Here is a 115,343-nt window from a genome sequence, read left to right on the forward strand (position 1 = left end):
TTCATTTAATACTATTGTTTGTTACCCATGTCCCGCCACTTTTTTTTTTGTGGGGGGCGCCCGGGGAAAAATATGGGGTTTTTTTTTTTTTGTTGGCGGCGGCGGCCCCCCCCCCCCCGAAACCATGAAAACTTCAGAAATCATCTTCCAAATTGAAAATACTTCGAAAGCAGATGCTTTTTACCTTTCATGAATAGAGAAGCCATTTCCATTCCCGTCACAGAAAACGTAATTCCGTTTCCTCCGAAACCAAGAACAAAATAAGAATTTTTAAAATCTTTATGTGTTCCGATGTAAGGCAGCCCGTCCTTAGTTTCGCCAAAAGTTCCTGCCCAGACAAAATCTGTGTAGAAATGATAGTCGGGCTTTATCTTCTTCAATGTTTTTAAAATCTCCTTTTCTTTTTTATTTAAAAGAGAATCACGTTTTTTAGCATCATAAAAATCTTCGTCACCACCGCCGATCAGCATTCTTCCGTCATCCGTTGTCCGCATATACATATAAGGTTCATCGGTATTCCAGACCAGAGTATTGCTGATGTTTTTAAATTTTTTCTTATCAATTTCAGAAACAATGGCATAGGTGCTTTTTAAATTCACAAAATGTTCTTTGATAAGATTTTTACTTTCATAACCGATGCAGTAGATCACTTTTTTAGCCCTTATTTTAAAACCCGAATCAGCCGTTACTGTATTAAAACCTCTGAAATATTCAATACTGATCATTTCTGTTTTATCAAAAATTTTTAATCCTTTGCTTACATTCAGTTTAAACAGTTCGTGGGCAAATTTAAAAGCATCAATACTGGCTCCCTGTTCAGATACAATTCCGCCAAAAGTATTTTCGAATCCCGACTGTTCTAAAACCTCATCACTTTCAAGCCATTTTACATTGAATCCGGCATTTTTTCTCGCTTCATATTCTTTTTTCAGCCATACTGTATCTTTCTTCTTTGAAGCAAAATACAGCGATTTTTTTCTTTTAAATCCAGAATCCGACTTAATTTCATAGGTTAATTTTTCAAGCTTATCAATGGAATCCGAACATGCCTTATAACTTGCTACAGCTCCCTTTTTTCCTATTTTTTCAATAAGTTCATAAAGAGGAACATCAATTTCATACTGCAGCATTGAAGTTGTTGCAGAAGTACTCCCGTTGCAGATCTCACGCTTATCGATAAGAATCGTTTTATACCCGTCGGAAATCATCTGATGGGCAATCAGGCTTCCGGTAATTCCACCGCCGATAATCAGCACATCACATTCTTCATCAGATTTCAATGAAGGATAGGAAGCAACTAATCCGTTTTTTAAAAGCCAGAAAGGTTCGTTAGATTTAAGATCCATCTTATTATTTTTTTCTAAATTAACAATAATTACACCTTTTATTCATTTAACATTAATATTGGTTTAATATTTGTTTTCACCGTTCCATCAAACCACATTAAAAATAAAAATATGATAACGATTATTCCAGAGGCTCCGGAAAATGTTGCAGCATTTAACGCAACAGGAGAAGTGACGAAAGAGGACTTTGAAAATCTTGTTTTTCCAAGAGTGAAAGCAAAGATTGAGCAGTTTGGAGAGCTGAATTATCTGATGTATCTTGACACAGATCTGGATAATTTTACAGCCGGTGCATGGCTGGAAGACGCTCTTCTCGGATTGAAGAATCTTACCAAATGGAACAGGGCTGCAATTCTAACGGACAATCAGCATGTACAGAATTTCACAGAAATTTTCAGTGTACTGATGCCGGGAGAATTCAAATCCTTCCCGAAAGGTAACCTTTACAATGCGTTGTACTGGTGCAAAAACGGGAATGAAGTAGAAGCGTAATCTGCTTATTATAAAAACAACGGAGGGCTGTCTTTTAAGGCAGTCTTTTTTATTTTTCAGAAATCAGATTTTAAGTATAAATACTTAATAATCAATTTGGTATATTCTATTTGAAATATTTCTCATTATTGTGACTACATTTGTAATGTTAAACAAACAAAAAACTAAAAATCATGTCAACATTCAAAATCAACATCATTGCGGGACCACTTTGGAGCAATGACGAAGCACAAAAATTAGGCGGACGAATTGCAGCCGCACATTTAGGAAAATTTACAGGACAATGGTCTACCATTGTGGAAGGACAGATGAGCGTTATCGAAGTTGAGCTTAATACTCAGCCTACAGGAGACTCAGAGTATACTTTAGATGTTTTGGCCGGTCCAATCTGGAGCGACGAAGATGCTAAAGAAGTTTGCCCATCTATCTGTGCGTCTTACGGAGGAACATGGAACGGACAATGGACTACTGTTGTAGAAGGTAAAATGAGCGTTTGCGGATGCACATTTAAATTCTAAAAAGTTTAAAAATTATGAAAATCGGCAGTTTCCTCCGGAAACTGCCGATTCTTTTATTGTTCGCAGGAAATACATTCGGTTGTTATTTCTTTTTCTTCAGCTTTTTCCAGGCTGTATAATTGTTTATATCTGAAGGCAATAATAAGCCCTATTAACGTCATTCCAACACCTACCAAAGAAGGATAATTGAAAGAATAACCATTTTCTAAAGGAATACCTCCCAAAAATGCTCCCAAGGCATTCGCACAGTTAAATCCGGCCTGCATAAAAGCGGCAGCCATCATCTCGCTTTTAGGTGCGGCTTTCATCATCATAATATTAATGGGTGCAGCAACCGACATCGACAGTGCGCCACAAACAAAAGTTAGTACTAATGATATGTTTTGATATTCTGAAAGGAAAAATACTCCCACTAAAGAACTCATCATTAAGAAAAGTAATAAAACACAGGTCTTTTCAGGGCTCAGTCTGTCAGATAAATATCCGCCGACTAAATTTCCTACAACCATTCCGGCTCCGGCGAGAATCATCACATATGCCATCTGATTTTCTTTAATCCCCGAAACAATAGTCATTAAAGGTGTAATATAACTGAACCAGGTAAATAATCCTCCAAAACCAATCGCAGTAATCATTAAAACCATCCATGACTGCTTTTTCTTCAAAAACTTCATTTCTTCCATGAAGTGAGTGTCTTCATTGGTTTCAAGTATCGGAAGCCAGAGTTTTAAAAATAATAAGGCAAATAACCCGATCACAGCAACAATGGCGAAATACCATCTCCAGTGAAATGCATGACCGATATACGTTACCAGCGGAACCATCGCGAGATTTGCAATCGTAAGTCCTGTAAACATCAGCGATATATAGAACGCTTCTTTACCTTTTGCCGCTAATCTCGTGGCAACCACTGTTCCCACTCCAAAAAATGCTCCATGCGGAAGTCCGGAAAGGAAACGGATAATCATCATCGTATTATAATCGGGAGCAATTGCTGATAATGCATTGAACAGAGTGAAGATCATCATCAAAACAATCAGCACTTTTTTAGGTGGAAACTTTACAGAATATCCAATAAGGATCGGTGCTCCCACAACTACTCCAAAAGCATAAGCAGAGATGAGATGTCCGGCTTCAGGAATACTGATCTGCAGACTTTTTGCAATATCGGGAAGCAAGCCCATTATAGTAAACTCGGTGGTTCCGATTCCCAGACCTCCGATGGCGAGCGGTATTATTCTTTTATCAATCTTCATTGTAATTCCTTTAACTGTAATTTTTTTGGGTAACTAATTCACGATCTCTTTCGAAAGTGCAAAATTCGATAGAAAAAATCATTTATACTTTAACAGTAATGACTCATATTTGCTCTGTATTAACTTTTTTAATTAATTTTGAATTGAATATTAATCAAAAGAGAACATAATGAAAATTCAGAAAGAAAATATTGAATTTGAAGACGGAAAATCTTTTAAGCTGTTTTCACCATCCCTTAAAAACTGTTTCTACTGGCATTATCATCCGGAAATCGAGCTTGTATATGTAGAAGCCTGCAACGGAATCCGCCATGTCGGTAAAAATATTTCAGATTTTAAAGACAGCGATCTGCTTTTAATAGGTTCTAATGTTCCTCATCTTAATTTTGATTATAAAATCCAGACCGAATGCAGACAGATGGTTTTGCAGATACGCGAAAATTTTCTTCAGGAATACATTATGCCCGTTCCTGAATTTGAAAACATTAAAAAACTGCTGGAACGGTCTTATCTGGGATTATCTTTTTCAGGGCAAACCAAAAAAACAGTCGTTGAAAAACTACACCAGATAAAAAAAGAAAATTCCTTTCATGCTTTTGTCGGGCTCATCGAAATTTTACAGATTCTTGCAGATTCCGAAGAAGTAAAAGAACTGAACAGCGAAGATACCCGCATCAAATGGTTTTTAAATGATAAAATCCGGATGGGAACTATTTACGATTATATTCATGAAAATTATGATCAGAACCCAAATGTAAATATTATCGCAGAAAATGTGAACTTAAGTACTCCCGCATTCTGCCGCTATTTTAAAAAACAGACCAATATGACGTTTACAGATTTTGTAAACAATTACAGGATTAATCAGGCAAAACTTTTATTGCTGCAAAATAACGGTGTTACAGAAGTCTGTTTTCAGGTAGGTTTTGAAAGTCTTTCTTATTTTAATAAATTATTCAAAAAATACATCGGAGAAACGCCTTCCGCTTTCAAGAAAAAACACTTGAGCAGAGTTGAAAGTAGTACAGTTTAAAACTAAGTTTAAACTCATTTTAAATGTAACCGTAAAAGATACAAAAAACTTTATTGGATTTATTTAAATTAAAGTCTGCAAAGAGAAAAAATCTTTGATTTTTTTTAACTTATGTGCTCTTTTTCCCACTTAAGTATTCCACTTAAACTACTAAAGTGTTACAATCTTTTGCATCTTTTGCGGTAAAAAAGTTAGACAAGTTTACTGATATTTATTTTAAACCAATCCTTTATATTCTTTCCACTCTTCAAAACGATAATCGATAACCTGTTTCATCAGATCATAATTTTCGTACGTATCTTCGATGTGATAAAAGGTTTCGTATTCGTAATCATTCTCTTCCGCTTTTGTATCGAACAGATTCACATAATCATCTGCAAAAGAGCTGAACCGGTTTCCAAAATCTGTGTCGTCTTTATAATAATCCTTCGCGAAAGCATTTCCTGTTTCGTTCAGATCATATTCAGAAAATTTTCCGTCCATGAAATCCATGATGAATTCAGCGCCCGTAATTTCTCTTCTTTTTATGCTTTGAATATCTTCTTCATGATCTTCTTTAAATTCTTCTGAGATGAAGTTATTATTGATACACCAGTTCAGAAACATTCCGGTGTGTGTTGCTCCGTTTTTTATTGGAAGTTCTTCAGGAAAATCGCTGCCGTAATGCCATGAAGCATCATCATATTTAGACATATTGAATGATAGTTTTAAACAATTTTATCCAAAAATAGAAAAAATCAATTTATATTGTCCGTCACAGGGAAATTTCCGTCATTTGTAAAGAAATTTTTTTCTACCTATTATATGAAAAATGCCGTTCTGATCACTATTGGTGACGAAATCCTTTCAGGAAGTACCGTAGACACCAATTCTAACTTTATTGCTGCCGAACTGAAAAATATTGGGATAAAAGTGGTACAGATTTTTACCATTTCAGACCAGATTGAAACCATTAAAAAGACCATCTCTTCTGCGTTTGAGCTGGGAGATATCATCATTACGACCGGAGGTTTAGGTCCTACAAGAGACGATAAAACCAAAAAAGCCATTGCCGAATTTTTTAATGATGAAATCGCTCTGGATGAAGAAACTTTTGCCCATCTTAAGGCGTACATGGAAAGACGCGGAAGAACAGAAATTCTTGAAAGAAACCGCGAGCAGGCTTTTGTTCCTACAAAATCCAAAGTATTCCAGAACCATTTCGGAACTGCGCCCTGTATGATGATGGAAGAGAACGGAAAACTCCTTTTCAGTCTTCCCGGAGTTCCTTATGAAGTAAAACCTTTAATTAAAGATCAGATTGTTCCTTATTTAAAAGATAAATTCAGTCTGCATTATCTTTCCACGAGAATTGTTTCCGTAGTCGGAATTCCGGAAAGTATTCTTGCAGATACAATTGAAAACTGGGAGCTTGCCCTGCCGGAAAATCTTTCTTTATCCTATCTTCCTGTAGGAACCCGTGTAAAACTGAGACTTACTGCAAGCGGAGAAGATGAAAACATTCTGAAACAGCAACTTGAGGAAGAAATTAAGAAACTCCTTCCTTTAGTGAAAGATCATGTGATCGCCACTTCGCAGGATAGAATAGAAAAAATCCTTGCCGATATTTTAACAGAGAAAAAGCTGACACTTTCTACTGCCGAAAGCTGTACCGGAGGCGAACTCGCAAAAATGATTACTTCTGTTTCAGGAAGTTCGAAATATTTCCTCGGCGGAATTGTTTCTTATGCTACAGAAAAAAAGACCGATATTCTAAAAGTAAAAAAAGAAACCGTAGAAGAATTTACGGTTGTGAGCGAGCAGGTTGCGGCAGAAATGGCAGAAGGCTGTCAGCAATTATTTCATACAGATATTTCTTTGTCTACAACCGGAGTTGCAGGTCCCGGAAAAGGGGAGGACGGAAAAGAGGTCGGAACTGTTTTTTACACCATAAGAATCCACGATAAGGAAGTGACTTCAAGATTATATATACCACATCTGGAAAGACAGGATTTCATGCATTTTGTTTCGCAGAAAGTTATTCAGGATTTGGTAGCTGTCTTGGTAAACAATCAGTAATCTTATAAATTTTTAATTTTTTTTTAATTAATTCTGTATAGGTTTTTCACGGTTTTTGACGTTAGTGAGAAAAATATCAAAATCGTGGAAAACTCAAAGCAGATTTTTCAGACCGACAGTAAAAAACGCTGGAGAAACGTTCAGTGGGGAAGCCGGATTTTTATCTTCGTAGCCATCCTGCTTTTTCTGGCATTAGGTCTTATGATGAAATTGGACAGAAGTCCCAAAATTCCCTTTAAAGAAGATTACAAAGCGGTTATAACAGCAAACAGACCTTATCTTCAGGAGAACAAAATTTCTAAAGAATATAAAGGATTCCGAAGTTTCATTTCCGAAAAAACAATGCACACCAACCTTGCTAAAATTGAAAAAGCAAGAGCCGAAAGACTTAAAAACCAAAACAGAAACTGGGTGCAGTTTCCGGGCGGAATACGTTCTGCATTTTATGTGGCATGGGACCCGCAGTCCTTAATGTCTTTAAAAAGAAATATCAGACACATCAATCTTGTTTTTCCTGAATGGTTTTTCCTTGATCCGAAAACCGGTGATCTTAAAACCAATGTAGATCCTGCCGGTTATAAAGTTATTAAAAGAACAGGAGTTGCGGCAATGCCGATTCTCAGTAATAATTTTGAACAGGAATTTCATTCTGAAGGACTGGGGAAAGTGTTGAAAGATCCTAAAAAAAGAACCCAGCTTATTCAAAAATTAACGCTTCAATGCCAGAAACTCAATTTCAAAGGAATCAATATCGACTTTGAAGATATGAATCTGGATTCTGATGAAAACCTGATCGCTTTTATGAAAGAGCTTTCCGAAACATTTAAGCAGAATAAATTATTGGTTTCCATGGATATCATGACGGATAATGACGATTACAATATCCAGAGACTGAATCCTTACGTAGATTATTTTGTATTAATGGCGTATGATGAATATGCACTGGACAGTGACGCGGGACCTGTTTCTTCTCAGAAATGGATCGAAGCACAAACCGGAAAAATTCTGGCAAAAACTTCACCGAATAAAATTATTTTAGGATTGGGAGCTTATGGCTACGACTGGAGTACAGACAAGGAGCAGAATGTTTCCGTAACGTATATGCAGGCGATTACCAAAGCGAGTGCAAGTAAAGCGAGCATTAATTTCGACGACAATACTTTTAACTTAAATTACTCTTACACAGATTCAAAAAACAATACACATACCGTATTTTTTAACGATGCTGCTTCTATTTTTAATACGATGCGTTTCTCTGCCGAATATCCTCTTGCCGGAACAGCGCTCTGGAGACTGGGAAGTGAAGACAGCCGCATCTGGAACTTTTACGATAGAGATCTTACGTTTGCAGGTTTATCAAAATTAAATTTAAAAAGTCTTGAAAATGTAAAAGGTCAGACCATGGTCGATTACATTGGTGACGGCGAAGTTTTGGACGTTCTGAATACGCCTCATGACGGAAAAATTGCCCTTGAGATTGATCCGAAAGAAAAAATCATCACCGATGAAAATTATGTAACCTACCCAAGTTCTTACGAAGTTAAAAAATATGGAGAGGCTCCACAGAAAGAACTGGTATTAACTTTTGATGACGGTCCTGATGAAACCTACACTCCGCAGGTTTTAGACGTATTGTCAAAATACCACGTTCCGGCCGCCTTCTTTTTGGTGGGATTAAATGCAGAAAAAAACCTTCCTTTGGTTAAAAGAATTTACAGAGAAGGACATGAAATCGGAAACCATACCTTTACCCATGAAAATGTGGCTAAAGTAAGTCCACAAAGAGCCCTGTTGGAAATGAAACTCACCAGACTGCTCATCGAATGTATCACAGGACACAGTACCATTCTTTTCAGAGCACCTTACAATGCGGACTCAGAGCCTACAACTTCCGAAGAAATTATACCTGTTGCATTGGCAAGACAGCAGAATTACCTTGATATTGGCGAAAACATCGATCCCGAAGACTGGCAGCCGGGAATAAAAGCCGATGAAATTGTAAAACGTGTTTTGGCTGGTGTAAAAGCCGAACGCGGAAACATCGTCCTCCTTCACGATGCAGGAGGTGAAACCCGCGAAGAAACCGTAAAAGCTTTGAAAGTTTTAATCCCGACTTTACAAAAACAAGGCTATCATTTCACTAATCTTGCCAGTATTCTGCATAAAAACAAAGCAGAACTTATGCCTTCTGTTCCAAAAACAAGAGCCTATTACGTAATGCAGCTTAATCTTCTTTTGGCAACCATTATTTACGGAATCAGTCATTTTTTAGTGGCATTGTTTACCATTTTTATCGCATTAGGACTCATCAGATTGCTTATTATGTTATTCTGGGCGTTTAAAGAACGTCGAAAAGAGAAAAAATCGGGAGAATTTCCTGTTTTGGAATCTTACCCGAAGGTTTCAATTATTGTTCCTGCGTACAATGAAGAAGTCAACATTGTGTCATCATTAAACAATCTGTTAAAACAGACCTATCCCAATTTCAATATTATTCTGGTAGACGACGGAAGCAAAGATTCGACCTACGAAAAAGCAAAAGAAGCCTTTTTTGAGCATCCGAAACTGAAGATTTTCAGCAAAACCAATGGCGGCAAAGCAACCGCTCTGAACTTCGGGATCTCCCAAACCGATGCAGAATATGTGGTCTGCATAGATGCCGATACAAAACTCGAAAAAGATGCCGTAAAATATTTAATTGCAAGATTTTTAAACTCAAATCCACATGAAAAAATTGCTGCCGTGGCTGGAAATGTAAAAGTGGGAAATACCGTAAACTGGCTTACAAAATGGCAGTCCATTGAATATACAACCAGTCAGAATTTTGATCGTTTAGCGTATGCGAATATTAATGCGATTACGGTAATTCCCGGTGCCATCGGAGCATTCAGAAAATCTGTAATTGAAGAAGTTGGCGGATATTCTTCCGACACTTTGGCCGAAGACTGCGATATTACGGTTAAAATATTAAGAGAAGGGTACACCGTTGCTAACGAAAACCGTGCAGTTGCCGTAACAGAAGCTCCGGAAAGCGTAAAACAGTTTTTAAAACAACGTTTCAGATGGACGTACGGGATCATGCAGATGTTCTGGAAACAGAGACAGACTTTCCTTAACCCGAAATACAAAGGTTTAGGACTCTGGGCAATGCCGAATATTTTACTCTTTCAGTACATTATTCCGTTCTTCTCACCGCTTGCCGATCTTATCATGTTTTTTGGAATTTTATCAGGAAATGGAGGAAAAATATTCAGTTACTATTTAATTTTCCTTTTGGTGGATGCATCGCTGGCTTTTATTGCATTCATCATGCAGAGAGAGAAATTGGTAAACCTGCTGTATGTGATTCCTCAGCGTTTCGGATATCGCTGGCTGATGTATATTGTACTGTTCAAAAGCCTCCGAAAAGCACTGAAAGGCGAAATGCAGACCTGGGGATTTCTAAAACGTACCGGAAACGTAAAAGAAATTGCAACGTCTTAAATTTAGGATTGTAAAAAAGTTGTCTTTCGAAATTAAGTGAAACGCCTTTGTTTATCTTAAATTTTTTAAACAGAGTTTTTAATAATTCCTTGTCTGGCATTGCGTTTAAATTATCGCAAGGGTAAACAACGTTTAATATTAAATTACCTAACTAAAGATAGACAAAGGCGTTTCACTTAATTTCGAAAGACAAAGATTGATAAGAAGAGATTTTCAAATTAAAAATTAAAATATAAACAGATCTTAATATTTAATTAAATTTGTTTTCATAAAAAGTAACGAAATAAAAAAAAGTTACACTTATTGTAAAAATTGTAATTATAATGAAAAAATTAACGCTTTCTCTGCTTTTATTAGGAGGAATTTGTTCACAGACCGTGAACGCTCAGGCGACAGACAAAGTTTTAGACCTTAGCTTGATGGATAAATCAGTACGTCCTCAAGATGATTTTTATAACTATGTAAGTGGAACATGGATGAAAACTGCCAAAATTCCTTCCGATAAACCAACTTGGGGAAGTTTCAACAAACTGGCTGAAGATACAGACAACAACTCCATGACGATTCTGAACTCTCTTCTGAAAGATAAATTTGCTGACGGAACAGAAGGAAAGAAAATTCAGGACTTGTACGCAACGTACATGAACATGGCAAAAAGAAATGCAGACGGTATCAAACCGATTCAGGCAAATCTTAATAAAATTGATGCCATTAAATCCGTTGGAGATCTTCAGAAATATTTAATCTCTGTAACCAAAGAAGGAGAAAACAACTTCTACGGATGGGGAGTAGATGCAGATCTTAAAGACTCTAAAATGAACGTCGTTTATCTTGGTGACGCATCTTTAGGTCTTGGAAGAGATTACTATCAGAAAGTAAACGAAAAAAACACAGAAGCTTTGGCAGAATATACAAAATATGTAGCTTCTATGTTAAAAGAACTAGGATATAAAAACGCTGATGCTGCCGCTAAAGGTATCGTAGATTACGAGAAAAGCATTGCAAAAACATATTTAACCAACGAGCAGAGCCGTGATAATACACTTCAGTACAATCCGCAAACAATGGCTCAGCTTTCAGCTTTGGTGAAAAATGTAGACCTTCCGGCTTATCTTAAAGCAGTTGGCGTAAATACAGATAAAGTAATTATCGGAGAATTAGGGTACTACAAGAATTTAGATAAATTCATCAATACGCAGAATCTTCCTGTGATTAAAGATTATCTTAAATTCCACATGATCCACGGAAGCGCGGCTTACCTAAGCGAAAAATTAGGTGATATGAGATTCGCTTTCTATGGCAAATATTTAAGAGGACAGCAGGAGCAGAGAGCTTTAAATAAGAGAGGTTACGAATTAATTAACGGATCTTTAGGAGAAGCATTCGGTAAACTATACGTTGAAAAATATTTCCCTGCGGAAGCGAAAGCACAGATGGTTGAACTGATCGATTACTTAAAGAAAAGTTTCGCGGTTCACATCAACGGATTAACGTGGATGTCTTCTACTACCAAGCAAAAAGCAATGGAAAAGCTGAATAAGTTCACTGTAAAAGTTGCGTATCCGGATAAATGGAAAGATTATTCTAAATTAACCATCACGCCGGAATCAAAAGGTGGAAATCTATATGCCAACCTTCAGAATATTGCAGAATGGCAGTACAACAAAGATTTAGCTAAAATCGGGAAACCGGTAGATAAAACAGAATGGGGAATGACACCGCAGACTGTAAATGCTTACTACAATCCGGTAAACAATGAAATCGTATTCCCTGCTGCAATTCTTCAGCCGCCTTTTTTCAATCCTAAAGCAGATGCTGCCGTGAATTTCGGTGGAATCGGTGCGGTTATCGGTCACGAAATGAGCCACGGATTTGATGATTCCGGGGCACAGTTCGATGCAGACGGAAACTTGGTAGACTGGTGGACTCCGGAAGATAAAGCCAACTTCGAAAAAGCAACAAAAGCTCTTGCAGCACAGTACGACAAATACGAACCAGTAAAAGGAACGTTTGTGAACGGAACCTTTACCAACGGAGAAAATATTGCAGATTTAGGAGGCGTAAACATCGCTTACGATGCTCTTCAGATGTATTTGAAAGACAAAGGAAATCCGGGAGTTATTAGCGGTTACACTCAGGATCAGAGATTCTTCCTGAGCTGGGCAACAGTCTGGAGAACTTTATCCAGCGAAAAATACATGATCAATCAGGTAAAAACAGACCCGCATTCTCCGGGATATTTCAGAAGTTTCGGTCCTTTAACCAATGTTGATGCTTTCTACAAAGCGTTTGATGTGAAAGAAGGAGACAAATTGTACAAAAAACCGGCAGAAAGAATTAAAATCTGGTAATCACAATTTTTAAATATAACCAAAACCGTTCAGCAGTGAACGGTTTTTTTGTTTTTTGGAGCTTTTTCGCGCTTTCCGCACTCGCTATTTTCTGGGATTCGGCGCGGCGGAGCCGCGCCGAATCCCAGAAAATGAGCTCAGACAAATGCTGCAATCACGGCTAGGATTTCAGTCATTTTTTTCCAGCATCAGAAAAATAGAATAGAAATTATCTCCAATTTAGAAATCCCTGTATCATTTGCTGAGTGAAGCGCCGTTGCGAACAAAAAATACCTACTACAATGCAAAACAAAACTTAGCGAACATCGCGTTAAAATCAATAAAAATAGATTTCTCCTAAAATTAAAGAACCAAATAATCTAAGTTGCTGTCATTTGCTGAGTGAAGCGCCGTTGCGAACAAAAAATACCCGCTACAATGCAAAACAAAATCTAGCGAACATCGCGTTAGAATCAATAAAAATAGATTTCTCCTAAAATCAAAGAGCCGAATAATCTAGTTGCCATCATTTGCTGAGTGAAGCGCCGTTGCGAACAAGAATACCCACTACAATGCAAAACAAAACCTGGCGAACCTTTGCGTTTAAGAAGACTTATCCCGAACTCAGGTTATTTAAGAACTCTTTCGAACTTTGTGAGAAATACTAATACTCAGTCAATCAAAATCAAATAACAAAAATATCAAGTTCTTATTTACATCCTTTTCATCAATTATTATTTATCACTTATCATTTATAATCAAAATTCGTATATTTGGTAAGTTTGTGTAAAATCAAAAAATATCTTTAATGAAAAAGCTAAATATCGGGATACTTGCCTTTTTGGGTCTGGTATTCTTAAATTCTTGTGGTACAGCGAAAACGGGAGAAATTAAAAAACCTGAAACCATGAAAACGGTTGCTGTAGAGCCGGTGAAAAAAGAGGAAGTAAAAGAAGAAGGGATCAATCTGTCGTACATGGATAAAACTGTTCGTCCACAAGATGATTTTTTTAGCTATGTCAACGGAAATTGGGTAAAAACTACGCAGATTCCTTCAGATAAAGCAAGTTGGGGTTCTTTCAACGCACTCAGAGAAAATGTTGATGACGCTTCTTTAGATATCCTGAACAAAATCCTGTCAGAATCCTATCCTGCGGGCTCCGAAGGTCAGAAAATCCAGAATTTATACGCATCTTTTATGGATACCGGTAAAAGAAATTCAGAAGGACTGGCTCCGATCAAAGGAGATCTTGCAAAAATTGATGCCATTAAAAACATTAGCGATCTTCAGAAATATCTGCTTGAAGCAACAAAAGTAGGCGACAATTCTTTCTACGGATGGAGAGTAGGAGCAGACCTGAAAGATTCCAAAATGAATGCAGTCTATCTTGGCGGTCCCGATCTTGGACTGGGAAGAGATTACTATCAGAAAGTAAATGAAGCCAACACAAAAACATTAGCAGAATATCAAACCTATGTCGGAAAACTATTCGGTGTTTTAGGCTATAAAAATTCAGAAACTTCGGCAAAAAACGTAGTGGATTTCGAAAAACAGTTGGCAAACTATTTATTAACGCTTGAACAGAACAGAGATGCCAATTTAAGATACAACCCTAAAAACGTATCAGAATTGCCGGCTTTGGTTAAAAATATCAATCTTCCGAAATATCTGAAAGAAGCGGGAGTGAATACAGACAGAGTCATCATCGGCGAGCTGAAGTATTACCAGAATATGGATTCCTTCCTTACCCTGAAAAACCTTCCTTTACTGAAAGACTATCTGAAATACCACTTAATCAATGGAAATGCAAGCAATCTGGATGAAAATTTAGAACAGATCAGATTCGATTTCTATTCCAAATATCTTCAGGGACAGAAAGAACAGCGTCCGATGAACAAAAGAGGGCTTTCTTTGGTAAACAGCGTTCTGGGAGAAGCCTTTGGAAAATTGTATGTGGAGAAATATTTCACACCGGAAGCAAAAGCGCAGATGGAAATGTATATCGATTACATTTTAAAATCCTTCAAAACGCACATCAACGAGATGGACTGGATGTCTCCGGAAACAAAAGTAAAAGCACAGGAAAAATTATCAAAATTCACCGTGAAAATTGCTTATCCGGATAAATGGAAAGATTATACTCAATTAAAAGTAGAATCTCCGAAACAGGGAGCAACCTTATATTCCAATCTTCAGAATGTTTCAGCGTGGCAATATCAGAAAAATTTAGATAAAATAGGAAAACCGGTAGACCGAACAGAATGGGGAATGACGCCGCAAACCGTAAATGCTTATTACAGCGGATCAAACAACGAAATCGTTTTCCCTGCAGCCATTCTTCAGCCCCCTTTCTATAATCCAAAAGCCGATGCAGCCGTTAATTTCGGAGGAATCGGAGCCGTTATCGGTCACGAAATTTCTCACGGATTCGATGACAGCGGTTCAAGATTCGACGGAGACGGGAACCTAAATAACTGGTGGACCGATGCAGACCGTAAAAACTTTGACGCAAAAGTTGCTCAGTTGGCTGCACAATACAGCGCTTACGAGCCGGTAAAAGGAAGTTTCGTTAACGGAAAATTCACAAGTGGCGAAAACATCGGAGACTTGGGAGGAGTGGCAGTAGCTTACGATGCGCTTCAGATGTATCTTAAAGATCACGGAAATCCGGGATTAATCAGCGGATTTACACAGGATCAGAGATTCTTCATGAGCTGGGCAACAGTCTGGAGAACAAAATCCACAGATCAGTATATGACCAATCAGGTAAAAACAGATCCGCATTCGCCGGGAATTTTCAGAGCATTCGGTCCGTTGGTCAATCAGGATTCTTTCATCAAAGCATTCGACATCAAACCGGGAGACAAAATGTATAAAGCTCCGCAGGACAGAATAAAAATTTGGTAAGACAAGCCAAAAATTGTTAGAAATGAAAAACGCATCAGAAATGGTGCGTTTTTTATTTAATTTTTCATAGTTTAGTGACATCACAAAATATCAGTTTTTAGTTGATATTTAATTTAAAAAGTTAATATTTCAAGAAAAATCTTAACAAAATTTTGTATGTTACAGTTTTTTTTTAAATTTAAACATTGGATTGGTCAGCTATTTGATGCTGATAAAGACAATACACACCAACATCGAAAATCTCAAAATATTAATAATATGGCAATGTTTAATTATGGCGTTGGCGGAAACGAAGTAAAAGTAGACGCCAATGAAGCTATACAGCAGATTCAGGAGAATAAATCGCTGATAGTAAGCCAGCTTACAACCGACGAATCTTACGTCCCTGAAATTGTAACAGGATTAAAAACTGTGGACGACGTCTTCAAACATTTCCAGCCTTCTGTAAGCGTTCAGCACGAAACGGAGGACGGTAATGTAGTGGAAGAGGAATTCCGTTTTCAGAATCTCGCGGACTTTACCCCAAAAAATCTCACTCAGAAATCAGATTATCTGCAGCAATTAAGCATGGAGCAGGAACAGTACAACAAAATTGTTCGACAGCTTAAAACCAATAAAATTCTGCGTAATATGCTGGAAAACGATCAGACGAGAGCTGCCTTCGTAGAGGTATTGAAAGAAGTGGCACAGGAACTTGAAAAATAATCTAAAGACGTTACATTAATCATGGATAGTAAATTACAGGCAGCTGAAAACCAACCACAGGGGCATCAGCAACATGCAGGACAGCCGAAAAGTAATCCGCTTGCCGAACTCAATAAAATAGGAGGTTTTGGTTTTGTAGAATCTGTTGTAGACGGAATCGCAAACATGAATCCCACCAGAAAAGCCAGAAAGGAAATTTTCCTTAATGACAGCAATAAAGCAGATGAAAGAAAAGAACTTCTCCAGAAAATCAATCTTTGGATAAATCTTCTGGAAGGAAACGATTCTGCAGATAAGATGGCAGAAACATGCAAAGCTAAAGCGCAGGCTGCCGATCAGAATTTAAAGCTAAATCTTAAAAATACGCTTGATGCAGTCCGTCAACTGGAAACAAACTACAGAACGGTCGCTCAATTCTACAAAAATACCGAACTCGACAAAGTTGACAACGTAAGTATTGTTAATGCAAGTTTAGATCAGGTTTCAGATTTGGATAATCCTATATTTATCGATGCCATTGCAGAAGAATTTAAGAACTATTACGACCGTTTAGACCTTCGAGACAATTATTCTATTTTAGCAATTCCAGGATATTTGGGATCCAATAAAGTCATTGAAAAATGGGCAAAAATCTGTAACGAAAACAAAGTGATGATGGTGACGGATTTTGCGAATCTTGATAAACCAGACGATGTGGTGGATTTATTCCATTCTGCCAATCTTACAGGAGGTGAACTGCATAGAAGTAATGTCATCATGACTTGTAACTGGCTTGTTGGACGCGGAAAAGCTGAGGAAGTAGGAGAGGAGGAAAATGTAGAACTTCCGCCTTCAACTTCACTGGCAGGAAAAATTCATAAAACATTAATGTCTCAGGTGGCAGCAGGTAAAAAGCACGGAAACATCAATGAAGTGGACGCCGTAAAATTCGAACTGAAGAAAAGTGAAATTTCTCAGTTGGAAAAGATGGGGCTTGTTCCCATGGTGAACGAATACGGAAAAATTATGGCTTTCTCTGCAAAAACACTGTTTACAGGAGACAATATCGGACTTCAGACCTATTCCGTGGTTAGAGTATTCGATTACGTAACGAAAGTTCTGCTCGATTTCTTAAACAGAAGAGCTTTCGAAAACTGGAATGCAAGAAATGAAGATGATTTAAGAAAACAGATCGTAACCTTCCTTGACGGAATTAAAGGACCGGATAAACTTATCGAAAAATTCAAAATCGTCCGTTTCGAGCAGGATAAAGTGAATAAAGACAGAGTTTGGTTGGATATCCGTTTAACGCCTTATTTCCCTACAAAAAGTTTCGTTATCAAATTAGACGGACACAAAGGAGACGACGGAAACGAATGGGATGCTGAATATCTTCAGGATTAAATTAATCAAATTAAATATTAAAACCGATGCAATTTTTCATCGGTTTTTTTCTACCAAATCGTTAAAAATAGAAATATGAAAGGCAGGTTATTCTACTTTTTGCCCATAATTTTTGTGATTTTCAGTTGTGAAGATAAAAAAGTACAGCAAAATCATCCCATTGATCTTTTCGCCGACGAAATAAAAGAAGGAAAAGCTTATATCATGAAACCGCAGGAATGCTTTGATGAAAGTGATATGGTGGTTTCTTCATCAAATATCAACCTCATTGATCAGTCTAAGGGTCGCGGAAAATCTATCTTTATTTACAGAGTTATTAATGGCAAAGTAGAGAAAACGACGAGAGATTCTATTGTGGATTTTCCGTTCAGTTTTCTGTCTAATCAACAGTTGAAATTCAAAAAAGATTCTACTTCCTATATTTATCTCAAAAAATTGGAAGGATACCGTTTCATCGCAAAAGAAAAACATTTAAAATACCAGTGGCTGAAAGCGGCTCCTGTATATTCTGTTCAAAAAGAAAATTAAATTATCTTTGTATTTAATAAACAGATGCTTCGACAAGCTCAGCATGACATTTCTAACACTAGTCGTTTTATTAAAAGTGAATTTTTAGCGTTGTCATGCTGAGCTTGTCGAAGCATAAAATGTAGCAGAAAGACTTTTGGAAAAAATAAAACAATCAGACTTCAGACACATCGGCAATAAACTTCTTAGTTGGTATAAAACAAATGCCCGCGATTTACCTTTCAGACAGACCAAAGATCCTTATAAAATATGGATTTGTGAGATCGTTTTTCAGCAGACCAGAATTGCTCAGGGATTAGGACATTACAATAATTTTGTTCAGCGTTTTCCGGATGTAAAAACCCTTGCCGAAGCAGACGAAAACGAAGTTTTACTGTATTGGAAAGGATTAGGCTATTATTCCAGAGCGATCAATGTTCATAAGGCGGCACAACAGATCATGAACGATTATAATGGTATTTTTCCTCATGAATACGATGAAATTTTAAAGTTAAAAGGTGTCGGAAAATATACAGCCGCTGCAGTTTCCAGTATTTGTTTTGGGGGTAAAATTCCGGCTGTGGACGGAAACTTTTACCGCGTTCTGAGCCGTATTTTTGCAGATGATTTTGATATTTCAAGTTCAAAAGCTTTCAATTATTTTTCCGAACTCGCTCATTTAATCTTACCTGAAAACGTCGGTGATTTCAATCAGGCGATGATGGATTTAGGTTCCGAAATCTGTAAGCCTAAAAATCCTCTTTGCATAGAATGTCCTTTACATGAAGACTGTTTGGCTTTTTCCCTGAATAAAGTTTCTGAATTTCCGGTAAAAACAAAAAAAGTAAAAGCCGCTGATTTGGAACTGAAATATTATTTCGTTCACCGAAATGGTCAGTTTTTAATCCAACAAAGAAAAGACGATTTTATCTGGAAAAAGTTATTTGAATTTCCGCCTGAAATTTCTGATGATTTAATTCCATTCATCAAAAGTGTAAAAAATGTAAGCCATAAACTCACGCACAAAAATTTAAGCATAGAAATTTTTAATGTAGAAGTAGAATCAGAAGAAATATGGCAGAATTTCATTACTGAAAATAATTTCACTGTAACTGATGTTGAAAGTTCACACGAAAAATCCTTCCCGAAACCGTTGGAGAATTATATCCAAAATTATGAAACGGCATATAGAATTTTGTAATGTCATTGCGAGAAGTGTTTAAAAATAAACCATTAAGAATAGTTAAGCAGTTAAGAAAGATTAAGAATTTGCAGGCAAATTAAAGGATAAGCTTAAAAATTATTAGAATGTAATAAAAAAATGCTTTGTGTGCTTATTTAAGTGGAAACGCTTCTGTGAACTTAAAAAAGCGGTTAATATTTAAAAACTCTTGCGAGCTTTGCGTTAAAATTAAGTATATGATTAAAATGGGTATCCCATTTAGTTTTAAAAGAAAAAACTTCGCGAAGCTTCACATTCAAAAACAAAGCCTCCAAAAACAAAATTTAATCACAATCTCAAAACCCATTGAAATCCCGAAATTTGTCTTCCGAAATCTGAAATCTAATTTGTACTTTTGCAAAATGTTTAAAAACGCCATTTTTATTTTTGCAGCCTTACTTTTGGTATCTTGCGGAAAAGATCCGGTTCCGAAGCCTTACGGAGAACTTCGGCTGGAATATCCCGCACCGAAATATCAGAAATTCGAAAACAACTGTAATTATACATTTGAATATTCAGATTTTGCAAACATTACCGATGCAAAAAAGCCTTGCTGGTATTATCTGAACTATCCGAAAATGAAAGCCAAAGTTTTTGTAACGTATTACCCGATACAGAATGATTTTGCAGCTCATATTCAGGAAGCTGAAAAAATGGTGTATGAACATACGATAAAAGCAAGCGCAATCGACACAAAATCTTTCGAATATCCTGAAAAAAAGGTATACGGAAATTTTTATGAACTGAAAGGACAGAGCGCTTCCAATCTTCAGTTTTACATTACAGACAGTACCAAACATTTTGTAACTGCCTATTTATACTTTAACACAAGACCGAAACCGGATTCTTTGGCTCCTGCGGTAGATTATATCAAAAGAGATATGAAACACCTGCTGGACACATTTGAATGGAAAAAATAATTTACTTTTAAAATACTTTGAAAAAAATATGAAACTTTTAGTTGTAGGAAGTGTTGCGTTCGACGCAATTGAAACGCCATTTGGAAAAACAGATAAAATTTTAGGAGGTGCAGCTACGTATATCGGGATCACTTCATCTATTTTGGGCGTTAAGTCCGGAATCGTTTCTGTGGTAGGAGGAGATTTTCCGCAGGAATATCTTGATATGTTCACAAAAAGAGAGGTTAATGTAGAGGGAATTGAAATCGTAAAAGAAGGGAAAACATTCTTCTGGGCAGGAAAATACCACAACGACCTGAATACAAGAGATACTCTGGCAACTGAAGTAAACGTTCTTGAAAACTTTGATCCTAAAATTCCGGATTCTATGCAGGATGCAGAAATCTTATTATTAGGAAATCTTCATCCGGGAGTACAACTTTCCGTACTTGAAAAAATGAACAACCGTCCGAAACTGGTTATTCTTGATACCATGAATTTCTGGATGGATACAGCTTTGGAAACACTAATGCAGATGATTGCCAAAACGGACGTTATTTCAATCAACGACGAGGAAGCAAGACAGCTTTCAGGAGAATATTCTCTGGTAAAAGCAGCTAAAAAAATCCACGAAATGGGTCCGAAGTTCGTTATCATCAAAAAAGGAGAACACGGAGCATTGCTTTTCCACGATCATAAAGTATTCGCCATTCCGGCTTTACCACTGGAAGAAGTTTTCGATCCAACCGGAGCAGGAGACACTTTCGCAGGAGGTTTTGCAGCTTATTTAGCTAAAAAAGGAACATTCGATTTCGAAACTATGAAATCTGCATTAATCGTAGGTTCTGCAATGGCTTCTTTCACGGTTGAGAAATTCGGGACAGAAAGAATTCAGGAAGTAAAAGAATCAGACGTATTCGGAAGACTGAAGCAGTTTAAGGAATTAACAACTTTCAACGTAGAAGTACAATAAATACCTCTTTTTAAGAAATATTTATAATAAAAAATTTAGTGTAATTCATTAAGAATTCTAAATTTGCAACTTGTTTAAAATAGTAAAATGATAAATAAACTTAAGATCACTTTTCTTTTTGGAATTTTCATCATGTTGTTTGGTGCAAATATGATGAACGCTCAGTTAAAACAGGGAGATTTAGTGGATGGAATTGCTGCTGTAATCGGTGATGAAATTGTTTTGGAGTCTGACATCAATGAGCAGATGAATTATGCAAAACAGCAGGGAGCTTCCAACATAGATAAGTGTGAGTTTTTAGAAAACTTACTGAATAATAAGCTTTTGGTTTACGCTGCTAAAAGAGATACGTTAATCGATAACCGTTCTGCTGCAATTAAAGAACAGGCGAATGCAAAATATCAGCAGTTGCTTTCTCAGTTTCCTGATGAAAAAACAATGTTGGCAGCCTACAAGTTCAGAAACGGATATGAAATGAAAAACGCAATCGAAAAAATCGATACCGACCAATATTACGGACAGGCTAAAATTCAGAGAATTACAGACAAAGCGGACGTTACACCAAATGAGGTAACCGACTTCTATAATTTGTATAAAAGTCAGCTTCCTGAAATTAAAGATGAGGTGTCGTTATCTCAGATCATGATGTATCCTAAACTTACGGATGCCCATAAAGACGAGTTGATTAATAAGCTGAAAAAGATCAAAAAAGATATTGAAGGAGGAGAAACTTTCGAAAGTCAGGCAAGAATTTTCTCTGAAGACAAAGGAACCGCTTCCAACGGAGGTTTAATGAAAAACATTTCCAAAGGACAGATGGTAAAACCTTTCGAGGCAGCCGCTTTAAATCTTCAGGAGGGAGAAATTTCAGAGCCTGTAGAATCGGAATTCGGGTATCACCTTATCCAGCTTGTTAAAAAATCAGGTAAAATCTATGAAGCGAGACACATCCTTCTGATGGCAACTCCTACAGATGAAGAAATTAAAACAGCAAAAGCTAAACTGGACAGTATCAGAGGTTTAATTCTTAACGGAAAAATGACATTCAAAGATGCTACCTTCAGATTCTCAGACGATAAAAGAACCAAGTTCAATGCAGGAGTTATTCCGGGAGCGGACGGATCAAATAAAATCGAAAGAGAAACGGTTCCGGGAACAATCAGCTACGAATTGGCAGGTTTAAACAAAGGAGACATTACAACCGCTTTCGATGATATGGATGAAAGAGAAAGAAAAGTGGTAAAAATCGTAAAGGTGGAAGATGTAATTCCGGCTCACCAGATCAAACTGGAAACAGATTACGACAGAGTGAAGCAGATGGCGCTGAATAAAAAGCGAAATGAAATGATCGAAAAATTTGTTAATTCAAAACTTCCGACAACATTCATCTCCATCGACGGACGTTACGATTCTTGTAACTTCAAAGCCAACTGGAAAAGAGATTCAATTAAAAAATAATCATCAAAACCTTCAGAACTTCTGAAGGTTTTTTTATGCCCAAAATCTTCTGAAAACCGCTATTTTTATTATTTTTACAAGATGAGCAGTTTCATAGATTTTAATTCAGCAAAAAAGCTTCACCAGATGAATTCACAACAAAATAAAATTACACAACTCTTTAATATACAGTACCCGATAATTCAGGCAGGCATGATCTGGCATTCCGGATGGAGACTTGCTTCTGCCGTTTCCAATTGCGGCGGTCTCGGATTAATCGGTGCAGGAAGTATGTATCCCGATATTTTAAGGGAGAATATCCGGAAATGTAAACAGGCTACAGACAAACCTTTCGGAGTAAATGTACCCATGCTGTATCCTAATCTGGATGAAGTAATTCAGATTATTCTGGAAGAAGGAGTGAAGATCGTTTTCACTTCTGCCGGAAACCCTAAAACATATACCGAAACTTTGCAGAAAGAAGGTTTAAAAGTTGCTCATGTGGTTTCTTCAACCAAATTTGCCATGAAATGTGAAGATGCAGGAGTGGATGCCGTAGTTGCCGAAGGATTTGAAGCAGGCGGTCATAACGGAAGAGATGAAACCACCACATTCTGCCTGATCCCGAATGTAAGAAAACATATTTCCAAACCGCTAATTGCCGCAGGAGGAATTGCTTTAGGCTCCCAGATGAAAGCAGCCATGATTTTAGGCGCAGACGGCGTTCAGATTGGTTCCCGTTTCGCAGCTACTGTAGAAGCAAGTGCCCATGAAAACTGGAAAAATAAAATTACAGAACTTCAGGAAGGAGATACCCATCTTACCCTTAAAGAACTCGCGCCTGTAAGAATGGTTAAAAATAAGTTCTTTAATGAACTGGAGGAGATCTACAACGTTGGAAGAAACAAAGAGTCTTTAATCGCTTCTTTAGGACGTGCAAGAGCCAAAAAAGGAATGTTCGAAGGCGATATGGAAGAAGGCGAACTCGAAATCGGGCAGGTTTCTGCATTAATTGATGAAGTTCTTCCCGTAGAAACCGTTTTTCAGAATTTACTTAAAGAATTTAACGAAACCAATACGCCAAGTTTATAAAATTAATCTGAAAGTTAATGACGGAGAGAATTGTTAATGTCAATGGGAAAAAACTATACACAGAATATCATAACTCTTTTGAAAATAAACCAACTATTGTTTTTCTGCACGACTCTTTAGGCTGCACTCAGCTTTGGAGAGACTTTCCGGAAAAACTGGCTTTGCAGACGCAATGTAATGTATTGGTCTATGATCGTTTAGGCTACGGAAAATCTTTTCCTATGCTTACCTATGAAAGAGAAAACAATTATATGGAGCAGGAAGCCGATCTCCTGAATGACCTCTTAAAAGAACTGAATATAAATGATATAATCCTTTTCGGACACAGCGACGGCGGAACAATTGCCCTGATTTTCGCCGCCAAATATCCTGAAAAAGTCACTGCAGCTCTTTGCGAAGCCGGACATATTTTCGTGGAAGAGATAACTGTAAATGGTGTAAAAAATGCTTTTGAAGCTTATAAAACCACCAATCTTCCGCAACGTCTGGCAAAATATCATGGCGATAGAGTTGAAATGATGGTAAAAGCCTGGACGGAAATCTGGTTAAGCGACAGATTCAGAAGCTGGAATATTGAATATCTCCTGAAAGATATAACTTCACCTTTGTTATTTATTCAGGGAGAAAATGACGAATACGGAACATTGGATCAGGTTGAAAAAACAATTTCTCAGGTAAGCGGAGCAGCAGAAAAATTCATCATTCCGAACATCGGACATACACCGCACAAAGAAATTCCGGATGCGGTTCTGCAAAAATCCACAGAATTTATCAACTCAATTGTAAAGGCATAATGCTGAAAAATAATTGGTAAAACTTAAGCAGCATTACATTCCCCTCCTCTGGAGGGGTGGCGAAAATTCAAAGAATTTTTGACGGGGTGGTCAATAAATGCAAGATTAAAGCCTATCAATTTCCATCTGAATATTCGCTCTCGCAATATCCTCATACTTTTCTTTAAAAATGGAGGTCTTAAAAATATCCTTCTGTTCCAGAAAATGTTTTAAAACCTTTTTTCTTCCAGGTTTATAAAGCAAATCGGGATAGATGGAATATTCCTTCCTTATTTTTTTAGTGTAATCCATGTATACTTCAGAATCTTTTCCGAGAATCGACAGATCAGCATCTAAAAGATAATTGGTATCGCTGTTTTCAGATAAGTGATGCGATTTGGTGGCAAGAATCTGTTCAGAAACTTTTTGACTGAAATGAGAGTCTACATGAAGTCTTTTCAGTCTTACTGCTGCAAATTCAGCACTTTTTTCTTCATTTGATTTTGAAGCAGCATCATAAATTACATCGTGATAGAAAACAGAAAATGAGAGAATAGGAAAATTTTCAATTTCATCTTTTACAGCATCCAGTTCAGAGAACATATTTTCCAGATGCTCAAGATTATGATAATGTCTCCCTTTTTTACAATATTTCTTTTCAATTTCAGACCAGAGATCTCCAATAAGATTTTGATCTTCGGTAAATAAAAAACAGTTTTGAAGAAATCTTTCTTTCAGGTTCATTTTCAAAAATTTTCAGATAAAAAAAGGAACTTTTTAAAAAGTTCCCTGATTTGCTTCCAGATTTGCTTTCAGCTCAGCCCAGCCTCCGCCGTTATAGCCGTCTTGCAAACCCTGAGAGTTAAGATATTCCAAAGCCTTTCCGCTTCTGTTTCCACTTCTGCAGAACAAAATTACAGGCTTTTCAATAGACAGAATTTCTTCTTTTCTGTCTTCCACTTCTCCCAAAGGAATATTTTTAGCACCTTCTATGTTTCCGTCCATTTCCAGTTCCATAGGTTCGCGAACGTCGATTAATGCATAATTTCCTGATTTTATAACTTCTGATAAAGACATAATTTGTTTTATTAGATTAAACTTATAACGAAAATACGTAAAATTTAAAGAAAATTTACAATTTCACAGCTTTTTCTAAAACAGCGTATATCCTAAGATCACAGAAGAAGTCTGATATTTCGAAGTCCAGTTTAAATAGTTTTGCATCAGATTTCTATTGGTGGATGTTCTGAGTTCCACCTGAAACTTATCATTATACTTAAATCCTACCCCGAAAGCAAAGTTATTGCCGGAATATATTTTCAAATTATTATAATTATATCGGATATTAGATCCCATTTCAATGTCAAAAACATACGCCGCATTAATGAAGATTTTAGACTTGTCATTCAGAAAGAAATAATGTCTTATTCCCAAAGGAATTTCTATCGATTTATAATCTATATTTCTGATTGATGTTGTTTCGAAAGGCTGCCCTTCATAAACAACAGATTGCTTTTCTGTTTTGTAATACTGATAAGTAGGTTCTGCGAAAACGGCCCATTTATTTTTATTGAAAGGAAGAATAAATTCAGCTTCAAGACCTATTCTGAAAGATATTTTATTATCAAATTTCGCATTTCCGCTTCCGGAATAATAATCATTTACCATTTCAAAAGAAGAAAAATTCATCCCCGGTCTTATGGTCAGATTAAAAAGATCTCTTTTTTCGTAATTTTGATTGTAGTTTACCGCAGAACTGTTAGAACATTCGTTGTATTTCAGAAAAACTTTAATCAGATCTTTTGGTTTGTAATTCAGTTTATTAACGTCTGTAAGATCTACTCCGCAATTCAGATTATCCAGAATCTGCTTTTTATATTCTTCATTATAAGCAATTAACGAATTTTCAATATAATAAGGTTTATAAACAAGCTGCTTTACTTCAGAATCGTTCACAGAGAAGAAAAATCTTTCAAGGTCTTCATTTTCATAATACAATAAGTCTGCTTTTCCTTCCACTACATATTTTAAGAAAACGGTTTTTTCTGCAAAATTCGCTTTTTTCTCGTAAGACATCGATTGCAGCTGATCAGAAGAAAGATCTACCATCACCGTCTTTCTGATGTATTTTTGCTCATTATCGATTCCGAATTCCTGAATATTTTTAATGGATTCTTTTTTTGTTTCTGCAGAAGTTTCATCCGTTTTGTATTCAAATTCTGTAGGATTGTTTTTCCAGTCCAGATTTTTGATCAGAACTTCACTTCTTTGTCCTGAATTATTTACGAAATATCCTTTTTCGAATTTTATTTGTGCGTTAAAAAACGTGGCAGAAATAAGTCCGGTGAACAGACAGATTTTTTTCATGAGTTATTATTTTTCCTTAGTTGTAAGGTCTGAATTTTTCAAACGCGGCAAAATTATAAAATAATCTTAATTTTGCAAGTGTAAATCATGATTTCAACCGCAGAAAAATATGCTCAGCTTATAAAATCCAAAGCAAAAAGTTTTGGGTTTCAGAACTGTGGGATTTCGAAAGCAGATTTTCTTGAAGAAGAGGCAAAACCACTCGAAAACTGGCTGAAAAATAATTTCCACGGCGAAATGAAATACATGGAAAATTATTTTGATAAAAGATTAGACCCTAGATTGCTCGTAGAAGGTTCCAAGTCTGTAATTTCTCTTTCCTACAATTATTTTCCCGAAGAAAAAATTTCCACTCTCGAAAATTTTAAAATTTCTAAATATGCTTACGCTGAAGATTACCATGAAGTCATCAAAGATATTTTACGTGAGATGGTTGTTGAACTTCAGGAAGAGATCGGGGAATTCGGATTTCGTGTTTTTGTGGATTCTGCGCCGGTTCTGGAAAGAAGCTGGGCGAGAAAATCAGGAATCGGATGGGTAGGAAAAAACGCGAATTTAATTACCAGACAGAGCGGTTCGTTCTATTTTTTAGCGGAAATTATCTGCGATCTGGAACTTGTTGTGGATCATCCGGTGACCGACCATTGCGGAACGTGCAGGAAATGTATTGATGCTTGTCCTACCAATGCGATTGTCTCAGAAAAGCTGATTGACGGAAGCAAATGTATTTCTTACGCGACAATCGAGCTCAAAGACTCTATTCCCGATTATTTTCAGGACAAGATGGACGACTGGATGTTTGGCTGCGATGTTTGTCAGGATGTCTGTCCGTGGAACCGTTTTTCGTCACCTCATCAGCAAATGAAATTCAAACCGAATGAAGCGCTGAAAAATTTTAAGAAAAGAGAGTGGAAGGAGCTTACGCAGGAACTGTTTTCCGAAATTTTCCGCAAATCGCCTGTAAAAAGAACAAAATTTGCCGGACTGAAAAGAAATATAGAGTTTCTGGAAAAATCTTCACAAAATAAGTGAAATCATTTTGGCGGATAAACCCTTATCTGGAATTGTTGAAGTTCCAGAGTAAGAAGGTTGAACACCCATTCCTTAAATGGATCTTTAAGGAGGGAAAGATGGCTGGTAAGAATTTTAAAAAATTTTCAGACTAAAAAAAATGCATTCTGAAAATAAAATTTGTTAAAAATCAGCGTTTTTTCTGTATTCTTTTTGGGGCTACTTTTACTCTTACTTTGAATCTTTTGTTTGATTTCGTGTTTTTGTGCATATTTTTTAATATTTGGTACTTAAATTTAGCGAAAATTCCGATCAAAACAAATACTTTTACGAAAAATTAATAATTAAATTTTCATTAACTTAAATAAAACATGAACGTGAAAAAGATGTTGCTTCTCATCATTAAAGCTTTAGGAATTATTATAGGAATTGTAGTTCTGTATATTGCTTTGGGCTATTTTCTGCCTTTTATTGAAGTTTCTGCGAAGGATGACGGCCAGAAAAAAGAAATTCCGGTTTATATTTACACCAACGGAGTTCATACAGATATTGTGATGCCTATAAAGAACGATCTGCAGGACTGGAGTACAAAAATTCCGTTCGGCAATACGAAATCCAAAAGTACAGATTATAATTATGTAGGAGTGGGATGGGGAGATAAAGGATTCTATCTCGATACTCCGACCTGGGCAGATCTTAAGTTTTCAACGGCTTTTAAAGCTGCTTTCTGGCTCAGCGAATCTGCAATGCACTGCACTTTTTACAAGACCATGAAAGAAGGGGACGACTGTAAAAAGATTATGATCAGCAGAGATCAGTATAAAAAACTGGTGGATTTTGTAGATGCTAAATTTGATAAAGACCAAAACGGGAACTATAATCTTATTCCTACAAATGCCGTTTACGGTAATGATGATGCGTTCTACGATGCACAGGGAAAATACAGCTTCCTGAATACCTGCAACACATGGGCAAATGATGCTCTGAAAGCTGCGGATCAGAAAGCGGCATTCTGGACGCCTTCAGATTACGGAATATTCTTGCATTATAAATAATTTTCTGTGAATTTTTTAAGTTGGATAACGGTATTTCTGTTCCTCTTATCATGCAAACAAAAGGTGAAAAATACCATCAAACCACAGATTTCAGAAATCTCAAAGCAGGAAAAGAAGCCTGAAATTGATTTAAATAAAACGAAATCGAAAGCTGAAGAAGCGCTTACATTCTGTAAATCCAAGCAGTTCAGTACAGATTTTTGTATTCTGATCGATATGAGCCTGCATTCCGGAGTGAAAAGACTGGTTGTGTGGGATTTTAAAACGAACTCTGCTTCAAAAAAATATCTGGTTGGTCATGGTTGCGGAAATAATCAGTGGAGTAGTGACGAATCAAAAGATTATCCGACATTCAGCAATGAGGACGGAAGCCATCTTTCATCATTAGGAAAATATAAAATTCAGGGACGAGGTTACAGCGACTGGAGAATTCATGTAAAATATCTGATGCACGGTCTGGAAAAAACCAACAGCAATGCGCTGCAAAGATTCATTGTTTTTCATTCCTGGAATCTGATGAGCGATGAAGAAGTCTTCCCGAAAGGTTCTCCTGAAGGTTGGGGCTGTCCTACCATATCCAATAATGCGATGAAAGAGATAGATCCGATGCTTCAGAAATCTAAAAAGCCTGTTCTGATGTGGATTTATAATTAAAAAAATTTAAATACAATCTCTTTACTATTAGAAAAATTAGTCTGATTTTTGTAGAGAAAACAGGGTTAATAAATCATTATGTCTAAAAAAGAAAAAGTAAATATTTTCTGGTTCAGAAGAGATATCAGACTGGAAGATAATACAGGATTGTTTCATGCACTTGAAGCCGGTTTAAAAGTAGTTCCGGTTTTTATTTTTGATAAGGAAATTCTTGATAAACTTGAAAATAAATCAGACAGAAGAGTAGATTATTTTTATCAGGCTCTGGAAGAAATTCATACTGAGCTTAAAAAACATAAGAGCGGATTAACCGTTTTTCACGATAAACCTGTTGAAGCTTTCAAAAAACTGATTAAAGATTTTGAAATCGATACTGTGTTCTGTAACAGGGATTATGAACCTCAAGCAATAAAAAGAGACGAAGAAATACAGAATCTGCTTAAAAAAAGTGATATTAATTTTCAGGATTTCAAAGATCAGGTTATTTTCGAAAAGGATGATGTGGTAAAAAATGACGGAAAGCCTTACACCGTTTATACACCGTATTCAAGAAAATGGAAAGAAAATTTCAAGTCTGTCACTTTTAAAAAAACGGAGGTTGACTTTTCAAAGTTTCATCAATATTCACCTTCAAAATTTTTAACGCTTAAAGATTTAGGCTTCGAGAAAACGGATCTGAAATTTAAAAAGCCATCGCTGGAAAAAAAGATTATTGATGATTACAATCAATACAGAGATTTTCCGGCAATGGATCATACAACACGATTAGGAATTGCGCTTCGTTTCGGAACCATTTCCGTAAGAAAATGTGTGGAATTTGCAGAAAAACACAATGAAGTCTGGCTGAATGAACTGATCTGGAGAGAATTTTTTATGCAGATTTTATATCATTTCCCGAAAGTGGTGAACACTTCTTTTAAAGAAAAATATGATAGCATTAAATGGAGAAATGATGAAAAGGAATTTAAAAAATGGTGTGAAGGAAAGACCGGTTATCCTATTGTAGATGCAGGAATGAGACAGCTAAACGAAACAGGATTTATGCACAACAGGGTAAGAATGGTTGTCGCGAGTTTCCTTACCAAACATCTTTTAATCGACTGGAGATGGGGAGAAGCCTATTTTGCTGAAAAACTTCTGGACTACGAGCTGTCCTCCAATAACGGAAACTGGCAGTGGGCTGCAGGATGCGGCTGCGATGCAGCTCCTTATTTCAGGGTTTTCAATCCTTCGGAGCAGACCAAAAAATTTGATAAAGATTTAAAATACATCAAAACATGGCTTTCTGAAAAAGACATCAATGCAGAACCGATTGTGGAACACACTTTTGCCAGAAAAAGAGCTTTGGAAGTGTACGGAAATGCGGTAAAAGAGTAGTTATATATGCTTATCTGATAATTATTTCTGAATTCCTATTTTCTTCAAAGCCGCACTGTTCAGATAGATTTCATCAAAAGAAGTTAGCGATTCAATATCTTTAAAGTTTTGAAATGTCTTTTCGTTTTTGTTGAATGAAAGTTCAATTGAGGTATTGTAAAAAGCTACAATTCTCACGACGGAATAGCCGTTATAGGCAATTTTAAATCCTTCAAAAAGGCATTTTTTTTCGGCTTTCTGATAGATTTTATAATCTTCGAAAGCCTTACTTTCTTCATCATTCCTTTTTTTGGAATTATGCTCAAGATCTTTCCACGATTCGTAGTTTCTGGGTTCCTTCAGGATTTCGCCCGAAGAATCTACAGGAACAAACATTCCTAATGTAAGCTCCTTTTTCAAAAGATTGGCGTAATTGTTCATCAGTTTAAGCGTCTGAAGATCTGCGTATCCTTCATGCGAATAATACTCGATGACAAAATCCGTCATGGGAATCAGTTTATGAGAAGCATTAATAGTCATATTTGTGATTTTGCGCAACTAACTTTTTAAATTTCAGAGGTGCGAAGATAAATAAATTGTTAAAAAGAGTACAACTAATTTTACTATAATTAAGTAAAAGAATCACAGAAGGGATATTTCTCTCATTTACAGAAAAATAAAACCGGAAAGATTATTTTTTTAATTTTTCCGGTTGATGTATTAAGGTAATTAATCTTCTGTGGATATTACATTTCTTTTTGCAGGATCGCAACAATTTGGTCTATTACTTCCTGTTTTTTGGTTTTTTTATGATAAGGTGTTTTCGGTTCAGAAACAATGCTTTCTCTGTTCTTGTCAAAAAGAGCATAAAGATCCAGATCCGGATGTTTTTCCAGATACCAAACCAGAAAATTGAGTGGAATTGCATTTTTTCCTGAAAAATAAAGCTGAATAGCCTGCGGAGTCATGCCGTATTCTTCGGCTATTTCTCTTAAAGTTTCTCCTTTTGATTTGCTGTACTCGCGTATCTTTTCGTGAATTTTCATATCGAATAATTTCTTCTTTTTAATTTTATTTAATAATTAATTGTTAAAATTTCAATTAATTATTGTTTTTAAATATATAGTTGTATATTTGTTTTATAATTATCTCAAAGAGATAAACACAAAATTACGAAAAAAGGTTAAACAAAAATATTTATTTGTATGAGCAAATTGATATATCCCTATCAGAACACCATCAATGAACGATTTGATTTTATTGATAAATGGTTACCGACGCGCTACACGGGTTCTGTGAACATAATTCTTAAGAAATCCAGAGATCCCGATTACATTAGAAAAGTAAAAAACAGGAAGGTGAATGACGAAGATGTTATTGATGCACTTTACAAAGTTTCGTTGTTCAATAAGATACAGGTAGAGACTGAGACATAAGTTTAAATTCTGAAAACACAATTATTTGATGAAAAAATATATTTAGCTCTTTAATGGGCTGTTCCACAAAAAAACACACATTTACCATGGAAAATTTCGAAACACAGGAAATCATTGTTACAGAATGTTTTAAATGCGGCAGAAGATTTGAAAATTATTTCAATGCTTCACCTTGCTGTACATCTATTGTTGTAAAAGTAAATGAAAAGGGAAATCCTACAACCATTACTTTTTTAAGTTCACTATCAAAACCTCGCTACGAATTGTTTGAAGAATTTTCAGAACACGAAGATCGTGATATTATGAAGGAGTCTGAAAATAATGATGTTTTAGTACAATAATAACACTCATCGGTTTTTGAATTTACCCGAACCTAACTTTAATATAAGAAAAGTTTTTTTAGATTTTAATAAAAAGAGTTTGTCCTGAGATTGGGACAGGCTCTTTTGCATAGGTAAGCTTTAAGATTGATTGTTTTTGACAACCCTAAAAATCAAAAACCTCTGAAAATCAAATGATTTCAGAGGTTTTTTGTACCCAGGACCGGGATCGAACCGGTACTCCTAAGAACTGGTGTTTGAGACCAGCGCGTCTACCAATTCCGCCACCTGGGCAAGTGTGTTACCTTGTTTCGAATCGGTGTGCAAATATAGAAACTTTTCTTTATTCTCCAAAGTTTTTTAAAGAAAAATTTTAAAAAATAATCTCCAAACCATCGTAGGCAAGGTGCATTCCGGATGGAAGTAGTTTATCTTCAACGTCATGCAATCCCAGATGATGACTGATGTGGGTTAAAAATAATTTTTCGGGTTTCAGTTCTTCAAATAACTTAATAACATCAGGTAAAATAAAATGAGCCGGATGAGGATCAGACTTCCGGATGCAGTTTAAAATCAAGACATCGAGATTTTTTAATTTTTCTTTTTCCGTTTCAGAAATAAATCCGGCATCCGTTATATAAGCCAGTTTTTTAAATTTATAACCGAAAACGGGAATTTTAAAATGAATGACCTCAACCGGTGTAATTTCAGTATCTAAAACTGTGAAAGTTCTGTTTTCAATTTCATGAAGCTCAAAAGCCGGAGCTCCGGGATATTTTTCATCTGCAAAAGCATAAGGAAAACGGTTTTTCACCTCATTGGCAACCCTTGAAGAGCAATATAAAGGGATGTCTTTTCCTGTTTTAAAAATAAGAGGACGCATATCATCCAGACCGATAACATGATCATTATGTTCGTGAGTAAGCAATGTAATATCTACACGATCTTCCTGATTGGTAAGCATTTGCTGCCTGAAATCGGGTCCGCAGTCGATAAGGATTTTTTGGTCTTCATCGGTCGTTATCATCACAGAAGACCGAAGACGACTGTCTTTGGGATTACCTGAAGTACACACTTCACAAGTGCAGCCAATAACAGGAACACCCTGCGAAGTTCCTGTTCCTAAAAATTTCAACTTCATTTTCTTTTGAGGTTGGTTTAATTTTGGTAAATTTACGAAAAATTTAATGTCCTAATGTATCAGAAACTAACTCCTAAACAAAAAGCATTAACAATTAATCTAGATCCTACTATTTATGGTACTTTCGCAGAAATTGGAGCAGGGCAGGAGACAGTCCGACACTTTTTTAGAGCAGGGGGAGCTTCCGGTACAATTGCTAAGGCGATGTCGGCTTACGACAAAGATTTTAGTGATGCCATCTACGGAAAAGAGGTAAAAAACAGATACGTTACCCAAAACAGACTTCGAAAAATGCTTCGCTATGAAGTCGCTCTTATCGAAGAAAGAATTTCAAGAGAAAGCAATCCCAACAGAAAATATTTTTCTTACGCCAATACTGTTACAACGATCAATTTTGATAAAACAGTGAAAGGTCACGGCTGGGTTGGAATCCGTTTTCAGGTAAAAGAGAACGAAGATTATAATGAAATTGTTATTCACGTAAAATTCAAAGAGAATGATGCTACCTTGCAGCAGGAAACCCTTGGGAATTTAGGTGTGAATCTAATTTTCGGAGCTTTCCATTACTATGATAATCCTAGAAATTTAATTGAATCTTTATACGATGACGTTGCAAAAGATAATCTGGAAATTGATATGATCGATTTCAGCGGACCTGCTTTTGCGTATGTGGATAACAGGCTGATGTCTTTACAGCTGGTTAAAAACGGAATGACGGATGCCGTGATTTTCAATTCGGAGGGGAATAATATGCTTCCTGCGGATATTTTGTACAAGAAAAATATTTTTGCGGTAAGAGGAAGTTTCAGACCTGTAACGAAGGTAAATATTGATATGCTTCAGAACGGGCTCAATATGTTCATGAAGGAAGTAACCTGTACTGAGGATGAAACCGAAGTTTTAATAGAAATTACCATTTCAAACCTTCGCGCCGACGGAGACATCAATGAAAGAGATTTCCTCGACAGAGTAGATGTTCTCGGCAAATTAGGTTATACTGTAATCGTTTCCAATTATTCTGAATATTACCGACTGATTGATTATTTTGCTTCCTACACAAGCGGAGAAATCGGTGTTGCAATGGGCGTGAATAATCTTCTAATGGTATTTGACGAAAAGTATTATAAAAATTTATCGGGAGGAATTCTTGAAGCTTTCGGAAAATTTTTCCGAAACGGGATGAGAGTATATCTGTATCCTTATAAAGATCCGGAAACTCTGGAACTGCTGGATTCCGATAATCTTAAAGTGGAAGAAAACCTAAAGGAGCTTTATAAATATTTCAAGCACAACAACCGTATTGTGGACATCACCAATTACAATCCGGAGTTTTTGGAAATTTATTCCAGAGATATCCTGAAGAAGATCGGATGCAATATAAAAGGATGGGAAAATCAGCTTCCGGAAGGAGTTGCAGAGATGATAAAAGAGCGTGGAATGTTCGGCTATAAAGAAGAACTTTCCTTAAAACAATTTTCTTAAAACAGTAAAAAAATGTCAGAATTAAAAAAAAGGCTTTCGTCTATTCTTGAAAGTCCGAAACATAATACCGAAGAGAAACTTCAGAAAGTTTGTCACTTGTTGGATCAGGAAATATCTTATTTCAACTGGACAGGTTTTTATTTCAAAAATGGAGATAAAGACGAGTTGAAACTGGGACCTTATGTTGGAGCTCCGACAGATCATACCATTATTCCTTACGGAAAAGGAATCTGCGGTCAGGTTGCCGTTTCCAATGAAACGTTTGTTGTTCCCGATGTACATGAAGAAAGCAACTATTTAAGCTGTTCTATCGATACCAAAGCAGAAATCGTAGTTCCGATCTTCAAAGACGGACAGAATATCGGTCAGATTGATATCGATTCTCATACGATTGATCCTTTTACCGAAGAAGACAGAGAATTATTGGAATGGCTTTGTAACGAAGTTTCCAAAATTTTGTAAAAAATCTCGCTTTTAAAGTGTTTAAAATATAAGACTCCGGCTCGAAGAGCCGGAGTCTTTTGTATGATATGATAGGGGTAAATCAAAATTTTCTTTCGAAATAAACGGACTTTAGTCCGTTTTCATAAACAAACGAATAAATCGGCTTCAGCCAAAACTTAGAAAATCCATTAAAAAAGAGTGACTGCCATTCGTGAAAAAATTAGTGAAATTCGTGTTTAAGATCAGAAATAAGTTCCTTGAAATAATTTTCACACTTCGCAATATGCGTTCCGTACCAAGAGAACGCCTCTCCGTCTACAATCATTATCTTTTTATCAGGATAAAACTTTTTTAATTCTTGAATATGTTTCTCTTTAAAAGGGAACGGTTCTGAAGAAAGCATTATCAGTTCCGCTTCCGCAAGATCTTCCGTCTGAATGACAGGATAACGTTTCTGATCTTTAAAAATATTTTCAAAACCAATCTCACCCAGAATTTTATGAATAAAAGTATCGGAACCGATTGTCATGTAAGGGTTATTCCAGATTAAATAGGCAACTTTTAAGGGGGATTCAATTTTTGCGTGGTTGAGAACATCATAGATTTTTAAGTTAAAAAGCTGCGCTTTTTCTTCCTGATGAAAGATTTTGCCTAAATTTTTAAGCATATAATAATTGTCCTCTATATTTTCAACATTGGTAACGATTACCTTGAAGTCCTGCATTAAAGTTTCCACCTGTTCTTTTACATTTTCTTCCTTGTTTGCTAAAATAAGATCAGGCTGCAAAGCTTTTATTTTTTCAATATTGATATTTTTTGTACCGCCGATAACCGCTACATTTTTTACCTTCTCAGCAGGATGAATACAGAATTTCGTTCTTCCGACCACTTCTTTTTCCGTTAAACCCAAATCAAATAAAGCCTCAGTAATTGAGGGAACCAAAGAAACTACCTTCATTGTACAATTTTAGATGCCGCCTAAAATTACAAAAGTTTACCCGTTAAGAAAAGTCCTGCGACCGAAAAATAAATGATTAATCCCGTTACATCTACCAGTGTAGCTACAAAAGGAGCAGAAGAGGTTGCCGGATCGAGTTTTAATTTTTTGAGGATAAACGGAACCATAGAACCCGAAAGTGTTCCCCAAAGGACGATCATCACCAGCGAAACGCCTACACTTAATCCTACAAAAGCCCAGTGAATTCCATAGTCGAAAAAACCTGCTTTATGCCAGATCATAATTCTTGAGAAACCGATGATCCCTAAAATTCCGCCCAATGATAAACCCGTGAAAATTTCTTTTCTCATCACATACCACCAGTCTTTCAGAGTAATTTCCTGAAGTGCCATCGCTCTGATGATGAGAGTTGCCGCCTGAGAACCGGAATTTCCCCCGCTGGAAATAATCAATGGAACGAAAAGTGCGAGAACAACTGCTTTCTGAATTTCATCTTCAAAATAACCCATCGCCGAAGCTGTAAGCATTTCAGAGAAAAATAAAATAATCAGCCACATTCCTCTCTTTTTGACCATTTCGATGAGAGAAGTCTGCGTATAAGGAACGTCTAAAGCTTCCAATCCCCCGAATTTCTGGATATCTTCCGTATTCTGCTGCTCAATCTGGTCGAGAATGTCATCAATCGTTACAATTCCCACTAAAACTCCGGCTTCTGTAATAATAGGAAGTGCGGCACGGTCGTATTTTTCGAAATACTGTACTGCATCTTCTTTGGAAGTCGTTGTCGTAATAGCAACAAAATGATTATCTGTAATTTCTGAAACCAAAGTTTCTTCCTCCGCCAGTAAAAGACTTCCCAGCGCAATATCATCGATCAGCCGGTTTCTTTCGTCCACAACGTAGAGATAATTCATCGTCTCTACTTTACTTCCGACTTTTTTAATCTGCTGGAGACATCTTTTAATGGTCCATTCTTTTCGGATCTGGATGTAATAAGGCGTCATCAGACGGGCAATAGAATCCGAATCGTAGCCTAGTAATTTAAGGGCAATTCTGCGTTCCTGCGGATTAAGATGATTGATGGAGTACTTGATAAGCTCATCCGGAAAATCTTCAAAAAGAGCCGTTCTGTCGTCCGGCGTCATGGCATTCAGAATTTCTGAAACCTCATCACTTCCGATGCTTCTGATCGTTTCTTCCTGAAAATCGGGATCAAGATGTGAAAAAACTTCCGCTTTGTATTCTTTCGGAACTTTCAGAAACGCCAAAAGCCTCTCATCTGCGTGTAGTTCGCTAAGAGTTTCGGCAATATCGGCAGGGTTGAAGATAAGTTCGTCTTTAGAATTCAAAACGTCAAATTTTTAAGAGTAGTGCAAAAATAACCCAAATTTTTAAAATTGCCCAAAGAACTGCAAAATTTAAGGATTAATTAAATTTCTGAAAATGAAAAAAGCATCCGCAAAAACGAATGCTTTGAAAAAATTAAATTTTAAAAGTGATAAATTATTGTTTTTCTTTTTTGCATGTACTGAATTTTCAGGTTTTCAGTAACAGGTTTTCCGACTAAGGTTCAATGCAGGCATACGGAACGCAGCTGTAGGAACAGCACCATCCGATAAAGCAGTGTGCATCTTTTGTACACTGTACCATAGCGGCTCCGTTGATTTTTTCCTGCTCTTTTCTGGTGAGTTTTTTAAGATTTTTCATAATAAACTTTTCAGGGGTTAAACTTCAGGGCAGTTGTAGTACACACAAACATTCTGGCAGCAGGATCCTCCCGGACATTCAAAATGATAATGACATCTCTGAAGTCCTCCACCGTTGATTTTTTCCTGCTCCTTTCTGGTGAGCTTTTTCAGGTTTGAATTTTTCATATTATTTAGATTTAATGTAGGCTAAAAATACAAAAAAGATTGTATTATTCACTGTTAAATGAAAATAATTTTATTTTAATGTGTTGTTTTACTGATGAATATCTTCTGTATTATCCCATAATAAAAAAGCATCTGCAATCTGAGAGTGCAAATGCTAAGAAATTTCAATTTAGATAGTTTGAAGAATTGTTCTTAACTAAATTACTAATAATAATTGTAATTATTCACACCGCGATGAATTTAAATTGATGAATTTAAATGTTGCGCATAGCAGTTTTTAACTTCGGAGCTTTATTTAGAATGTGTTCAGATTGAGATTATTTTTAATGGAAAGCAATAATCTGATTTTCCTTTGCTGTTTATTTAAAATCAATTTAGGATTTTTTCCATATATTTTTCCTGATGAATTGAGGTGTATAGGATTAGAATTAAACCTGAACAGAATAGTTGAAGTTTTCAAAAGAATAAAAATAAAAGGTTTTTAAAGGCTATTCATTTTTTTTCATGGGAAAGTCCTGAACTTTCAGTAAATGTATCGCTTATCTTTTGTGGGACTTCGTTGAAATAAAAATTAAGCAGATTTTCCTGAAATCATAATTCTGATTCAGCGGTGTGTTTCATTTTTTTTAACTGCTTTACAATTTCTTTTATGGCTCCGTTGGTTCCTATTTTTACGGAGTTTACGGTGGAACCAAGCAGTCTCATGTTCTTTTTATAGGTATCGTAGTCTGTTTCTGTAATCAGGTTGCCTTCTGCATCAAAAAGTTTCATGCTTACGACTACCTGATTGGAAAAGACGTATTTTCCTATTCCTACTTTGAAATATTTAACTTTGGGAACAATGGCAAAATCGGCTTCGTTATTTTTGCAGTAATCCCAAACGGTCTGTTTATCAATACTGTCGAAAGAAATCTGTGTTTCCGTTCTCAGCATTTTGTTTTTTCTTTCGCTTAAATTATCAGAAACTGCGCTGAAGAAAGCGGTATTGGTAGGTTCTTTAATTTCCTGAATGTCGGGTTCTACTTCAGGATTGAAATATAAAACTTTTTTGATCTTGTTCTCACGGTTTTTCTGAGCTTTTAATAAAGAAAAACCTGCAAAAAGAGCTAAAGTAAAGGTGGTAAATGTTATTAATTTTCTCATCACTAAATTCGTATGCAAAATTACTGCCTTTTAGTGGGGTAACATAATTTTTTTAAGAAATTTTTAACATTTTTTTCTATCAAAATCAATAAATGAAATCAATAATGTTGGCAGAATAAAAAAATAGTCGTATTTTTGCACCCGTTACATAATAATCATTAAACAATATTGGAATGTACTTAACAACAGAAAAAAAGCAGGAAATTTTCGCAAAACACGGAAAATCTGCACAGGACACAGGAAGTGCTGAAGGACAAATTGCACTTTTCACTTTCAGAATTAACCACCTTTCTGCTCATTTAAAGAGCAATCACAAAGATTATAACACAGAAAGATCTTTGGTGAAACTGGTAGGTAAAAGAAAAAGTTTATTAGATTACCTTAAAAATAAAGATATCGCAAGATACAGAGCAATTATTGCTGAATTAGGTTTAAGAAAATAATCTACAAAGATTTTCACATAAAAAGCAATCTCGGAAGAGGTTGCTTTTTTGTTTTCGTAATCAGAAGTGGTTTTCGGTGTAGAATATATGGAAATTATAGGGCAGATGTGTAAGATTTTACAGGCAAAAATTTAAAAAAATCATTATAATACATTACCTTTGCAAACGAAAATTTAAAGAGTTTAAATAATAATCGTACTCAATACGGAGTACATGAAGACAATTTTTATGAGTATACCTCAAGCGTTTACAGAAACGATTACTCTTGCAGACGGCAGGGAAATCATTATTGAAACGGGGAAGCTGGCAAAGCAGGCCGACGGATCCGTAGTTGTAAGATGTGGCGGAACGATGCTTTTAGCAACGGTGGTAGCCAACAAAGAAGCGAATCCGGGAGTGGATTTTTTACCTTTAACGGTAGATTACAGAGAAAAATTTTATGCAGGAGGAAGAATTCCTGGGAACTTTTTCCGCAGAGAGGCGAAGCCTTCTGATGATGAAGTTTTAACAATGAGATTGGTGGACAGAGTTTTGCGTCCGTTATTTCCTGAAGATTTCCACGCGGAAGTTCAGGTAATGATCTCATTAATTTCTTATGATAAGGAAGTAATGCCTGAAGCTCTGGCTGGTTTAGCGGCTTCAGCAGCTATTGCTATTACAGATATTCCTTTCGGCGGACCGATGTCTGAAGCGAGAGTGGTAAGAATAGACGGAGAACTTGCTGTTAACCCAAGTTATGAAAATCTTCTGAAGTCTGACATCGATATTATGGTAGGGGCTACAAAGGATTCTATCGTAATGGTGGAAGGTGAGATGAAGGAGATTTCTGAGCAGGAAATGCTGGAAGCGATCAATTTCGCTCATGCTGAAATTAAAAAGCAGATTGAAGCTCAGGAAAGACTTGCTGAGAAAGTGGGTAAATCTTTCCCTAAGAGAGAGTATTCTCATGAAACTCATGACGAGGAAATCCGTGAGAAAGTATGGAAGGAATGCTATGATAAGGTATATGAAGTAGCAAAAACGCCATCGGCTAAAGAAGAAAGAGGGGAGAAGTTCAAGGCTGTTCTTGATGAGTTCCTTGCGCAGTATGCAGAGGATGCGGAAGAGCTTGAAAGAGTAACTCCTTTCGTAAAAGTATATTATCACGACGTTGAAAAAGAGGCGATGCGTCAGATGATTCTTGAAGAAAATATCCGTCTTGACGGCCGTGATCCTCAAACGATCCGTCCGATCTGGTCTGAGATTGATTATCTTCCGGGAGCGCACGGTTCTGCAATCTTTACAAGAGGGGAAACTCAGTCGTTAACTGCAGTTACTTTAGGTTCTGTAAAGGATGCGAATATGATCGACAGCGTGATTACGCAGCACGACGAAAAATTCTTTTTACATTATAATTTCCCTCCGTTCTCTACGGGTGAAGCAAGACCTTTAAGAGGGACTTCAAGAAGAGAAGTAGGACACGGAAATCTTGCTCAGAGAGCTTTAACTGCAGTAATCCCTGCAGAAAATCCTTACACGATCAGAATTGTTTCTGATATTTTAGAATCTAACGGTTCGTCTTCTATGGCAACAGTTTGTGCGGGAACACTGGCACTGATGGATGCGGGTGTACAGATTACAAAACCTGTTTCGGGGATTGCTATGGGATTGATTACGGATACGAAATCGGGTAAATTCACGGTACTTTCTGATATCTTAGGGGATGAGGATCACTTAGGAGATATGGACTTTAAAGTAACGGGTACTGCGGACGGTATTACGGCCTGCCAGATGGATATTAAAATCCAGGGGCTTTCTATGGACATTATGGAAAAGGCTTTGATGCAGGCTAAGGACGGAAGATTACATATTTTAAATAAGATTACTGAAACGATTGCTGAACCAAGAGCTGACGTTAAGCCTCACGCTCCGAAGATGGTGGTAATGGAGATTCCGAAGGAGTTTATCGGTGCGGTAATCGGACCTGGCGGAAAGATCATTCAGCAGATGCAGAAAGATACGGATACGGTTATTGCTATTGAAGAGATTGGAGAAATCGGACGTATCGAGATTGCAGGTACAGACAGAGAGAAGATCAATGCTGCGGTTGCGAAGATCAATGAGATTACTTTTGTTCCTGTTGTGGGAGAGGTTTATAAAGGGAAAGTGGTGAAGGTAATGGATTTCGGTGCTTTTGTAGCGATTGCTAAGGGTACTGAAGGTCTTCTTCACATTTCTGAGATCGAATGGTCACGTTTAGATAAGGTTCCTTATAATGAAGGTGATGAAGTGGAAGTGAAATTTATGGGGTATGATGACCGTAAGAAAATGAAGCTTTCCAGAAAGGTTTTGCTGCCAAGACCTCCGAAGCCGGAAGGGAAACCAAGACCAGAAGGGCAGGGAAGACCTGAAAGACCTAACAGACCGGAAGGACAGAGAAGACCTGAAGGTGAAAAACCTGCGGGAGATCAGAATCCTTCGGCTGAAGCTTAAGATAAATCTGTGAGTAACAGATATGAAAACCACCGGAATCCGGTGGTTTTTTTATGGGGTTTTGTTATTGGGGACGGGAGAAATAGGGGTTGAGATTGTTTTGTGGCGGAGATTTTAAGGGCTGAGATTGAACTCCTCCGGAGTTCTGCTGTTGTATGAATTGTTTTTTCGACACAGATCATGCTCCTACGGAGCTTTTTAGAGTAAAGTATGTTTATGGTGTTAGGATTAAGCTGAGAGGCTGAAAATTATTTTTTACGGGTGGAAGAATATCACTTTAGGGTGCTCCAATCTAACTTCATGATGCTCCAATCTAACTTTATGATGCTCCAATGTAACTTTATGATGCTCCAATCTAACTTTAGGGTACTCCAATCTAACTTCATGATGCTTCAATCTAACTTTATGATGCTCCAATGTAACTTTATGATGCTCCAATATAACTTTCAGGTGCAGGAATATAACTTTCGGGTGCTTTAATATCATGTGAGTTCGATATAAGAGGATTGAAAGTTAATTGATCATTCAACGGCTGTATTTTATTAATTGTGCTGGTCTGGGGTTCGGTATAGGGTTTTCAAATTAAAACTGACTTTGATAGAAATAGACTGTAGGTTTTGGCTGAAGCCTGTTGTTTTCCTGATCTCTAAAATGGGCTGAAGCCCATTCCTATTGATATTGTTGTATTGTTTTTGCGTGGAATTTACATTAATATAGATTGCAGGTATTTAAATAAAAAAATATCCTGACTGAATATTCGGTCAGGATGCTTTGATTTAATTATTGGCCGTTGCGGAAAGATTTGTTGTTTTGATTATTCATTGTATTGCAGGGGATTATTCCTTCAGTGTGGAGAATTTAATGGCGGATATATTGGCATATTCCGGAGAGGCTGCCCCGTACAGGCTTTTTACATATTTTTTTACATTCTGTACGATGGGGTAGAGTCCGGTTCCTTCTGCATACAGTATTCTGTTTCTTTCAATGAATTTGAGGTTAAGTTCTGCTTCGGCCTGGTCTACTGCCTGAGTGGTGTTCACCAATGATTGTTTGTAGGTGTTGAGGTTTGTCAGTTTCAGTTCTTCTTCATCCGGTGTGAAGGAAGGAATGGTTTCTAACAACTGTAAGAGTATCCCGAAGCTTTCTGTCTGCTGGGTGTAAGACTGTCGGGAAGTGGAAATGGTTTTGGGTGCTTCTTTTCCTTCTTCGGGTGCGGCAGCGGATTTCTTTTTTGCTCCTTGTATGGTGCGGTTTAAGGATTTTGCCTGATTCAGCGTCCCCTGTGATAAGCCGAGAATTTCTAAACGGTTGGTGATTCGGGTGCAGTTTGTTTTCAGGTTTTTGAATGCGTCCTGACGTAAGGCGATGGCATTTTTATTGGCATTGCGTTTTTCCTCGACTTCCGTAAGTTTCGCATTGGCAGTGGTGTACAGGTTCTGAAGACTATCGATAGTAAGTTCGGGAACCGGTGGATTGTAAAGGGAATAAACGGAGATCTGCTGAATTAATTTTTGAAGGTTCGCGACATTTTTAGCGTGCCCCACTTCTGATTTTGAAGACATAAATTGTTGTGTTTTTTTTAATTTTTTCCAAATATAAAATTTATTTTGAAACGGAAATAATTTTTATTAAATATTTTATAGTCAGTGTGTTATGTAAAGTTGGGATAGGGAAATCTGCGGATGGGGTGAGGGGGTTTTAGTTTTTAAAAGTAGAGCTTGCAAAATCAGTTTTTGAGTTTGAAATTATTGCTCAAAGTTGAGAGACTTTGCGCAACGGGGTGTTGTTTTATCTTGTTCTTTGAAATCTTTCAGCCTGTTTTTTAGCTGTTTTCCAAATTAAACCTTAAGGCTTCTTTTATTAATTCATTTAAGTCATTCCATTGATTGCATTTTTTTAGATAGAATGGTTCCATCCAGTCATAATTTTTTATTATACAAACGCTAAAATGTCCTTCAATATCAAATGAAGCATACCATCCAACATCTAATACATTGCCATTTGCCAATTCAACTTGCAGCAAATCTTCTTTTAAATCGTCAATATTATTTTCAATGCCCAGCGATATATCTATTGTACTAAGATCATCAAACACTATTTTACCTTTATTTCCAATTATTTCTTGTATGTTGAATGATTTCATTATCGATTAATTTAAGTATCTGTTTAAATATTGCTAAATAAAAGTTTTACAGGTTTTTCTTAACTTTCTCAATTAAATAAACTTTGTTTATTCTTAAATTTAACATTAAGAATTTAAGCCAGTTAAGCTGATTCTAGTTAAGAAATCAATACATTGATTTTTATTAAGTTTTTTAAGCTAAAAGAGGCTTAACTCCTTAATGGTAAAAATAAATTATAAATTTGACACGCCTTAGACAAAACTCGCTTCGTAAAGTCTTAAAACTTTACAAAGCGGGAGAGTCATATTAATTTTGAGCAACCGACATGGTTAGATATTTTTATAAATATATCATTTCTACACAGAAAAATATTACGAAAAACCATAACATTTAATTATTATCAATCCGATGTTTTAAATCACATACTCATTCATCATTAGATTTTAAATAAATAATAAGATCATTTCAAAATAATTTACATAACATTGCAAAAAAAATATTCCATGAAAATTTTCAAATTTATTTCAGTTGTAACTGCAATTGTATTCTTCGGGGTTACTGCCAATGCACAAAAAAAGAAACCGGCAGCAGCTTCAAAATCAGGACCTATCGAAATGCCCGCAGGCACGGAAACTCAGTCGATCCCTAATGAAGAAAAATTCACAGATATGATTATGAAAATCAATGAAGCCGTTGTTTTTAAGTATGATAATAGTTATAAAAATGCAGATGTATACATTATGAAGAATGGTAAGGAAACATTGATGTACAAGGTAAAATCCAGTGATACGGGGGTGGATAAAAAACTGAATGCGAGAGTCTATAATAAGAAAGTATACAGCGCCGACGGAAAACAACTTTTATTTATCTATGAGACGGAAACTGCTGTGAGCAGTTTAATAAAGTTCATTTTCAATTTCCCGGAAAAGAAATCTCTTATTCTTGATTTTTCAAATATATATGAGCATGATGCCTACACCATGGGTAAATCAGAAACTTTTGAAAAGTATCCTGTTTTTTATTATTATTCGTTTTATACGAATGCGAAAAAATGATTTACGTCCCATAAAGTTACTGTTCCGGAAATCAGGAAATCTTCCATAGAAAGAGAAGAATTTGTATAGGATTTTATGAAGAAATGGGATATAACCAAAGCATTTTTGAGCTTGGAAGTACAGCGCGGATTGTAAATCCGCGCTATCAGGTGTTTTTGTTGATATTACAGGCACGGATTACAAATCCGCGCTATCGAGAATTAGGAAGTTGACAATATCGTATAATCTTCTATTTCCCAATAATTATCATGCAATTTTAGTTTAAATACAGCATTTCTACCGTAATAATCTTTTTTTATATGATGGTCAACAAAAACTAATGCTCTTTTTTTAGAAGGATCAAATACAATCTCTGAAAAATATACTACTCCTATCTCACATTCATTTGTATGTTTATCATACTCTGCCAGATCCAGTACTTTTGCGGTACACAAATTAAATTGATTTGCTTTTATAGAACTTCGTGTACTTAATTTTTTAATAATATCTGTATTATTGGAAAATTCTTTTAAAAGCTCCTTCCTACTTTTTATATAATTTATAGGAGCTTCGGGATGACCTGTAATAAAATTTTTACTACCTGTAACAAAATCTGTATTTTTATTTTTAGTAGAATCTATATACAAATTGCAAAATTTTTCAGGATGATTAAAAATTTCGTTGTGGGCTTTTGTCTTCTCTTCGATATATAAATCCTCATTATGAACTCTTAAACTATCAAAATATTTTTTTTACCTAAATAATCTTCTCTAAAAAAATAAGGTATCAACTGATCTGTTAAATCATTATATAGTTTTACATTAGTATCGGTAGATTGGCTTACACATTTTTTCATTTCCTCCTTACAATTCGTAAGTAATAAAGAGGATAATAAAATCATAACTATTTTAGTTTTAAAATTCATATTGTTTAGGGATTTTGGGTTAATAACATCCATTGATGACGTAGCCATACAACATCATTTTTTTTTCTCTTATACAATAATCTAAAGAAGAAACTACGATATCTTTATAAACTTTTCTTGTAAAAATATCTATCAAATCTACTGCTGTACAAGTAATAAAATGCGGTTTTTCCTGATCTTTTGTAATATAGCCTTCTTTCATTTAGTATTGTTTTAATTTTTGCTCAAAGTAAGGAGACTATCAGAAACGGGATAAATTTAAAAAAATTGTTTGGGTTTGATATTGCTCAAAGTCCGGAAACTTTGCGCAGCGCGGTTTGGGAGTACAGCACGGATTTCAAATCTGCGCTATCGAAAGGTTTTCAATAAGCTGTAACAGCCACGACTTTATTTGACAGTTAAACTTTTACATAGTACAGAGGTTTTCCCAGCTTATCTTCAAGATGCCTTATATAATCATCCTCTGTTAATCCAATGTTGTATTTTTCCCAAGGGGCAGTTAAAGTCTCAGTTTTTTTAAGATATGTGTTTATCAATTCCAATATTGACTTCCTGTTCAATGGTTCTCCCTGATAGTTTGTTAACCTTTCAGATTCTTCATGGTTACTAATCGTATTGTATAACATCAATAATTGATGTTTAAAGTTATTTTCTCCAAACAGAATAATCGAATTTTCCAGTGTGGTATTTAACCAATGTGGAAAATGAAAAACAGGAGTATACACTTTGTAAGGTTCTCCCCAATCGAATTTCTTTTCTTCAATCTTGCATTGGGGTACTGTGCTGTCGTCTGTATCATTCATGTTATTTCTGCTCTCAAAAAGTATTTGTATTTAAGAAAAGATTTCAAGGGGCTTCAGGGTGATTTTATCGATATCAACGGATTCTATTTTTTCTAAGTGGATGAAAAATTCGATCCAGCTAAGGATATGTTCTTCTTTAAGTGAATAAACATTTAATTTCCAGATTCCAGCTGGTATTTCTATCAATGGTAATTCATATTTAAAGTATTCTTCTTTTGTTTTATCTCTGTTCCCGTTTAAAATGTTTTTAAGGGGTAATGAACTGTCGATATGGGCTTCTAAATCACCGTTATGATGATGGCACATCTGGGTAAAATCTGCATGAGAAACAGCGCGGATTTGATCTCCGGGTGCTACCTTTAAGTAATTGTAAGAATCGTGAAATTCCCACCTATTGCTGTCTATTTCTTCTTTGTTAAAAGTAAAATCGACCTGTTCTACTGCTTCATCAGTAGTAATAATGTGGATGATTCCCTGTTTTAATAATTCTGATAATCCATCGGGATAATCGTAATTGAATTCTTTATCCGAATAATAGTTTTTACACCTGGTGGTATTGGCAAAAATAAGTACGCCTTCTGTATTTAATCCTTCGAGAACCATGGTCTGTTTGTTTAAAAATTATAGAGAGAACTTTAAATGGGCAGAGTTTCTGAATTTTATTATGCAGAATTTCTACTGGGGAAAGTTTTATCTCCTGAGCAAATTAAGTATAATTATGATATTTCGCAAACCTGTTTTTTACAGAGAAGCGGTATTCGCAATAAGCCCGGCGTTCCGTAGGAACGCTATCTTTAAAACATTGCCGCATTAAAGATACCAATCCTACGGATTGATTGACGGATTTATTTTTATTTCTACACAGATTCTGCTCCTAAAGGAGCAGTCTTTTTATTCTTTTAAACCATTTAATCATTAAAAAGGTTTATCTGTTTAGACACCATATTCGCAATAAGCCCGGCGTTCCGTAGGAACGCTATCTTTAGAACATTGCCGCATTAAAGATACCAATCCTACGGATTGATTGACGGATTTATTTTTATTCTACACAGATTCTGCTCCTTTAGGAGCAGTCCTTTTATTCTTTTAAACCATTTAATCATTAGAAAGGTTTATTTGTGTAGACACTATATTCGCAAGGCGTTCGTTCCGTAGGAACGCTATCTCTAGAACATTGTCGCATTAAAGATACCCATCCTACGGATTGATTGCCTGATTTATTTTTATTTCTCCACAGATTCTGCTCCTTTAGGAGCAGTCTTTTTATTCTTTTAAACCATTTAATCATTAAAAAGGTTTATCTGTCTCTAAATTCCTGTGGAACGCCGGATAATTCTGCCAAATCTATTTCTAAGCGGGTATTTCCCTCATCTGCTTCAGCTCCTGCGGTGAATGCTCCATACACTTTATTTAAAACCAGCCTTGCAATTCCGTCAGTAACCGCAATGATGGGGTTGTCATTGTTAAAAGTGGGGTGTAAATGGAATTTAACAAACCCGGTAAGAGGATTTGCCGGATTTGTACTGCATACTTCAAGGGTTACTTTATATAAGGAAGGATTTTCTGAAGGTTCTATTTTTGCCGTAATTTTTCTTTCATTACATTCAGATTTTCCGCCCCATTTTGATTTTTGAGGATCATCCGGGTCATTGGCAGCAATATTGTTTACTTCTGCTTTTACTTCATCAAACTTTTCAGAGATTGTTTTTCCGCCGCCTAAATCGGTCATTTTTTGCTGTGTATCATTAATGACTTCAGCCATTGCATTGACTTTTTTATCTAAATCGTCTTCCACTTTTTTTACCATACCGATAAAATGAAGTCTTGTCCACAGATAAACGGATAAGAAGCCAATAATCAGAAAATACAATATTACAGCAATGGCTATTTTTTCACCAGACTCTTTGTTCTGAAATATTATCGAAAAATATTTTCCAACCCGCGCTAAAAATTCAGGAATATTATTCAGTTGGGTTAATCCCACTCCGACAATAATCTTTGTAAGCCAGTCGCTGATCTGAACAAGATTATCATTTTGCGTAACTGAAGGTTTTCTGTCATGATTATTTGTATCTGAATTTAAAATTTTTGGTACTCCAAATAAAAATCCTGAAAGTCCCCCAATTCCAAAACTGGCTCCTCCAATAAAGATGCATGCTCCTGTAAGTTCCAGATAAGCCATTATTCCTCCTTTCATATTCAAGGTGTTTAAGCCGATAAGAAAGCAGATTACTATTCCGACAATAATGGAAAAGAGTAAGAAATCCCAAATGCTTTTAAGATCTCTGTTTTTTTGTTTTAATGTTAATTCTGGCATGATTATCAATTTTCTTATACGAATTTCTTATATATTTCAGAATTAATCCATTCCTATTTTGTGTGATTTTTTGCAGGAATCTTCGGATTACTTTTTCATTTCGCTTCATTTAAAATCCAATCTCTAAAATAAATTGAAATTCAATGAATTGAATTTTCCAAGATTTGTCTGGTGTGCTTATTTTTCGTATATTTGTTACCTTATTAAAAGAAATCTCTGTCTTTACTTTCTGTGATCGTTTAGAATATTTTATTTACTTCCGTTTCAATTTATGTCTTTTTAAGGGCATTCACATTAATAAAAGCACTCAGAAACCCTTTAATAACAGGTTCGGAATTTGGTTGACAGAATCACTGAGAAGGGGAGGAACCCTGATTTTTCCGAAGCTTCAAATAACTGTAAAATAAAAATTCAATAAAATATATGGCAGATTCTTTCTCTAAAAAAGAAAATTTCAAGAAGAAACAGCAAAAACTAAAAGAAAAAGCAATGCGCCGTGAAGAGCGTAAGGAAAATAATGATAAAGGGAAAAGCCTGAACGAAATGTTCATGTATGTAGATGCGAACGGACAACTTACTTCTACACCACCGGATCAGGCTGAAAGAGAGGAAATTGATATCAACAATATCCAGTTGGGAGCAGCTCCTATTGAAGCTGAAGAAACTGTAAAAACAGGAATTGTAACTTTTCTAAGTGAAAAAGGATACGGTTTCATTACGGAAGATAAGACTAAGGAAAATATCTTTTTCCACAATAATAACTGCATCGACCAGATTAAGAAAGGGAATAAGGTTTCTTTCGAAAAGGAAAAATCTCCGAAAGGTTTTTCTGCAACGGAGATCAGACTGGTAAAATAAGTATCGGACAATAGATAAAATAAAGCTTCAGAAATGAAGCTTTATTTGTTTTTATAGAGTTCCTCCCGGATCTGAACTAAGATTTTTGTGGTTTTTTCCAGATCCGGAAGATCGGGCAGGGCAGAAGCTGCATGATGTTCTTCAATGGAAGCAATAAGGTCTTCGGCTTTTTTCATGACCTGTTCGTAAGACCAGTTTCCGGCTTTGATGTCTAACAGTTCTTCGCGGTTGTCGACACGGATATTGAGGGAATTGTTTTTAAATATCTGTTCGCAGGACTGTAATAAGCGGATGGTGTGCATCATATTTTTGCTGTCGTAATTCTGTCCGTGGTTCTGGTTGACATTGTAGCGGTCTTCATTTCTTTCGGAAACCCACTTCCAGTATTCGCGGTAATCTTTGCAGTAGGTGGAATAGGCATCGAGGTTGCAGAAGAGATAGGCAAGGGGATGTTGTCCTTTGGGAACGGAGGAAACAGAGACCTGATTGGCTTCCAGATTCTGAATGATTCCTTTGTATCTGAAATCGCCGGATTCATCGTAAAACAGAGCATACATTCCTTTGGTATTGTCGATGCTTACCAAGCCGCATTTTTCCTGTTGTAAACCACCCCGTCCTTCGGACACCCCTCCAGAGGAGGGGAATTTCTGCAGCCATTTTTTCAACGGAACGGAGCCCTGATCCTGCAAAATATAACAGAAATCGAGAATGGATTTTTTCTCTTTATCCATGGGGTTGAGGATTTTTTTGTTGAGTCCTTTTGCTTTTTTGATCTGGGAAACGGCATATCCGGCAAAGGTGTCTTTGCAGAGTCTGGAAAGGAAATCTTCGGGTTTCAGGAGATCCATTAAGGGATGTTTCTGTAAGATGCAGTCTTCCGGACTGGCGATAATTTCGAGGATATTGGGATTGTTTTTCTGTAACAGTTCGATGAGTCTCCCGATTTCGTAATAAGTAATGTCGTTGGTTTCATTGGAAATCTGGGGAATATAGTTTAACCCGAAAAAGTCTTCTTTCGGTAAATAATACACGCCACGAATGTCTGTATCAGAATTTTCTGTTGCCAATCCGAAAGAGCGGCTTCCGGAGATGGCTTCGAAAAGGATGAGGTTTTTGTTTTTAAGGTCTTGGATGGTCATTTAATTATCCTTTAAAAAGTTTAAATATTTCATAATTTATTTTTTTTACTTTGTTTATGAAATATGTTTTACGTTTGCCTTTTGAGAAAATTACTTTTGAATAAAAACGTCCATCAATAATCATGTATTCGTCATCTTTTATAGGAATTGAAGTGAAAACACATTCAAGTTTATCATTTAATTCATTGAAACATTTATTAATAAATGATAAATCTATTTTTTCAGAAATAAATTTTTTTTCTAATAAAGAGAATGTGTTTTGTGCTTTATCCAAAAGAGATTGCAATGCGTTTGAATTTTCTGATTCGTGAAATTCGTTAAAATATTTATCAGTAATGTATTTAATAAATTCCGGATGATAGAAAGTTTTATACTCTTTAAAGTTCCTAATAGCTAAATAAATTGGATCTTGGGAATCGTCTTTTAAATTGGCACACCGAACTTTAATAGATTCAGGAATTTCAACTCCATATTTAATCTTTAAATGTTCAACATGTTTTAGAAACTCATTTTCTTCTTTGTAGGTGACTTTCACTTCACCTCTTGCGATGTTTTCAGTAACACTGACGTAATGCGGATTTTGTCCTTTCTGCCATATTCCATCTCTAAAGATTATGGTGAAATATTTATACTCAGCTCTATTTTTAGCATTGAAGCTGATATCCAATGTGTCTTTTTCCTTTGGAAGATATTCGAAATCAAAAATATTACCTTCATTAAGTTTTGATATTATGTTTTGTGCGGAGATTGTATTACTAAAATCTTCTACGGGTTTTACAAAGCTTGCGAAAAAGAATGGATTTTTTTCCTTGTAGCCAACGTATCTATTCAAAGACCAAATGTATATATTTTTTATTTCAAAAATATCTCCTTCAGTACAAGTGCAGAATTGTAATTCAGTATTCGGTGTACACATAATTTAATCTAAAAAATAGGGTGAAAAATCAATTCCCTGAAAACAGCCTGCCATTGGTAAAACGTTATCGCCGTTCATGGTGACTTCATATTCTTCGCAGGTGAGCTGTGAAACTTTCTGATACCAGCTTTTCTGGTGTTCTTTCTTAATGTTGTCTAATTTAATTAAACAATGCAGTCCGCCATTGGTTTTGATAAAGGTAAGACAGTCGGGGTTTAAACAGTCTGCAATGTCTTCTCTGAATTTATCAATGGCTTGTTGATGGTTTTCTATGCGGAAATCAATATCGAGATCAAAGAATATTTTTCGTGAAGTGGTGGTCTGAATAAGATTTAAAGCCAACGTATGGGGATTGATGGCGTTATCTTTCCGGATGAGTTTTTCCGAAATTTCTTTCATTAAAAACAATGAAGCATTGTGAAGGTCGCGCGGGTTGGGAGTAATGTAAATAGCGAGGTTATCCTGCGAAACTTCAGTATTTCCGGATTCATACAAGCCTGCCGGAATTTCGAGCTGTCTGATTTTATGAAGCAGTCTTTCTTTGGTTGAGGTAAATCTTTTTAACTGTGCTTTATCTGCTTTCAGTCCTGTTTCGGGGTTGTATTTTTTTCTTGCGAGAAGGGCAACGTAATATTGTTCATTGGGCAGTAGTTCAGGAAGCCAGTCTATGAATTGCTGTAATTTTTCTTCGTTGTGTATGATTTTGTAGTTCATTGGTTTTTAATTTGTGTCTGAAGGTTTGTAAGTTTGACTTCTACAGCAAAGAAAATAAAAATTAAATAAAAAAACCGGACAATTTTTAAAGTCCGGTCTGTTTTTGTTAGTTTTCAAAAAAACGTTTTTTGTTTTCTTCGAAGAATACCTGATCTCCGACCTGTCTGCGGAGTGCGATGGTTTGTTTGGAATCTTCTCCTGCGAAGTAACGGAGTTGGTTTTTACCGTCTGTTGCTGCTTCGTACACAACTTCTGCAATCTGCTCCGGAGTGGAATACTGGAAAACCCTGTTGGGATCTCTGAAGACTTCCCAGACTTTTTCCGTCATTTCCTGATAGGCAGGATGCGCTCCCATATCGAGAGAACGGCTTGCAAAATCGGTGGAAATTCCGCCCGGCGCAATGGTTTTGATGGTGATTCCGAAAGGATTGAGTTCAAATGCCATACTTTCTGACCAGCCTTCGAGAGCCCATTTTGTAGCGTGATACAATGAGGCTAAAGGGAATGCAACGTGACCGCCAATGGAAGTGGTGGTTAAAAACAATCCTTTTTTATGTTCTCTGAAATAGGGGATGAAAGCCTGTGTTGTACGGATCACACCCCATAAATTGGTTTCAAACTGTTTGTTGATCTGCTCTTCGGACAGTCCTTCCAATGGTCCCATTAATCCGTATCCTGCATTGTTGAATACGACATCTACACCGTCCTGAATTACTTTTTCAGCGACTTCTTTTATTTCCTGCGGATTGGTAACGTCCAGTTTCATCACTTTGATGTTGGGAATGGAAGAGAGTTCTGTATCGTTTTCGGGGGTTCTCATGGTTGCGACCACGTTCCAGCCTTTTTCTGCGAATAGTTTTGCGGTTGCTTTACCTAATCCGGTAGAAGCTCCTGTAATGAAAATAGTTTTTGACATCGTTTTTAAATTTTGTTGAAACGAAATTAATATTTACTTTTGAAACCTAAAAGTGTATAGTATACTGTATGGTTTTAATTTTAACGAAAATTTAACAATGAAGTATTTAATCAACCAGCTTTCGAAGGCAACGGAAATCCCGATCGGAACGATCCGCTTCTATGAAAAAAGCGGTTTAATTGCGGGTGAAAAAGATGAAACGATAAAAAGCAACAACTACACGTATTATTCTGAGGAGGTTATCGAAAAGCTTGATTTTATAAAGGAAGCCAAATCTGTGGGGTTTACTCTGGCAGAAATTAAGGACTGTATGGATGCATGGTTTGAAGACCGCCTGAATACGGAGGACAAAATTAAGCTGATGGATGATAAGATTGCGCAGATCGATGTGAAAATAGAGGAAATGCAGCAGTTAAAGGAAAAACTGGCGTACGCGAAGGAAGTGATCCGGAATGGGGAGTGCTGATTTTTAAAAACTCCATCCAAAAGATGGAGTTTTTTTGAATTTTTATTTTAAAATCCATATTTTTCTTCTCGCTTTTTGAAAGCTTCTTTTCCTCCCTCCACAATTTCTGTGATATGTTGTCTAATTCCCATTGAATTCAAAATGTCAGTACCTTCTCTCTTGTCATAAGAATCTTCAAGAGCTCCATTAATATAATCAAAATCAAAATTACTTTCACCATCTTCTAATTGACTCTTCTGATTTGCCACAATAATATTTTCAGCATCAGCATTAACAACAATATTAGGATTATGAGTGACTAATATTATTTGTCTTTCTTTCTTTTTTTCTTTTAGATATTCTACTAATTCTCTAGATACTGATCTGTTATCTAGATTATCTTCTGGTTGATCTATTAAGATAGGTCCATTTTCTATACTTAATTTGATTATTAATTTCAATAGAACAAAACTCGCTTTTCCTGTTGACATTTTATGGATATCATCTCCTTGTGATTCTACGTCCCAATGATCAAAAAATAAGTCCGTAAATATTTTATCACATGCATCTGATTCTTTATTTCCTCCTTTTAATGTCAATTTTTTATTTTCTATTTTTTCAAATAATATTCTTAATGATTTTTCTATGTCATCATAAGTTATATCTTCTAATGAAGTTTTTAAATTGCCTTGAGTTGCTTCGTATAGATAATTAAAATCACTATAATTAAATCCTTTTTGATTAAATAAATTTGTAGTTATATTCCTAAATTCAGGAAAATTGTATTTAATACTTGGCTTTATTTCTAATTGTTCAGTCTTATTTTGTACTAAAGTAATTCTAGGCTTTAATTCTTCAATTATTTTTTCATATAATTTGAAATTGTTTTTAAAATCAATAAATATTTTTTCTTTTTGATCTATAATATTTTTATTAATAGACTCTATTTCTTTTTGAAATTGTTTTATTTCCGAAAGTTTTATTTCATCTGTAGAAATGCTTTTTTGAAGTATTTCCAGTTGTTTTTGATCTTCTAATTTATCTTGATAAGGTTTTATATCATTTTTTGTAGTTTGTAATTCATCTTTTGTCTCTTTTACTTTGTTATATAATAATGTACCTTCTATAAAATCATCTTTATCATCTTTGCTAATTTCATTTATAATTTGTTCTACACTATCAAAAGCTTCATCTATGAATTGAAGTTTTGATGTGTATTCATTTTTTATATCTTCTGTTTCTAATGATTCTAAAACAATTTTCTTTTTATTTCTATTCTCTAATAAAAACCTTTTGAGATCATCAAGATAATTATTTAATTTTTGCTGATCTGAAAATATTTTATTTCTTTTTATTTTGAGATCATTCATTTTATCTGTTAGATTTTTGTATTTCTCTAGTTCTTCAGGAGATAGTAATTTATTTAATTCTTCAATTTTCTTCTTATTGAAATTAATACCTTCTTCTAATGATTTTATATCGCCCTTTGCTAATATTTCTTGTTGCTTAATATGTAAATTTTCTTTCAAAGAGAAATAAAAATCTATATCCGCTCGTCTTTGTTTGTCATTTTTTTTAGCTTGTTCTACAAATTCGTCGTATTTTTTTCTATAGATATCTTTTTCTAAAATTAAATCTCTAATTAACTTTTTTAAAGTTGCTCCACTCTTTCTACTTTTATCAACTAAATTTGAAAGATGATTTTGAGGAATGTACTTAATACTAGTTAAAATACTTGATGAATATGGAACTCTATCTTTTATTCTTTGCTTGCTTCCCGAAAATAGTTCAACTTCAAAGTTGTAGTTTTCGTCAATTTCGTCTTTTGATATAACACTTAAATCATACAAATCTTTATAAATATTGTCTTGAGAATCTTTATATTTTAGTATATCATTTTTTAGCTTTTTTTCGTCTTCATCATTTGGTAGTATGTCTTTATATAAGGTCTTTGCTATTTCGTACAAGAGTATTGACTTACCTGAAGATTTTCCACCGATAATTACGTTTAAATTTTTATTAAAATAAATAGAATTGGGAGTGAATCTATCTTTTGATGATGTAAAAGTTACTTTACTAATCATCAAATTATCAAGTTTATCTGATTCTGGTCTATCTTTTTGTACTTTTACCCTTTCATTTGGTTCGTAGATAATCTGTTTTAAACCTTCAAAAGTTGGTTGTGCTTTAATCCAAGTGTTACAAAAATAATTTACTGATGGCTTTTTTATATTATTTTCATCAAATTCAAATGTGTCTAAAAAATTAAAATCGTGTATATCTAGGGAGTGCAATAATCTCTTATTTCCATATTCATTAAGCCAGTTTTGATTTTTTTCGTTCGTTTCAAAACCATTACTGAAAAATGCATCTACTTTTGAATACAAATCTTCCTTAAATGGTTTTAATTGTTGGTTTTTATCTAAATTACTCCATTCTTTGTAACCTAAAAATAATATTACCTTATCTTTCCACGTATCAGATTTAATTTTATTAAAGACAATATCTGTTGGAGGAATTAAATTTGCAAAGCCCGTACTTAAATCGTTATTTCCTTCAACAGTTAAATTATCAATTGACAACATCTTCGTTGAATGTCTATCAAGCTTTGTTATGGGAATTTGCTCGATGAATTCTTTTCTAACACAGTTTATTTCTTTTTTTAAATCAGCCTCATCTAAATTAAATAGAATATGCAGATTTATTTTTTGTAATTTACTTTCACTAGCGCTTCCAAATGTATCTATCCTAAATTCTAATATTGGAAAAATTTTTTCGATATTAGTTAATCTTCCATTTTGTTTATACTCCATTACTTTTTCGTACCCATCAATAAAGTAATAGTCAGTGATACCTATGACTTTGACGTCTGATGGGAGATTTTCTAAAGCATTTATAAATTTTTCCCAGCCATCGTTGTTGTTGCCGTAATTTTGATTGATGGATGCTGGAGTATGTATATGCAAATCCCACTTTCTCCATTCTGAACCTCTATTAATTGTCATAGCTTTTAGTTTTTTCCTAATATATTAATATTTCACGTAATTTCTCAAAACAAATATATTTTCTATTCTCCGAAAACCATTACGGCTTTCCGTAACCTCAAAAAATCAATCAAAAAAATCCCTTCAAAAATCCACGATATTCCTCGCGAATCATCAATTCCTTTTCCACAAACAATTCATTTCTTACACAATCCACCGTTTTCTGTGTTACAGGATTATAGCCTTGTTTGTTAACTTCCCTGTTAAATATTCCGACGCCACGTTTTTGCCAAGACGGAAGATCCTTGTAATTGATTCCGTATTGGAAAAGCAGTTCATTTTTATCGGATTGTGAGATTTTTTCAATTTTTTCAGTGGTTTGTTTTGCGTTGAATCCGTTGTTTCTCAATGTCCAGTAACAGTAGGCTGAAAGGGAATTTCTGTGGGAATCTTCCTGTCTCCAGCAAAAATAATCCGCGATCATTTCACGATTCGGAATGGAAATCGTTCTGCAGTCGAAAACACAGATTTCCTGAAACTGAAGGCTGAAAAAAGCACTCGCTTCTCCCGCCAGAACAGAATTGATCTTCCTTACTTTTCGACTGAAAGTCTGGTCATCTTTATGGATCAGCAGAGAAATTTCATCACTCTGCGTGTAACCGTACAACACTCTAAACCCGATGGAAAAAAGGTGTTTCGTCGTATCGATCATTGCCTGACTGAATTTCGAATCAAAAGGTTTTTCCAGCGACAGTTTTTCTTTGGTAAGTCTGGTAAATCCTCTTCCGTCGAGTCTCACGATAATAAAGTTTTCCGGCAGAATATACTGTTCCGAAAGGATTTCGTTTTTTCGCATGACCGCTTCAATTTCTTCAAATTTCATAACTGCTGATTTCAAATTTGTTCTCCCTTATTTTCACATGGAATATTTTGTCAAAACCTTCTTCAATTGAAGGCTTTTCGAGGTCTTTGTATTTTGCTTTTATTCCGATCTCGCTGATGGAGTCTTTTCTGTTTTTATTCCGCTCAAGACAATCCTGAATGCTGCTTTCAAAATAATATGCGATAATTTCATATTTGTTCTGTCGGGCAGATTCAATGTATTTTTTTCTGCTTTCTCTGGTCACATTCGTGTTATCAATCACCATTTTGGACTGTGTTTCAAAACAGTACTGAAGCAGTTTTCCTTCTTTGTTTCGGGTATTCAGCAAATCCATGCTGATCCTGATGTGCGAATTGAAAAAAAGCTCCTTGTAGAAGGAACTTTTTCCGCTTGCTGGAATCCCGATGAATATGATGATCTGCATTTTTTAATTTTTTATACAGCTTTCCACAATCACCTCCAATGCTTTCTCCGCATCACAATTATACAACCCCGAACACCAAGCCGGATTGGCTTCAATTAAAGCCCAGCCTTTTCCTTTGATGATCCCGAAATCCAGAACAATGGCTTTGGGAAGTGTTTCACCGTATTGTTGAATAAAATTTTTGAAAAAATCAAAAAGTTCTTTCTGTTCGTTTTCAGAAAGCGGATTGGTATCAAAAACGTCATTTCTCCAATAAGAAGAATGCGTTATTATTTGATTATTTAAGACAAAACATCTTACTTCCAGTTCCCATTCTACCACTTCGGAAATGAAAACCCTGCTTTCCAGATCCAGCGTGTCAAAACCTTTGATATTGGTAACTTTATCAAAAACCCCGGCTTTAAAACTTTTAAAATCCGAACATTTGATGAAAATATTTTCTTCATGCACGAAATCTTTCAGCTTTCCGTAAGAGATTTTTCTTTTGGTAAATTCCTCCGAAACTTTTGAAAGCCAGTCGTCATCGGGTTTTGTCAACGTAAAATTGCATTGTTCCGCCACAATTTCAGCATAAATATCTTCGCCATACACCGCAATCACGTCCGCACGAAATTCTTCGGGAACATTCCATTTTGCATTAAACCGACTCAACTCGTAGGGTGAATTGAGGGATGCTTTTTTCAGATTGTTGCTGTCTTCCGTGTACATGGGAGAGAGCGCGATGAGGTTTTTCATGGCATTATTTTTATTTCTAATGTATTAATATTTCTCTAAAAACCTTCTCCATTTCGTTTTTATCCGAATTTCCTCCTTTCAGGCTCTTTGCTCTTTCTTCATTATCCAGTATGGTTTTTTCTAAAAATCCGAAGAGTTCCCAGTCATTCGGATGATGGTAAGATTCTCCTTTGGTAGCTTTTAAAGCGATTAAATTTTCTATTTTCGTTCTTGTAAAATCATCGACCAACACCAACAATTCACTGAACAAAACAGGCGGAACCGTCCCTTTTTCCAATATCCATTTTCCGGTTAAAGTGGTTCGTAAACAGTAAAAGTAAGATTTCAGTTTCACCTCATCAAGTCTGCATGCTTCGAGATATTTTTTGCTCATGCTCGAATAGTGATAAAATACGGCTATCGGAGAAAAGCATTTGTCCGCCAAAGGTTTGAACAGGTCATAAAATTTTTCATTTTTCACATAAACGACAGGAGAGTAGAACCAGCTCAGCAAAGCTGCGTTTGACTTCAACAATAAATGGAACGTTTTTCTTAGATCCCATCCGGAACCGTCCAGATCGTCTTCGGTCATAAACTCTATGGTCTCGTCTTTATCCCACGGCGAAAGATACCAGTCTTTTTCGTGTCGGTATATGAAGCGTATATCGTAGTCGCTGTCCGGAGACGCAAATCCCCACGCGCGGCTTCCCGATTCTACGGCAAGCAGTATTTCTACACCGCGCTTTGCTTCGACTTCTTTTAGTTTTTCTATTATTTTGGGTGTCATTGTTTTTAAATTTTATACAAAATAAAAAACAAAATACGCAGTGTTTTTGCGTATTTTGTATTTAGAATATTTTTGATTTTAAGATGTAAAATAGAATAGCAATAAAAAGTTTCTTTTTAATTATGGTTATTTTTAACTTTCCGCAATAAGCAGATCAAAATATTCTTTTGCGGTTAGTGGACGAATATCACCAGAAGGAATTATTTCTTTTTCCATTTCACAGAAAAGCAAATCACCCTGTCTCTTTAGATATTTTATATACGGAATAACATTTTCATGAATCCTAAAAGTAGATGCTACTGCTTCTAAAGGATTTTCACTATATTGCTCTTCTATCCAAAGCCAATGCTCATTATCAGTAGAAGGACACCAGCATTTTAATGCAAATACTTTGCTGTTGCCTCTGAAACTGATGTTTTTAAAATTTCCAAAATCTGCCTCATAAACTTCATAATGATTTTCTCTTTTTACTAATTTGTCTTCTTTCTCTGTATACACAATATGATTTACTGCAATGGTTTGAGAGGCAATCTTTTTGGCACTGAGTCGTGTCATCATCTCAGAAAGATTTACAAATCTGAAAATAAACGCTCTAATTTCCTGATATCTAAAATTAAAAGCTTTGTCAAAGTTGAAAACAGAAGTAGATTCCCAAAGATCCTTTATACAAGATAAAACTTCATCCAGTCCTTCTCTATTTTCATCAATCCATTTATTGTGTATTATTCGAGCATGAAAGTTTTCGAAAGAAGAAAAATTCATTTTTATAATAGAAATGTATTCTTCTAATGGAAATTTTAATTTCTCTCCAATGTAATACCATTTTTTTGATATTTTTTCGTTATCATTTATTTTATAAGCAAAATTAGCTTCTAAATGTTTTGGCAATTCAAGGTACTTGATTTCATCTATTTTTATGAGACTTTTAGCGTTATTATTCACAAAATCTTTTACAAATTTTGGATTGTTATATGCTACAGCTTCTAAAAATCTAAGCTTTGGAAATTCATTTTTTATTTCCTCATCTATTAAGACCTTTCCATAAAGAAAAGTAAGGTTCGGAGTGTTTAAATAATTTAAACAATTACTGTAAGTCCAGGAATATTCAAATTTACTTTTTACGAAAATAAAATTATCCAAAGGATAATAAGCAGATGTAGTATAATTTAACCTACTTAAATTAATGGTATTTAGCTTTTTTGCTTCTAGATTTCCACTTAAAGAAATAGTATGGCTTGTTTTTTCTAAATTATTTATTCTTAAAATACTATGCTCTGCAATATAAAGTATCCCATAAGGATCAAATATTCTTTTACTTATATACTTTTTATAACTTTTTACTTTTAAATAATCTAAACAGGTTAGATATGGTAAGTCGCAATCCCCATATACTGAGATATTTCCTAAAATTGACTTTACGGGTAACTTACAGTTATAAAATTTGCAATTTCCTTCTATTTTTTCAAATTTAGGTGCATCAAAAATGTTTTTATTTTCAGAAAAAATAAGGTCGCCTTTTAGTTGTATTAAATTTGGTGCGTTCACATTTGCTTCGTCTAGCACCATATGACCTACCAATAATTTATTGGGTAAAATAACATCTGTATTTTGAAAGTATAAATTGCAGTGTCCTTCTTTTAAGGCATTATCTAATTGATTTTGGTTTCTAATAACTTTCCATTTGTAGCGAAATTCAGGAAAATCTGTTTTTATATTTTTCGAATTCATAAAACCTGATTTCTCTTCTTTACTCCTCACATTAGGCAAATGGAAACTGGTACAATAATTATTGAAATTTTTACCGATAACTTTCAAATTTGGCAGCCAGGTTCCATAATCTTTCACAGTTAGTTTGCCTCCAATTCTTTCCAACTTAGGGAAACTGTTGAATTTACCGTTAACTATAATTTTTTTATGTACAATTTTTAAATTTGGAAAATTACAGCCCATTGAAAATATTTTCAGGTATCCAACAATTTCTATTTGCAATATTTCTGCCTGATCCAAATAAATTTCTAGATTAAAGTTTCCATCAAGAGATAGTTGTCTCAAGTCTTCATGACTAAGAATTTTTATAGTAGGAAGATATTTAGTCAAAGGCATTTTCCATTAGTTTTGTTACGGGATTATATTCTTGCTGTACATATTTTATAACTACCGGAGAGTTTATTTTTATAAGTTTGTGTTCTTCATGGATAACCAAACCTACTCCGTCTATTTTCAGTAGTTCTGTACTTCCTTCTGTATATTTAATTTCAATTTTTTTTGAAAACAATACATGTGCATGTTTTGTTTTTTCTAAAATATGTTTTCTGAAATTATATTTTACTTTTTCTAAATTTTCATTGTCTACAGAAAAATTCCGTCTATTTTGTTGTCTTTTTGACCTTATTTTATGAGTGGGTATTTTCATCTTTTCAATTTTTTGTTGATTAAATTTAATTGATTTGATACAAAATAAAAAACATCCTGCGCAATCTTTTTACGCAGGATTATTTTATGTAAACTTTTCTAAACTTTTTTACCGCAAAAGGCAAAAGATTTTACATTTTAGTTTATTAAGTTTACTACTTAAATGGCAAGAAAGAGCAAATAAGTTAAAAAAATCAAAGATTTTTAAAAACTATTGTGAGCTTTTTCATTTATAATGATCAACTTTAATAAAAAAAATAGCAGATCTTTTGTGATTAAATAAAAGTTTAAACAGACTTGTTTTTATCATTCGCTGAACGAAGTTCCCTTGCGAACAAATAAATAAAATCATTTTAATAATTATAACTTTGCGTGTATTGCGTTAAAATTATCTAGCCTCAAAAATTTTATCATTTAAAAATCTTCGTAAAACTGTCTTTTTCCAGATTCTCCAAAGAAAAATCAAAGTCGGCATTTTCTTTATCATAAACGATTTCAGCCCCTAATTCCTGAATCAAAAGATTGAAGGATATCGGTTCATACCATTGCTGATACAATGCATTCGTTGCCATTACGGAAATTTCTGTATTTCCTGAAACATGAGCATGTCCTGCTCCGAAATTCAGCAGTACGAAACACTGTCTTCCGTCTTTTGGCAGCAACATTCCCAAAACGGTCTGTTTTTGTACGGATTGACATTTTGCTTCCGCAAAAAGATGGTTCGGATTCATCATATAATCGTAAGAAACGGCATCGCCTTTTCCGATAACAATTTTATATCCGCAGTCGCTGTTTCCGTTGAAAACGTTGTTCATTACCAGAGTCGGAGCCATTAAACCTCTGTTTGCGTAAAGATATTCTACAGCACCGTTTGGCGCAGAAGTGATATCTCCCGAATACATCAACTGACCAGAATTTTGGTTGTAAGCTGCATTCCATCCGATTTTTCCGGCAATATTTAATCCTGAAAGGTCCAAATCATAAGCTCCCCATGCATTTTCCCAGTAAATTCCGACCGCTAATCTTTCACCGAAAAATCTTGTTCCCGTCGGAATATTCCCTACAAACATCTTTTCAGAAGTCTGTAAGGCAAATTCTACATCTTCAGGGAAATAGAATTTCTTTCCTTCAAAACAATACTTTGATTTTAAATAGCTTACGATAAAATCGTAGTTCAGTTCATTCACAGAAGTTCCGATTGATTTTTTCGTCCATGATTTTCCGTTTCGAATTCTGTATACAAAAGTATCCTGACCATACATTCTGGAATAACAAGCCGATAAAGCTTTAAACAAAGCAAACGGAGTGGCATTTTCCAGCCAGTGCAGATCGCTGTTTTCCAGTAATATATTGGTTGCGTTATTCAATGGATTCGAAATTAATGGTTTGTGATAAACCTTTGACAGCTTCGAAATTTTATTAATCACCTTTGGCGCTCTGTTTTTATAGGCTAAAAATAAAGGCTTGAAACGGTTAAAAATTTCCGCCATTTTTTCCAGTCCGAAACTTTCAAAAAGATAGGTCGGATTAAATTTACTCTGCTTAATATCATTAATCAAATCATTGTTTTTAATTAATAATGTTTCTTTTGTGGTTTTGTAGATCACGTAACGCAAAAATTCAACATTATTTTCAGGATAAACGTCGTAACGGTCGGCAATTTTTATGATGGCTTCTTTGTTTCTGATATTTTCTTTTCCTGTAAAATCATATTCCAGTTCGTCGTGCAGAATAGATAGTAAATCATCAATCGTTTCTTCTTTCAGAGCGATTCCTGATCTTAGAATAGCAAGACATTTTTCCTGAAGTTCTTCTTCGGAGTAGGCTTTAATTACTTTGAAATTCAGCTTCAGATCCGGGATGTTCAACACTTCATCAGGAATGTACACTTCACCCTGAAATCTGCTTCCGTAGGTGGAAAAATAATGAAAGAGCTGTTCCATCAACAGTTCGAATCTTGTACTTTCTTTAATCTTCTGCCAAGATTTATGAAAGGTTTTGTTGAGATCGTTTCCGCTCAGCTTTTCTTTAGCGTAATAGGAAATAATTTCTTTTTTTGCCCATAGTGCAGAAGGTTCGATGATGAAACCATCCTGAGAAATAAATACTTCAGCATCCGATTCTTTTGACAGTACAGCGTTGAATAATTTTAATGTTTTCATTGTTTTTAGTTTAAAAAAATAAGTGAGGAGTAAGATTCATTAAAAGTGAAGTGTTATAGGAACTCCTTTTACCTATAATTTTTAAAAGGCGGGGAGTAATTTTCCAAATAATTTATAGGAACTCCCTTTGCCTTAAAGTTTTTTAAAAAGGCAGACACTTCGGCAAGCTCAGTGCGACATTTTTAGCTAAAATATTCAGCATTGAATTTTATCGGAGATAAAATCCTTGCGCCTTAACAAGTATAGCTTTTAAATAAATTGCGCCTTTGTATATATCTAACAATTTTTTTTCATTTTTTTTGAGGAACAGGCAGGACTCGAACCTGCGATACACAACTTTGAAGTTTACAGGAACTTTATTTGCCAAAAGCGAAAAGTAATCTGTTGCTCTACCATCTGAGCTACTGTTCCTACCTTATGATTAAAGGTTTTCATTAAACCCTACAGGCTTTTACACCTGCAAGGTTCGGTTATTAGTTTTCTTTTTGTTAACCCATTGTTCTTAATCCGTTAAAAAATTCCCATTGTCTGAAGCGCGCTTGCACTTTTGAACCGAAGAACTTATCTTGAATTCGCGCAAGTTTTGGGAATTTTAGGATTAAGTTTTAATTTTTAGCGGAAGTTTCCAGGTCTTGAACTTTTTGTTTCTTTTGTTTCAAGACAAAAGAAATTCTATGCTTTTCTAAACTTCTTCTTTTTCTTCCAAGGTGCATTCTTCTGAACATCACCCGCCATAATACATCCGTAAGGCATCACTTCATCCAGAACTTCACACAATCCGTATTCTTCAATCTGCGCTCTTACGTTTTTGGCACTTTTATAAGCAGTCGGAAGTTCAGAAATATCAATTTCATTGGTGAAGAAACGGATGTCTAATCCTTTGGTTTCTTCTTCAAAAACTTCTTCAATGGTTTTATGCGCCAACGATTTTTTATGCTGACTTCTGCTGAAATTTCTTCCCGCTCCGTGTGGTGCGAAACCTAAATTTCTTTCGTTGGTTGTTCCTTTTACAATCAAAACAGGTTCTGCCATATTCAAAGGAATCAATCTCGGACCTGTAATATCCGGCATAAATTTATCATCCAAAGGCGTTGCACCTTTCGCATGGTAGAATAAATCTCCATCTCTGAAAACAAAATTATGCTCGTTCCAGTATCGGTCTTCTTTCTCGATTCCTAATTTATTCAAAGCGGCATCATGAATGGAAATATGGTTTTCTTTCGTCCATTTTCTGATTAACTGCAAAGCTTCCCAATATTGTCTTCCTTCCTCCGTTTCATAAGGGATCCATGCGTTTTCTCTTAAGGTTTCAGGAGAAATTTCCATTCTGAACTGGTTCGCAACCTTCATTCCTTTATCATACAAAGCTGCTCCCGGAGCTCTTGAACCGTGGTGTGTTACGAGCATCGTGTTTCCGGTATTTTTTGAAATTCCGACAAACAGGAAATGGTTTCCGTCGCCCTGAGTTCCCATATGAGAACGTGCAATGCTGATTAATTTTTCGTCATTTAGGAAGTCATTCGCTCTGAAAGCATCCATCAATTCCTGAGACATTTCCATCTGTTCTCCTCTTGGTCTTCCTCCGTATCCGAAATGCGTGATGGAATGGGCTGCATCCAACACTTCTTTAGGATTTGCTTTTCCGAAATCCGTCAACATCACAGAACAGCAGATATCTGCGCTATGGAATCCTGGGTGAATCGCATTTTTTGCCACAACCACACCGCCAACAGGAATATGACCTGCAGGACCTGTAGGACAGGCATCCGGCATAATGGCTCCTTTTTCCAGAGTCGGCGTTTTCATCAGGACTTTCATCGTGTTGATTACTTTTTCCACGTTATCATTTTCACTTTCGTGTTCTGCTCTGATGTTGATCACAAAATCTTTTGCCGTTTCATGAAGCGGAATCAGTTCGGGCTGTTTAAACTGTTCCAGATATTCTTTTATCTGAGTTTCGTCTAAATTATTTTCGTTGATGAATTCAATCGCTTCTTTAAACCATTTCGCTGGTCTGTATCCTAATTCGATTAAATGATTTCCGTTAAATTCCATGTGTTCTCTCATTTTGATGATGCAAAGTAAGAACTAAAGTGTGCAATCTTTTTGCGCAGATAAAATTATTTTAATTATTTTTGAGGAATTAACCACAAAAGGCACAAAAGTTTGTTGACACATGAGTCACATGAGTCACATTAGTTTTAAGATTAAATGATTGAAGATATTTTAGAACACATCAGATTTAAAAATCAAAGATTTTTGTGAGGAACAAATAAAGCTCTAAAGTGGATATTGAATCATTTCAAATAAAAAAATAGTGTCCTTCGGGAACGTGAAATGGTTTTTTAAAGCCTTTCTACACAGATATTGCTCCGATCGGGCGGATTTCTGTTATTTATAAATAAAAAATTAAGATATGTTATTTGAACAATTAGAAAAATCGGCAGAGGAAATCCAGTTTAAGGATGTAATTGCTTTTATTGATGAACATTACGATTTCACTCCAACAAAATTTACGAACGGAAATACGGTAAATGAAGCCAATCAGAATAACGGCTCCTGTAAGATTTTTAGTTTTGCGAAATTAAATGATCTGTCGAAAGAAGAAACGCTGAATCTTTTCGGAGAATTTTATAGGGAAGATGTTCTTAAAAATCCTAAAGGAACGGATCATCAGAATATCAGAAACTTTATGGAATCCGGCTGGGAAGGAATTTCTTTTGAAGGAAAAGCTTTAAGTAGAAAGTAAACTGTTATTGCGAAAAGACCGGAGGTCTGCGAACGCAGTTCAGAAATGACGAAGCAATCTCAAATAATTTGGAAGAGAGTGAAAAATAGTAACGTTTAACCACCCCGTCAAAAAATCGAAGATTTTTCGCCACCCCTCCAGAGGAGGGGAATTTCACTCCCTTATATTAAATTCAATCTAAACCTCAGTCTTAATCTTAACTTAAACCTTAACCTCATCGTATGTCATCCAACAAAAATGCTCTCATCCGGTACAAAACACTGGATAAATGCCTGAAAAATAAATACAGGAAATATACTCTCGAAGATCTTATTGACGAATGTTCGGAAGCTTTGTTTGAATTTGAAGGAAAAGAATCTTTTGTAAGCAAAAGAACGGTACAGCTGGATCTGCAGAATATGCGGAGTGAAAAATTCGGATATGAAGCACCGATTGAAGTATACGAAAGAAAATACTATCGTTACAGCGATCCCGATTACAGCATTCATAATATTTCGGTCAACGAAAGTGATCTGAAAGCCATGAATAATGCGGTGCAGATTTTAAAACAGTTTAAGGATTTTTCGATGTTCAAGGAAATGAACGGGGTGATCCAGAAGCTGGAAGATTCCATCCATTCCACGAACCAGAAATCAATTATTCATTTAGACAAAAATGAACAATTGAAAGGTCTGGAATATATTGATATTCTATATGATGCGATTTTGCACAAGAAAGTACTGAACATCACGTATAAAAGTTTTAAGGCAAGAGAATCAGATTCTTATATTGTTCATCCGCAGTTGCTGAAGGAATTTAACAATCGCTGGTTTCTGATCTGTTCCAATAAGCAATATGTCTATAATCTCGCTCTGGACAGAATGGAAGATATTCAGACCGATGAAAATATTGATTATATTGACATGAATCTCGACGGCGACGAATATTTCAAAGATATTGTGGGAGTAAGTGTTTCGCCGACGATGGCTCCGCGAAATGTGGTTTTCTTTGTAGATTCTTCCAACGCTCCCTATGTAAAGACCAAGCCTTTTCATGCCAGTCAGGAAATTGTAAGCGAAACGAATGAAGGAACCATTTTTAAAATCTGTGTACAGCTGAACTTCGAGCTGGAAAGACTTCTTTTGGGGTTCGGAGAATGTCTGGTTGTGCATAAACCGAGAAAACTCAGGCTGAGACTGGAAGAAAAATTCAAAGCGGCAGCTAAAAATTATGAAAACCTTGTGATTCCGGATGAAGACTGATAAAAATCTTGGCGTAGAAATTGTATTGCATCAATTATAAAAAAATAAACCGTATGAAATCAAGAATATTAAAAGCAGTTGTTGCTGTGGTAGCTCCTTTAGTGATTGAATTTATCGTGAAGAAAATTTCAGAGAAAATTGATCAGAAAAGTCAGAAAAAAGAAGATCCTAAGCAACTTCCTGCATCAACGAATTAACATGACAAGTAGTTAGATTTAAATTATAGAAAAGAGGCTGTTCATTTTTGCAACAGCCTCTTTTTATTTTTAAAATTTTCTAAATTGATTTTAAAATTCGCCGCAAACTGAAGGTTCGACAGAGTAAAAAGTTGCAAAATATGATCAAAATGTAATAATTACTAAATTTATTGTTAACTTTTTATTTGTTAAGACAAATTTTTATGATTGTCCGTAATTTGTCATCATTAAACCTTTGAGTTCTTTGATGAGTGAAACGCCTTTGTGAACTTAGAAGCAGTTAGTATATCAGAAAATCTTAGCGATCTTCGCGTTAAAAACAGTATAATTAATAACGGACAATCAAACGCTTTCATACAAAATCATAAACTCCGTTTTTCCAGCCCAGAACTTTAGAAGAGTCTGCTTTCAGCCAGTTTTTTAGGATGGTAGCATAAATTTTCCGGAAATCTTCGGTGTAGATTAAATCGCCTTCATTCAGATTCTGTAAATCGGGAAGTGCATTCAGAATTCCTTTTTTCTTTAAACCTCCACTGATGAAAAACATCTGGTTTGCCGTTCCATGATCAGTTCCGTTACTTGCATTCTGGGCAACACGTCTGCCAAATTCTGAAAAAGTCATCAGTAAAATATCATTAAAAAGTCCGTTGCTTTTCATATCCGCCACAAATGCTTTTACCGCATCATTAATGTCTGTAAACAGTTTTTGCTGTCTTTCATTCTGATTCACGTGTGTATCGAAACTTCCGATGGAAAGATAATACACTCTCGTATTAATGTCAGATTTAATTAAAGAGGAAACGGTTTTAAAGTCTTTTCCGAGTTGTGAATTCGGATAGCTCTGTTCGGTGTTTTTTGCTTTGCTTTTCTCGAAAATATATCCTGCATTGTTGATGGTGGAACCTAAAGTCTGATAAAGATAGGAAACCGTTTCGTCGTCATGATGATGATCATACAGCGATTTAAAATATTTTTCCTGACTGGTCTGATATAATCTTTTCGGATCTTTAAAGGCAAATGCTTTATTTTTTTCACCTTTTAAAGCTAAACTCAGCATATCGTCCACTTCTAATGCTTGTGTGGGATGATCGCATTTATAACATTCTTCATCCAGAAATCTTCCCAGCCAGCCTGTGTCAAGATATTCATCGCTTCTGCTTGCAGAATGCCAGATGTCCATGCTTCGGAAGTGTGATTTATCGGGATTCGGATAGCCCACATTGTTCATTACAGAAAGTTCTCCCTGATCGTACAGTTCTTTGAAATAGGAGAGGGCTGGATTAATCCCCGCCTCGTCCGTAAGCTGCATGGAATTCTGAATGGCAATTTTATTTCTTTCCCTGAAATAAATATCATTTTTTGTCGGAATAATCGTATTCAGACCATCGTTTCCTCCTGTAAACTGAAGAACTACCAATATTTTTTGATTGGGTTCCAGTGCATCATCAAATGTCATGGCTTTCAGAAAATTTGGCATCAGAAAAGATGCGGTTGCCAATGAACTTATTTTTAGAAATTCTCTTCTTTTGATTAACATAAACTTAGGTTTTAGGATAAAGATGATAGGTTGCAGACTTTAACGTAAGCTAAAATCTGCTGCTGAAAACTACATTAACTGATATTCCGGTGTCGACATGAGATTAATGACATTCATTTTCACACTGTTGTCGGAGAAATTTTTCACCGAATTCATATCCAGAGATTTTGAACTCTGAATTAAATAATCTTCTACATTCTTTCCATTGAAAATCTTTTCCACACGCGACCAATCGATAGTAATATTGGGATTTTTAAAGCTTTTCGTTAAAGAATTCGTGTTGTTTTTTAAACCCATATCCAAATCATCATCTTCTTTCGGACGGTAATCTAACGGTCGCAAACCAGACCAGATCTGCGGAATCTGAAGTCTTAACATTAAGGTAGAACTGTCGATCCACGATTTTCCGTTCGGCCAGCCTGAAACATTGGGTGGGTACAAAAGCATCTGTCCCAGTAATTTCTGATAAACGATGAGGTTTTCAGGATTCTGAATGGTCATGGGAAGTGACCGCATCATTCCTGCCATGAGTTCAATCGGAGACTTTATCCTGCTGCCGATGTTTTTTTTATCATAAAACCACGAACTAGAGAAAATATCCATCATGAGTTTTTTAATGTCGTAACCGGACTGGTAGAAACTTTCGCTCAGGGATTTTACAACGTTTTCATCAACATTTTCATTCACGAAGAATTTATAGATTTTTGTGGTGATGAATTTTGCCGTTGCCTTTTGTTCAAGAATGATATTTAAAACATCTGTGCCTGTAAAATTACCTGTTTTTTCGAGAAATGTCTTTGAGCCTTCATCATGAAGATTTTTCCGTTCTTTAAAATTTCCTTCTTTATCCGATCCCCATCCTGTAAAAGCTCTCGCAGCTTCCCGGATATCTTTCTCTGTATAATTTCCGCGTCCCATCGTGAAAAGTTCCATCACTTCACGGGCAAAATTTTCGTTGGGATGATCTTTTTTGTTCTGCTGATTGTTAAGAAAATTCAGCATTGCAGGAGCCTGACTGACTTCAAATAATAGATCTTTAAAGTTTCCGAGTGCATTTTTTCGGATCACATTTAAAATCTGTCGGTTAAATTTCGGATTGACAACTCTTGATGCAAAATGTCCATGCCAGAAAAAAGCTATTTTTTCTCTCATCTGCTCTTTGCTGTTCACCATTTTATCAAGAAAATTCAGATTGAGCTCTTCGTTCTGCTGTCGGCTGATTCTCTGCATTTCCTTTTTCTTTTCTGCCGGAGTCTGATCATTCATCATATAATCTCCGGTTTCTGCAATATCGGGCGTATCATAATTTACATAAAGAAATGTTTCTTCTCTAAACAGATCATTAAGCAGGCTTTTAATGTCTTTTATATGAAGATCTTCCAGCTGACTGATTCCCGGTCCGAATCCTGCCCGCCAGAGAAGGTGTTTATTGTTGAGTAACGATGGAGAAATCATATCAATTATTTACTTTTTGATAGCTGTGATAAGGTAAGGTTAAAATTAATAACGGTTAAGAATTGTTAATATTGGATGGTATTTTGAATAAATTGAGTTTAAATGTTTAATCATTTATTTAAAATGAGTGAATTTTTTAAACGTTTATTTAATTTTTTAGTCAGAATAATTGATTGAATTTCATGTTTTTAGATTTTGAAGCATTGTTAAAGTTGCCGGAAAGGCTTTGCTTGGCACGATTTTTACATTTTTCAGCTTAGTAAAATTTAAAAAATCAGAGTTATGAAAATGTTTAAACAAGCAATTTTATTTGCCGGAATTTTGACTGCAGGAGCATTGAGCGCACAAAGTGCACAGATGAATAATATGATTAAGGTAGGAGCAAATGTTGGTTTAGCAGTTCCTTCTGACAATACTTCGATGGCAGTAGGAGTGGATGTAGCATACCAGAACCTTATTACCCCGGGATTCGGATTGGGTATCGCAACAGGATATACACACTATTTCGGTAAAGATAACAACGGATATACTAATAATGATGTGGGAGTAGTTCCTGTAGCAGCATTAATTAGAATTTATCCTAAACAGACAGGATTTTACTTTGGTACAGACTTAGGGTACGGATTTTTGACAGGGGATAATAAAGTAGCATCTAACGTTACATTAGACAGACCAAACGGCGGATTTTATTTAAAGCCTGAAATCGGATATCACAATCAGGACTGGAATTTCTTCGTACAGTACCAGAAAGTTTTTGTAGGAAACAACGGCGATTTGCCAAATCAGGACTACAATGTGGGCAACATTGGGGTAGGATTTTCTTACAATATTCCTTTAGGGAAGTAGTTAGATTTAAATATAAGCAATTATTAACCAAACCTTTTCGATTTTTTGAGAAGGTTTTTTATTTCTAACGAAAATTTACAAAAGATATTATTATATTTGATAAAATTTGAGGTTATGATTTTGAATCCAAAATTTCCACTTTATTTACCAGGAGTAAAAAACGGTAGCAATGATAACGTTTCTATCATTGGCGCAAACCTACGTGAAGATATTACAACTTTAGGATATTTCGTCTCCGGTAACGGAGGTCTTGAGATTAAAATCCAGAATAATTACCCAACGAAAGAGTATGCTTCTTTTTCAGAAATCCTGAAGAAGTTTATTCAGGACAATCAGCTGGAGAATGTGAAAAGGCTTGGAATGGCTGTTCCGGGACCGGTTTTAAACGGAAAAAGCAGCCCTGCAAGATTAGGCTGGAATCTGGATGTAGAAGAATACAAAAGAGATCTGGGATTCGAAAAAGTAAATATGCTGAATGACCAGGAATCTTCAGCTTACGGAATGGGGCTTTTGGAAGATTCTGATCTTGACCCGATCTACACAAGCGGACATCTTGAAAACGGCAACGTAGCGATTCTTGCTCCGGGAAATGGTTTAGGTGAAGCCGGATATTTCTTCGACGGAAAATATTTAAGACCATTTGCAACAGAAGGAGGACATTCGGAATTCTCTCCAAGAACGAATGTTGAGGTAGAATTTTATCAGTTTCTGAATAATCTTTACGGAATTGTAAGCTGGGAAAATGTGTTATCTAAAGGAGGTCTGTTTAATATTTACAGATTCCTCAGAGATGTAAAAAGACATCCTGAACCGGAATGGCTTGCAGAGCGTTTCTCGAATGGCAATTTTGTTGAAGAACTATATAAAGCTGCGGTTGAAGAAGATGTTCTGATCTGTAAGATTGCTCTGGACACTTTCCTTGAATTTTTAGCAAGAGAGGCAAACAATTTAACGCTGAAATTAAAAGCAACCGGCGGTTTGCTGATTTCCGGAGATATTCCGCAGATTATTACAGACTATATTAACAAGGATAAATTCTATGAAAAGTTTAAAATAAGCGATAAAATGGAAGAAATGCTGAGAAACATTCCGATTTATCTGAACAGAAATCCGAATACGGCACTCATTGGTTCAGCGCTTTATACCGCTTACTATCACGAATAAAACAAAGCTCCGAAGAAATTCGGAGTTTTTTTATGGATGATATTACTCATGAAAAAAAATGTATTTATTGATGTACATCAATGAAATCTCTCGAAGCAGTTAGTTACATTTGCATCAGTAAATAACAAACAAGAAAATAACTTTTATTCAAATGAAAAAAATATTTTTATTAGCAGTTTTAGCAAGCGGACTTGCATTCGGACAGGTAAAAAAAGTAGTAAGCTCTGATGTACAGTGGTGGGGTTACAAAATCGCAAAATCTGAGGCAAGCTCTCACAACGGTACCGTAAAAGTAAAATCCGGAGAAATGGTATTGAAAGGAAACCAGTTAGTAGGAGGTTCTTTCGTTCTAGACATGACTTCTATTAATGCTACAGACCTTTCCGGTGAATATCAGCAAAAACTGAATGGTCACCTTAAAACAGGAGATTTCTTCGAAGTTGAAAAATTTCCAACAGCAACTTTCAAAATCACCGGAGTAAAGAAAAACAACGATAAAGTGTACACTTCTTTAGTTACAGGAAACTTAACGGTAAAAGGAAAAACCAACGCGATTTCTTTCCCTGCAAAAATTACGTATGCAAACGGAGCAGTTAGCCTGATGTCAAATAAATTCTCTATCGACAGACAGAAATTTGATGTTGCTTACAAATCAACAATGCAGGATGTTCTTGTGAAAGATGATATGGATTTGCTTGTAAAAGTAACAGCTAAATAATTTAATCAAAAAAAGATTATTAAAAGTGTAGAAGTTCTACACTTTTTTTTATTTTTGTTGAATTGTAAATAAAAAAGAATGAAAAGATTACTATTGTTTGCTATGATGTGCGTAAGTATGTCATTTGTTTTCGCTCAGAAGAAAGGAGATAAAGTGGTAAAAGTAACATCGTCGGACATCAGATGGTGGGGGTATAAAGTTGTAAAAACGGTTCCTACTACACATTCCGGAACCATAAAACTGAAAAGTGGAAAATTCACTTTTGATAAGACGGTTTTGGTGGACGGAGAATTTGTGATTGATATGAAGTCATTGATGGCGGGTGATGTTTCCAGTCAGGATGAAGATATGGTAAAATTAACGAACGATCTTAAAAGTTCAAATTTCTTCGATGTTAAAAAATTCCCGCTGGCGAAATTCCATTTAACGAAAATAATTCCTTTGGCAAACAGCGAGTACAATTCTACAGTTTACGGAGATGTAACGATTAAAGGGGTGAGAAAAACGATCACTTTCCCTGCAAATGTCTATATCACTCAGTTTACGGTGGTTATCGAATCGGCTAAATTCTCATTGAACAGAAGAGATTTCAAAGTGTTCTACCAGTCTTCTCTGAAGGATTATTTCATTAAAAACGAAATGGATATTCAGTTCAAAATTTCGACAGCAGTTTTGGATAACGAAAACAGAACGCCTGTTAAAAAGAAATAAGGTATAATTTCCTTTAATAAACGAAAATGAGCGATTTCTTTGGGAATCGCTCATTTTTTTTAACGATTTTTTTATTTTAGTGGTATGAAAATTTATGTAGTAAGCGGACTTGGTGCAGATTTTAAGGTTTTGGAGAAAATTGAATTTCCAAAGCATCACGAAGTGGTTTTTATCGATTGGCTGATTCCTCACCAAAATGAAGAATTCTCAGATTACGTAAAAAGAATGGCAGAAAAGGTTGATGATTCTGAACCGTTTTATCTGGTAGGTTACTCTTTTGGCGGAATTATGGTTCAGGAAATCAACAGGCTGAAACCTGCCAGAAAAGTTGTTATTCTCGGAAGCATTAAATCCCATAAAGAAAAATCCCGTCTTATTAAAGCCGGACAGATCACAAAAATTCCAAAAGTTCTTCCCGTTACTTTCTTCAACGAAAGAACAACCAATATGTATTCTGTAGTCAGAAAATTCTTTGATCCCCGAAATCCTAAAGTTTTACAATACTTCAGAGTAAGAGATCCGTATTATTTAAAATGGTCGATTGAAAAAATATCAGACTGGAAGTTTGAAGAAAACCCTGATGTTATACAGATTTTAGCAGACCGCGATATTGTTTTCCCGATAAAAAATTCCAAACCCGATTATGTAATCAAAGGAGGGACTCATTTATTTCCAATTACGAAATTTAAAGAAGTAGCTTCTATTTTGAAGGGGGTTTTGAATTGAAATTGTATTTAAAAATTAAAATTATATTAATTTTTAAGGGGTTTGTTTTGAATTTTATTGTTTTTGAAAAATTTATCCTTAAATTTGAAGGGTAAACACAAATTTTTTATGACAGTAGGTTTAAAATGGATTGTTTCTTTCGCTATCATCGCTCTTGTTGCAGTAGGCGGATTATTCTGGAGTCCCATTACAGATTTTCCCAACACAGGAGAGTTTTTAAGCGAAGATAAAATTGTAGGTGCGGATGTTGCATGGATTCTTGCTGCGGCAGGTCTGGTTTTATTAATGACTCCCGGCTTATCATTCTTCTACGGAGGAATGGTGGGAAAGAAAAACGTAATTTCTACGATGCTTCAAAGTTTTATTGCTTTGGGAGTGATTTCTATTTTGTGGGTAGTGGTTGGTTTTTCCTTCTCTTTCGGAGATTCTGTTGGTTTTACCATCAATGGAGAACATTACGGAATCATCGGCAATCCTATGAGCTATCCCTTTTTCAGCAGGGTAGGAGTGTTGCCGCATAAAGCAATGGCTTCAACAATTCCTTTTATTCTTTTTGCCTTATTTCAGATGAAATTTGCAGTCATTACTCCTGCATTAATTACGGGTTCTTTTGCAGAACGTGTACGTTTCATCTCCTATCTTCTATTCATGGTGCTTTTCAGTCTGTTTATTTATACCCCGCTTTGTCATATGGTTTGGCATCCTGACGGATTGCTTAATAAATATTTTGGTGTAAAAGATTTCGCAGGAGGTACTGTTGTACACATGAGTGCAGGTTTTGCAGCTTTAGCAGGCGCAATGGTTGTAGGAAATAGGAAAAAACCTCATCACGATCCTTCCAATATTTCGTATGTGATGCTCGGAACAGGAATGCTCTGGTTTGGTTGGTTTGGTTTTAATGCAGGTTCGGCTTTGGCAGCCAATGCAACAGCAGCGACGGCTTTCGGAACCACTACAATTGCTTCAGCTTCTGCGATGATGACGTGGATCTTTTTTGACAGGATTAATAAAAGAAAAGTTTCAGCTTTAGGAGCGTGCATCGGAGCTGTTGTAGGTTTAGTGGCGATTACTCCGGCTTGCGGTTTTGTTTCCGTTTCAGAAAGTCTATTCATCGGATTTATTTCCGCCATAGTTTCTAATGTAATGGTGAATTGGAAAGCTTTAAAGAAAATTGACGATACACTGGATGTTTTTGCCTGTCATGGAGTAGGAGGAATTATGGGGATGATCTTAACGGCAATTTTTGCACACGGTGAAAATGCGAGTCTTCTTCATGGTGGGTTTGAAGTTTTTGCCCATCATATGGCAGCCTTATTTTTAGTCTCTGTTTTTACTTTTTTCGGGTCATTGCTTTTGTATAAAATCACCAATAGCATTATTACTTTAAGAGTTTCTGAAGAATCCGAAGATATGGGACTGGATATTTCGCAGCATGAAGAAAGCCTTTGCTGAGAAAAAAAATGTTGAATAGTAAATGGTCAATTGTCAATCGTGAATTTATTTAAATTAAAAAATTAACAATTCACAATTGAATGCGAAGCAAATTCACCATTCGTCATTCATACAAAAAAGATTATCTACAAGTGTTCATATAGTTTTAATTTGAGCCGGAGCTGAATTTTCAGCTCCGGCTTTTGCATCTCGATTTATCGTGTATCTTTGTGTTTGGGAAAAATGAGCAAATTTCTATATGGAATCAATATCGGTTTTTGAGATTATAAAAGTAGGAATAGGTCCATCCAGTTCGCATACGATGGGACCTTGGAATGCGGCATCAGCATTCATCAGGATTATTAAAAGAGAAAGAGCAATTGAAGAGGTAAAAGAAGTTTTCCTTGAATTTTTCGGTTCACTGGCAAAAACGGGGATCGGTCACGGAACCGATATTGCCGGAATGCTCGGTCTGAATGGAGAAGATTTTAAAACAATCGATACCACAAAAATTGATGAAAAAATAGAAAAAATAAAATCTACCCAAATTCTTAATCTGGGTGGCGAAAAAGAAATTCCTTTCATTTACGGGCATCATCTGGTGCTTAATATGAAAAAATCTCTTGAATATCATCCCAACGGAATGATTTTCAGAGCCATTTTTGAAGACGGAACCGAGCTTGTGCAGGATTTTTATTCTGTAGGCGGCGGTTTTATCATGAGTCAGGAAAAAAAATCAATTCAGAAACATTGTGTCCGTACTCTATATCCTTGTCATAAATCTTCCGATATTGTAAAATATTGTGAAAAACTAGGATTAAAACGTATTTCAGATTTAATTTTAATCAATGAAGAAAGCTGGAGAACACCGGACGAGACAAGAGCAGAAGCACTTTACATCTGGCAGCAGATTAAAGAATGCATTTACAAAGGCGTCAATAAAGAAGGAACTCTTCCGGGCGGATTGAATGTTACGCGTCGTGCAGCCGGAATCAACAGAAAACTACTGGGCGATAAAATTTACAAAAATAAAGATGAATGGTTTCAGCAGGTTGTAGAAGCCGAAGAAAATTTCACCAATATCAATAAATGGATTTCCTGTTTTGCATTGGCTGTGAATGAAGAAAATGCAAGTTTCGGAAGAATTATTACCGCTCCTACCAATGGTGCAAGTGGCGTAATTCCGGCGGTTCTGATGTACGCACAGGCTTTTACGGAATTCACCAGCGAAGATGATATTGTGAGATTCCTTTTAGTAGCAGGAGAAATCGGTACATTATTCAAAAAAAATGCAACCATTTCTGCGGCAATGGGCGGTTGTCAGGCAGAAGTAGGCGTTTCTTCCGCAATGGCAGCGGCTGGTCTTACCGAAATTTTGGGCGGAAGTGTCGGTCAGGTTTTAATGGCAGCCGAAATTGCCATGGAGCATCATTTAGGCTTAACCTGCGATCCGATAAAAGGACTTGTACAGATTCCTTGTATCGAAAGAAATACGATGGGAGCTATAAAAGCAATTACTGCAGCAAACATTGCGCTGGAAAGTGATCCAGCTAAAGCAAAAGTAACGTTAGATGAAGTAATTCAGACGATGTGGGAAACCGCTTTATCCATGAATGACCGTTTTAAGGAAACTTCCGAAGGCGGTTTGGCAATTGCGGTGAATGTTCCGGAGTGTTAATGTAAAATATAAGTTATTAGTTTAATTTAATTAAGGAACCATTAAAGAATAGTTCACATTTAATTTAAATTAATATCTTTGAAACCTTTAACAAAAACATTAAACATGAAAAAGCAAAATGTATCAACTGCATTTGTCGCAGCATCCTGGGTTGCTTTAGGAGCCGGAATGATTGGTTTTATTGTAGGTCTTGCAAGAGCGGAAATGCAGCTTAATGAGAAAGGATATTATTTTACCATCCTTTTATATGGATTATTTGCTGTAGTTTCTTTGCAGAAAGCAGTACGCGACAGACTGGAAAATATTAAAGTGACTGATATTTATTACGGGATCTGCTGGTTTGCTACTCTTTCCTCGATTGTACTATTGGCGATCGGATTATGGAATGCGACAATTCTTCCAAGCGAAAAAGGTTTTTATGGATTTGCCTTTTTACTGGCACTTTTCGGAGCCATTGCCGTTCAGAAAAATACAAGGGACAATATGCTTCAGGAATAAAAAATATTAGACTCTCCAAACTCGGAGAGTTTTTATTTTAATGGAACTCGAAAAAATTCCTGATGAAACAAGCTGTAGCGGAATAATAACTAAATTTCAAGAGTAGTGATAAAGACTCAGGCTCACGAATTTCGTGAGCCTGAGTTTTATAATGTATTAAATTATTTATCAAAATGATTCGGATGTTTCTCTTTAATATCGTCCACGGTTCCCAGAACTTTATCCTTTAAAGAATCCTGATATTGCTGAAGGTTTTCAGCAACGGTTTCATCGGAGCTTCCGATAATTTTTGCAGCTAAAATTCCCGCATTCAAAGCACCGTTCAAAGCAACTGTAGCTACAGGAATTCCACCCGGCATCTGAAGAATTGATAATACAGAATCCCAACCGTCAATAGAGTTGCTCGATAAAATAGGAACTCCGATCACAGGTAAGGTTGTACAGCTCGCTACCATTCCCGGAAGGTGGGCTGCTCCTCCCGCTCCGGCAACAATTACTTTCAATCCCCTTTCTTTAGCAGTTTTCGCATAATCGAACATTCTTTCCGGTGTTCTGTGTGCAGAAACTACTGTCAGTTCATAAGGGATGTTCAGGGATTTTAAAAAATTTGCTGCCTGTTCCATGATTGGCAAGTCGCTCTGACTTCCCATTATTATTCCTACCATTTTTCAATTTATTAGATGTTCAAAGATAAAAAATTAAAAAACCTCACGCAAAAAGGCTTAAAAGTTGTTGGATAATATTGATGAAGCTCAGGAAAGCTTTTGAATGAACTTTTAATTGAATATATTTGCCGCTAAGACCACCATTTTGAAAGATTTTAAGCTTACTCTTGCCATTCTCACCGTTGCTGTTGTCTGGGGAACTACATTTTTATCAATCCGCGTTGCTGTTGAAACCATTCCGGCTTGGTTTGTTGCGGGAATCCGTCAGTTTCTGGCAGCCATTATCATGCTTTTCATTTTACTGTACAAAAAACAGTTTCAGTGGATCGGCTGGAAAAATCTGGGATATCAGCTTATTTTTTCTTTTTTAATGCTGATTATGGCAAACGGACTGACAACCGTTGCAGAAGAAACGCTGACGAGCAGTTTAACTTCATTAATGAGCGCAACTTCACCTATTGTTGTTTTTTTGGGAAGTGTTGCCATCGGATTGCAGAAATTCACCATTCGTGCAATGATCGGTCTTTTAATGTGTTTCGGAGGAATTTTATTTATCTTTTGGGACGGCATTAATGATCTTGCGAATCCGGATTACAGATTTGGGATTTTTCTTTTATTGATCGCCATTGCAGGATGGGCTTCAGGAACGATTTTTACGAAGAAAATGAATATCCAGAGTAAAAATATTTCACTGAACTTATTTTATCAGTTCGCGTTTGCCGGAATTATTCAGATTATTTTTGCTTTCCTTTTCACGGATAATTATAACTTCGAAAACTGGTCTGTAAAAAGTATTTCGGCAATGCTGTATCTTTCTGTTTTCGGCTCCGTAGCTGCTTTTTTTGCCTATCATTATGCTTTAACAAAGGTTTCTCCGGTTCAGGTTTCCATACTGGCTTATATCAATACTATTATTTCCATTTTCTTAAGCTGGATGATTCTTAATGAAGAAATTTCAGCTAAATTTATCATTGCAGCGATATTGATTATTTTGGGTGTTTTTGTTATTAATTACAATAGAGAAATGTTTAAAAAGCAACGAATCGCTTAAAAATTAATCTGAATTATTACCATTCACACAAAAATAGAGGCTCTAAACTTTCCGTTTTTTTTCTTATATTGTTTTCACCAAGTTATTCAATATGATAAAAAACGCCTTATTTGCAGTTTCTGCTATTCTACTGCTTTTAACGAGCTGCGACAATAGAAAAAAGGAAAATGACCTTACTTTAAGAGAGCAGCAATTACTGGAAAAAGAAAAATCATTTGCCCAGAAGGAATCTGAATATCAGTCTCTTTTAAAAATGAGAGACAGTATTTTTGCTAAAAAAGATTCGGTGAAAATTGTAGTCTGGCCTGCTGAAATCGCCGGATCGTGGACAGGAAAAGTGATCTGTACAGAGTCCAACTGCAGCGATTATGTAGTCGGCGATCAGCGTACCGATACATGGGAATTCGACAGTGATTCTATCCAGCTTGTAACCAAAATCATCAACAATAATAATCTGGTAAGGCTCTACTCCGGAAAATTTGAAAATAACGAGGCAAAGCTAAATTTTAAAACAGATTCTGCTTCAAAAAAACAGGTTGAAATGAATGTTATCTTGAATGACTTTTCAGCCAATAAAATAAGAGGGACAAGAACCATTTCAACAGACAATAACTGTACTGCAAAGTTCTCTGTAGAATTAGTACGTTCCACCAAATAAACACACAATGACTTTACTGAGCATACACAACCTGAGTCTTCCCATCGAAGATCCGGTACTTAAATTTCTTCTGGTTTTAATTATTATTCTTGCCGCACCATTGCTTTTGAATAAGATAAAAGTCCCGCATCTGCTGGGATTGATTATTGCAGGGGCTGTCATCGGTCCGAACGGTTTTAATGTTCTGGCGAGAGAAAGCAGTATTGTGGTGACGGGAACTACCGGACTGCTTTACATCATGTTTCTTGCAGGGCTGGAAATAGACATGGGCGATTTCAAAAAAAATAAATGGAAAAGTCTCACCTTCGGAATTTATACCTTTACGGTTCCCTTTGTTTTGGGGTATTTCGGAGCCTATTATATTCTGCATTTTTCGGTTCTGACTTCGGTTCTTTTTGCCAGTTTATTTTCGTCTCACACCTTAATTGCGTATCCTTTAGTCAGTAAATTGGGCATTGCAAAAAATTCCGCAGTGAACATTACTGTCGGCGGAACGATGATTACGGATATTCTTGCGCTTTTGGTTCTTGCCGTGATTGTAGGAATGTCGCAGGGTGATGTCGGCACAGAATTCTGGGTGAAACTTTCTGTCTCATTTGTGGTTTTCGGATTGGTCGTTCTTATGATTTTCCCAATGATCGGACGTTGGTTCTTTAAAAAAGTCGATGACAAAATTTCACAGTATATTTTTGTTCTGGTGATGATCTATCTCGCGGCTTTACTGGCAGAATTGGCAGGTGTGGAAGCTATTATCGGAGCTTTCTTTGCAGGATTGGCTTTAAACAGACTGATTCCTCACACCTCATCGCTGATGAACCGTGTAGAATTTGTAGGAAATGCGATCTTCATTCCTTTTTTCCTGATCAGTGTAGGAATGCTGATTGATTTTAAAGTGTTTTTTAAAAGCTGGGAAACTTTGGAAGTCGCCGCAATTATGCTTGTTGCTTCAATTGGCGGAAAATATCTTTCGGCGGTAGCTACACAGAAAACATTCAGGCTTACCAAAGAAGAAGGAAAGCTGATTTTCGGGCTGAGTTCGGCATCGGCGGCTGCAACATTGGCTTCAGTAATGGTAGGTTACAATATCATTCTTTCGGAAACGGAAACGGGAGAACCGATCAGATTATTAAATGAACACGTTCTGAACGGAAGTATTCTGCTGATTCTGATTTCATGTACGATATCATCTTTTGTTTCGATGGCAAGTGCACAGAAAATAGCGGAACAGGACAATGAAGATACAGTTTCCGGAAATACACATGAAGAGGAAAATATTCTTTTAGCTTTAAATTATGAAGCCACCGTTGAAAGAATGGTGAATCTGGGAATTTTAATTAAAGCCCATTCTAACACAGAAAATATATTTGCGCTGAACGTCATTAACGAAGATAAAAATGAATCTTCCGTAAAAAATGCCGAAAAACTGCTGCACAGCGCTACAGATACGGCTGCTGCCGCAGATGTGAAAATTCAGCCACTGAAAAGATACGATAATGATGTCATCAACGGAGTGAATAACGTTATTAAAGAGCAGAATATTACCGATATCATCATCGGACTGGAAGATGAAAAAGGTTTTTCTCCTTCTTTTGTGTACAATCTTTACAACGGCTATCTTCAGAACGATCATGTGAATGTTTTGGTGTATCACGCTGCACAACCTCTGTCGACCATCAAAAAATATGCGGTGATGATTCCCGAAAACGCCCACAAAGAAGCAGGTTTCTTTCATGCGCTTTTAAGGGTTTGGAATATTGCCAGAAACTCCGGGGCAACGATTGTTTTTTATGCTTCGGAAACTATTCTGGACATTCTTCAGAAAATTATTAAAAAAGCCAATATTGAAGCTGAATTTATTATTATGAATTCTTGGAAAGACGGCGAAAAAACCGCTGCGGAACTTAAAGAAGATGAAGCTTTAATTGTTTTTATGGCTAAAAGAGGCATGAAATCCTACATTCCGCAGATGAGACTGATTCCGGAACTTTTAAACAGAAACCTTCGCGACAATAATTATTTGTTGGTTTTCCCTTTCTCCGAATTTGATGAAAATGATGTGGAAAAACGTTCTGTAGGAAATCATGACGATTTTATGGAAATCGGAAATGTGATTAAGAAGATTTTTAAGTAAGAATTGTATATTATATTCAAATAATATTTATATTTCACTTATTAAAAACTAATTACCAAATCATGAATGAAACAGAAAGAATCAACGAAGATTTAAGGCAATATAAATTATTTAAAATCCAGAGAGTAAATACTCATGAACAAAAATTCAAAGAGCTAAAGAATGATTTTGTCAAAATTCAAAAAAATGAAATTTTGAATTACTTGATCGCTTTTCTTAATATGGCTGTTATAGTTCTATCACTATACAATCTCTTCAAATTATTCACCGTAAGTAATTATTTTGATAGTAATTCGGAACTCGTTATTTTTAATATTTTTTCGATATTAATATTTTCTTTATTCTTAACGTATAAATTTTGGAATTTTAATCTTAAACTTAAAAAATATATCAAAACAGCAGAGAACGCACAAAGTTATTTTCAAAACGAAAGTGAAAATTTGAGAAGTAATTATGAAAATTATGTAGATCATTATTTAAATGATATCAAAAGAAAATAAAGACATTAATTTTAGAAATAGTTCAAGTAAATGAAATTTACCTATATAATCTGTTTTATACTATTCTTTGGAACATATGAATACAATTATGCCTGTGATTGTAATTATGAAGGAAGTTTTCTTAAAATGTCTTTAAATTCAAAATTAATCACTGTAGTTAAAGTAAAAAAGTTTATTACCTTCAAAGATATTTATGATGAGCAGGTTCCAATGTCTATGGAAGTTGAAGTTATTGAAGTTGTAAAAGGAAAAGAATCCAGAAAGACATTTATCATTTGGGGAGATAATGGAAATCTCTGTAGACCTTATCTTTCTTCATTTCAACAAGGCAAATACTACATCATGAGTCTTAATGCTGCGAGTGACGGAAGTAAGAATAACCATTTTCACACCAAAGAAAGACCAAAAGATTATTATATTTCAGCTTGCGGATGTTATTGGCTTACATTTAATAAAGATTCAAAAACAGTTTATGGAGATATTTCAAAAAATAAAAAAGAAATGAAGCTTACAGAGTTAAAAAATAAAATTAAAAACTAAAAAAGACTGCCTTCTCAAGCAGTCTTTTTCAATGATGTTAATCGTGAAATTATTCGGAAATAACTCTTACCATTTCTTTTACCATTACCAGTTTTTCCATCAATTCCTCTCTGGATTCTGCCAGAACATTAATGTGCCCCATTTTTCTTCCCGGTTTCGTTTCTGTTTTTCCGTATAGGTGAACATAAGTTTCAGGAAGTCTTAAAACGTCTTCCATTCCTTCATAAACCACTTTTCCGGAAAAACCTTCTGCGCCCACCAGATTCAGCATTCCGCTGTAGATAATGGCATCCGTATCTGCCAAAGGTAAATTTTTTACCACGCGGTACATCTGCTCAAACTGTGAATTCGCATTTCCTTCCTGACTTTGATGTCCTGAATTGTGAAGTCGCGGAGCCGTTTCGTTTACCCAGACTTTTCCTTCTTTATCTAAAAACAGTTCGATGGCGAAAAGTCCCGGAGAATGAATTGCATTGAGGAATTTTTCTGTGATCGAATTGATCTGCTCCTCAATTTCTTCGGTTAAAAAAACGGGACAGATGTTGAAATCCAGAAGATTAAGCTTCGGATCGGCAACCATTTCCGTTACAGGGAAAGTTTTTGTTTCTCCGTTTTCATTTCTGGCAACAATTACGGAAAGTTCTTTATCAATATCCACTAACTTTTCGATCACAGAATCCTGTATCCAGAGATTTTTCATGTCTTCATTGGTACGGATTACCTGAACGCCTTTTCCGTCGTAACCTCCTGTGTTCATTTTCTGTACAAACGGCAGAGGCATTTTAATTTCATCGGAACTTCCATCCATTACTTCAAATTCAGGACTTGGAATATCGTGTTGAGCATAAAATTGTTTCTGAAGAATCTTTTGTTGAATCGTTTTAATGATTTTAGAATTCGGAACGACTTTTATCCCCTGATTTTCAAGTTCGGCAAGAGCATCCGCATTTACGTGCTCAATTTCGATGGTTACCACATCTTTATCCTTACCGAAATTCAGAACGGTTTCATAATCGTTGAAATTTCCCTGGGTAAAGTAGGAAATATTATGACAGGGTGCATCTGAAGCAGGATCCAGCGTATAAAATTCATCGTCGTATTTCAATGCTTCCTGAATCAGCATTCGTCCGAGCTGTCCTCCTCCTAAAATTCCAATTTTCATTTTTTACTTTTATTTTCTGTTAGATTTTATATCGTTTAAAATTTAACGCTAAGCAGGCAGAGAGTTTTTTGAAAAATTCACTCATTATTTTTCACTCGCAAAGGCGTTTCACTCAGTTATGAGCATTATATTTTATTGAATTTTATCAATTTTCAGATATCCCAGTTCCACTACGTTTTCCTGATTTTCAGCATTGGATTTTATTAATGAAATAGAATATTTTTCTTTCATTTTTTCAGGAAGAATATCATTTACCTTGAAAATATCATCAATGTCTACACCGTGTTTATCATCAATATGACTTTCCGCTCCTTTGAATCCCATCGTTTTATAAAATTCTGTAGCTTTTGCTCTTTTGGTAACTTCCGCCATCGAATTTCCAACCATTAAATGCTGTTCATGAAATTCTTCAAAGAAACCTCTTTTATATCCTCCAAGGTTAATAAAATAAAGCTGTTCTTCAGATGTTTTCCCCCCTTTTTCTGTAATTTTCACTTCATAGCCATCAATAAAACGCACTTCCTGATAACAGTCGATGTGGATTTTAGCATCTTTCCAGAACTCTTTCATATCCGGAACCAGATCTTTCAGGCTTTCCGCAATTCCGAAGAAGACATCGTGCTGCTCTATATTTCGCCCTTTCGGAGTAGCTCCGAGGATGATATAAAATAATTTCATATAAAATTTTGTTTATGCAAAAATACGTCAAATTTATCTTTTTTAAACGTTTGGCAGACTAACGCAATAGTTTTATATTTGTAACATGTCAGAAATCATCATTCTCTTTCTTGGAGCCATTTCGGCAGGACTTCTGGGTTCTTTGACCGGATTGGGAGGAGGAGTTATCATCATTCCTTTATTAACGCTGGGTTTCGGCGTTCCTATGCATTACGCCATCGGTGCTTCTCTCATCTCTGTTATCGGAACTTCTTCCGGTGCGGCAGTAGCTTTTGTAAAAGAAGGCTTTACCAATATGAGAGTCGGGATGTTTTTAGAAATAGCCACTACTTCAGGAGCCATCGTCGGAGCTTTGGTTTCAGGTATGCTAAATCCTAATACGATCGGAATTATTTTCGCGAGTATTCTTCTTTTAACGGTTATTTTAAATTTAAAAGGGAAACCGGATCATCAGGAACCTATTATTAAAGGAAGTCTGGAAGAAAAATTAAAATTATTCGGAACTTTTCCGGATAAAGGGGTGGTGAAAAGTTATTCTGCAAGAAATACAGTTCCGGGATTTCTGATGATGATGTTCGCAGGAGCCATGTCCGGATTGCTGGGAATCGGTTCCGGCGCGCTGAAAGTTCTGGCAATGGACAATATGATGAAACTGCCTTTTAAAGTTTCTACGACTACGAGTAACTTTATGATCGGAGTAACAGCGGTTGCGAGTGCGCTGATCTATTTTCAGAGAGGTGAAATTATTCCTGTGATTGCAGCTCCGGTTCTTATTGGGGTTGTGGTAGGAAGTTTTATCGGATCTAAAACACTGATGGTTTCCAAGACCAAAAAGTTAAAAACATTCTTTGCCATTGTCATCACAATTCTTTCAATCTACATGATGTATAACGGTATCAATAAAAGCTTCAGATAATGAGAAAAAATTTCACGGATGTCGATCTGAACCGTTCTGTAGGGAATTTGCTGAGACTGGGAGTTATTCTTTCTGTTGCAACATCGTTAATCGGCTTTATTAAACTTTTTACGGAGGGCTTTAAAATGCCTGAAAAATATACTTCCCTTGATATGGGAGAATCTTCTGAAAAAGTCTGGGGACACTTCTGGCATTCGCTGTGTAAAGGCGAAGGAATGGCGATTATCCAGTTGGGAATTCTTCTTTTGGTGTTCACTCCGTTAATGAGAATTATTTTCGCATTGATTGGTTATTTAAAAGAAAAAGACTACATCTACGTAGTCATTTCTTCTATTGTTCTGGCGATTATGGCAATCAGTTTTTTTACGGGGTACGCGCATTAGATTTATTCAGATTTTTTCTTTAAAAAATCTTTTTCCAGAGATTCAATTTCATCTGAATATTCTTTTTTGTTCATAAAGACAGCAGGATTATACGGATCTTTTGGCTTGTGTTTTTCATGAAGATCAAACTGACTCGCGTGAGAAGCAACCCAAATATCAAAATCCAGATTTTTCATGGCATTTAAAGTATATTCATAATCTTTTTCGATAGAGGGATATGCAGTAACTTCGGAAAACTTTTTATCCACGATAATGGTCGGCATATTTGCAATTAAAACTTTATAGCTTCTTTTGCTGTCCTTTGTTTCAAACAAAAAACTACATGATCCTTTGGTATGACCGGGATGATGAAGCATGGTTAATTTTGCATCTCCAAGAGTCACCACATTTTTATCTTTTAAAATATAATCAGGTTTTACAGGTTTAAAAGTAACACCGTATTTTCCCAGTTCATAATCCGATTTTCCGCCGCTTTTCAGTACATCTGCATCGGCTTCGTCAACATATAATTTGGCTCCGGTTTCTTTTTTAATGTCTGCCATTGCGCCCAAATGATCGTAATGCGCCTGTGTAAGCAGCAATATTTTAGTATCCTGATATTTAAAGCCCAGTTTTTTAATATTATTTTTAATAATCGGAAGCGAGTCTGCTAATCCTGTATTGATTAAGACATTTCCTTTATTTGTTACAATAAGGTATGAGGCAAGATCATATGTTCCTACATAATACAGATTTCCTGCAATTCTGAACGGTTCGTAAGATTGTGACCATTCTTCAGGATGATCTTTCGGCTCATTAACTTTCTGCGCATTGATATGGGTTAAAGCAAATGCTGCAAGAATTACGACAATTTTTTTCATGATTAATTTAAGTTTTTTAAAAATTACATTTCATAAAATTCCAGCGGAAGCTGATCAGGATCCTGTGTAAAGAAAAATTCTTTTCCGGTGTATTCGTCTATCCTTATTTCTTCGCATTCCAACCCTTTTTGAATTAATTCTTCCCGCTTTTCTCTCACATTTTCAACCGAAAAAGCAAGATGTCTTAAACCGCATGATTCCGGTCTGGAAGGTCGTTGCGGAGGATTCTGAAACGAAAACAATTCAATGACATAATGATCTCCAATGGCAAGATCGAGCTTGTAAGACTGTCTTTCTTCACGGTAAACTTCACGAATAATATTTAAGCCTAAGATCTCTGTATAGAATTTTTTAGAAACTTCGTAATCTGAACAGATAATGGCAATATGATGAATTTTCATTATTTAATTTCTTTACAGTTATCTGTTCTTCGGGTATCAATTACATACTGTATTTTCCACTCTTTCCCTATTTTAATAAGCTGAAAACTGTTAACTCCACAGTGAGAAAATTTTTTCTTGTAGTAGAATGAATATGGTGTAAAAACGCTCGCAAGTTTTCCGTCGGTATGAATGGCTTCAATGGTAATTTTTTCTTCGAGATCTCCTTTTGCCATTTGGGCAGCAGAATTTACAAAAGCTTCAATATCTTCAGTTTTTACGCCGTCTTTCGTAATGGTCTGAAGAATTGCGCTGCCTGCAAAAGCAGTGTGCATCATTTCCGGATCGGAGTTTTTCATTCCGGTAAATAAATCTCGGATTGGTTTTTCAATTTCTGCATTCTGATTTTGCTGTCCAAAGCAAAGAGTTCCCAATAACAGGGAAACAGCCCATATTTTGTTCATACGTTAGATTTTTTTATCTGAAGGTTTAAAAATAACCAAATTTTAAATTTACTTTCAAATGAATTAATAAAGTTTAAAGAACAATTCGTTTGAAAGCTTATAAAATTACACTAAATTTATCTGTTATTTAAAAAAATATATGTGGATATTTTACCTGAGTCTCACTGTTTTATTATTCATCCTGACCATCCTGCCCAAGATTCAACATTCACACTGGGTTTTCCGTGTACCTGAATTTGGGAAGATACAGATCACATTTTTTACTGTTTTCACCTTTATTCTAGGTTTTTTTGTCAGTCATTCAGAATACTTATGGTATTTTCAGGGGCTTTTAATCTTAATGTTTGTTCATCACAGTATCATTCTGATTAAATATACTCCGCTTTATCCCGTTAAGAAATTTTCTCAGAAGTATAAGTCTTCAGATAAAGTGCATTTTATTTCAGCCAATGTATATCAGTTCAACACAGAATACGACAGGTTTATTGAGCTGATCGAAAAATGTAAGCCTGATATGTTCCTGACTATGGAAAGTAATGGAGACTGGGAAAAAGCATTGCGAAAACTGGAAAAAGAGTATCCTTTTCAGCATAAAGTAACACTGGAAAATACGTACGGGATGCATTTTTATTCGAAATTAAAAATTGAAAGCTCTCAAACTCATTATTTCGTGGCTGATGATATTCCAAGTATAGAAGCGCATCTGAAAACCAAGGACGGATTTTCTTTCGTTTTCTTCGGAGTTCATCCGCCACCGCCAAGTCCGACGGAAGAGGAAACTTCCAAAGAAAGAGACGGAGATCTTCTGAGTACCGCCAAAAGAGTAACCGAAATAAAGAAACCGGTGATTGTTGTGGGAGATTTTAATAATGTGGCGTGGTCTAAATCATCCATTCTTTTCAGGAAAACAAGTCATCTTATCGATCCGAGAATCGGGCGTTCTTTTGTTTCCACTTTCCATGCCAAATACCGTTTGCTGAGATTTCCGATCGACCTGATGTTCCACAGTGAAGAAATTTTTATTGAAGACCTGAAAACACTCGATAATTTCGGTTCAGATCATCTTCCGGTTTTCTGTGAATTTTTTATTGATTATGAACAAGAAGAAGAGCAGGAGGAGCGAATTGATTACGCTACGGAAGAAGAGAAAGCTGAAGCCGAAGAAATGATTGAGGAAGGAAAAAAAGAAGACGGAGAGCGTGATGCAGTAGTAACGGAAGGATAACAAGACTGTAATTATCCTTGATGAGTTCTGCGTTTAGAAAAGAGTGTAAAATACCCTCATATGTAGTAAGAGATATTCTATTGGAGTTTTTTAGATTCCGGCGGCGAAGCCGCCGGAATCTAAAAAACTCTCCTGAAAAGGAGAGTTTCAATATATAAAAGCAAATATGCTTATTAGTATCTGTAATATTCAGGCTTGAATGGACCTTTCACATCCACACCGATATATTCAGCCTGCTCAGGAGAAAGAGTTTCCAGTTCAACGCTTAATTTCTTAAGGTGAAGAGCCGCTACTTTTTCATCCAGATGTTTAGGCAACATATATACTTCGTTTCCATAAGCTTCAGAATTGTTCCAAAGTTCGATCTGAGCCAAAGTCTGGTTAGAGAAAGAGTTAGACATTACAAAACTTGGGTGTCCTGTTGCACATCCTAAGTTTACCAGTCTGCCTTCCGCAAGAATAATCACTTCTTTACCTTCTACAGTATAGATATCTACCTGAGGTTTTACTTCAGATTTTGTGTGACCGTAGTTTTCGTTTAACCAAGCCATGTCGATTTCGTTATCGAAATGTCCGATGTTACAAACGATCGCTTTATCTTTCATTTTAAGGAAATGTTCTCCTCTTACGATGTTGAAGTTACCTGTTGTTGTGATGATGATATCTGCGTTATCCACTACAGTATCCAATCTTTTCACTTCGTAACCGTCCATTGCAGCCTGAAGCGCACAAATAGGATCAATTTCAGTAACCGTAACGATAGAACCAGCACCTCTGAAAGATGCAGCAGTACCTTTACCTACATCTCCGTATCCACATACAACCACTCTTTTTCCGGCTAACATTACGTCTGTAGCTCTTCTTACAGCATCTACTGCAGATTCTTTACATCCGTATTTGTTATCGAATTTAGATTTTGTTACAGAATCGTTTACGTTAATAGCAGGCATTACTAAAGTTCCGTTCTTCATTCTTTCGTACAATCTGTGAACACCTGTTGTCGTTTCTTCAGAAAGACCTTTGATTCCTGCAGTAAGTTCAGGGAACTTATCAAAAACCATATTGGTTAAATCTCCACCGTCATCAAGGATCATGTTCAATGGTTTTCTGTCTTCACCAAAGAAAATAGTCTGCTCTATACACCAGTCAAATTCCTCAGCGTTCATACCTTTCCAAGCGTAAACCGGAATTCCTGCAGCAGCAATGGCAGCAGCAGCGTGATCCTGTGTAGAGAAAATATTACAAGAAGACCATGTAACTTCAGCACCTAAAGCTACTAATGTCTCGATAAGTACAGCTGTCTGGATCGTCATGTGAAGACATCCTGCGATTCTTGCACCTTTTAACGGCTGAGACGGTCCGTATTCTTCACGAATCGCCATCAAACCAGGCATTTCCGCTTCAGCAAGGGTAATTTCTTTTCTTCCCCATTCTGCAAGGGAGATGTCCTTAACTTTATAAGGCATGTATTGTGTTGTAGTACTCATATGAATGAATAAGTTTAAATTCAATTGATAATGTGCAAAATTACAATTAATAATTTAGATAAAAAAACGCTGTTCTCTCAAGAATTATATGATATTAAGCATATTATAGTGATTTTTATTGCGTTTTAGATAACAACATTTAAGATAATAGATAATATAAATCTGAATTTAATAATTTTACTAATCACTAAAGTCAAAATACGATTCGCAGGAAATTATTATTTTAGCAGAATAAATTAATACATGCCACTTTACCGCGATTTTTCTGATGATAATGCCACAATTCTTGTATGGAAATATGATGAACAGGAACAATTGGATATCAATGAACTTCTGGAGCCGGAAAATGCCGATAAAGTAAAAGATTATCATCCCAAAAAATTACTGGAGGTTTTAATGGTGAGAAAATTATTAAAATCTCTGAAACCCCAGTCTAAGATTCTCTACAAAGAAAGAGAACCTTTTTTATCTCCGAAAGATGCGGAAATATCCATTACGCATTCATTTCCTTTTGCAGCCATCGCTATTTCAAAGAATAAAATAGGAATAGATATTGAGAAATTTAATCCTAAAATTTTAAGAGTAATCGATAAATTTACCTACGAAAATGAACGTGGATTTATTCCATTTGATAATGAGGTAACCTTTTACACGATTATCTGGAGTGTTAAAGAAAGTATGTATAAAATTCATCATTCCAAACATTGGTCGCTGAAAAAGCATTATGAAGTGAAGCCTTTTGAACTGAAATACCTTCACCATATCAAATGCAGGGTTCATGATGATAAAATCTCAGATGAATTCAAAGCAAGGGTAGAATTTTTCGACGATTACTGCTTTACGATTGTTGAAGAATAGGATTGCCCTTTTCAACAGAATCCGTTTCATTTCTGTATTTTTCAATTACTTTTCGCTGTTCTTTGGCAACGTCAAAGATCAGTTCCAGAACATCGTGAATATTTTTAAGCTCCGTTAAATGAGAAATTTTATTCGGATCCCGTACATCATACGCTTCGTTTTCTGTAAGTTCGGTTTTTCTTTTTAAAATTAAATCTTCCAGAGAGGAATCTTCGGGTTCAATGCGGCTTTCCTTTTTTAGTTCTTCTGTTATGGTATCTCCATGCAAAAGAATAGAAACTTTCTGCATTTCGGCTTCTATTTTTCTGCTCCAGCTTTCTGCATCAATTTCAGGATATTTTTCGTCATCTTTTACATATTGCGAAAGGGAAGCGGTGTAGGCTGTAATAAGATGCGATGTTGCGACAAACTGATGTACGACTTCAAGTTTTTTCTGCTGATTTTTAGGATCGGAAATCATTCTCTGGAAATTGTCGGAAAGATTTGCCAGTGAAATGATGGCATTTTTGCGCTTTACTTTATAATCTTCAAGGTCATGGTTTTCTTCTAAAAACTTGGAAATCACGCTTTGAAAATAACTAAGATTGGCTTCGGCAGATTTCTTCATCAGATCCAGATTTTGGGTATGCTCCCAAACCGGAAGAACGATGTAGGCAACCAGAGACGTAATTATTGCTGCAATAATGGTATCTACAATTCTGTCTTTAAAAATGATGTTGACTTTTCCCGGACTTAAAAAATTAAAGCTCAGAAAGATGTAAATCGTCATAAACAGAACTGCCCAGAAATATTTCCCCTTCAGAAAGCTGAAACACATAATCATGCTTAATAAAAGAATGGTAAATAAAACTTCATTAATGTGGATGAAATGCAGAATTCCATAAGCTATCACAGCTCCGGCGACAGTTCCGTACAACCGGAGAAGATTTCTCTGTTTGGTAATGGAGTAGGCGGGTTTTAAGATCGCAACAATGGTAATTAAAATCCAATACGTGTGTCCGATTCCTAAAAACTGGAATAGTGAAAATAAATATCCCAATAATAACGCAATCGTAATTCTCAACGCATGTCTGAAATGAGATGACGAAAGTGAAATATTGTTTCTCAAGACTCTGAAATTCAGTTTTTCCTCATTGGGCATGAACTTTTTAAGATCCAGACCTGTAGAAAGACTTTTTGCAAGTTTTACATTCTGGGAGAAAACTTTATAAATCTCATCGATTTCTTTGGTAATTTCATTAATGCGCATCAGAATCTGGCGCAACACCATAAAATTTTCGAAATTTTCAGGGGATATTTTTTTGTTTCTGAGATCGAAATAATTATGATTTAAATTACTCAGCTCAGAGTCGAGATTGAACAATGGTTTTGCTCTCGTCCCGACTTGCAGGGCGATTCCGATATTGGTAATTTCTTCAGCAAGAAGATTGAGATAATCGTGAATATCTACCAGAATGGTGGTGTCGTCAAAAATCTGCTGCAGTTTCTGATAATCGCTTTCGGAAGTCATCAGTTTTTCGTGAAGATCCATTGAGTTCAGGAACATCAGCATCAATAGACGGCTTGTTGTGGTAGATTCGTTTACGATGGTTCTGGTTTTGAAAACCGTTTCTCTGGTTTCTTCCTGAAGGTTCTTGATCCCGATCTGTTTGGCGATAACCTGCGTAGTCAGTTTGTCAAAATCCGGATTTTTCTGGTAATAATTGGCTTTGATTTTTAAAAATTCAGCCAATTGAAGATAATTTTCTCCAATCATCTGACTTGCCAGTTTATAAGGCTGAATGGTCGTTACAACAAGAAATATCAATAGAAACCAAATACATCCTGAAGCAAAGATCAGTAGGCTTTTAAAAATATTTCCTCCTGTTAAATGTCCGTCAATAAAGATTGCAAGAACCACCAATGATAAAGAACCAACGGCAGCTAATCTCTGTCCGTAAACTCCGATCAGGGAAAAGAACATTCCGAAAACAATAATTTCTGCAAAAACGAGAATTTTAAAGTTCATCACAAGGCTTGCAATCGTTGCAACGAATACAAAGCAGAATATGGCAAACGTTAATGCATTTCTTCTTCTGATGAAAGGTCCCGGCTGATCTGTTAAAGCAACAAAGCTGGTTCCGAGAGGAAAGAGAAAATATTCTTTGAGAATTCCGAAGTGGGCGAGAACAAGACAGGGCAGAACGGTAGCCAGTGTAATTCTGATCGCAGAATATACATATTGACTGGTTACGAATTTTTTGAGTTCTGCAGAGTAGTTCATGCTACAAAAATAAGAGTTAAATGTGAATTGTAAGTTTTACTTTATACCGTAATCATTAAATTTTTGAAAAATTTTAAAATGAGAACGTCAATTTTACTTCGCCAGTTAAATGTGAATATTTCATAGATAGGAGCTTTGTAATTCCCCTCCTTTGGAGGGGTGGCAAAAATTCGTAAGAATTTTTGACGGGGTGGTTTTTATATATATATTCAACATATATTACAATATGATTTAAGTAATTTGAATAGGAAAAGACTGGCAATTGTTGTTCCTAAGTATTGAAATCACATACAAAAACCTAGCCGTGATAGCAGCGGTTACCCCACAGCAGAAATGGAAAGGGTAGGGGTTAAGTTTAGAGGGCGCAGGAGCGAGGAGTATGAGCGGATAGCACGAAAAAGCTCCTGAAAAAGAAGAAAGTTAAAAAACAAAAAGTCCCATAATTTATGAGACTTTTGTATGGTATGTTTTAGAATTTTAATTATCTGCGTTGGAATTTTCGTCACCGATGTTCCATGTAAGCCCGAAACGAAGGGTATTATCCAAAGCGGTATTAATTTTAGACATATTGATGAGGTAAGAAACATCAAGACCGAAAGAACGGTACTTTAATCCGATACCTGCAGTTGCAAACTGTCTTGCTCCCTGTTCTTCACTTTCGTGGAAGTAACCGGTTCTTACAGAAAATGCATTGTCATAAGAATATTCTAATGCACCACTATACATAATGGAATTTTTGTTTTTGAATGATTTTCCGATTCCCGCCATTACACCTACGTTCGGAACCTGATAGATCGGCTGTCTTGTATTAGGATCTATTCCTACATATTCTGAACCCGGAACTAAGATTTTTGAACCTTCAACACTAATTCCCACTCTGTTCATATCATCAAGATACATATCATAACCGGCACCTAATCTTGCCATCGTAGGAAGGTAAGATCTTGAATTTTCATTTCCTGTATAATCCAGTTTCGGACCTAAGTTCTGAACAGCAAAACCTGCATTGATTTTTCCGTCCATTCCTCCTAAACTTGAGAATCTTGGAGACGTATAGTAACCTGAAACGTCTACCGCAAAAGAGTTCGCAGGTTTTAATGTAGTATCTGTGTTGAATCCTCCGGCTAAGTCTGAACGGATATATCTTCCTGTAACCGCCATGGAATAAGAATCGGATAGTTTAAGACCATAAGCTACATCAATAGAGAATTCGTTTGGTTTTGAGGTTCCCATGGATGTTACTTCGTTTCCTACTAACTGAGTGAGATCTACTTGTCCCATATTGAAGTAATAAATACTTGCAGAGATGGTGGATCTTTCTTCCTGCCCTAAAAATTTGTGGAAGGCTCCGTATAATAAAAACACATCATTGGTAAGTTTTCCCATGTACGGCGTATAGTTAAGTCCCACGGAAGAACTTGATCTGCTGAAAGGATATTTCGCTGCGTTCCAGAATTGTGAAAAAGCATCCGGAGAGGTTACCACACCCTGATCTCCCATACCTCCAGCTCTTGCATCTGGTGCGATTCTTAAGAAAGGAGCTCCGGTTAATACAGGTCTTACTAGACTTAAATCTTGAGAATAGCCTAAAAAACCAGCACTTAACCCAATTCCTAAAAGCAGTTTAGTAGTTAAATTCATATGTTGTCTTTTATATATTATCAGTTTTTTGTTGATATTATTACTGTTATCGTTTTAAATTTATTTCAAAAGTACCATTTTTTCTACAGCTGTAGCACTTCCTTTGCATTTTTCTTGATTTTGACTTTTTGCAAATATCTTAAAAATATACGTACCTTTTGCAACAGTTGCCCCAAAATCGTCTCTTCCGTCCCATTCTATTGCCTGACGTGGCGTTCTAAAGCCCTGTAAGAAAGGTTCTGCAACCACAGACTGAGATAAAGTTCTTACCAATTTTCCTGTAATTGTGTAAATCTGAACGTTCACATCCAGAATATCATCACAATTATGTTCAAACTGAACGTATGTTTTGTTCGTGAAAGGATTCGGCCAGTTTAACGGTCGGTTGATAACCAAATGCTGATCCGCTTCATCCTTAACTTCAAAATTTAACGTAGCAGTTGTAGAATTATTGTTTATGTCCCAAACTTTAAATGTTAACTGATGTTGTCCAACGGCAAGATTTCTGAAAGGATACGTTACATTACCTTTCTGATAATCTGCCAGACCAGGGCTTAAACATCCGTTTCCTTCACCTGAAGCATAAAAATCATTCAGTACAATTGTATTGATAATTTGCCCGTCCAAATATACTGTAATATCATGACCAATACCAGAGCCTGTAGAATTAATTCCTGTATCGTCTGTAATACATGCCAGTAACATCGGATTCTGATTTGTAATACCTCCGTCTGCAAAGTTGGTGTTGTTCATATACAATTTTACTTTTGGCGGCTGGTTGTCATTAATACCGTTTGGATTGATATCTCCCACCTGAACCGGCTGGTTATTGAAAACATCCGAAGCTTTATTGTCTGCATACCCTAAAATTCTGCCGGTTCCTACCGCATAGTTAATATCTTTCGGAACATAAAATTCTACAGTGAAGACTCCGTTTACAGCCGTTCCGGAAGCTTTTACAATAGCACTTCCTTCCTCGGTATATTTAAGAACAGGAGTTAATCCTCCGTCGTTGTTCAGAGTGGTCTTGTTTAATCTCTTATCAAAAATATTAATTACAACTCTTCCGTTGAACGTTGTGTTTACTGTTCCGTTAGGATTATTAATATGACCTTTTACTTTCACAAAATCCAGTCCTCTGATTAATCCCGGAACCGGAGTTTCAATATTATCAATTACCAGTAATCTTTTCGGTCTGGTAAGTTTCATGGCAGGATCTCCTAAGAAGTTAACTTTTAAATGTTCAGAAGAAGCTCCTCTCTGTTTTTTTGCATTTAAATGTGCATATCCTAAAGTATCAAAATCGTCATTGGTCAGTTTAAAAATATTTTGTGTAAAAAGGTTAGTGAAATCCACTCCGTAACCAACATCGATGGCACGGCTTGAAGTAATCATCGTTGCCGGTCCCCCTTGTTTAAGCTTTAAAAACTGCTCTCCCGCAGAAGAAACATCCGGATCATCCCAAAGTGTAAACTCACAGGTAATTGTCGATACAAACGGAAATCTGCTGTATACATTAGAGAAGTTATTCGCATTCTGAATTTCAGATAATGTTAAAACTCTTTCCTGCGCCCATCCGTTAATACCTCCATGCCCGAAATAGAAAAGATAAAGACTGTTTCCGATATCATTTGAGATCGCCTGATTTACCTGAGGATATCTTTGTCCGCCTGCTGTACTTTGTGCCTGAAAAGCATCCAGATAAAGTTTTCTTACATTATATTCCTTTAAAGTTGTATTATTTTGCTCAAAAACCGTAGCAAGAGAATTATTCATTACGGTATGGAATGGCGCACCTCCGTCATTATCATCATCCACCACAAAATCCAGTTTCATTTTCCATTCCCCGAAAGGTGTAGACTGTCCAGATAGACTGTTATAGTAAGCTAAAGTCTTATCAATCATAGTAGAAGCTTCCGTTGCATTGGCAGCCGGAATTCTTCCTACAGGAAGATCAGGAAGGTTAGAATCTATGTAGTTAGTGGTCTGCGGTTTTGTCATTACAATATAATCGTCAGTAACAAATGACCTTACCAGATCCTGAGAAATTTCACTCTGGTAGCCCGAAACTACATTGGTATTACCGGATATTCTGTTCTTGTAGTCAAAAGAGGTGTCCCCAAGGATCAGCACATACTTCAATGTTCCAAGCGGGGTGTTCAGTTTGGTTACAAAATCTCTTATTGCCGTAAGATCTTTGCTGCCGCTACCGAATTCATTATAGATCTTGTCTGTATCTACCACCTGCACATTAAAATTATTTTTGGTCTGATGATAGTTTGCAATTCTTTGCGCCTGTCCCAGCATTTCAGGAGTTGTTATAATTAAATAATCAACATTTTGCAAAGCTGAAATATTCTGATTGTTGATTCTTCCTACAAATGAAGGACTAAATGCAGCATCTGCCCTGAAAGCAACAAATTCATTATTGAAATTCAGATCAGATGCGGTGTACGCAAAATTAAAGCTTGCATTTCCTGCCGCTTTATTTACTCTTCTGTTGGCATTGGTAATATCGGTAACATCCCATATCTGTTCTGCTGCAGAAGCATTCGCAAGGCTGAATCCATACGTTGTATTGCTCCCTGTAACCAGTGAGAAATCCCTGAAACTCATCTGTGTTCCGTTAAAGCTCAGATTATCCTTATACTGAATTTCAAAATAATCGGGATAAAAAGTTCCGTTAGGATTCAGTGTAATATCAGGTTTTATACTGATGGTGATCTGGTTTCCGCTTAGTCCGGAGATGATTCCGGAGTAATTTGTAGGATAAAAATCATACGTGGAACTCTGATCCGGAGTTGGAACCGTAAAAGTAATTGGATTTTGGTTATTGATACTGTAAAGCAATTTGTTTTTTTGAGATTTATAACCAATTACCTGTGCCTTATACCTGATGTTATCTCCTGTCTGAACCGGAGAAGCCGTAGTAAATGTAACTGTTTTATCTGTTACAAAAGGAGTGTCTTCCACCCAGGTTCTACCCACTCTCAGCAGGTTTTTCTGATCTACATTAATCACCTGATAATTATCAAAACGGGTAATTAGCGGACTCGCAGGTAAATTAACATCTACAGGCTGAACTCTCTTTCCGGGACCTTTATCGAAATTGATGAAATAATACGAATAATCTTCATAAATATTCTTCAGATTTTCGCTGGGATAAGTTCTGGATTCTCTTCTTTTAACCCCGCTTCCGTTTGAAGAATTATACAAATTGTATCCGTTTGGTCCCTGTGCGTAGAACAAAGCGTAATCGTTATCATTCCATACCCCGTCATCTTCTCCAACTACCTGAATGGCGTTTTCCTGAAGCGCGCTGTACCTCGCGTCTTGATTGTTTTCCGGAAGCATGATTCCACCGTTTCCGTAAATTCTGAAATTTTTAGGATTTACAGAAGACGGGTTAATTCCGTTATCCTGTAAAAACTGCTTTGTTATTTTAAAAATGCCGGATTTATCAACTCTTATTTTGTAAAAAGTTCCTGTTGATAAAGGGTTATTCGTGGTCCCTAGCTTTAAGGTATTCCCCAGACTGTTAGAAACATTGGTCTCCAAAATTTCAAATGAAGAAAGTCTCTGGATCTGTCCTTTTACATTCTTAAAGAGCGATACATTGGCACTGGCATATCTTGCTCCGTCTGCATTGTAGTACACAATATCTTTTATCTCCTGATCGGTGATAAGATCCCTGCTTAATGAAAACAAATCTTTAGCAGAAACATTTTCCCAGATAGGATTAGAAACTTTTAACTGGTTTTCGCCAACTTGTTGTTTAGTTGTTATAAAAATGTTATTTTGGCTGAATGAAAATCCCTGATTTTTAAAATTTGGGAGATTGAGTTTTGTCTCACCAAAGTCTCGAATTTTAGAGCCATCCCATTCGATGGTGATCCTTTGAGCCCAAAGTGTTGATACAAAGCTTAATAAAAATAAAAGAGAAATTTTTTGTTTCATGTTTATTATTGAAATTTCTGAATTACAAAATAAATGAAAATTTTATAATTAAATTATGATACAATAAAATTAATTTGTTAACGTTTTTCAAAAAAATCAACTCTTTACTTGATTTATTGAATAATTTATTTTTTCTTTGTACTTTGAAAATATTTATATCGACTATGAAAAAACTAAAGTTGTTTTCATTAATAGCATTAAGTTCTACACTTGCATTAACCAGTTGCGGAGGATCTAATAATGGCGGCGGTACTAAAAAATTTGTCAGCAAAACAGGTTGGAAACCAAACGAGAAACAAGGTTGGTTTTTTGCAGGAAAGCAACAAAAACAAAAAGGTTGGCCGGGAATGGTATATGTAGAAGGTGGAACTTTTACAATGGGATTAGTGAAAGATGATGTTATGCACGATTGGAATAACTCGCCTCGCAGAATGCAGGTAAGTTCATTCTTTATCGGGGAAACTGAAATTACTAACTACGAATACCGCGAATACCTTACATGGTTGAAGTACGTATTCCCACCAAGCGATCCAAGCTTTAAGGAAATATACAACGGTGCGTTGCCGGATACCTTATTGTGGGACAACAAATTATCTAGAAATGATTACAACGAGACGTATTTCCGTGCTCCTGAATTCGATTACTATCCTGTAGTAGGAGTATCATGGACTCAGGCAAACAGATATTGCGAATGGTTGTCAGACAGAGCAAACGAGAAAGCCTTAATGCAGGCTGGTATCATTGCAAAAGATTTGTACATCAACGAATCTAATAATCAGGGTGGAACTGCGTTCAACATGGATAAATTCAAATCGAATGATCCGGAAATGCAAGGTTACATCAATGAAAAAAGAATGCAGCAAAAAACAGGTTTGAAAACTACAAACCAGAGATTGTTAGCTGCAAACAGAGCTCCGAACGCAGCAATGGTTTCAAAATTCAGACTTCCTACAGAAGTTGAATGGGAATATGCAGCTTTAGGTATGGCTAAAAACAGAGAGTACAATCAGTATATGGGTAAAAAACCTGAAATTGAAAAACTGAGAGGTACTAAAGGAAGAGAAAAAGGAATGTTCCTTGAAAACTTCAAAATGGGAACCGGGGACTACTCTGGTATCGCAGGCTGGAAAAATGATGGTTCTGCAAGAACTTCAGACGTAAGACAATATCCTTCTAATGATTTAGGAATCTACGGTATGTACGGAAACGTTGCAGAATGGACTGCAGATGTTTACAGACCAATCATCGATGAAGATTACAGCGACTTCAACTACTACAGAGGAAATATGCCGCAGGCTATCGTAAGAAACGGTGACGGAACTTACAAAATGGTAGACGAAAGCAGCATTAAATATGATACTTTAGCTGATGGAAGATTAGTTTACAGAAACTTACCGGGTCAGTATGAAAGACAAACAATTGCTGATTACAGAAACTATAGAGATGGAGACAGAATGTCTTCTCTAGACTATAGAACTGCATCAGATTCAGCTTCTTCATATGACATGTACAATTCTCCAAAATCAAGATTTATCGTAGATGCACAAGGTAGAGTAGTACTTCAAAAAGACAGAAAAGAAAGAACTTCTGCTGTTACTAACGATGTAAGAGTAGTAAAAGGAGGTTCTTGGCAGGATACAGCATACTGGCTAGATCCGGGACAAAGAAGATACAAGTCTCAGGATAAAGCTTACGGATGGATCGGATTCCGTGTAGCTCAGGATGCGAGAGCAAATGATAAAGGTAGAACAAGAAGATAATATTTATCAAAATAATTTTCAAAAAACCCTCCGGAATTCTGGAGGGTTTTTTTATTTTTGAAGTATGAATATAGAACAGTTTTATCCTTTATTTTTACAATCTGAAAAAGTAACTATCGACAGCAGAAAAATCGGTAAGAATGATATTTTCTTCGCTTTTTCAGGAGAAAATTTTAATGCAGCAACTTTGGCTGAACAGGCAATTGAAAGCGGAGCTTTAGCCGTAATTGTTGAACAGAAGGAATTCGAAAATAAAGAGAAAAATATTTTCTTTGCTCATTCCACACTGGAATTTTTGCAGCAGCTTGCCATTTATCACAGAAAACAACTGCAGATTCCTGTGATCGGGTTAACCGGAAGTAATGGAAAAACCACCACAAAAGAAATTATTCATGCTGTTCTTTCCGAAAAGTTTAATGTACAGTATACTATAGGAAATCTGAATAATCACATCGGAGTTCCTTTAACCATCCTTTCCATTAAGCCGGAACATGAAATGGCAGTGATAGAAATGGGAGCCAACCATCAGAAAGAAATCTCCCTTTTAAGTTCAATTTCCCAACCCGATTTTGGCTACATTACCAATTTTGGTAAAGCACATCTGGAAGGTTTCGGAGGATATGAAGGTGTTATTAAAGGAAAATCTGAGCTGTACGACTATCTTAAAGATCATAAAAAAACGATTATCGTTAACGAAAATGATCCAGTTCAGGTGGAAAAAACTGAAAATTATTCCCCGAAAATTACTTTTGGAAAAGAAAATTCAGATTATCAGTTTGAATTATTCTCAGAAGAAAATTTTGTAGGCATTAAATATGATAACCGAAAGGCAGTTTCAAAACTGACCGGAGAATATAATTTTACCAATCTTTGTGCAGCAGTGAGCTTGGGACTTCATTTCGGGATTGATTTTGAAAAAATAAAAAATGCCATTGAAGAGTATACCCCAACCAACATGCGCTCTCAGGTTGTTAAAAAAGACGGAAGAACACTGGTTTTGGACACTTACAATGCCAATCCGAGTTCTATGAGCGCTTCTTTGCAGAATTTCATCACTTTTGAGGGTTCAAAAACTATTATAATCGGCGATATGCTCGAGTTGGGTGATGAAAGTGAAAAAGAGCATCAGAATATTTTAAATTTAGCTCAGGAATTAGGTTTTGACCAGATTATCACAGTCGGAAAGAATTTTAAAAAGGTAAATTCTTCGGAAACAGCTTTTGAAAGCACAGCCGAATTAACAGAATATTTAAAACTTAATAAAATTCTTTCAGAAAATATATTATTAAAAGGTTCCAGAGGAATTGCTCTCGAAAAATCAATAGACTTTATTTAGTCTTCATATTTCGGAATTCTTCCACAATCAGTTTAATATTTTTGAATGTGCTTGGAAAAACCTCATCTTCAATCTGAACAGCGTTTTTCCAGGCAACTTCTGTAATTCCTTCTTCAATCTGAGGTTTTGAAGTATCTTCCCCATAGAAATTCATTTCAAACCAATGTGTGCATTTTAAAACCTTATCGCCGTTTCTTTCAACATAAATATGGTACGTTGTATTGATGAACTTCACCAGTTCTACATTCGTAAGCCCGGTTTCTTCTTCAATTTCCCTTACCGCAGACTCTTCACGAGATTCGCCTTTCTCCATTTTCCCTTTCGGAAGATCCCATTTACCTAACCTTTTGATGAAAAGGATTTCACCCGCAGAATTATTTACAATACCGCCCGCAGCTTCTATAATTCTGAATAATTTCTGAAATTCTGACCAGATTTCATCGATGTTTTCACCAAAAACATTCAATTCTTTTACCGATGTATTTTCCAGAAGATCCAAAGCGATTTCCAGGCTTGTGACGTTTTCGTATCCAAGCGTTTTTTCTAAGTTTTCAGATTGCTTAGACAACAGTAATTTTTTTTCGTTCACAAAAACTTTATACATATATTTGTAAGAATTAAGAATTTAAATACAAAAATAAAAAATGAATTTAGAAGGACGAAAGATTATTGTTAATAAATCATCTAAAGACCTGGTAGAAATCCTGAAATCGCCAGAAAATTACAAAGATTTCATGCCGGACGGTCTTCAGAAATTTGAAACGAGAGAAAATGGATTTAAATTCGGATTGCAGGGAATGCCGGAAATTGCTCTGAAAATTGAAGAAGTTACTGATGAAAAAGCGGTGCTGAGATCTGCAAGTTCAAGCTTAGATTTTTCTTTAACAGCGGCTTTAAACCCTCTAAATGAAAATCAGACCGAAGTTCAGATGTTATTTGAAGGAAAATTCAATCCATTTATTAAAATGATGGTAGAAAAACCTCTTCAGAATTTCATTAATACGCTTACCGATAAGATCGAAGTTTATAAATAAATGAAAACCTTCAGCAATGAAGGTTTTTTTATGTTTTAAGCAATAATTCCCGAACTGTGATCCTGTGAGCTTCCCGTTGCTGAAGACAAAACATTAATTTCATTATTATTCCGGAGAACTCCCATCAATGCAAAGATTAAAGCCTCTTTGAAATCAATAATTTCTTTTTCCGGAATGACGATCTCAGCATCCGTTTTGGCTTTTATTTTTTCAGTGAAGTATTGATTATAAGCTCCGCCACCTGTAAATAAGACACGCTTAAGTTGGTAATTATTGAAAACTTTTGAAATCTGTTCCGCAGTATGTTCCGTAAAAGTTGCCATTACATCTACGGTATCAATATCTTCAAAAAGAGGGAAAATATTTTCGTTGCACCATTCAATTCCTAACGATTTTGGATGAGACTGGCTGTAAAAATCCAACGAATTCAATTTAGACAATAAATCTTCATTAATTCTTCCCCTTCTTGCTAAATTTCCGTTTTCATCGAAATTTTTGTTGAATTTCTGAGCTAATTTATTCAGAATAATATTGACCGGAGCAATGTCGAAAGCGATTCTTTTGTTCTGAATTTTCATGGAAATGTTAGAAAATCCGCCCAGATTCAGACAGGCATCGTATTCCGAAAACAACAACTCGTCACCAATTGGGACAAGAGGCGCTCCGTTTCCACCCATCAAAACATCCTGACTTCTGAAATCATAGACCACAGGTAAACTTGTTTCGAGTTTAACCGCTCTTCCGTCGCCAATCTGTAAAGTAAATTTTTTCTGAGGCTGATGAAAAACCGTATGACCGTGAGAAGCGATGAGATCAACTGTTTTTATCTGATGCTTTTCAATAAAACTTTTAACCGATTTTCCTAAATAAAAACCGTATTCCGAGTTCAGTTCCAGCAGTTCTTCTGCAGAAAGATAAATAGATTTTCTAAGCTTATCTTCCCAGTTTTTAGAGTAGGGAAGTGTTTCTGCTTTCAGTATTTTGAATGTCCATTCATCTTGTTTTTCAAATCTGGCAAAACAGATATCCAGTCCGTCTAAACTTGTTCCGGACATCAATCCGATTGCATGGAAAACCATCTGATTATTTTTTGTTTTGAGATATTTCAGGCGCGGCAAAATCTCCTGAATTCTGGAAGAAAACATATTCAGAAAAATCATCTTTTGCACGCATTCCGTGCGCGCCGATCAGCGTACTTCCGTCTTTTCTCGTTACGTACACCGTATCTTTTGTATAAATATTTTTCTTTACCTGATCCCAGTAAATACTCTGCATGGCAAATTTATCGCCTTCATTGGTGGTAATTCTTACGTTTCCTTTCGCTTCGTAAAACTTTTTATAATCGTAGAATTTAGCATATTTAGCTTTAATGGTTCCGGGAATTTTCGGTTTCTTCTTGTCGAAAAACTGAATGTCAATTCCTTTTCTTGCAACCGTATAAGGACTATCGATCAGTTCATATTTTTCGATGATTGGTGCTTTAGCTCTCATTGTCACAAACCCCGAATCTCTCTGGATGATGTTTGCATTATTAATGATCTGTGAAGGAAAGTTTTTACTCTGCTTACCTTTATTTTTCGTAAGATCTTCTTCACAGGAAGTTATAGCAAAAAATATAGCACAACTAAAAAGGTATGCTATATTTTTTTTGTATGATATGTTTCTAAAAAACTTCATTTTAGTTGTATAGAGTCTTTCTGAACCACTTATCCGCAAAATTGAAACCAACTCTCAGGTTTACAAAGTTTTGGTTGATCAGGTTGTTTTTAGTAGTTCCTCTTTTTCCGATTTCCAGTCCAAGTTCAAGACCGCTCATTCTTGTTATGCTGCTGTTTTTGAATGGAAGAAGTACTCCTGCAGAAACTCCGAACTTATTGATGTTCTGTCCAGCGATCTGAAGACTTCCTTTCTCATAAAAAGCTCCGTATCTGTAAACAATTCTTGAAAAATAGCTTCTGAAATTATTAAAATTCGGCAGGTACCATCCTCCGGCAGAAATTCTGTAGGAATCCTGAAGATCAAGCGTACTTCCGAAATAGCCAATACTCGCACCTTTTTTATAATCTCCCTGAAGAGAAAGGAACCATTTGTTCTCTTCTCCGTATCCTACTCCGACAGAAGCCTGTAAAGGCAGAAGATTTTTAGAGTTTGTACTTTTCTGGTCGATGATGCTTTCATTACTTTTTACAGTGGCAGCAGCATCAGAATAGAAGTAGGTACTGTTTACGTAATCGCTCGTCATATTACTTGTATTTCCGAAGGTAGTAGTTGCCCCGATGGTAAGCTTTCTGTCTGTACTCGTATTCAGATTCTGGTAACTTGCTCCTAAGGTAAAGTTAAAATTATGGATGCTGTTTTTGGTTTCATATCCGTTAATTAACTCTGCATTGGAATAAGCCAGTTCATTCAGGTCATAAAGATTTCCGAAGTAGTAATTCGCTCTTGCTCCAACAGCAAGTTTATCGTTCACTTTATATCCTAAAGCCATTTGTACCGTATTCAGTGTCCCGCTTCCTTTAAATCTGTTGGCTCTTATATTGCCGGAGGACAATGTATCTCTGTGGATAATCTCGTAGCTTTTTGAGCTGTACGGCTGATAAGAAAACCCCATCTTCAGTTTGGGAGACAGTGGAAAAGCAATTGAAATATTCGATAAATACGTAGAATGTTTGGTAGACTTCGTATTGTTATAGTTTGTTTTAAAGTAATTGTTTTCGTTGGTAGCTTCCAGCTTGATACTTGTAAGCTCGAAATTAGCATTGTTTGCAGGGTTTGCAAAATTGAAATTACTTGTAAAATCACTTATAAAAGCGGTAGATATACCTCCCATTGAGGTAGTTTCGATCGTATTATCATATTTTACATCTCCGATTCCGTAAGTTGCATAAGGAGAGTTACTCAGATTCTGCGCGTTAAGGAAATATCCAACTGATATCAATGATAGTACAAAGATTTTTTTCATTCTTTATTTTTAAAACAATGCGCAAATATCTTAAATATTAATGAATTGTAAAAATTATAAGAGGTTAAAGTTTGTTAAGGGGGATGAATAGCTATAATTATGATGAATTCTTAATTGTAAATTCGCTTTGGCTGTGAATTTTTATACATTATCTATATACTGTATGATAAAATTCACAATAGATCTGCAATGCAAAATTCACCTGCGAAGTAAAAATTCACATTCTGCGAATTACAAATTTCTTATCTTTGAATCATGAATTGGGAGAACATTGCCGGACAGGAAAGTCTAAAAAAACTTCTTAGAGACAGTATCGCCGAAAGCAGAGTAAGCCATGCCCAGCTTTTTGTAGGCAGAGAAGGCTATGGAACATTGCCGGTTGCATTGGCGTATGCCAAAGAAATTCTGAGCAGCGAAAATCCACACGCAGGAGCGAAAGTGGAGCATCTCAATCATCTCGATCTGCATTTCAGTTTTCCGGTTTTTACGGATAACAAAAACTCATTAAGCAAAAATAAATTTGATGAATTCAGGGATATGGTTCTTAAATCTCCCTATGCAGGATATGATGAATGGACGGCTGTTTTAGAATCCGAAAACAAGCAGCTTTTTATTTCGGCAGATGAAATTGATGAGCAGAACCAGAAATTTTCTTTAAAAAGTTACGAAGGCGGAACTAAAATTCTCATCGTCTGGAGAGCCGATAAAATGAATGTCGCTGCATCCAACAAATTCCTGAAGTTTTTAGAAGAACCTCCTGCGAAAACAATTATTCTGCTTACCGCAGAATCTACCAACGATATTTTACCTACCATTCTTTCAAGAACGCAGATTGTAGAAGTACCGAGAATAAACGATGAAGATCTGGAAATGTATCTGAAAAAAAACTATAATCTTTCAGAAGACAAGACAGGGGAAATCATCCATCAGGCTCAGGGAGATCTGAATGAAGCCTTAAAACTTTTACAATCCGGAAATAAAACCGATGAGTTTGAAAAACTTTTTGTACAATGGGTTCGTGATGCATTTATGGTGAAAAAGAAACCTGAATTTCTACGAAGCATTATTCTCTGGGCAAGAGAAATTGCAGGATGGAACCGTGAAAAACAGAAAAACTTCTTAAACTACTGTTCCGAAATTTTCAGACTCGCTTTGCTTCAGAATTATCAGTCTGAGAATTTAGTCTATAAAAAGATTGATGCCAATGGTTTCAACTGGATGGGATTCTCAAAATTTATCAGCGGAGCCAATATTGAAAGTATTCTTGAAGAAATCAGCACTGCCGATCTGCACTTAACCCGAAACGGAAATCCTAAAATTGTCTGGACAGATCTTGGAATAAAATTATCAAGATACATCCATAAAAGCTAAATAAAAACTCCGAAACGAATTCGGAGTTTTTTATTGTTAAGCTGTTTTCTTTACTTTAGCAGCTTTTTTATCAGTTGTTTTCGTGCTGTTCTCTGCTGTTTTGTGCTTAGCATCACAGTCTTTATGATGATCTCCGCAGGCTTTCTTGTCTTTTACAGAACATTCTTTCTTGTCTTTTCCTGCACAGCATGCACCTTTTGGAGTTTCCTGTGCAAAGTTCAGCGTGAACAAAGCAATCGCTAAAACTGAAACTATTTTTTTCATGATCTAAATTTTTAATGAATCCAAATATAGTAATTTTTCTATTCAGAGGAATTTAAGATTAAAAAAAAATTAAATTTTAATTAAAAATCAATCAATCGTTTGATTTATGAAAAATTGGTCGTAGATTTGCACCCGAAAAAACAGATACAAGAGTAAAGATGATTTCAAAAGAAGAAAATATATTATTTGCCGCAGAGAAACTTTTCGCAGAGAAAGGTTTTGAAGGAACTTCTACAAGAGAAATTGCCAAAGCTGCAAATGTTAATATTTCTATGATCTCTTATTATTTCGGTTCCAAAGAAAAACTGTACGAGAAACTGGTAGAATACAGAATGAGCGAGGGACAGTTTTTTTCCAAAGATATTATCGAAAGAACCGATATCAACGAATGGGAAAAAGTTGAAAAAATTGTAGATCAGTTTGCAGGAAAAGTAAGACACAACAAATGTTTCTATAGGATCATGCAGAGAGAACAGCTTCACGCAGAAAATCCACAGATCGTAGAATTTCTGAAAGAAACCAAAATGGGATTCATTTCCATGTATTCAAAAATTCTGGAAAGCGGTCTTCAGAAAGGAATTTTTACAAAAAATCCTCCGATCTACCTTCTTCATTCCACGGTGAGCGGAACTTTATTTTACGCTTCTAATGCCAAAGAAATGTATAAAGAATTCCTGAACGACACCAATGAAGAAGAAGTTTTTGATGAAAAATATTACACAGAACTTAATAAACATATTAAATATCTACTAAAAGACCTTCTAGGTTATGAAGAAAATAAATAACTCAGTCCTTGCGCTCGCTCTATTCGTAGGGATTGCAAACGCAAATGCTCAGGAGAAAAAGACCCTCACTCTTGATGATGCTGTGCAGTTGGGAATCCAGAACAGCAAAAATCTTAAGATTGATGCTGCAAAAATAGAAGAAGCCACTGCGAATCTTCTGGAAGCTAAAAACAGACAGCTTCCCGAGCTTAAGGTTTCAGGAAGCTACATGTATCTTCCTTTTAAACCGAATATTGATATTAAACTTCCCGGAGTTTCCGGAGGAGGTCCGGAAGTTCATCAGGTTGCCTACGGATCAGCGAATGTCAGCGTTCCGATTTACAGCGGAGGAAGAATAAAATACGGAATAGAATCTGCAAAATATTTAGTGGAAGCATCTAAATTAACTACTGAAAACGATAAAGTAGCCATTGCTTACAATGTTGCGCAGGCTTACAATAATTTGTTTAAAGCCAACCAGTCCATTAAAGTTTTAGAAGAAAACCTTACCGCTTCTCAAAAAAGAGACGAAACATTCCTTAAACTTGAAAATAACGGAGTAATTGCGAGAAATGACCGTTTAAAAGCAAGTTTGCAGACTTCAAACATAGAACTTCAGTTACTGGAAGCAAAAAACAACTACAATATTGCCAATATCAATATGGATTTATTGCTTGGACTTCCGGAAACCACCGAAATCGAGGTAGATCAAAACTATATTGAAGAAGGAAATGAAGTAAAACCGCTTGATTTTTATTTAAATGAAGCCAGAGAAAACCGTAAAGATCTTCAGTCTTTGGATAAGCAGAGACAGGCAGCAGCTTTGGGAACAAAATCTGCGAAAGCTGAAAATCTTCCTTCCATTGCTTTTACAGGAGGTTATGTGGCGGCAGACATTCCGAAGTTTTTAACGATTTACAATGCCGTAAATGTTGGCGTAGGAATTTCTTACAATCTTTCAAACCTATGGAAAGAAAACTCTTCGCTTAAGCAGTCAAAAGCAAAAGAAATGCAGCTGGCTGCAACTAATGAATTGCTAAACGACAACATCAAGCTTGATGTAAACAGAGAATACCAGAATACAGATTATTCTAAAAAGAGAATTGCCGTTTTCGAAAAATCTGCAGAACAGGCTAACGAAAATTACAGAATTACAAAAAATAAATATGATAATGGTCTGGCTACAATGACGGAGCTTCTGGATGCAGATGCAGCACAGATTTCTGCGAATGTAGGGGTAATCAATGCCAAAGCAGATGCCGTTTTAGCCTACAGAAAACTATTGCAGACTACCGGAACTTTAACAAATAAATAAAATTAAGAACTATACCCACAATGGAAAATAATACTACACAAACGACTGAACCAAAAAAGAAAAAAAGTTTAGTTTTCCCTATCATATTAGCCGTAGTTTTAATCGGAGGAGGAATCTACGGTTACAGAACCTATTCTTACGGGCAGGTTCATGAAGAAACAGACGATGCACAGATCGCGTCCAATATGGCTCCTGTAATTTCTAAAATTTCAGGATACGTAACGGAAGTAAAAGTAAAGGATAACCAGTTTGTAAAAAAAGGGGACACTTTGGTTATATTGGACAGCAGAGACCAGAAAATGGCTTTGCAGCAGGCAGAAGCAGCTTTGGCAACAGCAAAAAGCAGCATCTCTAATGCGCAGGCTTCCACAACGGCAACTTCAAAAAATATAAATTCTTCTGAAGCCGCTGTTACTACGGCGAATGCACAGATTGAAGCCGCAAAAGTAAACGTTTGGAAAACTTCTCAGGATTTAAAAAGATATGCCAATCTTGTGAAAGACCACTCTATTACAGAACAGCAGTATGAGCAGGCTTTGGCAGCAAAACAGTCTGCAGATAAGCAGCTTCAGGTTTTAATCGATCAGAGAAACCAGATTGCACAGCAAACGAATATTGCTTCTTCTCAGACCGCCGCAAGTTCTCAGCAGATCGGAGTGGCAAATTCCGTTGCAAAACAGAGAGAAGTGGATGTGGAAAATGCAAGACTGAATTTATCTTACACGGTAATTGTAGCACCGGAAGACGGATATGTAGGAAAAGTGCCAATTCAGGCAGGACAGTATTTGCAGGCAGGTTCGCAATTGTTTTCTTTGGTTAAAAATGACCAGAAATGGGTAATTGCAAATTTCAAAGAAACTCAGATTGATAAAATGGTGGAAGGGCAAAAAGTAAAAATTGAGATTGATGCTTTTCCGGACAGAGAGTTTGACGGTGTGGTAAGTTCTTTCTCTCCGGCAACAGGAGCGACGTTCTCTATACTTCCTCCGGATAATGCGAGTGGTAACTTCGTAAAAGTAGTACAGAGACTTCCTGTAAAGATCGATTTTGTAAATCTTGATAAAGAGGTTTCTAAAAGACTAAGAACAGGGATGAATGTAAAAGCAGAAGTTTCTTTAAAATAAAATATAAAATAAGTGAATTGTCAGCAATGCAGAAGCAGATCGGTTATGAGATGTAAATGAAGTAGTAAATTGACAATGAAAGATTGATAACTGCAATTCACTTTTTTCAAAAATATATAAGTGAATTGTCAATTTTTGAAGGAGAAGCCATTTTTTAATGAAAAGAATTTGAAGATTGGGGATGAGGTCGATGCCGGATCAATGAAACTGAGATCAGCGAAAGATGTGGAAATGATGAAGTTGATCCATGAAGAAGTTTCCAGTGTAAATGCAGAAAGATCATGAAGAGGAAACAGGGCAACGAAGAAGATTGATGAAGCAGTTACCGGATATGAAGAAGAAAATTGATGTTGAAATGATGAAGCTGAACGATGCAGCAGAATTCCGGTTTAATGAAGACAAATCATGAAGAGGAAAATGCAGAGGTAAAAATAAGACCATGCAGAGGATGATTATTGACAATTCACTTTTTTAAAATTGAGAAATTTAGAGATTTGGAAATACTTTGATGAAATTTTAATCAGCTAAATTTTTCTTAAACCTCATCCCCGTGATGAGAGAACAAAGTTGGTTCGTAAAAACTTGTTCATATTTCCGAATCTCAAATCTCTTGATTTTTAAAACAACACTAAAAAAACTATGCAAGATTCATTAGTAGAATACGGAGCCCGAAGAGTAATCATTACGATTACGGCAATTCTTTGTGCTTTGCTTGAAATAGTGGATTCCACGATTGTAAACGTTGCCCTTAATGAAATGAAGGGGAATCTTGGAGCCACACTATCCGAAGTAGGATGGGTAATCACCGCATATGCGATCGGAAATGTAATTATTGTTCCGATGACGAGCTGGCTTTCCCAGCAGTTCGGGCGAAGAAACTATTTCGCGGCTTCCATCATTATATTTACCGTTTTCTCCTTTTTATGCGGAAATGCGACCAACATCTGGGAGCTTGTATTTTTCCGTCTCATGCAGGGAATCGGTGGGGGAGCGCTTCTGGTAACTTCACAAACCATCATCACGGAATCTTATCCGCTTGAAAAAAGAAGTATGGCACAGGCAATTTACGGACTTGGTGTAATTATCGGTCCTACATTGGGTCCGCCGTTGGGAGGATATATTGTGGATAATTTCAGCTGGCCTTACATTTTCTACATCAATATTCCGATCGGGATTGCGGCAACCTTAATGACGCTTCAGTTTGTAAGAAGTCCGAAGTATGCCGAAAAACGTAAAGTTTCGGATGTAGACTGGATTGGAATTGCATTATTGGCAATTACCGTAGGTTCCTTACAGTTTATTCTGGAAAGAGGTCATGAAGAAGACTGGTTTGCCAGCGGAATGATCGTTTTCTTTACCGTAGCTGCCGTTTTAGGATTTATCCTTTTCCTCTGGAGAGAACTTACCTTTAAATATCCGATTGTAGAACTGCGTGTTCTGAAAAACGGAAACTTAAGAATCGGAACCGTGATGTCGTTCGTTTTAGGATTTGGTTTGTACGGATCTACATTTATCG

Annotated in this window: 110 protein-coding genes and 2 tRNA genes (1 of these 112 running past the window's edge); 59 read left to right on the plus strand and 53 right to left on the minus strand. The window is 35.9% G+C overall.

The features are described from left to right. Positions 1 to 140: 140 nt before the first annotated feature. Positions 141 to 1,346: an NAD(P)/FAD-dependent oxidoreductase gene (locus WFH39_RS13730; RefSeq protein ID WP_336690335.1), complete on the minus strand. Its 1,206-nt coding sequence runs from the start codon at positions 1,344 to 1,346 to the stop codon at positions 141 to 143. Between the two features lie 111 nt (positions 1,347 to 1,457). On the opposite strand from WFH39_RS13730, the gene WFH39_RS13735 reads away from it, so the two are divergent. Together WFH39_RS13735 and WFH39_RS13740 are read left to right on the plus strand one after the other, a co-directional pair. After that, entirely contained in the window at positions 1,458 to 1,838 is a 381-nt protein-coding gene (locus WFH39_RS13735; RefSeq protein ID WP_336690336.1) for an STAS/SEC14 domain-containing protein, read from the plus strand. A gap of 173 nt (positions 1,839 to 2,011) precedes the next feature. Then, positions 2,012 to 2,356, plus strand: coding sequence for a mannan-binding lectin (locus tag WFH39_RS13740; protein WP_185205086.1), 345 nt, complete (start codon positions 2,012 to 2,014; stop codon positions 2,354 to 2,356). A 53-nt stretch (positions 2,357 to 2,409) separates the two neighbouring features. On the opposite strand, the gene WFH39_RS13745 is transcribed toward WFH39_RS13740, so the two are convergent. Then, positions 2,410 to 3,612 (minus strand): MFS transporter, encoded by a 1,203-nt coding sequence (locus WFH39_RS13745; protein ID WP_336690337.1) that lies wholly within the window; start codon positions 3,610 to 3,612, stop codon positions 2,410 to 2,412. 169 nt (positions 3,613 to 3,781) lie between these two features. On the opposite strand from WFH39_RS13745, the gene WFH39_RS13750 reads away from it, so the two are divergent. After that, the gene (locus WFH39_RS13750; protein ID WP_336690338.1) at positions 3,782 to 4,645 is read left to right on the plus strand and encodes an AraC family transcriptional regulator; all 864 of its coding nucleotides are present in this window, start codon (positions 3,782 to 3,784) and stop codon (positions 4,643 to 4,645) included. A 216-nt stretch (positions 4,646 to 4,861) separates the two neighbouring features. Here WFH39_RS13750 and WFH39_RS13755 read toward each other — a convergent pair whose 3' ends face one another. Then, on the minus strand, positions 4,862 to 5,338 hold the full coding sequence (locus tag WFH39_RS13755; protein ID WP_336690339.1) for a DUF7832 domain-containing protein: 477 nt from the start codon (positions 5,336 to 5,338) through the stop codon (positions 4,862 to 4,864). Between the two features lie 111 nt (positions 5,339 to 5,449). Here WFH39_RS13755 and WFH39_RS13760 point away from each other — a divergent pair, with 111 nt between their 5' ends. From WFH39_RS13760 to WFH39_RS13820, 13 genes are all read left to right on the plus strand, one after another. After that, positions 5,450 to 6,703: a CinA family nicotinamide mononucleotide deamidase-related protein gene (locus WFH39_RS13760; protein ID WP_336690340.1), complete on the plus strand. Its 1,254-nt coding sequence runs from the start codon at positions 5,450 to 5,452 to the stop codon at positions 6,701 to 6,703. An 84-nt stretch (positions 6,704 to 6,787) separates the two neighbouring features. Continuing rightward, entirely contained in the window at positions 6,788 to 10,186 is a 3,399-nt protein-coding gene (locus WFH39_RS13765; RefSeq protein ID WP_336690341.1) for a polysaccharide deacetylase family protein, read from the plus strand. A gap of 323 nt (positions 10,187 to 10,509) precedes the next feature. Then, positions 10,510 to 12,537 carry a M13 family metallopeptidase gene (locus WFH39_RS13770; protein ID WP_336690342.1) on the plus strand — a complete coding sequence of 676 codons (2,028 nt, stop codon included), beginning with the start codon at positions 10,510 to 10,512 and terminating at the stop codon, positions 12,535 to 12,537. Positions 12,538 to 13,324: 787 nt separating this feature from the next. Next, complete coding sequence (locus WFH39_RS13775; protein WP_336690343.1) at positions 13,325 to 15,424, plus strand: M13 family metallopeptidase; 2,100 nt, start codon at positions 13,325 to 13,327, stop codon at positions 15,422 to 15,424. Positions 15,425 to 15,580: 156 nt separating this feature from the next. After that, the gene (locus tag WFH39_RS13780; RefSeq protein WP_108411409.1) at positions 15,581 to 16,129 is read left to right on the plus strand and encodes a type VI secretion system contractile sheath small subunit; all 549 of its coding nucleotides are present in this window, start codon (positions 15,581 to 15,583) and stop codon (positions 16,127 to 16,129) included. A 21-nt stretch (positions 16,130 to 16,150) separates the two neighbouring features. Then, on the plus strand, positions 16,151 to 17,512 hold the full coding sequence (locus WFH39_RS13785; protein WP_336690344.1) for a DUF5458 family protein: 1,362 nt from the start codon (positions 16,151 to 16,153) through the stop codon (positions 17,510 to 17,512). A 75-nt stretch (positions 17,513 to 17,587) separates the two neighbouring features. Next, positions 17,588 to 18,040, plus strand: a complete 453-nt coding sequence (locus WFH39_RS13790) for a hypothetical protein (RefSeq protein ID WP_336690345.1) — start codon at positions 17,588 to 17,590, stop codon at positions 18,038 to 18,040. Between the two features lie 136 nt (positions 18,041 to 18,176). Continuing rightward, positions 18,177 to 19,220 (plus strand): A/G-specific adenine glycosylase, encoded by a 1,044-nt coding sequence (mutY, locus tag WFH39_RS13795; RefSeq protein ID WP_336690346.1) that lies wholly within the window; start codon positions 18,177 to 18,179, stop codon positions 19,218 to 19,220. 383 nt (positions 19,221 to 19,603) lie between these two features. Then, a complete protein-coding gene (gldD, locus tag WFH39_RS13800) occupies positions 19,604 to 20,161 on the plus strand; it encodes a gliding motility lipoprotein GldD (protein ID WP_087709026.1) in 558 nt (185 codons plus the stop codon). 28 nt (positions 20,162 to 20,189) lie between these two features. Beyond that, positions 20,190 to 21,113: a PfkB family carbohydrate kinase gene (locus WFH39_RS13805; RefSeq protein ID WP_336690347.1), complete on the plus strand. Its 924-nt coding sequence runs from the start codon at positions 20,190 to 20,192 to the stop codon at positions 21,111 to 21,113. A gap of 87 nt (positions 21,114 to 21,200) precedes the next feature. Continuing rightward, positions 21,201 to 22,571, plus strand: a complete 1,371-nt coding sequence (locus WFH39_RS13810; RefSeq protein ID WP_336690348.1) for a peptidylprolyl isomerase — start codon at positions 21,201 to 21,203, stop codon at positions 22,569 to 22,571. Between the two features lie 126 nt (positions 22,572 to 22,697). Then, a complete protein-coding gene (locus WFH39_RS13815; RefSeq protein ID WP_336690349.1) occupies positions 22,698 to 23,642 on the plus strand; it encodes an NAD(P)H-dependent flavin oxidoreductase in 945 nt (314 codons plus the stop codon). 17 nt (positions 23,643 to 23,659) lie between these two features. After that, entirely contained in the window at positions 23,660 to 24,436 is a 777-nt protein-coding gene (locus WFH39_RS13820; RefSeq protein WP_336690350.1) for an alpha/beta fold hydrolase, read from the plus strand. A gap of 105 nt (positions 24,437 to 24,541) precedes the next feature. Here WFH39_RS13820 and WFH39_RS13825 read toward each other — a convergent pair whose 3' ends face one another. The 3 genes from WFH39_RS13825 to WFH39_RS13835 all read right to left on the minus strand — a co-directional run bounded on the left by WFH39_RS13825 (position 24,542) and on the right by WFH39_RS13835 (position 26,782). Then, a complete protein-coding gene (locus tag WFH39_RS13825) occupies positions 24,542 to 25,159 on the minus strand; it encodes an HD domain-containing protein (RefSeq protein WP_336690351.1) in 618 nt (205 codons plus the stop codon). Positions 25,160 to 25,192: 33 nt separating this feature from the next. Continuing rightward, positions 25,193 to 25,492 carry a rhodanese-like domain-containing protein gene (locus WFH39_RS13830; RefSeq protein ID WP_214590466.1) on the minus strand — a complete coding sequence of 100 codons (300 nt, stop codon included), beginning with the start codon at positions 25,490 to 25,492 and terminating at the stop codon, positions 25,193 to 25,195. 75 nt (positions 25,493 to 25,567) lie between these two features. After that, positions 25,568 to 26,782: a tRNA modification GTPase gene (locus tag WFH39_RS13835; RefSeq protein WP_336690352.1), complete on the minus strand. Its 1,215-nt coding sequence runs from the start codon at positions 26,780 to 26,782 to the stop codon at positions 25,568 to 25,570. Between the two features lie 87 nt (positions 26,783 to 26,869). Here WFH39_RS13835 and queG point away from each other — a divergent pair, with 87 nt between their 5' ends. The 4 genes from queG (at position 26,870) to WFH39_RS13855 (ending at position 30,879) form a co-directional block, all read left to right on the plus strand. Further along, the gene (queG, locus tag WFH39_RS13840; RefSeq protein WP_336690353.1) at positions 26,870 to 27,814 is read left to right on the plus strand and encodes a tRNA epoxyqueuosine(34) reductase QueG; all 945 of its coding nucleotides are present in this window, start codon (positions 26,870 to 26,872) and stop codon (positions 27,812 to 27,814) included. A 350-nt stretch (positions 27,815 to 28,164) separates the two neighbouring features. After that, positions 28,165 to 28,848: a TIGR02117 family protein gene (locus WFH39_RS13845; RefSeq protein ID WP_336690354.1), complete on the plus strand. Its 684-nt coding sequence runs from the start codon at positions 28,165 to 28,167 to the stop codon at positions 28,846 to 28,848. Between the two features lie 63 nt (positions 28,849 to 28,911). Then, the gene (locus WFH39_RS13850) at positions 28,912 to 29,502 is read left to right on the plus strand and encodes a murein L,D-transpeptidase catalytic domain-containing protein (protein ID WP_336690355.1); all 591 of its coding nucleotides are present in this window, start codon (positions 28,912 to 28,914) and stop codon (positions 29,500 to 29,502) included. A gap of 78 nt (positions 29,503 to 29,580) precedes the next feature. Further along, on the plus strand, positions 29,581 to 30,879 hold the full coding sequence (locus WFH39_RS13855) for a cryptochrome/photolyase family protein (protein WP_336690356.1): 1,299 nt from the start codon (positions 29,581 to 29,583) through the stop codon (positions 30,877 to 30,879). A 21-nt stretch (positions 30,880 to 30,900) separates the two neighbouring features. Here the strand turns inward: WFH39_RS13855 and WFH39_RS13860 are convergent, their stop codons facing one another. After that, positions 30,901 to 31,398 (minus strand): hypothetical protein, encoded by a 498-nt coding sequence (locus WFH39_RS13860; protein WP_336690357.1) that lies wholly within the window; start codon positions 31,396 to 31,398, stop codon positions 30,901 to 30,903. Between the two features lie 206 nt (positions 31,399 to 31,604). Then, positions 31,605 to 31,904, minus strand: coding sequence for a helix-turn-helix domain-containing protein (locus tag WFH39_RS13865; RefSeq protein WP_214590459.1), 300 nt, complete (start codon positions 31,902 to 31,904; stop codon positions 31,605 to 31,607). Between the two features lie 159 nt (positions 31,905 to 32,063). Between WFH39_RS13865 and WFH39_RS13870 the strand changes: the two genes are divergently transcribed. Beyond that, the gene (locus WFH39_RS13870; RefSeq protein WP_336690358.1) at positions 32,064 to 32,294 is read left to right on the plus strand and encodes a hypothetical protein; all 231 of its coding nucleotides are present in this window, start codon (positions 32,064 to 32,066) and stop codon (positions 32,292 to 32,294) included. An 86-nt stretch (positions 32,295 to 32,380) separates the two neighbouring features. Beyond that, positions 32,381 to 32,635 carry a hypothetical protein gene (locus WFH39_RS13875; RefSeq protein WP_116096272.1) on the plus strand — a complete coding sequence of 85 codons (255 nt, stop codon included), beginning with the start codon at positions 32,381 to 32,383 and terminating at the stop codon, positions 32,633 to 32,635. 193 nt (positions 32,636 to 32,828) lie between these two features. Here the strand turns inward: WFH39_RS13875 and WFH39_RS13880 are convergent. Next, positions 32,829 to 32,908, minus strand: a tRNA-Leu gene (locus WFH39_RS13880). 79 nt (positions 32,909 to 32,987) lie between these two features. Next, a complete protein-coding gene (locus WFH39_RS13885) occupies positions 32,988 to 33,755 on the minus strand; it encodes an MBL fold metallo-hydrolase (protein WP_336690359.1) in 768 nt (255 codons plus the stop codon). A 54-nt stretch (positions 33,756 to 33,809) separates the two neighbouring features. Between WFH39_RS13885 and WFH39_RS13890 the strand changes: the two genes are divergently transcribed. Both WFH39_RS13890 and WFH39_RS13895 read left to right on the plus strand, forming a co-directional pair. Further along, positions 33,810 to 35,237: a TonB-dependent receptor gene (locus tag WFH39_RS13890; protein WP_214590454.1), complete on the plus strand. Its 1,428-nt coding sequence runs from the start codon at positions 33,810 to 33,812 to the stop codon at positions 35,235 to 35,237. A 12-nt stretch (positions 35,238 to 35,249) separates the two neighbouring features. After that, positions 35,250 to 35,699 carry a GAF domain-containing protein gene (locus tag WFH39_RS13895; protein ID WP_087711498.1) on the plus strand — a complete coding sequence of 150 codons (450 nt, stop codon included), beginning with the start codon at positions 35,250 to 35,252 and terminating at the stop codon, positions 35,697 to 35,699. Between the two features lie 202 nt (positions 35,700 to 35,901). Here WFH39_RS13895 and WFH39_RS13900 read toward each other — a convergent pair whose 3' ends face one another. The 5 genes from WFH39_RS13900 to WFH39_RS13920 all read right to left on the minus strand — a co-directional run bounded on the left by WFH39_RS13900 (position 35,902) and on the right by WFH39_RS13920 (position 39,656). Further along, a complete protein-coding gene (locus WFH39_RS13900; RefSeq protein WP_336690360.1) occupies positions 35,902 to 36,639 on the minus strand; it encodes an ABC transporter substrate-binding protein in 738 nt (245 codons plus the stop codon). Between the two features lie 26 nt (positions 36,640 to 36,665). Continuing rightward, positions 36,666 to 37,988 (minus strand): magnesium transporter, encoded by a 1,323-nt coding sequence (mgtE, locus tag WFH39_RS13905; RefSeq protein ID WP_336690361.1) that lies wholly within the window; start codon positions 37,986 to 37,988, stop codon positions 36,666 to 36,668. Positions 37,989 to 38,202: 214 nt separating this feature from the next. Next, entirely contained in the window at positions 38,203 to 38,346 is a 144-nt protein-coding gene (locus WFH39_RS13910) for a bacteriocin-like protein (protein ID WP_214590451.1), read from the minus strand. Positions 38,347 to 38,363: 17 nt separating this feature from the next. Continuing rightward, positions 38,364 to 38,513, minus strand: coding sequence for a hypothetical protein (locus tag WFH39_RS13915; protein ID WP_214590450.1), 150 nt, complete (start codon positions 38,511 to 38,513; stop codon positions 38,364 to 38,366). Positions 38,514 to 39,104: 591 nt separating this feature from the next. Further along, entirely contained in the window at positions 39,105 to 39,656 is a 552-nt protein-coding gene (locus tag WFH39_RS13920) for a pyruvate decarboxylase (RefSeq protein ID WP_336690362.1), read from the minus strand. Between the two features lie 173 nt (positions 39,657 to 39,829). On the opposite strand from WFH39_RS13920, the gene rpsO reads away from it, so the two are divergent. Next, positions 39,830 to 40,099 carry a 30S ribosomal protein S15 gene (gene rpsO, locus WFH39_RS13925; protein ID WP_214590449.1) on the plus strand — a complete coding sequence of 90 codons (270 nt, stop codon included), beginning with the start codon at positions 39,830 to 39,832 and terminating at the stop codon, positions 40,097 to 40,099. Positions 40,100 to 40,327: 228 nt separating this feature from the next. Continuing rightward, the gene (locus tag WFH39_RS13930) at positions 40,328 to 42,571 is read left to right on the plus strand and encodes a polyribonucleotide nucleotidyltransferase (RefSeq protein WP_235129995.1); all 2,244 of its coding nucleotides are present in this window, start codon (positions 40,328 to 40,330) and stop codon (positions 42,569 to 42,571) included. An 836-nt stretch (positions 42,572 to 43,407) separates the two neighbouring features. Here WFH39_RS13930 and WFH39_RS13935 read toward each other — a convergent pair. Continuing rightward, complete coding sequence (locus WFH39_RS13935) at positions 43,408 to 44,133, minus strand: hypothetical protein (protein ID WP_336690363.1); 726 nt, start codon at positions 44,131 to 44,133, stop codon at positions 43,408 to 43,410. 260 nt (positions 44,134 to 44,393) lie between these two features. Next, complete coding sequence (locus WFH39_RS13940) at positions 44,394 to 44,714, minus strand: hypothetical protein (protein WP_336690364.1); 321 nt, start codon at positions 44,712 to 44,714, stop codon at positions 44,394 to 44,396. Between the two features lie 483 nt (positions 44,715 to 45,197). Here WFH39_RS13940 and WFH39_RS13945 point away from each other — a divergent pair, with 483 nt between their 5' ends. Next, entirely contained in the window at positions 45,198 to 45,749 is a 552-nt protein-coding gene (locus WFH39_RS13945) for a hypothetical protein (protein WP_336690365.1), read from the plus strand. Positions 45,750 to 45,949: 200 nt separating this feature from the next. Here the strand turns inward: WFH39_RS13945 and WFH39_RS13950 are convergent, their stop codons facing one another. The 5 genes from WFH39_RS13950 to WFH39_RS13970 all read right to left on the minus strand — a co-directional run bounded on the left by WFH39_RS13950 (position 45,950) and on the right by WFH39_RS13970 (position 49,773). Then, positions 45,950 to 46,375, minus strand: coding sequence for a hypothetical protein (locus WFH39_RS13950; protein WP_336690366.1), 426 nt, complete (start codon positions 46,373 to 46,375; stop codon positions 45,950 to 45,952). Between the two features lie 297 nt (positions 46,376 to 46,672). After that, positions 46,673 to 46,855: a hypothetical protein gene (locus WFH39_RS13955; RefSeq protein ID WP_336690367.1), complete on the minus strand. Its 183-nt coding sequence runs from the start codon at positions 46,853 to 46,855 to the stop codon at positions 46,673 to 46,675. A 196-nt stretch (positions 46,856 to 47,051) separates the two neighbouring features. Next, a complete protein-coding gene (locus WFH39_RS13960) occupies positions 47,052 to 47,456 on the minus strand; it encodes a hypothetical protein (RefSeq protein ID WP_336690368.1) in 405 nt (134 codons plus the stop codon). Between the two features lie 30 nt (positions 47,457 to 47,486). Further along, positions 47,487 to 48,059, minus strand: a complete 573-nt coding sequence (locus WFH39_RS13965) for a hypothetical protein (protein ID WP_336690369.1) — start codon at positions 48,057 to 48,059, stop codon at positions 47,487 to 47,489. 694 nt (positions 48,060 to 48,753) lie between these two features. Then, positions 48,754 to 49,773, minus strand: coding sequence for a pYEATS domain-containing protein (locus WFH39_RS13970; protein WP_336690370.1), 1,020 nt, complete (start codon positions 49,771 to 49,773; stop codon positions 48,754 to 48,756). Positions 49,774 to 50,196: 423 nt separating this feature from the next. On the opposite strand from WFH39_RS13970, the gene WFH39_RS13975 reads away from it, so the two are divergent. Then, positions 50,197 to 50,631, plus strand: a complete 435-nt coding sequence (locus WFH39_RS13975) for a cold shock domain-containing protein (RefSeq protein ID WP_214590439.1) — start codon at positions 50,197 to 50,199, stop codon at positions 50,629 to 50,631. 41 nt (positions 50,632 to 50,672) lie between these two features. Here the strand turns inward: WFH39_RS13975 and WFH39_RS13980 are convergent, their stop codons facing one another. From WFH39_RS13980 to WFH39_RS13995, 4 genes are all read right to left on the minus strand, one after another. Continuing rightward, a complete protein-coding gene (locus WFH39_RS13980; protein ID WP_336690371.1) occupies positions 50,673 to 51,770 on the minus strand; it encodes a nucleotidyltransferase domain-containing protein in 1,098 nt (365 codons plus the stop codon). A gap of 4 nt (positions 51,771 to 51,774) precedes the next feature. Next, on the minus strand, positions 51,775 to 52,686 hold the full coding sequence (locus WFH39_RS13985) for a hypothetical protein (protein WP_336690372.1): 912 nt from the start codon (positions 52,684 to 52,686) through the stop codon (positions 51,775 to 51,777). Between the two features lie 3 nt (positions 52,687 to 52,689). After that, on the minus strand, positions 52,690 to 53,400 hold the full coding sequence (locus WFH39_RS13990; RefSeq protein ID WP_273079158.1) for a hypothetical protein: 711 nt from the start codon (positions 53,398 to 53,400) through the stop codon (positions 52,690 to 52,692). A 106-nt stretch (positions 53,401 to 53,506) separates the two neighbouring features. Beyond that, entirely contained in the window at positions 53,507 to 54,316 is an 810-nt protein-coding gene (locus WFH39_RS13995) for an SDR family oxidoreductase (RefSeq protein WP_336690373.1), read from the minus strand. A gap of 97 nt (positions 54,317 to 54,413) precedes the next feature. On the opposite strand from WFH39_RS13995, the gene WFH39_RS14000 reads away from it, so the two are divergent. Next, positions 54,414 to 54,782 (plus strand): MerR family transcriptional regulator, encoded by a 369-nt coding sequence (locus WFH39_RS14000; RefSeq protein WP_336690374.1) that lies wholly within the window; start codon positions 54,414 to 54,416, stop codon positions 54,780 to 54,782. A gap of 47 nt (positions 54,783 to 54,829) precedes the next feature. On the opposite strand, the gene WFH39_RS14005 is transcribed toward WFH39_RS14000, so the two are convergent. From WFH39_RS14005 to WFH39_RS14050, 10 genes are all read right to left on the minus strand, one after another. Beyond that, entirely contained in the window at positions 54,830 to 57,766 is a 2,937-nt protein-coding gene (locus WFH39_RS14005; protein ID WP_336690375.1) for a TrlF family AAA-like ATPase, read from the minus strand. A gap of 109 nt (positions 57,767 to 57,875) precedes the next feature. Continuing rightward, positions 57,876 to 58,628, minus strand: a complete 753-nt coding sequence (locus WFH39_RS14010) for a tRNA(His) guanylyltransferase Thg1 family protein (protein WP_336690376.1) — start codon at positions 58,626 to 58,628, stop codon at positions 57,876 to 57,878. Next, positions 58,618 to 59,052, minus strand: coding sequence for an ATP-binding protein (locus WFH39_RS14015; protein WP_336690377.1), 435 nt, complete (start codon positions 59,050 to 59,052; stop codon positions 58,618 to 58,620). The genes WFH39_RS14010 and WFH39_RS14015 overlap by 11 nt, the downstream gene beginning before the upstream one ends. Positions 59,053 to 59,055: 3 nt before the next feature. Continuing rightward, a complete protein-coding gene (locus WFH39_RS14020; protein WP_336690378.1) occupies positions 59,056 to 59,787 on the minus strand; it encodes an ATP-grasp domain-containing protein in 732 nt (243 codons plus the stop codon). 16 nt (positions 59,788 to 59,803) lie between these two features. Further along, positions 59,804 to 60,553 carry a nucleotidyltransferase domain-containing protein gene (locus WFH39_RS14025; RefSeq protein ID WP_273079166.1) on the minus strand — a complete coding sequence of 250 codons (750 nt, stop codon included), beginning with the start codon at positions 60,551 to 60,553 and terminating at the stop codon, positions 59,804 to 59,806. Positions 60,554 to 60,685: 132 nt separating this feature from the next. Further along, a complete protein-coding gene (locus tag WFH39_RS14030) occupies positions 60,686 to 62,656 on the minus strand; it encodes a hypothetical protein (protein WP_336690379.1) in 1,971 nt (656 codons plus the stop codon). Then, a complete protein-coding gene (locus WFH39_RS14035) occupies positions 62,643 to 62,966 on the minus strand; it encodes a hypothetical protein (RefSeq protein ID WP_336690380.1) in 324 nt (107 codons plus the stop codon). The genes WFH39_RS14030 and WFH39_RS14035 overlap by 14 nt, the downstream gene beginning before the upstream one ends. 409 nt (positions 62,967 to 63,375) lie before the next feature. Then, positions 63,376 to 65,127, minus strand: a complete 1,752-nt coding sequence (locus WFH39_RS14040; RefSeq protein ID WP_336690381.1) for a hypothetical protein — start codon at positions 65,125 to 65,127, stop codon at positions 63,376 to 63,378. Positions 65,128 to 65,429: 302 nt separating this feature from the next. Continuing rightward, positions 65,430 to 65,538 (minus strand) — tRNA-OTHER (locus WFH39_RS14045). Positions 65,539 to 65,799: 261 nt separating this feature from the next. Next, on the minus strand, positions 65,800 to 67,182 hold the full coding sequence (locus WFH39_RS14050; protein WP_336690382.1) for an RtcB family protein: 1,383 nt from the start codon (positions 67,180 to 67,182) through the stop codon (positions 65,800 to 65,802). Positions 67,183 to 67,543: 361 nt separating this feature from the next. Between WFH39_RS14050 and WFH39_RS14055 the strand changes: the two genes are divergently transcribed. From WFH39_RS14055 to WFH39_RS14065, 3 genes are all read left to right on the plus strand, one after another. Next, positions 67,544 to 67,876 (plus strand): HopJ type III effector protein, encoded by a 333-nt coding sequence (locus tag WFH39_RS14055; protein WP_336690383.1) that lies wholly within the window; start codon positions 67,544 to 67,546, stop codon positions 67,874 to 67,876. 221 nt (positions 67,877 to 68,097) lie between these two features. Next, positions 68,098 to 69,117: a helix-turn-helix transcriptional regulator gene (locus tag WFH39_RS14060; RefSeq protein ID WP_336690384.1), complete on the plus strand. Its 1,020-nt coding sequence runs from the start codon at positions 68,098 to 68,100 to the stop codon at positions 69,115 to 69,117. Between the two features lie 53 nt (positions 69,118 to 69,170). Next, positions 69,171 to 69,314, plus strand: a complete 144-nt coding sequence (locus tag WFH39_RS14065) for a hypothetical protein (RefSeq protein WP_165763009.1) — start codon at positions 69,171 to 69,173, stop codon at positions 69,312 to 69,314. Positions 69,315 to 69,666: 352 nt separating this feature from the next. Here WFH39_RS14065 and WFH39_RS14070 read toward each other — a convergent pair whose 3' ends face one another. Both WFH39_RS14070 and WFH39_RS14075 read right to left on the minus strand, forming a co-directional pair. Beyond that, positions 69,667 to 70,851, minus strand: coding sequence for a DUF1501 domain-containing protein (locus WFH39_RS14070; protein ID WP_235130020.1), 1,185 nt, complete (start codon positions 70,849 to 70,851; stop codon positions 69,667 to 69,669). A 69-nt stretch (positions 70,852 to 70,920) separates the two neighbouring features. Beyond that, the gene (locus WFH39_RS14075) at positions 70,921 to 72,306 is read right to left on the minus strand and encodes a DUF1800 domain-containing protein (RefSeq protein WP_336690385.1); all 1,386 of its coding nucleotides are present in this window, start codon (positions 72,304 to 72,306) and stop codon (positions 70,921 to 70,923) included. 282 nt (positions 72,307 to 72,588) lie between these two features. Here WFH39_RS14075 and WFH39_RS14080 point away from each other — a divergent pair, with 282 nt between their 5' ends. From WFH39_RS14080 to yiaA, 8 genes are all read left to right on the plus strand, one after another. Then, positions 72,589 to 73,152, plus strand: a complete 564-nt coding sequence (locus WFH39_RS14080; RefSeq protein WP_235130022.1) for a hypothetical protein — start codon at positions 72,589 to 72,591, stop codon at positions 73,150 to 73,152. A 114-nt stretch (positions 73,153 to 73,266) separates the two neighbouring features. Next, entirely contained in the window at positions 73,267 to 74,316 is a 1,050-nt protein-coding gene (locus WFH39_RS14085; RefSeq protein ID WP_235130023.1) for a glucokinase, read from the plus strand. A gap of 151 nt (positions 74,317 to 74,467) precedes the next feature. After that, positions 74,468 to 75,034 carry a YceI family protein gene (locus WFH39_RS14090; protein ID WP_214590420.1) on the plus strand — a complete coding sequence of 189 codons (567 nt, stop codon included), beginning with the start codon at positions 74,468 to 74,470 and terminating at the stop codon, positions 75,032 to 75,034. A gap of 78 nt (positions 75,035 to 75,112) precedes the next feature. Beyond that, on the plus strand, positions 75,113 to 75,745 hold the full coding sequence (locus WFH39_RS14095; RefSeq protein ID WP_214590419.1) for a YceI family protein: 633 nt from the start codon (positions 75,113 to 75,115) through the stop codon (positions 75,743 to 75,745). Positions 75,746 to 75,829: 84 nt separating this feature from the next. Then, positions 75,830 to 76,471: an alpha/beta hydrolase gene (locus tag WFH39_RS14100; protein ID WP_336690386.1), complete on the plus strand. Its 642-nt coding sequence runs from the start codon at positions 75,830 to 75,832 to the stop codon at positions 76,469 to 76,471. 108 nt (positions 76,472 to 76,579) lie between these two features. Then, the gene (locus WFH39_RS14105) at positions 76,580 to 77,923 is read left to right on the plus strand and encodes an ammonium transporter (RefSeq protein ID WP_336690387.1); all 1,344 of its coding nucleotides are present in this window, start codon (positions 76,580 to 76,582) and stop codon (positions 77,921 to 77,923) included. A 238-nt stretch (positions 77,924 to 78,161) separates the two neighbouring features. Then, on the plus strand, positions 78,162 to 79,580 hold the full coding sequence (locus WFH39_RS14110) for an L-serine ammonia-lyase (RefSeq protein ID WP_336690388.1): 1,419 nt from the start codon (positions 78,162 to 78,164) through the stop codon (positions 79,578 to 79,580). 105 nt (positions 79,581 to 79,685) lie between these two features. Then, positions 79,686 to 80,078 (plus strand): inner membrane protein YiaA, encoded by a 393-nt coding sequence (gene yiaA, locus WFH39_RS14115; RefSeq protein WP_076396732.1) that lies wholly within the window; start codon positions 79,686 to 79,688, stop codon positions 80,076 to 80,078. 161 nt (positions 80,079 to 80,239) lie between these two features. On the opposite strand, the gene purE is transcribed toward yiaA, so the two are convergent. Then, complete coding sequence (gene purE / locus WFH39_RS14120) at positions 80,240 to 80,743, minus strand: 5-(carboxyamino)imidazole ribonucleotide mutase (protein WP_214590415.1); 504 nt, start codon at positions 80,741 to 80,743, stop codon at positions 80,240 to 80,242. Positions 80,744 to 80,888: 145 nt separating this feature from the next. Here purE and WFH39_RS14125 point away from each other — a divergent pair, with 145 nt between their 5' ends. The 5 genes from WFH39_RS14125 to WFH39_RS14145 all read left to right on the plus strand — a co-directional run bounded on the left by WFH39_RS14125 (position 80,889) and on the right by WFH39_RS14145 (position 85,623). After that, positions 80,889 to 81,794: a DMT family transporter gene (locus WFH39_RS14125; protein WP_336690448.1), complete on the plus strand. Its 906-nt coding sequence runs from the start codon at positions 80,889 to 80,891 to the stop codon at positions 81,792 to 81,794. A gap of 91 nt (positions 81,795 to 81,885) precedes the next feature. Next, positions 81,886 to 82,452 carry a hypothetical protein gene (locus WFH39_RS14130; RefSeq protein WP_336690389.1) on the plus strand — a complete coding sequence of 189 codons (567 nt, stop codon included), beginning with the start codon at positions 81,886 to 81,888 and terminating at the stop codon, positions 82,450 to 82,452. A gap of 7 nt (positions 82,453 to 82,459) precedes the next feature. Further along, positions 82,460 to 84,583 (plus strand): cation:proton antiporter, encoded by a 2,124-nt coding sequence (locus WFH39_RS14135; protein WP_336690390.1) that lies wholly within the window; start codon positions 82,460 to 82,462, stop codon positions 84,581 to 84,583. A gap of 62 nt (positions 84,584 to 84,645) precedes the next feature. Continuing rightward, entirely contained in the window at positions 84,646 to 85,083 is a 438-nt protein-coding gene (locus tag WFH39_RS14140; protein ID WP_214590412.1) for a hypothetical protein, read from the plus strand. A gap of 30 nt (positions 85,084 to 85,113) precedes the next feature. After that, positions 85,114 to 85,623, plus strand: a complete 510-nt coding sequence (locus tag WFH39_RS14145; protein ID WP_336690391.1) for a hypothetical protein — start codon at positions 85,114 to 85,116, stop codon at positions 85,621 to 85,623. Between the two features lie 49 nt (positions 85,624 to 85,672). Here WFH39_RS14145 and WFH39_RS14150 read toward each other — a convergent pair whose 3' ends face one another. Both WFH39_RS14150 and WFH39_RS14155 read right to left on the minus strand, forming a co-directional pair. After that, the gene (locus WFH39_RS14150; RefSeq protein WP_336690392.1) at positions 85,673 to 86,785 is read right to left on the minus strand and encodes a 5-(carboxyamino)imidazole ribonucleotide synthase; all 1,113 of its coding nucleotides are present in this window, start codon (positions 86,783 to 86,785) and stop codon (positions 85,673 to 85,675) included. A gap of 132 nt (positions 86,786 to 86,917) precedes the next feature. Next, complete coding sequence (locus WFH39_RS14155) at positions 86,918 to 87,463, minus strand: DUF1543 domain-containing protein (RefSeq protein WP_336690393.1); 546 nt, start codon at positions 87,461 to 87,463, stop codon at positions 86,918 to 86,920. An 85-nt stretch (positions 87,464 to 87,548) separates the two neighbouring features. Between WFH39_RS14155 and WFH39_RS14160 the strand changes: the two genes are divergently transcribed. Both WFH39_RS14160 and WFH39_RS14165 read left to right on the plus strand, forming a co-directional pair. Beyond that, positions 87,549 to 88,379: a sulfite exporter TauE/SafE family protein gene (locus WFH39_RS14160; protein ID WP_235130033.1), complete on the plus strand. Its 831-nt coding sequence runs from the start codon at positions 87,549 to 87,551 to the stop codon at positions 88,377 to 88,379. After that, positions 88,379 to 88,762: a DUF1634 domain-containing protein gene (locus WFH39_RS14165; protein ID WP_235130034.1), complete on the plus strand. Its 384-nt coding sequence runs from the start codon at positions 88,379 to 88,381 to the stop codon at positions 88,760 to 88,762. The genes WFH39_RS14160 and WFH39_RS14165 overlap by 1 nt, the downstream gene beginning before the upstream one ends. 2 nt (positions 88,763 to 88,764) lie before the next feature. Here the strand turns inward: WFH39_RS14165 and bla are convergent, their stop codons facing one another. The 3 genes from bla to WFH39_RS14180 are packed head-to-tail and all read right to left on the minus strand — an operon-like array spanning position 88,765 to position 90,466. Further along, positions 88,765 to 89,622 (minus strand): subclass B3 metallo-beta-lactamase, encoded by an 858-nt coding sequence (gene bla / locus WFH39_RS14170; RefSeq protein WP_336690394.1) that lies wholly within the window; start codon positions 89,620 to 89,622, stop codon positions 88,765 to 88,767. 23 nt (positions 89,623 to 89,645) lie between these two features. Beyond that, positions 89,646 to 90,023 (minus strand): SMU1112c/YaeR family gloxylase I-like metalloprotein, encoded by a 378-nt coding sequence (gene gloA2 / locus WFH39_RS14175; RefSeq protein WP_336690395.1) that lies wholly within the window; start codon positions 90,021 to 90,023, stop codon positions 89,646 to 89,648. Continuing rightward, positions 90,023 to 90,466, minus strand: a complete 444-nt coding sequence (locus WFH39_RS14180; protein WP_336690396.1) for a nuclear transport factor 2 family protein — start codon at positions 90,464 to 90,466, stop codon at positions 90,023 to 90,025. The genes gloA2 and WFH39_RS14180 overlap by 1 nt, the downstream gene beginning before the upstream one ends. Positions 90,467 to 90,806: 340 nt before the next feature. Between WFH39_RS14180 and WFH39_RS14185 the strand changes: the two genes are divergently transcribed. Further along, positions 90,807 to 91,691 (plus strand): endonuclease/exonuclease/phosphatase family protein, encoded by an 885-nt coding sequence (locus tag WFH39_RS14185; RefSeq protein WP_336690397.1) that lies wholly within the window; start codon positions 90,807 to 90,809, stop codon positions 91,689 to 91,691. Between the two features lie 173 nt (positions 91,692 to 91,864). Here the strand turns inward: WFH39_RS14185 and ahcY are convergent, their stop codons facing one another. Beyond that, the gene (gene ahcY, locus WFH39_RS14190) at positions 91,865 to 93,178 is read right to left on the minus strand and encodes an adenosylhomocysteinase (protein ID WP_214590403.1); all 1,314 of its coding nucleotides are present in this window, start codon (positions 93,176 to 93,178) and stop codon (positions 91,865 to 91,867) included. A 243-nt stretch (positions 93,179 to 93,421) separates the two neighbouring features. Between ahcY and WFH39_RS14195 the strand changes: the two genes are divergently transcribed. Next, positions 93,422 to 94,036, plus strand: coding sequence for a 4'-phosphopantetheinyl transferase family protein (locus WFH39_RS14195; RefSeq protein ID WP_336690398.1), 615 nt, complete (start codon positions 93,422 to 93,424; stop codon positions 94,034 to 94,036). Here the strand turns inward: WFH39_RS14195 and WFH39_RS14200 are convergent. From WFH39_RS14200 to porU, 3 genes are all read right to left on the minus strand, one after another. Continuing rightward, complete coding sequence (locus WFH39_RS14200) at positions 94,017 to 96,299, minus strand: FUSC family protein (protein ID WP_336690399.1); 2,283 nt, start codon at positions 96,297 to 96,299, stop codon at positions 94,017 to 94,019. The two genes, WFH39_RS14195 and WFH39_RS14200, sit on opposite strands and share 20 nt — an antisense overlap. A 477-nt stretch (positions 96,300 to 96,776) precedes the next feature. Beyond that, positions 96,777 to 97,940, minus strand: coding sequence for a type IX secretion system outer membrane channel protein PorV (gene porV / locus WFH39_RS14205; RefSeq protein ID WP_336690400.1), 1,164 nt, complete (start codon positions 97,938 to 97,940; stop codon positions 96,777 to 96,779). Positions 97,941 to 98,000: 60 nt separating this feature from the next. Further along, on the minus strand, positions 98,001 to 101,897 hold the full coding sequence (gene porU / locus WFH39_RS14210) for a type IX secretion system sortase PorU (protein ID WP_336690401.1): 3,897 nt from the start codon (positions 101,895 to 101,897) through the stop codon (positions 98,001 to 98,003). A gap of 164 nt (positions 101,898 to 102,061) precedes the next feature. On the opposite strand from porU, the gene gldJ reads away from it, so the two are divergent. Together gldJ and WFH39_RS14220 are read left to right on the plus strand one after the other, a co-directional pair. Continuing rightward, entirely contained in the window at positions 102,062 to 103,657 is a 1,596-nt protein-coding gene (gldJ, locus tag WFH39_RS14215) for a gliding motility lipoprotein GldJ (RefSeq protein WP_214590398.1), read from the plus strand. A 64-nt stretch (positions 103,658 to 103,721) separates the two neighbouring features. Beyond that, entirely contained in the window at positions 103,722 to 104,993 is a 1,272-nt protein-coding gene (locus tag WFH39_RS14220; RefSeq protein WP_336690402.1) for a UDP-N-acetylmuramoyl-tripeptide--D-alanyl-D-alanine ligase, read from the plus strand. Here WFH39_RS14220 and WFH39_RS14225 read toward each other — a convergent pair. Beyond that, on the minus strand, positions 104,986 to 105,597 hold the full coding sequence (locus WFH39_RS14225) for an NUDIX hydrolase (protein WP_214590396.1): 612 nt from the start codon (positions 105,595 to 105,597) through the stop codon (positions 104,986 to 104,988). The two genes, WFH39_RS14220 and WFH39_RS14225, sit on opposite strands and share 8 nt — an antisense overlap. Positions 105,598 to 105,637: 40 nt before the next feature. Between WFH39_RS14225 and WFH39_RS14230 the strand changes: the two genes are divergently transcribed. Continuing rightward, a complete protein-coding gene (locus WFH39_RS14230) occupies positions 105,638 to 106,027 on the plus strand; it encodes an SRPBCC family protein (RefSeq protein WP_336690403.1) in 390 nt (129 codons plus the stop codon). Between the two features lie 35 nt (positions 106,028 to 106,062). On the opposite strand, the gene WFH39_RS14235 is transcribed toward WFH39_RS14230, so the two are convergent. From WFH39_RS14235 to WFH39_RS14245, 3 genes are read right to left on the minus strand one after another with little or no spacing between them, the layout of a single operon-like run. Next, a complete protein-coding gene (locus WFH39_RS14235; protein WP_336690404.1) occupies positions 106,063 to 107,106 on the minus strand; it encodes an anhydro-N-acetylmuramic acid kinase in 1,044 nt (347 codons plus the stop codon). Positions 107,107 to 107,110: 4 nt separating this feature from the next. After that, positions 107,111 to 107,704 carry an LPS export ABC transporter periplasmic protein LptC gene (gene lptC, locus WFH39_RS14240; protein ID WP_214590394.1) on the minus strand — a complete coding sequence of 198 codons (594 nt, stop codon included), beginning with the start codon at positions 107,702 to 107,704 and terminating at the stop codon, positions 107,111 to 107,113. A 1-nt stretch (position 107,705) separates the two neighbouring features. Next, the gene (locus WFH39_RS14245) at positions 107,706 to 108,989 is read right to left on the minus strand and encodes a hypothetical protein (RefSeq protein ID WP_336690405.1); all 1,284 of its coding nucleotides are present in this window, start codon (positions 108,987 to 108,989) and stop codon (positions 107,706 to 107,708) included. Between the two features lie 255 nt (positions 108,990 to 109,244). On the opposite strand from WFH39_RS14245, the gene WFH39_RS14250 reads away from it, so the two are divergent. Further along, the gene (locus WFH39_RS14250) at positions 109,245 to 110,360 is read left to right on the plus strand and encodes a DNA polymerase III subunit (protein ID WP_336690406.1); all 1,116 of its coding nucleotides are present in this window, start codon (positions 109,245 to 109,247) and stop codon (positions 110,358 to 110,360) included. A 36-nt stretch (positions 110,361 to 110,396) separates the two neighbouring features. On the opposite strand, the gene WFH39_RS14255 is transcribed toward WFH39_RS14250, so the two are convergent. After that, entirely contained in the window at positions 110,397 to 110,624 is a 228-nt protein-coding gene (locus WFH39_RS14255; RefSeq protein WP_214590391.1) for a hypothetical protein, read from the minus strand. Between the two features lie 158 nt (positions 110,625 to 110,782). Here WFH39_RS14255 and WFH39_RS14260 point away from each other — a divergent pair, with 158 nt between their 5' ends. From WFH39_RS14260 to WFH39_RS14285, 6 genes are all read left to right on the plus strand, one after another. Next, positions 110,783 to 111,409: a TetR/AcrR family transcriptional regulator gene (locus WFH39_RS14260; protein ID WP_076394742.1), complete on the plus strand. Its 627-nt coding sequence runs from the start codon at positions 110,783 to 110,785 to the stop codon at positions 111,407 to 111,409. Further along, positions 111,393 to 112,703, plus strand: a complete 1,311-nt coding sequence (locus WFH39_RS14265; protein WP_336690407.1) for a TolC family protein — start codon at positions 111,393 to 111,395, stop codon at positions 112,701 to 112,703. Before WFH39_RS14260 ends, WFH39_RS14265 begins: the two co-directional genes overlap by 17 nt. Positions 112,704 to 112,723: 20 nt before the next feature. Further along, positions 112,724 to 113,827 carry an HlyD family secretion protein gene (locus WFH39_RS14270; RefSeq protein ID WP_235130050.1) on the plus strand — a complete coding sequence of 368 codons (1,104 nt, stop codon included), beginning with the start codon at positions 112,724 to 112,726 and terminating at the stop codon, positions 113,825 to 113,827. Positions 113,828 to 113,947: 120 nt separating this feature from the next. Next, positions 113,948 to 114,112: a hypothetical protein gene (locus WFH39_RS14275; protein WP_336690408.1), complete on the plus strand. Its 165-nt coding sequence runs from the start codon at positions 113,948 to 113,950 to the stop codon at positions 114,110 to 114,112. Next, the gene (locus tag WFH39_RS14280; protein ID WP_336690409.1) at positions 114,096 to 114,236 is read left to right on the plus strand and encodes a hypothetical protein; all 141 of its coding nucleotides are present in this window, start codon (positions 114,096 to 114,098) and stop codon (positions 114,234 to 114,236) included. The genes WFH39_RS14275 and WFH39_RS14280 overlap by 17 nt, the downstream gene beginning before the upstream one ends. A 230-nt stretch (positions 114,237 to 114,466) precedes the next feature. Continuing rightward, on the plus strand, positions 114,467 to 115,343 hold the 5' portion of the coding sequence (locus WFH39_RS14285; protein WP_336690410.1) for a DHA2 family efflux MFS transporter permease subunit. 698 nt of this gene lie beyond the right edge of the window; 877 of the gene's 1,575 nt are visible here — the first part of the coding sequence; the start codon lies at positions 114,467 to 114,469; the stop codon falls past the right edge of the window.

The organism is Chryseobacterium sp. MMO-72 (assembly GCF_037146035.1).
Taxonomy (GTDB): Bacteria; Bacteroidota; Bacteroidia; order Flavobacteriales; family Weeksellaceae; genus Chryseobacterium; species Chryseobacterium indicum.

Bases quoted from the DNA above. Each gene is read 5' to 3' on its own strand.
- WFH39_RS13730 (WP_336690335.1), bottom strand. From the start codon at position 1,346: ATGGATCTTAAATCTAACGAACCTTTCTGGCTTTTAAAAAACGGATTA.
- WFH39_RS13735 (WP_336690336.1), top strand. From the start codon at position 1,458: ATGATAACGATTATTCCAGAGGCTCCGGAAAATGTTGCAGCATTTAAC.
- WFH39_RS13740 (WP_185205086.1), top strand. From the start codon at position 2,012: ATGTCAACATTCAAAATCAACATCATTGCGGGACCACTTTGGAGCAAT.
- WFH39_RS13745 (WP_336690337.1), bottom strand. From the start codon at position 3,612: ATGAAGATTGATAAAAGAATAATACCGCTCGCCATCGGAGGTCTGGGA.
- WFH39_RS13750 (WP_336690338.1), top strand. From the start codon at position 3,782: ATGAAAATTCAGAAAGAAAATATTGAATTTGAAGACGGAAAATCTTTT.
- WFH39_RS13755 (WP_336690339.1), bottom strand. From the start codon at position 5,338: ATGTCTAAATATGATGATGCTTCATGGCATTACGGCAGCGATTTTCCT.
- WFH39_RS13760 (WP_336690340.1), top strand. From the start codon at position 5,450: ATGAAAAATGCCGTTCTGATCACTATTGGTGACGAAATCCTTTCAGGA.
- WFH39_RS13770 (WP_336690342.1), top strand. From the start codon at position 10,510: ATGAAAAAATTAACGCTTTCTCTGCTTTTATTAGGAGGAATTTGTTCA.
- WFH39_RS13775 (WP_336690343.1), top strand. From the start codon at position 13,325: ATGAAAAAGCTAAATATCGGGATACTTGCCTTTTTGGGTCTGGTATTC.
- WFH39_RS13780 (WP_108411409.1), top strand. From the start codon at position 15,581: ATGTTACAGTTTTTTTTTAAATTTAAACATTGGATTGGTCAGCTATTT.
- WFH39_RS13785 (WP_336690344.1), top strand. From the start codon at position 16,151: ATGGATAGTAAATTACAGGCAGCTGAAAACCAACCACAGGGGCATCAG.
- WFH39_RS13790 (WP_336690345.1), top strand. From the start codon at position 17,588: ATGAAAGGCAGGTTATTCTACTTTTTGCCCATAATTTTTGTGATTTTC.
- gldD (WP_087709026.1), top strand. From the start codon at position 19,604: ATGTTTAAAAACGCCATTTTTATTTTTGCAGCCTTACTTTTGGTATCT.
- WFH39_RS13805 (WP_336690347.1), top strand. From the start codon at position 20,190: ATGAAACTTTTAGTTGTAGGAAGTGTTGCGTTCGACGCAATTGAAACG.
- WFH39_RS13810 (WP_336690348.1), top strand. From the start codon at position 21,201: ATGATAAATAAACTTAAGATCACTTTTCTTTTTGGAATTTTCATCATG.
- WFH39_RS13815 (WP_336690349.1), top strand. From the start codon at position 22,698: ATGAATTCACAACAAAATAAAATTACACAACTCTTTAATATACAGTAC.
- WFH39_RS13820 (WP_336690350.1), top strand. From the start codon at position 23,660: ATGACGGAGAGAATTGTTAATGTCAATGGGAAAAAACTATACACAGAA.
- WFH39_RS13825 (WP_336690351.1), bottom strand. From the start codon at position 25,159: ATGAACCTGAAAGAAAGATTTCTTCAAAACTGTTTTTTATTTACCGAA.
- WFH39_RS13830 (WP_214590466.1), bottom strand. From the start codon at position 25,492: ATGTCTTTATCAGAAGTTATAAAATCAGGAAATTATGCATTAATCGAC.
- WFH39_RS13835 (WP_336690352.1), bottom strand. From the start codon at position 26,782: ATGAAAAAAATCTGTCTGTTCACCGGACTTATTTCTGCCACGTTTTTT.
- queG (WP_336690353.1), top strand. From the start codon at position 26,870: ATGATTTCAACCGCAGAAAAATATGCTCAGCTTATAAAATCCAAAGCA.
- WFH39_RS13845 (WP_336690354.1), top strand. From the start codon at position 28,165: ATGAACGTGAAAAAGATGTTGCTTCTCATCATTAAAGCTTTAGGAATT.
- WFH39_RS13855 (WP_336690356.1), top strand. From the start codon at position 29,581: ATGTCTAAAAAAGAAAAAGTAAATATTTTCTGGTTCAGAAGAGATATC.
- WFH39_RS13860 (WP_336690357.1), bottom strand. From the start codon at position 31,398: ATGACTATTAATGCTTCTCATAAACTGATTCCCATGACGGATTTTGTC.
- WFH39_RS13865 (WP_214590459.1), bottom strand. From the start codon at position 31,904: ATGAAAATTCACGAAAAGATACGCGAGTACAGCAAATCAAAAGGAGAA.
- WFH39_RS13870 (WP_336690358.1), top strand. From the start codon at position 32,064: ATGAGCAAATTGATATATCCCTATCAGAACACCATCAATGAACGATTT.
- WFH39_RS13875 (WP_116096272.1), top strand. From the start codon at position 32,381: ATGGAAAATTTCGAAACACAGGAAATCATTGTTACAGAATGTTTTAAA.
- WFH39_RS13885 (WP_336690359.1), bottom strand. From the start codon at position 33,755: ATGAAGTTGAAATTTTTAGGAACAGGAACTTCGCAGGGTGTTCCTGTT.
- WFH39_RS13890 (WP_214590454.1), top strand. From the start codon at position 33,810: ATGTATCAGAAACTAACTCCTAAACAAAAAGCATTAACAATTAATCTA.
- WFH39_RS13895 (WP_087711498.1), top strand. From the start codon at position 35,250: ATGTCAGAATTAAAAAAAAGGCTTTCGTCTATTCTTGAAAGTCCGAAA.
- WFH39_RS13900 (WP_336690360.1), bottom strand. From the start codon at position 36,639: ATGAAGGTAGTTTCTTTGGTTCCCTCAATTACTGAGGCTTTATTTGAT.
- WFH39_RS13910 (WP_214590451.1), bottom strand. From the start codon at position 38,346: ATGAAAAATCTTAAAAAACTCACCAGAAAAGAGCAGGAAAAAATCAAC.
- WFH39_RS13915 (WP_214590450.1), bottom strand. From the start codon at position 38,513: ATGAAAAATTCAAACCTGAAAAAGCTCACCAGAAAGGAGCAGGAAAAA.
- WFH39_RS13920 (WP_336690362.1), bottom strand. From the start codon at position 39,656: ATGAGAAAATTAATAACATTTACCACCTTTACTTTAGCTCTTTTTGCA.
- rpsO (WP_214590449.1), top strand. From the start codon at position 39,830: ATGTACTTAACAACAGAAAAAAAGCAGGAAATTTTCGCAAAACACGGA.
- WFH39_RS13930 (WP_235129995.1), top strand. From the start codon at position 40,328: ATGAGTATACCTCAAGCGTTTACAGAAACGATTACTCTTGCAGACGGC.
- WFH39_RS13935 (WP_336690363.1), bottom strand. From the start codon at position 44,133: ATGTCTTCAAAATCAGAAGTGGGGCACGCTAAAAATGTCGCGAACCTT.
- WFH39_RS13940 (WP_336690364.1), bottom strand. From the start codon at position 44,714: ATGAAATCATTCAACATACAAGAAATAATTGGAAATAAAGGTAAAATA.
- WFH39_RS13945 (WP_336690365.1), top strand. From the start codon at position 45,198: ATGAAAATTTTCAAATTTATTTCAGTTGTAACTGCAATTGTATTCTTC.
- WFH39_RS13955 (WP_336690367.1), bottom strand. From the start codon at position 46,855: ATGAAAGAAGGCTATATTACAAAAGATCAGGAAAAACCGCATTTTATT.
- WFH39_RS13960 (WP_336690368.1), bottom strand. From the start codon at position 47,456: ATGAATGATACAGACGACAGCACAGTACCCCAATGCAAGATTGAAGAA.
- WFH39_RS13965 (WP_336690369.1), bottom strand. From the start codon at position 48,059: ATGGTTCTCGAAGGATTAAATACAGAAGGCGTACTTATTTTTGCCAAT.
- WFH39_RS13970 (WP_336690370.1), bottom strand. From the start codon at position 49,773: ATGCCAGAATTAACATTAAAACAAAAAAACAGAGATCTTAAAAGCATT.
- WFH39_RS13975 (WP_214590439.1), top strand. From the start codon at position 50,197: ATGGCAGATTCTTTCTCTAAAAAAGAAAATTTCAAGAAGAAACAGCAA.
- WFH39_RS13980 (WP_336690371.1), bottom strand. From the start codon at position 51,770: ATGACCATCCAAGACCTTAAAAACAAAAACCTCATCCTTTTCGAAGCC.
- WFH39_RS13985 (WP_336690372.1), bottom strand. From the start codon at position 52,686: ATGTGTACACCGAATACTGAATTACAATTCTGCACTTGTACTGAAGGA.
- WFH39_RS13990 (WP_273079158.1), bottom strand. From the start codon at position 53,400: ATGAACTACAAAATCATACACAACGAAGAAAAATTACAGCAATTCATA.
- WFH39_RS13995 (WP_336690373.1), bottom strand. From the start codon at position 54,316: ATGTCAAAAACTATTTTCATTACAGGAGCTTCTACCGGATTAGGTAAA.
- WFH39_RS14000 (WP_336690374.1), top strand. From the start codon at position 54,414: ATGAAGTATTTAATCAACCAGCTTTCGAAGGCAACGGAAATCCCGATC.
- WFH39_RS14005 (WP_336690375.1), bottom strand. From the start codon at position 57,766: ATGACAATTAATAGAGGTTCAGAATGGAGAAAGTGGGATTTGCATATA.
- WFH39_RS14010 (WP_336690376.1), bottom strand. From the start codon at position 58,628: ATGAAATTTGAAGAAATTGAAGCGGTCATGCGAAAAAACGAAATCCTT.
- WFH39_RS14015 (WP_336690377.1), bottom strand. From the start codon at position 59,052: ATGCAGATCATCATATTCATCGGGATTCCAGCAAGCGGAAAAAGTTCC.
- WFH39_RS14020 (WP_336690378.1), bottom strand. From the start codon at position 59,787: ATGAAAAACCTCATCGCGCTCTCTCCCATGTACACGGAAGACAGCAAC.
- WFH39_RS14025 (WP_273079166.1), bottom strand. From the start codon at position 60,553: ATGACACCCAAAATAATAGAAAAACTAAAAGAAGTCGAAGCAAAGCGC.
- WFH39_RS14030 (WP_336690379.1), bottom strand. From the start codon at position 62,656: ATGCCTTTGACTAAATATCTTCCTACTATAAAAATTCTTAGTCATGAA.
- WFH39_RS14035 (WP_336690380.1), bottom strand. From the start codon at position 62,966: ATGAAAATACCCACTCATAAAATAAGGTCAAAAAGACAACAAAATAGA.
- WFH39_RS14040 (WP_336690381.1), bottom strand. From the start codon at position 65,127: ATGAAAACATTAAAATTATTCAACGCTGTACTGTCAAAAGAATCGGAT.
- WFH39_RS14050 (WP_336690382.1), bottom strand. From the start codon at position 67,182: ATGGAATTTAACGGAAATCATTTAATCGAATTAGGATACAGACCAGCG.
- WFH39_RS14055 (WP_336690383.1), top strand. From the start codon at position 67,544: ATGTTATTTGAACAATTAGAAAAATCGGCAGAGGAAATCCAGTTTAAG.
- WFH39_RS14060 (WP_336690384.1), top strand. From the start codon at position 68,098: ATGTCATCCAACAAAAATGCTCTCATCCGGTACAAAACACTGGATAAA.
- WFH39_RS14065 (WP_165763009.1), top strand. From the start codon at position 69,171: ATGAAATCAAGAATATTAAAAGCAGTTGTTGCTGTGGTAGCTCCTTTA.
- WFH39_RS14070 (WP_235130020.1), bottom strand. From the start codon at position 70,851: ATGTTAATCAAAAGAAGAGAATTTCTAAAAATAAGTTCATTGGCAACC.
- WFH39_RS14075 (WP_336690385.1), bottom strand. From the start codon at position 72,306: ATGATTTCTCCATCGTTACTCAACAATAAACACCTTCTCTGGCGGGCA.
- WFH39_RS14080 (WP_235130022.1), top strand. From the start codon at position 72,589: ATGAAAATGTTTAAACAAGCAATTTTATTTGCCGGAATTTTGACTGCA.
- WFH39_RS14085 (WP_235130023.1), top strand. From the start codon at position 73,267: ATGATTTTGAATCCAAAATTTCCACTTTATTTACCAGGAGTAAAAAAC.
- WFH39_RS14090 (WP_214590420.1), top strand. From the start codon at position 74,468: ATGAAAAAAATATTTTTATTAGCAGTTTTAGCAAGCGGACTTGCATTC.
- WFH39_RS14095 (WP_214590419.1), top strand. From the start codon at position 75,113: ATGAAAAGATTACTATTGTTTGCTATGATGTGCGTAAGTATGTCATTT.
- WFH39_RS14100 (WP_336690386.1), top strand. From the start codon at position 75,830: ATGAAAATTTATGTAGTAAGCGGACTTGGTGCAGATTTTAAGGTTTTG.
- WFH39_RS14105 (WP_336690387.1), top strand. From the start codon at position 76,580: ATGACAGTAGGTTTAAAATGGATTGTTTCTTTCGCTATCATCGCTCTT.
- WFH39_RS14110 (WP_336690388.1), top strand. From the start codon at position 78,162: ATGGAATCAATATCGGTTTTTGAGATTATAAAAGTAGGAATAGGTCCA.
- yiaA (WP_076396732.1), top strand. From the start codon at position 79,686: ATGAAAAAGCAAAATGTATCAACTGCATTTGTCGCAGCATCCTGGGTT.
- purE (WP_214590415.1), bottom strand. From the start codon at position 80,743: ATGGTAGGAATAATAATGGGAAGTCAGAGCGACTTGCCAATCATGGAA.
- WFH39_RS14130 (WP_336690389.1), top strand. From the start codon at position 81,886: ATGATAAAAAACGCCTTATTTGCAGTTTCTGCTATTCTACTGCTTTTA.
- WFH39_RS14135 (WP_336690390.1), top strand. From the start codon at position 82,460: ATGACTTTACTGAGCATACACAACCTGAGTCTTCCCATCGAAGATCCG.
- WFH39_RS14140 (WP_214590412.1), top strand. From the start codon at position 84,646: ATGAATGAAACAGAAAGAATCAACGAAGATTTAAGGCAATATAAATTA.
- WFH39_RS14145 (WP_336690391.1), top strand. From the start codon at position 85,114: ATGAAATTTACCTATATAATCTGTTTTATACTATTCTTTGGAACATAT.
- WFH39_RS14150 (WP_336690392.1), bottom strand. From the start codon at position 86,785: ATGAAAATTGGAATTTTAGGAGGAGGACAGCTCGGACGAATGCTGATT.
- WFH39_RS14155 (WP_336690393.1), bottom strand. From the start codon at position 87,463: ATGAAATTATTTTATATCATCCTCGGAGCTACTCCGAAAGGGCGAAAT.
- WFH39_RS14160 (WP_235130033.1), top strand. From the start codon at position 87,549: ATGTCAGAAATCATCATTCTCTTTCTTGGAGCCATTTCGGCAGGACTT.
- WFH39_RS14165 (WP_235130034.1), top strand. From the start codon at position 88,379: ATGAGAAAAAATTTCACGGATGTCGATCTGAACCGTTCTGTAGGGAAT.
- bla (WP_336690394.1), bottom strand. From the start codon at position 89,622: ATGAAAAAAATTGTCGTAATTCTTGCAGCATTTGCTTTAACCCATATC.
- gloA2 (WP_336690395.1), bottom strand. From the start codon at position 90,023: ATGAAAATTCATCATATTGCCATTATCTGTTCAGATTACGAAGTTTCT.
- WFH39_RS14180 (WP_336690396.1), bottom strand. From the start codon at position 90,466: ATGAACAAAATATGGGCTGTTTCCCTGTTATTGGGAACTCTTTGCTTT.
- WFH39_RS14185 (WP_336690397.1), top strand. From the start codon at position 90,807: ATGTTTGTTCATCACAGTATCATTCTGATTAAATATACTCCGCTTTAT.
- ahcY (WP_214590403.1), bottom strand. From the start codon at position 93,178: ATGAGTACTACAACACAATACATGCCTTATAAAGTTAAGGACATCTCC.
- WFH39_RS14195 (WP_336690398.1), top strand. From the start codon at position 93,422: ATGCCACTTTACCGCGATTTTTCTGATGATAATGCCACAATTCTTGTA.
- WFH39_RS14200 (WP_336690399.1), bottom strand. From the start codon at position 96,299: ATGAACTACTCTGCAGAACTCAAAAAATTCGTAACCAGTCAATATGTA.
- porV (WP_336690400.1), bottom strand. From the start codon at position 97,940: ATGAATTTAACTACTAAACTGCTTTTAGGAATTGGGTTAAGTGCTGGT.
- porU (WP_336690401.1), bottom strand. From the start codon at position 101,897: ATGAAACAAAAAATTTCTCTTTTATTTTTATTAAGCTTTGTATCAACA.
- gldJ (WP_214590398.1), top strand. From the start codon at position 102,062: ATGAAAAAACTAAAGTTGTTTTCATTAATAGCATTAAGTTCTACACTT.
- WFH39_RS14220 (WP_336690402.1), top strand. From the start codon at position 103,722: ATGAATATAGAACAGTTTTATCCTTTATTTTTACAATCTGAAAAAGTA.
- WFH39_RS14225 (WP_214590396.1), bottom strand. From the start codon at position 105,597: ATGTATAAAGTTTTTGTGAACGAAAAAAAATTACTGTTGTCTAAGCAA.
- WFH39_RS14230 (WP_336690403.1), top strand. From the start codon at position 105,638: ATGAATTTAGAAGGACGAAAGATTATTGTTAATAAATCATCTAAAGAC.
- WFH39_RS14235 (WP_336690404.1), bottom strand. From the start codon at position 107,106: ATGGTTTTCCATGCAATCGGATTGATGTCCGGAACAAGTTTAGACGGA.
- lptC (WP_214590394.1), bottom strand. From the start codon at position 107,704: ATGAAGTTTTTTAGAAACATATCATACAAAAAAAATATAGCATACCTT.
- WFH39_RS14245 (WP_336690405.1), bottom strand. From the start codon at position 108,989: ATGAAAAAAATCTTTGTACTATCATTGATATCAGTTGGATATTTCCTT.
- WFH39_RS14250 (WP_336690406.1), top strand. From the start codon at position 109,245: ATGAATTGGGAGAACATTGCCGGACAGGAAAGTCTAAAAAAACTTCTT.
- WFH39_RS14255 (WP_214590391.1), bottom strand. From the start codon at position 110,624: ATGAAAAAAATAGTTTCAGTTTTAGCGATTGCTTTGTTCACGCTGAAC.
- WFH39_RS14260 (WP_076394742.1), top strand. From the start codon at position 110,783: ATGATTTCAAAAGAAGAAAATATATTATTTGCCGCAGAGAAACTTTTC.
- WFH39_RS14265 (WP_336690407.1), top strand. From the start codon at position 111,393: ATGAAGAAAATAAATAACTCAGTCCTTGCGCTCGCTCTATTCGTAGGG.
- WFH39_RS14270 (WP_235130050.1), top strand. From the start codon at position 112,724: ATGGAAAATAATACTACACAAACGACTGAACCAAAAAAGAAAAAAAGT.
- WFH39_RS14280 (WP_336690409.1), top strand. From the start codon at position 114,096: ATGCAGAAAGATCATGAAGAGGAAACAGGGCAACGAAGAAGATTGATG.